The organism is Pseudorhodobacter sp., assembly GCF_034675685.1.
Lineage (GTDB): Bacteria > Pseudomonadota > Alphaproteobacteria > Rhodobacterales > Rhodobacteraceae > Pseudorhodobacter.
Window position 1 is genome coordinate 1 of sequence record NZ_JAUCDA010000008.1, and the last position, 113,173, is coordinate 113,173.

The window sequence follows — 113,173 nt, forward strand, 5'->3', positions numbered from 1 at the left end:
GCCGATAAAATCTATATTTGCATCCGCCCAAAGCGGATCAAGGTGGAAATAGACATCCCCCCCGGTCTGATAGCCGAAATATTCAGTCCAATCGGCGGCATAGGAAATCTTGGTGTTCGGCCCCAGAATGCTGCGCACATCGGCGGCAAGCTGGCGCAAGGCCGCCACCGCCGGAAAACTACCAGCGGCCCCGCGAATCTGGGTCAAACCCCGCATTTCAGAGCCGATGCAAAACGCATCAACCCCACCGGCCGCAACGCAAAGATGGGCATAATGCAGAATGAAGCGCCGGTAGCGCCACTCTGCCGGGCCTGAATAGGTGACTCCATTGCCCGAAACCGTGAAATCCGACACAGCGGCGGTTCCAAAAAACGCGGCAACCTCACTTTCAGCCGCTGCGCTTTGATCCGGGCTTGCCGCACGGCCGGGCGCCGCAGATAGGGTGATCCGCCCACGCCAAGGCAGTTTGGGCTGTGTCAATGCGTCGGAATAAGGGTCCGGCAAGCTGTTTCCATCCAACTGATCCATCAGGATAAACGGATAGAACATGACCTCTTGGCCACCAGTGCGCAGGGCTGTTATCGCCTCAATCACCGAGGCATCGGACGGAGTGCCCCCATAAATCGACCGCCCGGCGTTTTGTGCAATCACACTGGCTTGCCCCCGCGCAATGCCCCCAGCCCGCCATTGCATCCCGGTCGCATCCTGAGTGGCCTGTTCAACCTTTGGCTGGATCGAACACTCTGCACAGCGCAAATCACTGCCAAACCAGGATACAATCAGCGAAACAGAGGTTACATTCGGCAACTCTCCGCGCAATTGCCCCAGCGCTGTCGCAAAATCGCTTTTGCCAGAGGCCGAATTCACATTCGCGCTACGGCTTAAACCCGGCCCGTCATTGTAATGCAACGCAGTTGTGGCCAGGGTATATTCGCCCGTACCTGGCATCATCGCAACCGCCCGCACAGCGCGCGTCAAATCGGTTGTCGTATCCGCATATTGCCCCTGTGCTGGACGCATCACCTCAAACGTCATTTGCGGCACACGGTTCCCAAAACGCGCAAGGTCAAGATCTTCGATCACCGCATAGGCAATGCCACGATAGGCCGGGGCATTGCCCGCCCCTTCGACCGCCTCGATCTTTGGGTCGGGCAACTGATGCTCTGTGCCGCTGTAGACGCGCAGGTTGATTGACTCCGGGTTGATTTCCACCCCATCCGCCCAAACCCTGCCGATGGTCGATATTTCACCTTCGCACAGCGCGACCGCAAAGCTGACGCTGTAGGAATAGGTATGGGTGGTCAATTTTGGCTGCCGAGGCGCCCCCTTGCCACCGCCTTGCGTCTGCGTAGTTGACGTCTCTTCGAAACGGGTGGCCCATATGATATGTCCTGCGGTGCGCATACGCCCGTAAATCTGCGGCACGGCTGCGCCCTCTGATGCGCCCGTCAGGCGAAACCGCTCAATTCGCCCGGTTTCCACTGTCTCCGACCCCGCGCCCATCAGGCGCTGGTCAATAATCCGCCCCAAAGTCGCCCCCACAGCGCGCCCGATAACGGCACCAGACAGGCCCAGAACCGTACCGCCAAACCCGGCGCCTGCAGCGGCACCTACAGCTGATAGCAGAATCGTCGCCATTCACAGCACTCCTTGTGGTAATTCAAACCGCGCAACCACGCGTCGCGCCCACGGCTCTGACAGCGGGCTTTCAATGACACCATGCCCGGTATAGGCATGGATAAAGCTAGGCGCAGGGCCAAGTTGCCCCGCGATTCCAAGGTGCTTGGCAACGCTTCCCGCCCGCATCCGAAACAGCAAAACATCCCCCGGCGCTTCGGCCCCAGCGGCAACCGGCCGCAACCATCGCTGCGCCGTGCGCAACAAAACCTCATCGCGCCCCGGCTCAGACCAATCGGCGGTATAGGCAGGTGCGCGTTCCGGTTCGGGCCCCAGCACCGCCCTCCAGACACCGCGCAACAAACCAAGACAGTCTGTTCCAGCGCCTTTGCAACTGGCCTGATGCACATAAGCGGTGCCGATCCAGCTCCGCGCCTCGGCAACGATACGGCTTTGATGTGGGGTCATCGCACCAGGCTCCCACCGTTGTTTTGCTGCGAAGATGTTGGATAAGAGGTCAGCCAGTCTTCGCCCGGAATATCTGGAAATCCCCGAAAGTTCAGAAAATTCGCAAACTTCAGGCGGCAGGTTTCGTCGCGCTTGTCACAGCCCGCCTCCAGACGAACCAAATCACCCGGCTGCAGTTTCGGGCCAATATCCTGCCATAGTTCGACCTTGCGCCCGGCTTCAAAAACCCGATCGTTCTTGATGATCCCGATCACCCCTTCGCCGCTGCCGGACAGCACGACAAGACGCCCCTTTTCAAACCAGCGATCCTCAAAGCCAGCAAGGCTGGCAAAGCCCAAGATGCGATTGTCCGAAATCGTCTCGATCGCAATCTCCACCGCGAACCCCGGCTGCGACAGGTCAAACCCACATTTCGCATCGCCCAGAACCGCAGGACAACTGCGCTGAAATGCGCGGCCCTGTGGTTGGTTCAACGCTTCGGTCAACCCGCGCAGTTCCGCCTGAAAGGCCCCCCCCGCGCGTGTGATCTCGCCAATCGTGCCGCGAAATGCCACGATACGCTCTTCGGGATTGGCCCAGTTCAGCTGCCACCCCGTCAGGATCGCGCCATCAAAACGGCCAGCCAGAATATCGGCCTCGCTCACCGCAAGATCCGACAGGGCCCCGGCGGCCTCAGTATTATCAACCGAAAGCCCCGTTGTTTGTTGCAAGGCCCGCGCCGTCAAACCCGAATTGGCCTTATAGGTCTGGCCGCCAAAGGAAAGATCGGCATCATGGTCAGTAAACCCGAACCACACGCCATCCTTGCGCAAGATTTCCCAGGCATGGCAAACGGTGGTCGTGCCCGATGCCAGATGCGCATATAGCCCCTGTGCCCGCGCCATCAAACCCGTAGCTCCATCACGGGAACGCTTGGCACTTCGCCCGCCTTGAATGACGCAACCGAAGTCTGAATCCGGTCAGTATCAAACCGCACCGGAACATCAAATTCAAACCCGGCCGTAATCCGTACCCCCGGATCGGGTGGCGTCGGAAACACAATCTCGCCCGTGGTTGTGTCAACCGAGAATTCAAGCAACTCGACCTTTGGATCACCCGCAATCGCCACCAAAACCGTACCCAGAACCGGCTTCACAATCGGGCGCGTATAGCTTTGCTCTCCGGATTCGTAAGTTTTGGACAGCGAAAACGTCAGGCGCGCACCATCGCCACGCCCGATAAGCTGGTCCACAGCCGAAGGCAGCTTTGACGGCAGGCAAGACTTGAAATCCGACCAATCCTTCCATCGAAAGCCAAACAACTGGCCACGGCGGGCCTCATAAAACGCGATCAGCGCCTCGACATCATCAAGACTGCGCAGGCTGACACCCGCGTCATACCGCCGGCGCGAATGGGCCCAGGGCGTGTTGCGTTCTTCAAACCCATTGGCCAGCGTCACGATCTCGGTGCGCCGCTCAGGCCCACCGAACGACCCAAAGCTCAAGGATGCCGGAAACCGTATTTCATGAAAGCCCATAATCCGTCCTTACCTGTTCCGTTGCCCACGCCCCAGCGCGCGTGACGCCTGCGCCGCGATCTGACTTTGAGAGCGCTGAAAGCCCGCGACATCGGGGGTGGATATATTCATCACCACCGTCACCGCACGCCCACCGCCCGCCGCTTGCACACCCAGCCGCCCATCCGCACCGCGCGCCAGCGGCATGATCGCCTCTGGCCCCGCCTCACCCATCAGGCCCATGCCGCCACGCATCGGAAAGTTGGTGGGCTGCGCCACAACGCCGCCCTTTGCAAAGGGCATCACCCGGCCTTGCGAGAAACTCGCGCCATCGGCAAAGGGCATCAGCCCGCCCAAAAGCGAGTTCATACCGTTTGCCACCAGGCCACCCAGCGCGTTCTGTACCGGCTTCATCGCCACCGAATAGACCGTGTCCATCATGGTCTGGGCCACGCCGCGCAACGCATCTGACAGCTTCACACCGTCGAACACCAACCCGTCAAAGGCCCTTCGCAAACCGCCTCCTATGCTGGTCGACAGGGTATTCACCTCGCGCCCGGTGAACACCAGGCTCTCACGCATCCGCGACAGCTCCCCCTCGAAGGCGCCCACCATGCCACCCGCACCATCAAGCGAGACTTCCAGCGCCGCAATCTGATCTTCTAAACCCGATATATCAGCCAATTTTCGGCTCCTTCTTCACATCTGGAAAGGCACGCGCCAGCTCATCAAGGCGCGTGCGGGTCAATGGGCCGGCACCCGGCTGCACGCCCAGCTTGATGCGCAACTCTACCGGCGTCAGCCGCCAGAATGCCTCTGGCTGCATCCCCAGCCCGTGCAGGCCCACCTGCATCAGCGCGGCCCAATCAATCCCGGTCACGTTTCACCCGGCGTGGAAAACGCCCGCGCCAGCAACTCGGCCGCCGCCCGTGCCGCCTCAATCGGGCCACCGCCAATTTCAACAGTGCGCAGGTCCGCCGCGCTGCCTTGCCAACCGCCGCCGCGCAGCCCGGCCACCAGCAAGGCCAGCACATCGCGCGTTGAAAACCGCCCGGCCTCAAACCTTTCCACCAATTCAATCAGGGAACCGGTTTCCAGCACCGCCTCCAACTCGGCCAGCGCCCCCAGCGTCAGCTTGGCCACATGGCGCGTGCCATCCAGGCTAACCGCTACTTCGCCAGCCCATGGGTTCGCCATCCCCGCCCCCACCTTCACAACGCCACAAAGGTCAGCGCACCAGCCGAGGCCAGGGTCATTTCATAGGTCGCCTCGCCGTTATGGCTGCCCGCATATTCAATGGATGAAAGCTGAAACGCCCCCTCGACCACGCCAAAATCCGGGATGATCACCTGAAACAACGGGATTTCACCGTCAAAGAAAATCTGGCGCGCCCTTTCATCCGTGCTGGCATCACGAAACACACCAGAGCCCGAGATAGAGGCCGTCTTCACCCCAGCCCCCGCCAGCAATTCACGCCACCCCCCCCTGGCTTTCCAGGCTCGTCACATCCACCGTTTCGGCGTTGAAACTGATCCGCGTGGCGCGCAGCCCCGCAATCGTTTCAAAGCTACCGTCGCCGACCATATCCAGTTTGATCAACAGGTCCTTGCCGTTCTGAACAGCCATCGCACATCTCCATTTGCAAAAGTCACGCCCCTTGGGGGCACAAAGCGTCAGTCTTCGACCCGTGCCCGAAAGCTCAGGTCAATCCGGCGGGTGCCGCCCTCATCCAGCCGCACCGCCTTGGCCCGCAAAAACCGCAGACCTACCAAATGCCCCCGCGTCAAAGCCATAGGCGCGTCAATCAGCGCGTCCGATACCGCAACCGCCACATCCTTTGCCGCCTTGAAGCCCGCAAAGTCACTGATCACCGCAACCGTCAGCCGATGCTCGGCCCCACCGCCGCTTTTGTCCGATTGATCCAGCACATCTTCCGGCCCAATCAGCACAAACGTCCCCGTGCCCCCCCCCCGAGGGCATCGCATCGACCACGGGCACGCCAACCAACGCCGGGGTTGATGTCAGGCGCGTGTAAATAGCAGCCTGAAGCGCTGCCGCCGCCCCATAACTCATGTCGGGATCTCCTCTCGCACAAAGCACACAAGATAGCGTGCGGCCTCATCGCGCTCGGTCACCGCCAGAATGGTGAACACCCGCGATCCATCACAAAACCGTTGCCCCACCTTAGGGCGCGATGCCGCCCCCTGTGGCGCCCCCCGCACCGTAATGCGGTACGGCACAGTAGAAAGAACCACCTCCTCGCCCGCGGTGTCGCGCCCGGTTCCGGGCAATACCTCTGCCCAAAGCGTACCAATCGCGGCCCATGTCAGGGTAATGCCCCCCATTCCATCAGAATTTTCAACCGCCTGTTCCAACACCAGGGCACGGGACAGATGGACCGCCTTCATGCGCCTGCCCCGCCAAGCACGCGCACCGTGCGCCACCGTTCAATCAACGCAACCACGCCAAAGGGCAGGCCGGCATCAGCGCGCAAGCCACCCTCATGCCGGCGCTCATAATATTCTGCCGACAACATCAGAACTGCCTGCGCCAGATCGGCGGGCACATCAACCCAGGCCGGGCCAAACCCGGCAACAAACTCAATCTCGATCCCGCCACCCATTGGCACCTGCGGCAGCATGAATCCGGCCGCCTGCACACGGGGCCGGTGCATATCTTGAACCAAACGATACAATGCCGCCGGAACCGTCTGCGCATTGCCGTCACGGTCCAGAAGCGAAATCTGCTCAATGCTGGCAACCGGCGCGACCGGCAGCGCCTGCTCGCCACCTGCTCGCCAATCCTCCAGACTCCACTTGAACAAGCGCGCAATCAGAACTTTACCGATGCGCCCCTCGATCACCGCCATCGCGGCCCGCAAATAGCTTTCAATCAAGCCATCCTGCATCCCGTCATCGGCAAACCCGGTGCCTAGCCGCAGATGGTTTTTCAGCGCCTGCACTGGCAAGGCCAGCGTGGGAACCGTTGTTTGCTCGATCAACATCATTCCATTCTCCGATATTACCAACGCTCAAAGACAAAACTTGGGCGCACACCCCGCATCGCTCGGTCGGGAGGGAGCAGCTAGACGACCCGGGTCAGGGCCAAACCCCAGTGCGCGCCCAAAACCCGACCCCGATCAGGGGGGCGGGCCTTCGCGCATGCCGGTCAGGACACGGCGAATTTCAGCAGTTTGATCGCAGCAAAGTCGGAAACATCACCGCCCACGCGCTTGGTAGCGTAGAACAGAACATGCGGCTTGGCGCTGAAGGGGTCACGCATCACGCGCAGATCCGGGCGCTCTGCAATGGTATAGCCGCTCGCAAAATCGCCAAAGGCAATCGCATAGGCATTGGCGGCGATATCCGGCATATCCTCGCAAATCAGCACCCCATAGCCCATCAACCGCGCCGGCTCGCCCGCCGAAAGACCGTCCGACCAAAGAAAGCGCCCATCGGCATCTTTCATCTTGCGCACGGCCCCCGCGGTTTTGGAGTTCATGACAAAGGTGCCATTGGCGCGGTAAGTCGCCGACAAGGAATACACCAGGTTGATAATCGCATCCGCTGCGTTGCTGGCCGCAAAATCACCCGCAGCACCGGTCGCCACATAGCCAAGGCTGCCCCAGGCCCAGGACGCATTCGCCACCTTTGCCGGCAACAAGAACCCTTTGGGTTTGTCCACACCATCGCCAGATACAAACGCCGCCGATTCCGCACGGATAAACCGGGTCGCAATCTTGCCGGCAAGCCAACCTTCCACGTCAAAGGCGCTATCATCCAGCAAACGCTGGCTTGCCTTTGGCATCGCTGACAATTCGTGCAAGCGGATGGAAATGCGCTCGATCGTGGGCGAGGCGGTTTCAAGCTGCGCACCCAATTCAGTTGCCCAGCCGCTGCCAACTTCAGTGCGATCAATCAGGACATCAAAGCTGGACGATTCCACATTCACCACATTGGCAATCGCCCGGATCGACGAGGTCGAAACCAGCATCGACTTGATCGTATCTGCGGTCTGCGGGTCCACAAGGAAACCGCCATCGCCATTCACCGCCGTATTCAGCGCCTTGCCTTCCAGCACCAGGCCGCGCAGCCCGTCATCATCACCGCTGCGCAGATAGGCGTCAAACGCCTTGATATGTGGCACATTCACCTCGGCCTGCGCCGAAAGCGCGGGGCGTCCGTAAGTCATTGTTTTGCGATCAAGCATGGTCATACGCTCTTCCTGTTGTTTCAACGCTGTCTTCACTTCGGCCCGAAAGCCGCTGAATTCTTTCAAAAATCCGGTCATGGCGGTTTTCACTTCCGCACCCGGATGCAGGGCCGTTTCGGGGGCGCTAGGGATAACTTCCCCGGCCCGAGCCTTTGTCTCGGTCATCATCATTTCCTTCTTGGGTTTCAGTCGTGAAAGGCCGCGCTAGCGGTCGGCCAACTCCCGGCGCGCCTCGTCAAAAAGTTGCGCCATACTGTGCCAGTCTTCATCCGGCGCATCGGCTTTGGCCGCCACCCGCGCCTCGGCAAGCATCGGAAAGGTCACCAAAGACACCTCCCAAAGCTCCAGTTCCGACAAAAGCCGTTGGCCCTTGCCATCCTTCTCGGCGCGCAAGGTGCGATAGCCGATGGAAAGCCCATCAATCGCACCCGCCGCCAACAGGGCCGCCGCCTCGCGCCCCTTGCCCACATCGGTCAAAATGCGGCCCTTGACATAAAGACCGGTCGCATCCTCATGCACCTCATCCCACACGCCAATCGGCTGTGACGGGTCATGCTGCCATAGCATTTTCACCCGGCGCCCTGCCTTTGCCAGTGCCTTCAGGCTAATGGCATAAGCGCCTTTTTGCACCACGTCGCCCCCCTGATCCCGCTTTCCGAACAGGCTGGCATAGCCCTCAACCGCTGCCCCATCGGTTACAATCAACCCCGCCTCAGGGGCTTGATACTTGCGCTCGGGCGCGCCGTGATTATCCATATTTCCCATTATTTCACCTCATCGCTGCCTTCAGCACCGCCTCGGCCCCCTGCGCCAGCAGAAAGGCCGCAACCCCATAAACGCCCAACCAGATCCGCCGCTCCAACCGCTCCAGCGTGCCTTCAATCTGTCCAAGCCTGTATTCCAGCCCTGACCAGCGTTGCTCGGCCACCCGTTCATTCGCCTCTATCCGCGCTTGCGCCGCGTCAAAACTGTCATACAGATAGCGCGAACCGCCGGCCTCTTTGCCCCGCAGGCTCATTCATCCACCACCAAAACAGGCAACCCCAGAATTGTCCGTTTTTCTGCCGGGGTCAGAAAATCTGCCGCCCCCACGCGCGCCCATTGCTGGTCACGTTCCGATGCCAGGGCATGAACCTGATCCAGGTCGGGCTTCAGTTCCACTTCCTCGCCGCTGAAGCTCGACAACCAATGCGACAGGTTCGCCGTAACCTTGGTTACCAGTGGCAGCACCGTAAGCCGAAAAAAGGCGCGATTTGCTTCTTGATAATTGGCATAGGTCGCGTCGCCCGGTATCCCCAGCAGCATCGGAGGCACCCCAAAGGCAATTGCAATTTCTCGCGCAGCAGCCTCTTTGGTTTTCTGGAATTCCATGTCCGAAGGGCTGAACCCCATTGGCTTCCAATCCAGCCCACCTTCCAGCAACATCGGCCGCCCTGCATTGCGCGCGCCCTGATGATGTGAGGCCATTTCATTCAGCAGGCGGTCGTATTGGTCGTTGGAAAGCTGCGATTGCCCATCCGCACCCTTGTACACAAAGGCGCCGCTGGGTCTTGCCGCATTATCCAGCAGCGCCTTGGACCAGTGCGAAGCCGCAACATGCACATCCAGCGCCACTGCCGCCGCTTGCATCGGTGAAAACCCATAATGGTCATCTTGCGGATGAAAGTTGCGAATATGGCAAATGGGGTTTAACCCGCCCGTCATATCAAAGCGGTGCTTGCGGTTGCCAACCGTATAGTCATAGGCCACCGGCCAGCCATCCGCCCCCGGCACCAGGCTCATCCGGTCTGATCGCAGCACATGCAACTCGCCCGGCAGCACCTCGGCCCCCTGTACCGCCTCGATATAGGCGTTGCCCGACAGCAAAAGCTGGCCATAAAGCGCCTCGAACAGCTCGGCACGCCCCTGCAACGGGTTGGGCCGCCGCATCAGCGTCAGCAAAGGATGCACCTCAAACCGCCGCTCGCAGTCTTGCAAGACCAGTGGCATCGAGGCCGCCGTCTCCGCAATCAGCTTGACCGCACGAAACCCGATCGGATTGCCAAGAAAGCCCGTCTTGGTCAAGCTGACCGTATCGCGCGGGCTCCATGCCACCCGCCCCGAGCTGGAGTAGTTGATCACCGGCCCGCTGGCCGACGCCTTTTGTTCCGGCACCGCAACCTCACTGCGTTTCAGGAAATCGAAAACCATCTGGGTCAGCTCCTTTTGTCGTTTTCTGGGTCCGAACGCTTGGCCCCGTCCGGGGCGCCCTTGCCCCTCGGCTTGAAACCAAATCTGAACCTATTTGATTAAAAAGCGTTAAAGTGGGCGAACGGTGGGGCGTTGCCATGTGGCCGAAGCATCCAGAATCAAATCCGTCAGCGCCCAGACCAGCGCATCCACACGGTCGGGGCTGCCCTTGCCCTGATAGCCCGTTGCCGTCATCAGACACATCTGGTCCTCCAGCTTGCCAAGATTGGGCAAATGCAGCACCCGGCCTTGCTCATACAGCGCCGCCACAGGCTCGGCCCGCACCGTCTTGCCCCGCGTCGCCCGCACCGCGCGATACGCCACCAAAGGGTCAATCTGGCGCATGATGCTTTCCACCATATCGCCGCCCTGGTTCACCTCGGCCACCACGCGGTCGGCCTGATGGCGTTCTTTGGCGCCAATCACCGCCCGCGCCCAGGTATCGGGCGAGGCGGATTTGACGCTGGCATCCTCCAGAACATAGGCGCGCCAAGTCTGTGGCGGCCCCTCCGTCACCGCCCCCACCACCAGGATTCCGCATTCGTCCGAACCCGCATGCCCTGTTACCGGCGGGTCCACCGCCACCACGACCCGGCTCAGGGCTGGCGCACGCTCCACCCGCCCGGCTTCCAGCCGCGTCAGGGACCACATCGCGCCCTCGGCTTCCTCCAGCAGCACGCCCTCCATTTCCTGCCGCCCCATCGCAGTCCCGGCATAGCGCCGCTCGACCTCTTCCAGAAAAGACGCCGCCAGATTGGCACGGTTGGCTTGCGTTGGCGCATGGGTCGAAACCGTAGACGGGTTTTTCAGCACCGCTTTCAACACCTCCACATTCTTCGGCGTTGTCGTCACCACCTGCTGCGGATGCGCGCCCAGCCGCAGCGCAAATTGCAGCATGTCCCAGGTGTTCTGTGCGTTTGGCCACTTCGCCAATTCATCCACCCAGGCTGCATCAAATTGCGGGCCACGCAGCTTTTCGGGGTTATGCGCGGAATAGACCATTGCCGTAGCCCCGTTGTCCCAGACCAAGCGCTCTCGTCCCGCCTCCCATTTCGGGCGGCGGTCGGGGGGCGAGCAGGCCAATATCCCGCTATCGCCGAACACCATCACATCGCGCACCTGATCGACGGTTTCGCCCACCAGCGCGACCCGGCTCGCCAGTCCCGGATCACCGGGCAACGCGCCCTCGACCTGGGCGCGCACCCATTCCGCCCCGGCGCGGGTTTTCCCTGCCCCGCGCCCCCCCATGATCACCCAGCTTTTCCAGGCCCCCTCGGGGGGCAACTGGTGCGGCAAGGCCCAAAACTCAAACATCCATGGCAAGGACAGCAGCGCATTGTCACTTAATCCCGCCAAAAATTCACTCACCACCTCCGGCGTCGCGGAGGCGAGCCAACCTGCGCCCGATTTCATCACGCGCGGCGTCAAGGTCGAGGATATCTTCCCCGATGACACCAACAGTTTCTTTACGGAGTTTTTCAATTTTGGTCCTTTCATCCATAACCAGTTGGAAGGCCGCTTTCAAATCGCGGGCCGCTTGCAATGCTGCCTTGGCATCGCCCGTCGTCCCCGATTTTGCCGCCTTCACCGCCCGCGCCAGCCCTAAGCCAGCATCGCGAAACATCTCTTCCGTGGCCTCCAGCAATTCTGCCATCTGCCCGTCTGCCCCTAGGAAATTCACTGTCATTGGTTTTATGCACATGCCTTTCTCGCTGCCCGTACGAGCGACATGAAAAAGCGGCACCGGGGTCACCCCCGGGCCGCTTGCCCACGTCTTCTAGCATGTCACAAGTCATACCGCAGACCGTGCGGCAAGTCAAGTTATTTCAATTGTAAATCAAGGCGTTAGCAGGACTTACCGTTCACATTGCGTTAACGAAACAACTCAATTACCCTGCACACCGCCCTCGGCCGCCTTGCCTTGTTCGGCTTCGATTGCCCGCCATTTCACCACATTGGCGTTATGCTCTTCCAGTGTTTCCGCAAAGGCATGGCCGCCCGATCCATCGGCCACAAAGAAGATGAACGGCGTGTCATCGGGGTGCAGCGCGGCCTCAATGCTCAACCGGCCGGGGTTGGCAATCGGTGTCGGCGGCAGGCCGGTAATAACATAGGTGTTATAGGGGGTTTCGCGCTGCAACTCCGATTGCCGCAATCCGCGTCCCAAAATGCCCTCCCCCTTGGTCACGCCATAAATCACCGTCGGGTCGGTCTGCAGCTTCATATCCTTGCGCAAACGGTTCACGAAGACGCTGGCCACCTGTTTGCGCTCTTCGGGTATTCCGGTTTCTTTTTCAACAATCGAGGCCATGATCAACGCCGCCTCTGGCGTATCATAAGGCAGACCATCGGCCCGATCCGCCCACAGCTCTGCTAAAATTTTGGCCTGTTTTTCTTGCATCAAAGCCACCAGTGCCGCACGATCGCCGCCGCGCGTCACCTCATAGCTATCGGGCGCAAGGCTGCCCTCCGGCGGTTTTTCGGCTATTGTCCCGTCCAGAAACTCGGCCCGGCGCAGCATTTCTACCACCTGCCACGCCGTCACCCCTTCGGCCAGTGTCACCCGGTAGCGCAGATCCTTGTCATCCACCGCATCCACATAGGCTTGCGGTGCTGCGTCTGCGGTCGGGTCAAAGGATACCACTTCAACATAGCGGTTTGTTGCCGCGTCCAGCTCGCGCAAAATCACATCAGCCGATGCAATCCCGATCCGAAAGTTCACCTCGCGCCCACAGGTCGATTGCCCGCCTGCTGTCACGATTTCCAGAACCTGCGCCATCGACGCGCCGGCTGGCACCAAATAGCTGCCAAACTTCAAGTCCCGGCCCTGGCCGGAATAATCCGCACCAATCCGAAAAATCCGCGCGTCAGAAATCACGCCATTGGTTTCCAAAGTTCTGCTTACCGAGGAAAGCGATGCCCCCCGATCCACTTTGACACAGACCGCATCAACCAAAGGCCCAGGCCCAGAATACTCCTGGCGCCCCCAAGCCAACAACCCCGAGGCCAAGACAAGTAAGACAATGAACAATGTCAACGCGTTGGACGCAATAGCCTTCCACATTATGCGCGCACCTTCCCCATGATCAGGCTGGCATTCGTGCCCCCAAAGCCGAAAGAGTTGGACAGCGCCACGTCAATTTTCCGTGCCACCGCCTTGTTCGCTGCCAAATCCAGCTTTGGCGCAACAGCCGGATTATCCAGGTTGATCGTCGGCGGTGCCACTTGGTCACGAATCGCCAAAATACAGAAAATCGCCTCAACCGCGCCCGCAGCTCCCAGCAAATGGCCGATTGCCGATTTGGTGGATGACATCGTAATCCCCGCGGCCGCATCGCCCATAAGCCGCTCTACCGCGCCCAATTCGATCGTATCGGCCATCGTGCTTGTGCCATGCGCGTTGATATAATCAATATCGCCCGGCGTCAGCCCAGCGCGCTTGATCGCCATCGCCATGCTGCGATAGCCGCCATCACCATCCTCGCTTGGTGCGGTAATATGATAGGCATCGCCCGAAAGCCCGTATCCCAAGACTTCGGCATAAATCCTTGCGCCACGCGCCTTGGCATGTTCGTATTCCTCCAGCACCACAACACCCGCGCCTTCGCCCATGACAAACCCGTCCCGATCCGTATCATACGGCCGGGATGCTTTGGTCGGGTCATCGGCGCGCTTGGTGGACAGCGCCTTGCAGGCATTGAAGCCGGCAATGCCAATCTCTGAAATCGGGCTTTCGGCACCGCCGGCCACCATCACATCGGCATCATCAAACGCGATCATGCGTGCGGCATCCCCGATTGCATGCGCCCCCGTCGAACAGGCTGTCACCACCGCATGGTTCGGCCCCTTAAAGCCAAAGCGAATTGAAACCTGCCCAGACACCAGATTGATCAGCGCGCCCGGAATAAAGAACGGGCTGACCCGCTTGGCCCCACGGTCCTTGATCAACACTGCCGTTTCCGCAATCGACGACAAGCCACCAATGCCCGAACCGATCATCACACCGGTGCGGCATTTCTGGTCTTCGGTCTGCGGCTCCCAACCGGAATCACGCACCGCCTGCACCGCCGCCGTCATGCCATAGAGGATAAAATCATCAACCTTGCGACGATCCTTCGGCTCCATCCAGTCATCTGGGTTAAAGGTGCCATCCGTGCCATCACCCAAGGGAATTTCACACGCATATTGCGTAATCACACCCGAAGGGTCAAAGCGCGTGATCGGCCCTGCCCCCGACTCTCCGGCAATCAGCCGTTTCCAGGTTTCCTCCACCCCGCACGCCAGCGGCGTTACCATCCCAAGTCCCGTGACAACCACTCGACGCATCGCAAATTCCTTCTCTCCCCTCGTATGATTTCACGAGGCTCCTACCTTTTGAATTCCTGATACACGCAGGGCGGCCCCGGCGCAACAATCCCGCCGGGGCCTTCACCACATCGGCTTGATCTGGCCAATGAAAAAGGGCGCCCTCCACGGACGCCCTTTCAAAACCACTCTCGGTCAATCCGTCGTTCAGACGGCGCCCGAGATGAACTTTACCGCATCGCCAAAGGTCTGAATGGTCTCGGCGGCGTCATCCGGAATCTCGATCCCGAACTCTTCTTCAAACGCCATGACCAATTCAACGGTATCAAGGCTGTCCGCGCCCAGATCGTCAATGAACGAGGCATTTTCAATTACCTTGTCCTCTTCGACGCCCAGATGCTCGACGACGATCTTCTTTACGCGGTCAGCGATGTCGCTCATGTTAATTCCTCATGCAGTGACGGGACAGACGTCCCCTATCTTTTTCTCATGCTCAAAAGAGCGGCTCATCCCGATGACACTCGGGAAACCAAAGCGATTTTGACGTTCTGGCCTAGTCAGCGCCGCCTATAGCACAGTCCAAGGCATTGGCAAACGCTTTTGGTTGGTCGGATTTAGGCGCTTTCGCCTCCCCAAATCAAGGGGGCAGGTGCAAAACCGCACGAATTCCGCACCGCCCCCCCGTATTTCCCTGTAAACAGACCCAAGGGTCTGCCTCAGATCATCGCCATCCCACCATTCACATGCAATGTGCTCCCGGTCACATAGCCGGCCTCTGTGCTGGCCAGATACAGCACGGCCGCCGCAATCTCGCCCGCCTCGCCCATCCGACCGGCTGGCACCTGAGTCAAAATCTTGCCCTTCTGGTCATCGGTCAGCTTTTCAGTCATTGCGGTTGTAATAAACCCCGGCGCTACGCAATTCACCGTAATGCCCCGACTCGCCACTTCATAGGCCAGGCTTTTCGACATGCCCACCATACCCGCCTTGCTGGCCGCATAGTTTGCCTGCCCCGGATTGCCCGTCGCACCGACGACCGAAGATATATTCACGATCCGCCCCCAACGCGCCTTCATCATCCCGCGCAAAACACCGCGGCAAAGCCGGAACGTCGAGGTCAGATTGACCTCCAGCACATCAGCCCATTCCTCATCCGACATCCGCATGAACAAATTATCCCGCGTGATTCCGGCATTGTTCACCAACACATCCACCGATCCCATCGCCACAGCGGCCGCTTTCGGCAAGGCCTCTACCGAGGCTGCGTCCGACAGATTGCACGTCATTACATGGGCGCGACTGCCCAACTCCGCCGCCAGCGCCTCCAAAGGCTCCGCTCGCGTGCCCGACAAGGCAACCGTCGCCCCCGCTTTATGCAACATGCGCGCAACATCGCCGCCAATACCACCCGAAGCGCCCGTGATCAGCGCATTCTTACCCGTCAGATCAAACATTCCAAATCCTCATTTTTTTCCTGACGCCTCTGCGTCCTGTCCAGAACCGCGCCCAGGTTTCCTTCCCTGCGCCATCCAGCTTTCTGTTCGGCAAAACTATCCTCGGGGGGTGTCACTTTGCCGTGCAAAGTGACTTCGGGGGGCAGACAGCCCCCCGCGCTGGCCAAATACGCCCCCCCTCACCCCTTCAGCGCCACAATATCCTCTGGCGCAGCCACATTGCGCTGCACCGTATCGCGCTCGATGCGCTTGATCATCCCTGATAGCGCCTTGCCCGCACCAACTTCCCAAAACTCGGTCACACCCGCCCGCCTCAGCCACGCTACTGAGTCGCGCCAGCGCACTTCGCCGGTGACCTGCGCGACCAGCAGCGCGCGCATCCGCTCGGCCTCTTGCACGGCTTCGGCCCGCACATTCACCACGACCGGCACCGAAGGGGTACGAATGACAACCGCCGCCAAAGCCTCGGCCATCGCCGCCGCCGCAGGCTCCATCAGCGCGCAATGGAACGGCGCGCTCACCGGCAGCATAAGCGCCCGTTTGGCCCCCCTTGCCTTGGCAATGGCACAGGCCCGCTCTACCGCTGCTTTATGGCCCGAAATCACCACCTGTCCGGGGTCGTTGTCATTGGCCAGCTCGCAGACGTCACCTTCGGCAGCCTCGGCGGCCAGCGCAACCACCGCGTCATAATCCAGCCCCAGCACAGCCGCCATCGCCCCCACGCCCACAGGCACCGCCGCTTGCATCGCCAGCCCGCGAATCCGCAACAACCGTGCCGTATCGGCCAGATCAAGCGCCCCCGCCGCACAAAGCGCCGAATATTCGCCCAGACTGTGCCCCGCGACAAACGCCACATGCGCCATCCCCAGCCCTTCGGCTTCCAGCGCCGCCAGCGCCGCCATGGAAGTCGCCATGATCGCAGGCTGCGCGTTCTGCGTCAGGGTCAGGTCTTCAATATCCCCCTCCCAGATCAGCGCCGACAGCTTTTCCCCAAGCGCCTCATCCACCGCGTCAAACACCGCCCGCGCGGCAGGATAGGCCTCGGCCAACGCACGCCCCATCCCGATAGTCTGCGACCCCTGACCCGGGAAAACGAAAGCTCTGTTCATACTTCCTCCGAAACTGTTGCTCGCCCAAGGAATAGCCCAGCGCCGCCGCCTTCGCAATCTTTCGCACAAAACCCGCCCCCCCCCACCCCGCACAAACCCACGACATACACACCCCGCACACCCCCACCGCACAGCCTTTGTGCATGTGCGACAGTTCCACCCGGCGCCCAAGGCCGCTAGACAGCCCCAGAACCGCTAAAGCGTTTCGGGAAATACTTGATACACCGCCAATCACCCCTGCCCCGAAAGCGCGCAGCGCAGCAGGGTATTGGCGATTCAAGTTTTTTGTCGAAGCGCTTTAGCCCCCAAAACTTTTCACCCGGACCCCATATGCCCCTGCACAACACCGCCCAACGCTTCGGCAGCGCCACCCGCGCCCTTCACTGGCTTACCGCCCTGCTTATCCTTGGCGCCATTCCGCTCGGCATGATCGCCAATGGCATGGCCTATGATACCTCCGAGGCATTGGCACAAAAGGCGCAACTGTTTTCCCTGCACAAAACCCTCGGGGTTGCCGCCTTTGCCGTGGCGCTTCTGCGCATCCTCTGGGCCTTTGGCCAAACCCACCCGGCGCCTTTGCACCCTGACCGGCGGATCGAGACCAGGCTTGCCGCCGCAATCCACTGGCTGCTCTATATTTCCTTGCTCGCGGTGCCACTGTCTGGCTGGGTCCATCACGCCGCCACCTCCGGCTTTGCGCCAATTCTGTGGCCGCCGTTTCTGGGGCTTGGCCAGGACCTGCCGCTGGTGCCAAAATCCGAGTCCATCGCCCAGATCGCAGCCGCGCTGCACTGGGTCTTTACCAAACTGCTGATCGCCGCGATCCTGTTGCATATTATCGGCGCGCTAAAACATCATGTCATCGACAAAGATGCCACCCTGCGCCGCATGCTTTCGGGCGCCACAGCCCCCGACGTGCCAAGCACCGGCAAGGCCCAGCTTCTGCCTATCGTCGCCGCTTTTCTGATCTATGCCATCGGGGCAGGTATCGCCATCAGCCTTACCAGCACCGCCCGCCAGGCCCCGCCCACCGCGCCCCAAATCACCCAAACCGGCGGCAACTGGCAGGTGCAAAGCGGCACGCTTGCCATAACCGTCCAGCAACTCGGCTCCGCGGTCACGGGCCAATTTGCCGCCTGGCAGGCCGAGATCCGCTTTGACGAAGCTGCGCCGGTACAAGACATGGGCAGCGTGACCGTCACAATCGACACCACCAGCCTCAGCCTCGGCTCGGTGTCCGATCAGGCCAAAGGCCCAGATTTCCTGAATACCGCCACCCATGCAAACGCCATCTTCACCGCCAGGATTTCGGGCGCTGATATCGGCGCTGACACGGGCACCTACACCGCCACAGGCACGCTCAGCCTTGCAGGGGCCGAAATTCCCCTCTCTTTGCCCTTCACGCTGCAAATCACCGGCGACACCGCGATAATGCAAGGCCAAACCACCCTCGACCGCCGCGATGCCAACATCGGCCAGAAGTACCCTGATGAGGCAAGCGTCGGCTTTTCCGTCGGTATCAACGTGGCCCTTACAGCCCTGCGCACAACACCCTGACCCGGCTGGATATCAAAAAGGGGCGCAAAGGTTTTCCCTTGCGCCCCTCTTGGTCTTCAGCCCGTCGCAGGCGCTTATTCGGCCTTCATCGCCTCAATCGAGATCACAACATTCACCTCATCCGAGATGAAGGGCGCAAACTGGCCCAAGCCGTATTCCGACCTGACCAGTGTCGTCGTGGCATTGAACCCGGCCCAGGGCTTGCCCTCCATCGGGTGGTCGCCTGCCTGATTCAAAACCGCGTCCAGCACCACCGATTTGGTCACACCGTTCAACTCCAGATCGCCGGTAATCTTGGCGGTCTTCTCGCCCGTCACCTCAATTCCAGTCGAGGCAAAAGTCACCATCTCATTCTCTGCCGCACCAAAGAATTCCGGCGTCATGAAATGTTCAAACCGCGCTTCCCAGCCGGTCAGCATCGTGCGCACGGCAAAGGCCACCGTCACGCTCGACGCGGCCGGGTTTTCCGCATCAAACAAAATCTCGCCATCGAATCCCGAAAACATTGCGTGAGTGGTGGAATACCCCAGATGCTGGTAATCGAACACAATCTGGCTATGGCTCGGGTCCAGCACATATTTCACCGGCTCGGCATGGGCGACAGCAGTGGCCGCAGCAAAGGCAAGGCCCGCAAGGGCAAACGTAGATTTCATTATACTCTCCAATTGGTTAAACAAGGCGCAGAGTGGCAGCGGCTGCCCCTGCGATCATGTCTGCTGCCTAGCCCATCGCAGCCCCCCTGCGCTAGCGCGCAAAAATCCACAGGGTCTGACCGGTGCCGCACATCACGGTTTCGTTTGCCCTTCCGCAGATTGATTACGGCTTGTGCAGCGCATCCCAGCCGCTACTGTGGCATGAACCCAGAAAAAGGCCGCCCCGCGTATGAGCTTGCACGTCTTCGGCGCCGTCCTTGTCGCAGCCTTGCTGCACGCAAGCTGGAACGCCATGGTCAAAGGCGCGCGCGACAAACAGCTCAACATGATCGCGGTTGTCATCGGGCATATGCCACTGGCGCTTGTGGCGCTGCTCTTCTCTCCCCTGCCAGCCTTGGCCAGCCTGCCTTATCTGCTTGTCGGCATGGCGCTGCATTTCGGCTATCAACTGTTTCTGATCCGCGCCTATCATGCCGGCGATCTCAGCCAGATTTACCCCATTGCCCGCGGCTCTGCGCCGATGCTGGTCGCTGCCATATCCGTCCTCTTCCTCGGCGTGCCCCTGCACCCGTTCGAGGTGGCTGCCGTGCTCACCATCGGTATCGGCATCCTGTCCATGGCGCTGGTGCGCAAGGCTGACGGCCAGCGCAACCCGCAAGGCGCAAAGCTGGCGCTGATAACAGGCGGCTTCATCGCCGCCTATTCGCTGGTTGATGGGATGGGTGCGCGGCTTGCAGGCTCGGCGTTGGGGTTCTTTGGCTGGCTTGCGCTCGGCAATGCCGGTTTGATGGTCGCCCTGGTCGCCGCCCGCGCGCCGCATCAGTTTCGCGCGCTGCACACCAGCGGCAAGCGCGTTTTTCTGATCGGCGGCTCCGCCAGCTTTGCCGCCTATGCCATCGTCATCTGGGCCTTTACCCAGGCCCCGATCGCGCTTGTCACCGCGCTGCGCGAAACTTCAATCATCTTTGCCCTGCTGATCGGCGTGTTTTTCCTGCGCGAAAAACTCGATCTTGGCAAAGTCATTTCCACCACCCTCACCCTGCTCGGCGTGGCCCTGCTGCGGCTGGCAAAATAACCCCGCGCCCGCTATCCGCGCCCTTTTCCTTTTGCGTCACACATTCCGCCCGGCACAACACCAAAGCCAAACTCCCGCCCCCCAACTTCATCTTGGCAAAAACACCTCAGGGAAATAGGCCACAAGGCCAAGGGGGCAGCGCCCCCACACCTTACCAAAAGCCTCGCGCGTCAGCGCTCCTTTTCACAACTCGCTTGCACCCCGGCCCTTCCCCAGCTATACGCGCCCGATCTTGCCGCATCTATCTTTTGATCCGGTGCAGCCTCTCGTGGTCGGGACGCGGCAAGGTGGTGACCCCGACCTATGAAATGCACCACAAGTAAATGAACGGAGACAGCATGCCGCTATACGAGCATGTCATGATCGCGCGTCAGGATCTTTCCAACACGCAGGCCGAAGGGCTCATCGAACACTTCTCCACAGTACTCGCAGACAATGGTGGTAAAGTTGTCGAGCACGAGTATTGGGGCGTCAAGACGATGGCCTACAAGATCAACAAAAACCGCAAGGGCCACTACGCCTTTCTGCGCTCGGATGCCCCGGCCCCCGCAGTTCAGGAAATGGAACGCCTGATGCGTTTGCATGATGACGTGATGCGCATCCTGACCATCAAGGTCGACGCGCATGACGAAGGCCCGTCCGTCCAGATGCAAAAACGTGACGACCGCGAACGTGGTGACCGTGGCGACCGTGGCGGTGACCGCCCCGATCGTGGTGACCGCGGCGACCGGCCGCGTCGTTGATCTCTGGCATAGGAAAGGACCATTCAAATGGCGAATAAACCCTTCTTCCGTCGCCGCAAGGTCTGCCCGTTCTCGGGCGACAATGCACCGGCGATTGACTACAAAGACACACGCCTTTTGCAGCGCTACGTATCCGAGCGCGGCAAGATCGTGCCCTCGCGTATCACCGCCGTTTCGGCAAAAAAGCAGCGTGAGCTGGCCCGTGCAATCAAGCGCGCCCGCTTCCTCGCCCTGCTCCCCTATGCTGTGAAATAAGGAGCACCAGACATGAAAGTGATCCTTCTTCAACGCGTGGCCAAGCTGGGCCAAATGGGCGAAATCGTTTCCGTAAAGCAAGGCTTTGCCCGCAACTTCCTGTTGCCGCAAGGCAAGGCGTTGCGCGCCAACGACAGCAATATCAAGTCGTTCGAGGCCCGCAAAGCACAGCTGGAAGCCCAGAACCTTGAGACCAAAAAAGAGGCCGATGCAATCGCAGCGACTCTCGATGGTCAGATCTTCGTCATTATCCGTTCCGCCTCCGATGCGGGCGCGCTTTACGGCTCTGTCACCACCCGTGACGCAGCCGATGCCGCGACCGAAGCCGGCTTTACGGTTGATCGTGGTCAGGTTGTTCTGGATCGTCCGATCAAGGAACTGGGCCTGCACACCGTATCGGTCGTGCTGCACCCGGAAGTGACCGCCAAGTTCACCATCAACGTAGCGCGCTCCTCTGATGAGGCTGAACTGCAAGCCGCTGGCAAATCCATTCAGGAATTGGCAGCCGAAGCAGAAGCCGCGGCAGAGTTCGAAATCGCCGAATTGTTCGACGAAATGGGCGCTGCAAATGAAGATGGCGAGGATATGGGCCGCGACTAAGCCGCCCTGTCTTGCAAAAAAAACAAACCGCGCAGGCTTGCCCTTGCGCGGTTTTTTCATGGGCTCTGCCCCGCAGCGTTTCGACTTTGACCTGAAACACAGCCCATCACATAACACGATGAAATCTTTGATTTCATGCCGCCATATATGGACCCGGCGCAAGCCAAAACGCTTGGAACATTTGGGAAACGGCTTGATACATCGTTGATCCCCGGTGCCCCAAACACGCGTAGCGCCGCAAGGCCCTGGCGGTTCGGGTTTTTTGCCGAAACAGCCTAAAGATTGCTTCCCTTGTACCGGCACCCAAAGCGGTGCTGAATCTCGGCGTCCACCGCTTTCAACTGGCTTTTCATCTCTGCCTTCAGCGGCTCCAGATCAGCCAGTATCTCTTTGGAACCGCGATTGGGAATCATGGCCTGCGCCATGGCTTTGGCTGTTGCCTCGGCGATGCGCATCATTTTCGGTTCAAAATAGGCATGTGCAAGCCGCGCCCGGCTTTCCATATCCTCGCCACCGCCAAGGCCGTTACAGCGATAGACCATCAGATTTTTCTCATCCGCTGACTGATACGAAAACTCTTTGTGACCCGCGGAAAACAGCCCCATGGCCACCGCTCCGATCCCAAGACAGACGGCAAAGCCAATCATCACTAGCCTTTTCACAAGACAAAACTCCCCTTTGCTGGCATTGGACGACACAGGGCAACCCAAAGGCTAAGCGCTTTGATCTGGTCGCGACATGCCGCCTATAGCGGCCCGAATCGTTCGGCCACCCTTGCTGCATGTTGGGCCACGGGCATTTTTCCACGGCTCCAGCTTGCCAGCATATCGGCCCAGGACACCGCCAGAAATGCGACCTCATCACCCTCGACGCTTTCCCCAAACAAATCAGTATCGGCGCGATGGGCGGCTATTCTTGTGGGATCCACCGGGCGGCCATTGGCAAAACTGGTTGGCTCGGCATAAAGATACAGCAAGACCGGGCGCAATTGCCGCCGCTGCCCTTCGCTGCGCAAACCATAGGCGTGTTTCACCAGTTGCACATCATCAAGGCAGCTGAACCGCCGCGCGCCATTGGCATGTGTGCGGCGGATACGGGTATAGCCTTCCATCTTCTCGCCCCAGACTTTGCGATCATAGCTTTCAGCAAAGCTGCTGGCTTTGGCAGGCCGAAAGGGCTCATAGCGTTTGGATTCGATGCCGACCAAATAACGGTCGGTTTCAATCGCCACATCCAGCCAGGGGTGTTTGCCCCCCGCCCAAGGAAACCGCATCTCTACCTCCAGCGCCACAGATTTGGCTTGCCCAAGCCCGCCCGGAAGCATCGGCAACATTTTGGGCCGGTCCAAAAACCAGCCAAACGCATTGGCCACCAAGGCCGACGAGGAATCAGGGCTGTCAAACTTGCCCGATTTCAGCTCATTCCCCGGCGCTTTGCCAAGTGCGGCCAGAATCAGGTCGGTGGGCAGATCGGGAAGAAAGTCTGGCATGGGTTTGGGCCTTTGCTACGGCAGGTATATGTGTGGATGCAGGTCAATACTGGGTAAACGAACCAGATCAGAATACTTTATTGCAGTTTCATGCGCATGGGCATAGCGCGCCCGCCTCTGCAATCATGAAAAAGGGCCGCACCAATCGGTACGGCCCCCAATCCCTGTCATAAACCCTTGGCAGGATTTACATTTCGTCCAAGGCTTCAATCGCTTTTTGCAGGTCTTCTTTGCTGACCTCTTTGTCAGAAACTTTCGCCCCTGCAACGATATGATCAACAACCTTGTCTTCAAAGATCGGCGCCCGCAACTGTTGCTGCATCTGCTGATTCTTTTGCACAAATTCAAAGAACTGGCGTTCCTGCCCCGGATATTGACGGGCCTGCATCATCACAGCCTGGGTCATTTCCTGATCGGTCACAGTCACCTCGGCCTTGCGGCCCACTTCGGCCAGAAGCAGCCCCAGACGAACCCGGCGCTCGGCCAGTTTCTTGTGCTCATCGGTGGTCTCGATCTTGTCGTGATTGTGATCGTGAACCTCGGGGTTTTCTTCGTGCCACAATTGATGCGCAATCTGGCCGGCCTCGGCCTCCACCAGCGACGGTGGCAGATCGAAGGTCACCAGAACATCCAACTGATCCAAAAGCGACCGCTTCATCACGGCGCGTGCAGCCCCCTGATATTCAGCTTCCAAGCGCTCGGCAATCTGACCTTTCAAGGCGGCCAGATCATCGGCACCGTATTTCTTGGCCAATTCGTCGTTGATCTCGGCCGGGACCGGGGCTTTGACTGCCTTTACCGTGCATTCAAACACGGCCGCTTTGCCAGCCAGATGCGCCGCACCATATTCCGCCGGGAAGGACACGTTGACCTTCACCTCATCCCCTGCCTTGCTGCCAACCAGCTGCGCCTCAAAGCCCGGAATGAACGAGTTGGAGCCAAGAACCAACGGGTAATCTTCGCCGGTGCCGCCCTCAAAATAGTCACCATCGACCGAGCCTTTGAAGTCAATCACAAGCTGATCGCCGTCCTCGGCCTTGGAGCCTTCGCTGCGGTCGTCAAAATTCTGCGCAGATTCGGCCAGATTGGCCAGCGCTTCTTCAACAGCAGAGTCTTCTGCCTTCACAACCAAACGCTCGATCGTGACCTGGGACGCATCAACTTCCGGGATTTCCGGCAGGGCTTCATAGGTCATCTCGACCACAACGTCCTGACCTTCTTTCCACTCTTCGCCATCAACCATCTTCACGTCAGGCTGCATCGCGGGGCGGTCACCAGAGGCGGTAAAATGCTCTTTCATTGCGCCATCAATGGCGTCTTGCATGGCTTCGCCCATGATTTTCGGGCCGAATTGCTTGCGCAGCATGGCCATTGGCACTTTGCCCTTGCGAAAGCCCTTCATTTCGACCTCGGGCTGCGCCTCGATCAGTTTTTCTTGCACTTTCGCGTCAAGTTCTGCCGCAGTCACCGTGATGGTGTACCCGCGCTTGAGGCCTTCGTTCAGGGTCTCAGTGACCTGCATCTATATCCGTCCTTCTTACAAATCTGGTGCGGGTAGAGGGACTTGAACCCCCACGCCTTGCGGCGCCAGAACCTAAATCTGGTGCGTCTGCCAATTTCGCCATACCCGCATCTCATTCCCGCATCCTTTGGCCTTGCGCCATTGGTTACGATGAAATTCCGCGTCCTTCTAGCAAAGCCACGCGCAGGATGCGAGAGGAAAAGATTGTCTGGAATTGGATTGATTCAAAATCGCGTTTTGACGTTTCGTTGACTTATTGCTGCCAAGGTTCAACGGCAAAGCAATTGCAAGAAGCAAAGGAACCGAAATCATGACATACAGCACCGCCACAATCGACCGCGCTCAAACCGGCTTGGCCAACGGACTTGTCACTGGCGCCTGCATCATGACCCCGGTTGGCGAAATTCCGGTTGGGTGCCTCTCGGTCGGTGATCGTATCATTACCCGCTCCGGTATACGCGCGTTGCGGGCGGTTCACTGTACAGTTTTGCCGGTTGCGCAATTGGTGTGTATCTCGGCCTCGGCCCTTGGGGTGGAGATGCCGGCGGAGGATCTGCATGTCCTTCCCAATCAGGGCATCCATATCCGTGACTGGCGGTCAATGGCGCTCAAAGGCGTGCCGCAGGCGATTTTTTCCGCAAGGGATTTGGCAGATGGCGAATATATTCGGCTTGAGACGGTGGTAGGGGCCTGTCTTTACAGCCTGGAATTTGAAAATACCGAAGTCATCTATGCCAATGGCGTTGAGGTGACCTGCCCCGGCAGCGGATACCGATTGCCCCGCTAAGTTCATGCTATCCTTAACTTATACGGCGGCCAAACCCGTTTCGCCCAAGATGGCTTTCAACCCTTTCAGCTATGTCAGCTATATGCCCAGCGCACGAAACACCTTTGGCAGCTCAACAGGCAAATCCTCGGCAATCAGCCCTGGGCCGAAAGAACGTGCACATTCCACATGCAACCAGGCCGCAGCGCAGGCCGCTTCAAACGGGGTCTGGCCCCGCGCCAAAAGCCCCGCCACAAACCCGGCCAACACATCACCCGCCCCCGCTGTAGCCAGCCAGGGGGCCGCGCGTTCATACACGGCTGCATTGACCGCGCAGCGCCCCACTGCATCGGCAACCACCGTAGCGGGGCCTTTGAACAGCACCACACAGCCGGCGCGTCGTGCGGCCTCTCGTGTTGCATCAACCTTGGAATAGGCGGGGCCTGTGGGCGCGGGCGCAGCCAGTCGCGCGGCAATATCGGGGAACAGGCGCGCAAATTCGCCCGCGTGGGGTGTCAGGATACAGCGCTCATGCAGCTTGTCGAACAATGCGCCATCCCGCGCGATCAGGGTCAGCGCATCGGCATCCAACACCACAGCCCGGGGTTCAGCCTGGCTCATTTCCAATGCTGCGGCCACCAAATCACCCCGGTTCAGCCCCAGCCCCGGCCCAAGACACAGCGCATTGATTCGCGCATCTTGCAGCACGCTTTTCAAAGCGGCGGAGTCCCGGATTGGCTTTAGCATGACCGCGTCAAGCTGCGCTGCATTGGCCAAAATTGCCGACGGCGGGCAACCAAGGCTGACCAGCCCGGCGCCAATGCGCAACGCCCCCCGCGCCGCCAACCGCGCCGCCCCGCCCGAGGCGATACCGCCGGACAAAATCAGCGCATGGCCATAAGTGAATTTATGACTGCCATTCCCGGATCCGGGCCCGTGCTTTGAAAGCCTGTCAAGATACAGCGTGCCCGGCGTCTCGATTTCAGTCTTCTCTGCCGGACCGCGCTCGACCAAACCTGCGAGAACGGAGTCTCGCTTTTGGCCAAGCATCTGCCGCCAGGGCGCGATGCCGATATCCTTCACAACCAGCCGCCCACACTGCGCTGGCCCGCTGTCCAGCACATGGCCGGTTTTGGGGCTGTCAAATGTTACCGTCAACCGCGCCACTGGGCGCTTTTCGGCACAGGCAATCAGACTGCGCCCGCTATCAAGACACAGGCCCGAAGGCGCGTCGATCGCAAGCAGCCGGTTGCGCAAATCAGCCCGATCACCGCCCCCAAGCCAAGCCAAAACTGCAGCAATCTCACCTTCCGGTGCCCGCGACAGACCCGTTCCAAAAATCGCATCAACATAAAGATCGCCCGGTGGCGTGGCGTGCAGCGACTCACAGGTCAGTGGCACAACGCGCCCGAATTCCAGCCAGCGTTTTGCATTATGGGCGGCATCAGAAGGCATATCGCCCGGCGCTTTCGCTGCAAGGACGTGAATTTGCCACCCCAAGTCCCGCAAAAGCCGCGCCACGACAAAGCCGTCACCGCCGTTATTGCCGGGGCCGCACAGAACCACAGCACGGCAGGCGCGGGTGCGCAACTCTGGCCATTCTTCGAAAATCGCGTCTACCACTGCCCGCCCAGCCCGCTCCATCAGGTGCAGCCCGGTGACGGAACCGGACTCTATCGCGGCGTTCTCGATCGCGCGCATTTGGGCAGATATCAGCAACTCCGTCATTTCGACATCTTTTCATTTCAATTCTGCGTAAAATATAGGCATATCGCCCAAATTTAAGGCCATCACGCAGAATATCCGCCTAAAACCCGCCCCATTTGGCGCGGTTCAATTGTCCCTTCATCGCGGAAATGGTCAACCTGCCACAGATGAAAACTGATGAGAGGCGAGTCAACGCATGAAAAAGATCGAAGCGATCATCAAGCCTTTCAAACTGGATGAGGTGAAAGAAGCCCTTCAGGAAGCCGGTATTCAAGGCCTTTCGGTAACCGAGGTCAAAGGGTTTGGGCGCCAGAAGGGCCATACTGAACTGTACCGCGGCGCGGAATATGTGGTGGATTTTCTACCCAAGGTAAAAATCGAGGTCGTCTTGACGGATGATCTGGTTGATGCCGCGATCGAGGCCATCATTACCGCCGCCCGCACGGACAAGATCGGGGATGGCAAAATCTTTGTCTCTTCCGTTGAACAAGCCATTCGAATCCGCACCGGCGAATCTGGTGAGGACGCTATCTAGCCCCGGCAAAAAAGGCACAAGCCTTTGAAATGCAATGTTTTTGCAGAAGGAATGACCCAATGAAAACGGTCGCAGACGTTCTGAAATTGATGAAAGACGAGGAGGTCGCCTATGTCGATGTCCGCTTTACCGACCCCAAAGGCAAGTTGCAGCATGTCACGATGGATGTTGATCTTGTGGATGAAGACTTTTTTGATGAGGGGTTCATGTTTGATGGCTCGTCCATCGCGGGTTGGAAATCTATCGACCAATCGGACATGAAGCTGATCCTTGATCCCAATTCGGTCTATATTGACCCCTTTTATGCCGAAAAAACCCTCTGCGTGCATTGCAATGTGGTCGAGCCTGACACCGGCGAGGCCTATTCACGCGATCCGCGCGGTACGGCGGCCAAGGCCGAGGCCTATCTCAAATCTACCGGCATTGGCGATACCGCCTATTTCGGGCCGGAAGCTGAATTCTTTCTGTTTGATGATGTCCGCTACTGCGTGACTCCGCAAAAGGTATCGTTTCAACTGGACGCCGAGGCCGCCTCCTGGAATACGGATACCGCGTTTGACGGTGGCAATCTGGCCCACCGCGCGCCGCACAAAGGCGCTTATTTCCCGGTAAACCCGATTGATGAAGCGCAGGATATTCGCAGCGAAATGCTGTCGACCATGAAACGGATGGGCATCAAGGTTGATAAACATCACCACGAAGTAGCGACCTGCCAGCACGAATTGGGAATGATCTTTGGCGGCTTGGTTGAACAGGCCGACAACATCCAGAAATACAAATATGTGATCCACAATGTGGCCCATGCCTATGGCAAGACCGTGACGTTCATGCCAAAGCCGATGAAGGGCGACAACGGCTCGGGGATGCATGTGAACATGTCGATCTGGAAGGACGGCAAGCCATTGTTTGCAGGCGATAAATACGCTGATCTTTCGCAAGAGGCATTGTGGTTTATCGGCGGCATCCTGAAACATGCAAAATCGCTCAACGCGCTGACAAACCCCTCGACCAACAGCTACAAGCGCTTGATCCCCGGCTTTGAGGCCCCGGTTCTGCGGGCCTATTCCGCCCGCAACCGCTCTGGCTGCGTTCGTATTCCGTGGACGGAATCGCCAAAAGCCAAGCGTGTCGAGGCCCGCTTCCCTGATCCGGCAGCCAACCCCTATCTGGCCTTTGCCGCGCTGTTGATGGCCGGTCTTGACGGGATCAAGAACAAGATTGATCCCGGCCCGGCCTCTGACAAAGACCTTTACGATTTGCCGCCTGAAGAACTGGCAGCAATCCCGACGGTTTGCGGCAGTTTGCGCGAAGCCCTGGAATCACTTGATGCCGATCACGAATATCTGCTGGCCGGTGACGTGTTCACCAAGGATCAGCTGGAAGGTTACATGGCCCTGAAATGGGAAGAGGTTTATGCCTATGAGCATACGCCCCACCCCATCGAATACGCGATGTATTACTCCTGCTGAACTGGGTTATCCCACGCTCTGCCTGGCCGAGCGTAAAAGCCACGCAATTCAAACAAAAGCCGCCCCGAAGGGCGGCTTTTTTGCGTCGCTTCACAAATTTTCTTCCAAAAGATTAACGAATTTCGACAAAGGTTAACCACATTTAACCTTCAGGTAGGGTTTGCAACCTGCCGTCAATGGTTGCCTGAGAGCAGAATACATAAAGGTAGCCCCATGCAAGAAAGCGCCACAATCATCGCCCATATCCTGTTTCGGCACGGGGCATTCATGAATATCTCCTCGGTCCTGCGGACGCTCGACACCTGCCTGGAGCCCGCATCCAAAGGGGCCTACGCCTTGGAATGGGACAGCGAGGATGTCATGGTTGCCCAGTTTGCGCAAACCAGGGTCATCATCGTTGCGGGCCATCAATATGCGCCGGCGGCGGGCTTTGCCCTTACCATCGCAGTCAGCCCAAGGGATCTGGACGCAATCGCCAACCCCGTGCTGTCCTCGCTGCACCGCGTCCTGATTGAAGGTCTGGTTCACGATTTCACCGGGACACAGGCAACCGATGGGGTGTTTTGGCAGCGTGCCAGGGCGCCGATCACCACCGAAGCGGTTGAAATAATCGCGGATGCGCTGGCCGAAAAGCTTGCACAACTGGGTGGAACGCCGCGCCCCTTTGTTGCCGACGCGCACAGCATCGACACAGCGCAGTTCTTGTCGCCGTCGTCCCCGACCTTTCAAACGCGGCCGGGACAACCCGATTGACTCAACTGCGGGCGCATCAGGACAGGCTTTCGGCATCTTCGCCTGCAAGACCGGGGCCTGAGACACGATGAATTGCCCGTAATCCCTGGCGCCACAGCCCGACACAAACGCGTGAGGGCAAGTTACAAAGGGTTATTGCACAAGGCAAAATTCACGATACTGTTCGCCAGAGGCAATGGAGGCGGCAATGACAAGCGAAGCATTTTCATTCACCGGCAAGGATGGTCAAACCTTGATGGGGCGGCTGGAACGCCCGGCGGGGCCAGTGCGGGCGGCAGCCCTGTTTGCCCATTGCTTTACCTGCGGCAAGGATATCTTTGCCGCCCGCCGCATTTCTCGTCGCATGGCCGCGATGGGGATCGCGGTGCTTAGGTTTGATTTTACCGGCCTTGGCCATTCGGATGGTGAATTTGGCAATTCCGGGTTTTCCGGCAATGTTGACGATCTTTTGGCGGCCGCTGCGGCCATGGCCGAGGCAGGCCTGGCCCCCGGCCTGCTGATCGGGCATTCGCTGGGCGGGGCGGCAGTGATTGCTGCTGCGGGTCAGATCGCCTCGTCCAAGGCGGTGGCGACAATTGGCGCACCGGCTGACCCGGCCCATGTCACCCATCACTTTGCCCATGCCGAAGACTCGATCGAGGCCAAAGGCGAGGCCCCTGTGACCCTCGGCGGGCGCGATTTCACCATCAGCCGGGCTTTTCTGCGCGATCTGCGCAACAATACCCTGACCGAGCATTTGCGCCACCTTCAGCGGGCGCTGCTGATTTTGCATGCGCCCAGGGATGCGGTTGTGGGAATTGATAATGCCTCGGCCCTGTTTACCGCCGCGCGCCACCCCAAAAGCTTTGTCACGCTGGACGGCGCAGACCATTTGCTGACCAACCCCGCCGATGCCGATTACGCCGCCAATACCATCGCCACCTGGGCCGAACGCTATCTGGATATGGCCGTACCAAAACCCGATGCCGAGATACCCGAAGGCATTACACGCGTGGTCGAGGCCGACCCAAACGGGTTTTTGCAAGATGTCCATCTTGGCCCGCATCACCTGAAGGCGGATGAGCCTGTCAGCTATGGCGGCACCGATCTGGGCCCATCGCCCTATCAATATCTTTCTGCCGGGCTGGGGGCTTGTACCTCGATGACGATCCGCATGTATGCCCGGCGCAAAGGCTGGGCACTGGCGGGTGTGACCGTTGATGTTTCACATGACAAACGCCACGCAACCGATTGTGAAAACTGTGAAAAGCTGCCAAAGATCGACACGTTCACCCGCAATATCACCCTGATCGGTGACCTTGATGCCGATCAGCGCGCCAAGCTGATCGCGATTGCCGATAAATGCCCTGTTCACAGAACATTAGAGGCCGAAGCTGCCATTGTGACGCAAGAGGTTTCACATAACGGCTAACGCCGCCCCGGAACGCCGGCAAATACCGGGCGCAAGCCCCCGCAAACCCAGCAAGCCGCCCCTTGTCTGCGCCCTGCTCTCTTGCCCTCTATGCCGCATCAGACTAAGGAAAGTCACATCCCCGACGCAAAGCCCTTGCTGCCCACATCGAAAGGCCCTGCCCCATGATCCCGCGTTATTCCCGTCCCGATATGGTTGCCATCTGGTCGCCGGAAACCAAATTCAAGATTTGGTATGAGATCGAGGCCCATGCCTGCGACGCGCAGGCCGCGATCGGTGTCATCCCCAAGGCCAATGCCGAAGCCGTGTGGAGGGCCAAGGATGTTACCTTTGACGTGGCGCGGATTGATGAGATCGAGGCCGTAACCAAACATGACGTCATCGCCTTTCTGACGCATCTGGCCGAACATATCGGCGCCGATGATGCGCGGTTTGTGCATCAGGGCATGACGTCATCGGATGTGCTTGATACAACGCTGAACGTGCAGCTTGTGCGCGCCTCGGATCTGTTGCTGGCCGGAATGGACCGGGTGCTGGCCGCGCTGAAAGCGCGCGCGATGGAACACAAGGATACGGTGCGCATCGGTCGCAGCCACGGCATCCACGCCGAACCAACCACAATGGGGCTGACCTTCGCGCGGTTCTATGCCGAAATGGACCGGGGCCGCACGCGGCTGCTAAATGCGCGCGCCGAAATTTCCACCGGGGCCGTTTCTGGTGCTGTTGGCACTTTCGCCAATATCGACCCCAGCGTTGAAGAGCATGTCTGCAAGATGATGGGCCTTACGCCCGAACCCATCAGCACCCAGGTCATCCCCCGCGATCGCCACGCGATGTTTTTTGCGGTTCTGGGGGTGATTGCCTCATCCATCGAAAATATCGCCATCGAAATCCGTCATATGCAACGCACAGAGGTGCTTGAAGCCGAGGAATTCTTCAGCCCCGGCCAAAAGGGTTCGTCTGCGATGCCGCATAAGCGCAATCCGGTGCTTTCGGAAAACCTGACCGGCCTTGCGCGGCTGGTGCGGATGTCGGTCATCCCGGCCCTTGAAAACGTGGCGCTGTGGCATGAGCGTGATATCAGCCATTCCTCGGTCGAGCGCGCGATTGGGCCAGACACCACGATCACCCTTGACTTTGCGCTACACCGGCTTGCCGGGCTGGTGGAAAAGCTGGTGATTTACCCCGACAACATGCTGGCCAACATGAACAAATTCCGCGGCTTGGTCATGAGCCAGCGTGTCCTTTTGGCGCTGACCCAAGCGGGCGTTTCGCGCGAAGACAGTTACCGCCTTGTGCAGCGCAATGCGATGAAAGTTTGGGAAAAAGATGCCGATTTCAAAACCGAGCTATTGACCGACCCCGAGGTGACAGCCGCGTTGACACCCGCCGAAATCGAAGAGAAATTCGATCTTGGCTATCATACCAAGCATGTCGACACGATCTTTCGGCGTGTTTTTGGCGCCTGACAAAGGGGCTATCCCGGCTGGGTTGCCCTGAAAGCTCAGGGCCAATGATGAGGGCAAGCAGTTTTCCTGCTTGCTCTTTTTTTTTCGGGCTGAAATCCGGCATCGGGATAAGCGCAGGGGCCCGGCCGGACAAGCGTTTGGCCGCAAAAATGGCGGCAGGCCCGGTTTTGCGTAAGCCCATGTTAACCTGAAGCTGCGAACGTGGCCCCCAGAACGTCAGAAAAATGGGGGTTTCATGGATACCGGCACAACGAACCTTGCGCAAATTGCGCCGGCTATGACATTCGCCCCGAATAGCGAAAGGCGCGCGGTGCGGCGGGCGCTGACCAACCGCGAAAAAGCGGCTGTGATCGTGCGGCTCATGCTCGTCAAGGGGGCGCCGATCACCCTATCGGGCCTGCCCGAACATATTCAGGCCTCGCTTGCCGAACAGATGAGCAAAATGCGGCTGATTGATCGTCGCACGCTGGACAGGGTGGTCGCCGAATTCGTGACCGAGTTGGAGGAGGTCGGTTTGTCCTTTCCCGGCGGGATTGAGGGCGCTCTTTCCATCATGGATGGGCATATTTCCACAACTGCGGCAAATCGGTTGCGGCGGCTTGCCGGGGCGTCATCCAAGGCAGACCCGTGGGATCGTATCTCGGCCCTGCCAATGGAACGGCTTTTGCCGGTGCTCGAAGAGGAAAGCGTCGAGGTGGCCGCTGTCATGCTGTCAAAGCTTGGGGTTCCAAAAGCGGCGGAACTGCTGTCCAAACTGGCCGGCGACCGCGCGCGCCGGGTTGCCTTTGCGGTGTCATTGACTGGAAATGTTGATCCTGAAACGGTGCGCCGCATTGGGCTTTCGCTTGTGACACAGCTTGAAAACCTACCTGCCCGCGCCTTTGATACCGGCCCGGTCGAACGGGTCGGCGCGATCTTGAATGAGGCCCCGCAACTGATCCGCGACGAGGTTCTGGCAGGCCTGGATCTTGATGATGAGAACTTTGCCATGCTGGTCCGAAAGGCAATCTTTACCTTTGTCCATATTCCAAGCCGCGTGGCCCCGCGGGATGTGCCAAAGATCACACGCAGTATCGAACAGCCAGTATTGGTGACGGCGCTTGCCGCCGCAACCGGCAACCCAAAGCTGGAGATTACTGCGGAATTCTTCCTGGCCAATATGTCCCAGCGCATGGCACAGGCTTTGCGCGAAGAAATGCAGGATCGCGGCAAAGTAAAAGAGAAAGACGGCGAGGCCGCGCAATCGGCCGTTATTTCAGCGATTCGCGCCCTCGAAGCGTCCGGTGAACTGGCGCTCACTCAACATGATGAATAGGCGGGTGCTGAAACATCCAAAGCGATTGTTGTTCCAGATGCAATCGCTGCGGGGGCCCGTTCCGCTTGCGCAGCCCGCAGAACCGGAGAAACGCTGGCGGCAACCCATACAGACTTGACGCGGCGATAAAACATTTCAGGAAATGGTCTTTTATCCTGCAACTCCGCAAGGATAAGCGGTAGCGTGCAGATTGCCCTGCCTCAATTCGGACCGCATGCATGAAATTTTATCTTTCCACCTTGCCACGCCCCAGCAGCAACGGGGCTGGCATTTTGTTCATGCTGATGGCGATTTTTTGTTTCACCTTCATGGATGCCAATGTCAAAGGCTTGGTGGATCGCTACCCAGCGCCCATGCTGGTCTGGATCCGGTTTCTGGGGCAATTGGTGTTGGTTATCCTGTTGTTGCGCCAGCGTTTTCTGATCCAACTGCGGACTCGTTTTTTTTGGGTCCATGTTGCCAGGGCGGCAACGCAGATCGGCGCAACCGGGTTTTTTTTCACCAGCCTCGCCTTTATCGGCTTGGCAGAGGCGACAGCCTTGATTGATATCAACCCCGTTCTGATCACCTTGGGGGCGGCGCTGTTTTTGGGCGAATCTCTGGGGCCGCGCCGGGTGTTTGGCGTATTGGCAGCCTTGGCCGGGGCAATGATTGTTATTCGCCCCGGTGCGGGCTTGTTTTCCATGGCGGCCCTTTTGCCACTGGCCGGTGCGATTTGCTATGCCGCAAACGCACTGATCACCCGCTGGCTTGGCCCCAAGGAAAGCGCCTGGACCGCGATGGTATTCACCTCGGTGATCTGCACGGCCATCGCCAGCCTGTCCCTGCCGTTTTTTTGGGTTCCCATCGCAACCGAGGATCTTGCGACTTTTGCGCTTGTCGGCCTGCTGGGTACAATCGCGCAGCTTTGCATCATCCGGGCCTTCACCTTGGCCGAGGCGGCATCAGTTGCACCGTTTGCCTATGTCGGGATTTTGTTCGCGGCCTTCTGGGGTGTCATTTTGTTTGATACCTACCCGGATCGCTGGACACTCATCGGTGCGCTTGTGATCGTGGCTGCGGGGCTTTATGTCTGGCATCGCGAAGCCCGCGCAGTGCGGGGAAACAACCAGACGGGCTGATGTCACATAAATCTCCTTTGAAAACGCGAACCGAGCGGCTGCGCAACATGTTGTTGCGCGGGTTGATTGCGGTATTGCTGGCCCTGCCCTACAGGTGGCGGGTGCCGATATGTGGCTGGGTGATGGCCTATATCATCGCGCCGCTTGCTGGCTATGACAAGCGCGTGCGTGAAAATCTGGCGCTCATCCTGCCTGATCTGCCAGAGGCCGAAGTCAAGCGGATGATGCGGGCGGTGCCGCGCAATGTCGGCCGCACCCTGATCGAGATTTATTCCGGTGCAGAATTTGTCGCACGGGCCACGGCAGAACCTTTGACGGGCGACGGTTTGGCCGCGCTTGATGCCGCCCATGCCGCCGGCCGCCCGGTAATCCTTGTAACCGGGCATTTCGGTAATTATGACGCAAGCCGCGCCGCGCTGATTGCCCGCGGCTACCGTGTCGGGGCGCTGTATCGCCCCATGGGTGAGGCCGCGTTCAACGATCACTATGTCAAGGCGATCTCACGCATTGGCACCCCGGTTTTTCCGCGTGGCCGGGCGGGATTGGGTGATATGGTGCGGTTTTTACGCTCGGGCGGGATGCTGGGCCTGTTGATTGACCAACACATCGGCCATGGCGTGCCGCTTGCGTTTTTCGGCCATCCCGCGATGACCGCCCTTTCTGCCGCCGAACTGGCGTTGAAATATGATGCGCTGGTGGTGCCGACCTATGCGGTGCGCCGCCCCGGTGGTCTGGATTTCGATATTATCATAGAGGCACCCATCCCGCACGGCTCTGCCGCAGAGATGACGCAGGCGCTGAACGACTCGTTGGAACGTCTGGTGCGCAAGCATCTGGATCAATGGTTCTGGATTCATCGCCGCTGGAAATGAAAACCGGCAGGCAGCAGCGCGCAGCCCTCGCCACTCATCGCAGCGTAGCGGCACCCAGTATTTCCGCTGGCCCGTCAGATTGCAATATCACGGCCAAAGGGGCTGTGCCCTCGGCCGCGACTTCCATCAACAGCGGGGTCACACCATCCCATTTCCCAAGCAATTCCAGGGACTTGACGACATTATGATAGGTAATCGTCTTGCCCGCATTCTCGCCGCGTTCAATTGCCACATTTTCTGCCGGGCTAAAGCGTATCAGTTGAACGCGAACCGGGCGCGGATTGCCCATCAGCGGCTCGGCGCGGATCACCAGCGTTGTGCCGTTGCGCGCAAGCCTTAGACGCGCCGGGCGTGGCTGTGCCAAAGCCGAAGCGATCGCAGCGTCAACCTCGGCCGCCTTGTTGCCAACCATGCGTTGCTGACCCTGCACGATTATTTGCGGGGTGTAGACCATCTTTTCGCGCGCATGATGGGCGTATTCTTTTTGGCGGGCGGTAAATTTCGGGCTTGCGAACTTGTCTTTCCAGCCCAGATAATCCCAGTAATCAACGTGAAGCGACAGCGCAATCAAACGCGGATCCGCGCTTAGCCTGGCCAAAATAGCGTCTGCAGGCGGGCAAGATGCGCAGCCTTGCGAGGTAAACAGCTCTACCACAACCGCGTCATTGGTTTGCGCATGCGCTGGGGTCGCAAACGCCAGCCATGCCGCGCAAACGGCTGTGAAAGCCTGGTTCATGATATCATTCCTGTTTCCCAACTCCTGACTATCTAACCAAATGGCGCCGCATGAGCCAATCAAGGTTTTGCGAGGCGGCGTTACAAAACACGCCCGGCCTGCCCCGACCCAACCAAACCGCTCTGCAAATAGGGACTGGATTTTCGGCATACTATTGCATACAAAGAGACGACTCCCTTGTTGTTTTGCGCAGGAACAGGCATTACGCTGGGGAAGATCACGACATTCACGCCCCAGCCAGGAGGTTAGACATGACCGTAACCGTCGGACATGACAGCACCAAAGCCCGCCGCACCCTTACCGCAGGCGGCTCCACCATCGCCTATTATTCAATCCCCGCCGCACAAGAAGCAGGGCTTGGCGATTTTGCCCGCCTTCCCGCCTCGCTCAAGGTGGTCTTGGAAAACATGCTCCGCTTCGAAGACGGCAAAACCGTCTCGGTGGAGGATATCAAGGCATTTGCCGAATGGGGTGCCAATGGCGGCAAAAACCCGCGCGAAATCGCCTATCGCCCGGCCCGTGTTCTGATGCAGGATTTTACCGGCGTGCCTGCCGTGGTTGATCTTGCCGCCATGCGTGACGGCATCATCGGCCTTGGCGGAAATGCCCAGCAAATCAACCCATTGGCCCCGGTTGACCTGGTCATCGACCACTCGGTCATGATTGATGAATTTGGCACCCCCCGCGCCTTTCAGCTGAACGTGGACCGCGAGTATGAACGGAACATGGAACGCTATACCTTTCCTGAAATGGGGGCAGAATGCGTTCAACAACTTCCGCGTTGTGCCGCCCGGCACCGGGATTTGCCACCAGGTGAACCTTGAATATCTGTCGCAAACCGTCTGGACTGACAAAGACCAGAATGGCCATGACATTGCCTATCCTGACACGCTGGTCGGCACTGACAGCCACACCACCATGGTCAACGGCCTTGCCGTTCTGGGCTGGGGTGTTGGCGGGATCGAGGCCGAGGCCGCAATGCTGGGCCAGCCGGTGTCGATGCTTATTCCCGAAGTGGTTGGTTTCAAGCTGACCGGCACGATGGTTGAAGGCACCACGGCCACCGACCTCGTGCTGAAAGTCGTTCAAATGCTGCGCCAGCACGGCGTTGTCAGCAAATTTGTCGAATTCTATGGCGACGGGCTTGACCGGCTGCCGCTGGCCGACCGTGCAACCATTGCCAACATGGCCCCGGAATATGGCGCAACCTGTGGCTTCTTCCCGATCGACAATGAAACCATTCGCTACCTGCGCAACACCGGCCGGGATGAGGCGCGCATCGAATTGGTCGAAGCCTATGCAAAGGCCAATGGCATGTGGCGCGATGCCGATTACGCCCCCATCTATACCTCGACACTGGAACTGGATATGGGCACGATTGTGCCCGCAATCTCCGGCCCCAAACGCCCACAGGATTTCGTAGCGCTGGACGTGGCTGCCTCTACTTTTGGGGCCTATGTCACCGGGCAGCGCAGTGAAAAGACGGTTCCCGAAAAGCAGAAGGTCCGCTGGGAAAGCGAAGGTGGTCAGCCCGCCCCCTGTGAAATTCCCGGCGACAAGGGCGATCACAAGCGCGGCTATGTTCAGACCGAAGACGGCCATTATCAATTGCATGATGGCTCTATTGTCATCGCCTCCATTACCTCTTGCACCAATACCTCAAACCCCTATGTGATGATCGGGGCCGGTCTGGTGGCGCGCAAGGCGCATGCAAAGGGTTTGACCCGCAAGCCTTGGGTGAAAACCTCGCTTGCCCCCGGCTCTCAGGTCGTCACTGAATATCTGGAAGCTGCCGATCTGCAAAAAGATCTCGATGCGATAGGCTTTAACCTTGTCGGCTATGGCTGCACCACTTGCATCGGCAACTCTGGCCCGCTGGACCCCGCGATTTCCAAGGCGATCAATGATTATGACCTGATCGCAACCTCGGTTCTGTCGGGCAACCGTAACTTTGAAGGGCGGATCAGCCCAGATGTCCGCGCCAACTATCTTGCCTCACCGCCGCTGGTGGTCGCTTATTCGCTGATCGGTGATATGAATATCGACATCACGACCGCCAGCCTCGGGAATGATCAGGATGGCAATCCAGTCTATCTGAAAGACATCTGGCCCACCAATGCCGAGATTGCAGAGCTGGTGGAACGCACCGTGACCCGCGCGGCCTTCCAAAAGAAATACGCTGATGTATTCAAGGGGGATGAAAAGTGGCAGGCTGTCCAGACCCCGGATTCGGAAACCTATGATTGGCCGGCAACCTCAACCTATATCCAGAACCCGCCCTATTTCCAGGGCATGTCCAAAACGCCGGGCGTGATTTCAGACATCAAGGGCGCACGGGTTCTGGCGCTTTTGGGGGATATGATCACGACTGACCACATCTCTCCTGCCGGGTCCTTTGCGCAATCTTCGCCTGCCGGGAAATACCTTGTGGAACGGCAAGTCCCCCCGCGCGAGTTCAACTCCTACGGGTCGCGGCGCGGCAACCATGAGGTGATGATGCGCGGCACCTTTGCCAATATCCGGATTAAAAACGAGATGTTGGACGGGGTTGAAGGCGGTTACACCAAAGGGCCGGATGGGGCGCAAACCTCTATCTTTGATGCGGCGATGGCGTATCAGGCGGCTGGCGTGCCGTTGGTGCTCTTTGGCGGCATCGAATATGGCGCAGGCTCCAGCCGTGACTGGGCGGCGAAAGGCACCGCTTTGCTGGGCGTCAAGGCCGTGATCGCGGAATCATTTGAACGCATTCACCGTTCCAACCTGGTCGGCATGGGTGTGATTCCGTTCGAGTTCACAGGCGGTGACACCCGCAAATCGCTTGGCCTGACCGGGGATGAGGTGATTGATATCCAAGGCCTGGAAGGTGATTTGAAGCCGCTTTCCATTGTTCCATGCCACATCACCTATGCAGATGGCAAAGCCAAAACCATCCAGATCAAATGCCGGATAGATACGGCAATTGAAAAGGAATATGTCGAACATGGCGGCGTGTTGCATTACGTGCTGCGCGATCTGGCAAAAGCCTCGTAAACCCGGCCCTGTTTGAAAAAACCGCTTCAAGCGCCCCTTCTGGGGCGCTTGTTGCATTCTGATGGCATGCGCCGCGCTTATTATGGTCTCATTAAGCTCTCAGATGCATAGTGAAGCTGTCATAAACCATAAAGGCAGCCCCGATGCGCGCAGCGTCTCCACCCGAACAATCCAAAATTGACATGCATCTCATGCATTGCAAACCCCGCCACGCGACTGCAGCACCACTGCCCTGGGGGCCAGCCCTCTTTGGCCTTGCCATGATCTTGGCCATGCAAACGCTGCTCTAGCGCGTTTAGGATACATCCTTGTTCCCCAATGACCCAAGCACGGGTAGCGCGGCAGGGTATTGGCGATTCAGGTTTCTTTTTCCGAAATGCGCTATGTCGTCACGTCCAGGCATCTGCGTGAAGGCATCGCTTTCTGTTCGGTAAAAAATATCCTCGGGGGGGCGGCGGTTTGCCTATGCAAACCGCCATGGGGGGCCGACAGCCCCCCTGATTTTTCGTCGAAAAATCGTTTTTACTGTGATGCTTCGGCAATCGCGGGTCGAATGCTGCGCTCCAACTCTGCAGCCGAAATCGGGCCCGAAAACCGCAGGATGATCCGCCCATCCCCGTTTATCACAAAGGTTTCCGGGACGCCTGTAATGCCCCAATCAATGGACATGGTGCGTTCATCCGCGCCAATCGCGGTATAGGGGTTGCCCATTTGGGTCAAAAAGCCCGTCGCATCTGCCACCCGGTCTTTGTAATTCACGCCGTAGATCACAACACCTTCTGCAGCAAGTTTTTCCAGCATCGGATGCTCGGCGCGACAGGGTGCGCACCAGCTTGCCCAGAAATTCACCAGTTTCACGCCAGGCGCCCGCAAATCCGCATCCGTGAACAAGGGGTAATCATTCAACTCAAGAACTGTCACCGCCGGGGCCAGCTTGCCCGTAAAGGCAGATGGCAGGTTATCGGGGTCTTCGCGGTTCATCCCAACGATAAACAACGCGGCCAACCCCGCAAACAGCACGGGTGGCAAAAACATCAACACCTTAGCCATGTTTTCTGCCTCCCGCCCGCGCTTCGACTTCGGCCAGGGCACGGCGCACCTTTGCGCTGCGCCACAGGCTCCAGCCAACCAAAATCACAATCAATGCGATTGAGACCGCATAAGACCCCAACACCGCACCTGCATATTTTCCAAGGCCAAAAACATCGCCCGCATAGGCCAAGAAAACATTCATCGGGTTTCCCGTCATCCCATCCGCTCCCGTGCAAGCAGCGCGCCCAAGCGTCGCGCCCGAATTTCTGTGCGTGTGCGCAGCAGGACCAAGCATAGAAACAGCAGCACAAAACCCGCTATACACACCAGCAACGGAAACCAGAATACATCCGCCACATTTTCTTTCTTGTCCAGCGACAGCGACGCGCCCTGATGCAGCCCCTGGTTCCAGAAGTTGACCGCATAGCGCGAAAGCAGGGCAAAAACCGACCCGACAATGCATAAAACCCCGGTCAGGTCGGCCGCCGTATCGGGGTTATCAACCGCCTGCCACAAGGCGATATAGCCCAGATAAAACAGCGCGAGGATCAAAAAGCTGGTCAGCCGCGGGTCCCAGGCCCACCACGTCCCCCACATCGGCTGGCCCCAAAGCGCGCCCGTTGCCAAGGCAATCAGCGTAAAGGTCAGCCCGATCGGTGCCGCCGCCTTGGCCGCCAGCGCCGAGACGTGATGCCGCCGGATAAGCCAGACCAAGGAGGCCACCAACATCATCACCCAGGCATTGATCGCCATCATCGCGGCGGGCACATGCAGGTAAATGATCTTGACGGTTGACCCTTGCTTATAGTCATCCGGTGTGCCGAAAAACCCCCAGGCCAGGCCGGTCACAAGGCACAACACCGAGGCCACCGTCACCACCGGCAAGACCCGGCGTGACAGTTGCATGAATTTTTGCGGATTTGCGTATTCCCAAAATGACATGGCGATTAGCTAGACTTTCCTTGTTGTGGCGGCAAGCTGTAACACAGTTTACTCACCTTAGATTGATACGGATTGCCGCAGCCGAGGCGAAAGGCAACAATGCCGCAGCCCCCGCCGTAATAGCCGTAAGCAGTGCCAGCGGCGTACCCGTGGCCATGCCCTCGGCCCCGCGTTTCACGACTTCGGCCCCGAAAATCAGCGTCGGCACATAAAGCGGCAGCACCAGCAAAGACAACAGCAACCCACCGCGCTTCAAGCCGACCGTCAGCGCGGCACCAAAAGCCCCGATGACCGACAGCGCCGGCGTGCCAACGGCCAAGGACACGACCAGCCAGACATATCCGCTTGCGGGGAGGTTCAACAACACGCCCAGGACCGGGGCGACCAGCGTCAGCGGCAGGCCGGTCACCGTCCAATGTGCCAGCGCCTTGATCGCAACCACGCCTTCCAGCGGGATCGGCGCGGTGACCAACAGGTCAAGCGAGCCATCTTCAAAATCCAGCGCAAACAGCCGGTCCAAGCTTAACAAGCACGCCAGCAACGCCCCAACCCACAGGATTCCCGGCGCAATCAGGGCCAAAACCGTGCTGTTTGGCCCCACGCCCAACGGCACCAACACCGCCACCAGCAAGAAAAATGCCAGCCCAAGGCCAAAGCCCCCCCCCCGCCCGCATCGCCAGCCGCATATCCCGGATCAGCAGCGCAATCATGCGAAATCCCCGCCGAAAACTGCGTCAAAGGCCCCGCCGGTTCCGCCCTCACCCGGCGCACGCGCCTTGAAGGGGCCCAGTTCCAGCACCTCGGCTTCCAGCCCAAGGTCGATATGGGTGGCAATCAGCACCGAACCGCCGCCCGCCAGATGCCCGCGCACCACATCACCGAACAGGGCCACCGAGGCCGTATCAAGCGAGACTGTCGGCTCATCCAGCACCCAGATCGGCCGCCCCGTTACCAGCAAACGCGCCAGCCCCAGGCGCCGCTTTTGCCCCGCCGAAAGATTAGCGGCCTGGCGGTCACGCAATTCGGCAAGATTCATGCGCAGCACCGCCTCCTCAACCGTTGCGGTGCCGTAAACCGCAGCCCAAAAGGCCAGATTCTCGGTCACGGTCAGCGTGGCTTTCAACCCGTCGGCATGGGCGGCATAGGCAATCGCCTCGCCTCCGACCGACACAGCGCCCGCAACAGCAGGCTGCAAACCTGCCACCGTGCGCAAAAGCGTGGTCTTGCCAATGCCATTCGGCCCACGCAGCACAAGGCCCCGGCCCGCAGACAAGGCAAAACTCACCCCCTCCAACACGGTTATACCCCCACGGGCAACGGCAAGCTGATCGACGTGCAATTCCATTGGCTACAGCCCTACCCCAAGCGCGCGCCCACGAAAAGGGTGCAGGCTGTCACAGCCTTTCCAAGCCGCCCCCCTCACAGCGGATCAATATCGCCAGCGGCCCGGCCCGCGTGGAAATCGGCGATAAAACCGGCCAGCCTGCCTGTGGCAATCGCGCCCCGCAAACCCGCCATAAGGTCTTGATAATAGCGCAAGTTATGCCATGTCAGCAGCATCGAGCCGATGATTTCGTCCGCCTTGATCACATGGTGCAGATAGGCGCGGGAATACTGACGGCAGGCGGGGCATTCGCAGGCCTCATCCAACGGGCGCGGGTCGTCCTTGTGCCGCGCGTTGCGCAGGTTCACCTGGCCGTGACGCGTCCAGCCCTGCCCGGTGCGGCCCGACCGCGACGGCAAAACGCAATCCATCATGTCAATGCCGCGCTCTACCGCGCCGACGATATCATCGGGCTTGCCTACCCCCATCAGATAGCGCGGCTTGTCTTCGGGCAGCATCCCCGGCGCATAATCCAGCACGCCAAACATCGCCTCTTGCCCTTCGCCCACCGCCAAGCCGCCAACGGCATAGCCATCAAATTCAATGGCCCGCAACGCCTCGGCACTTTCGGCGCGCAAGTGCTGTGTCACCCCGCCTTGCTGAATCCCGAACAGCGCGTGCCCCGGCCGGTCGCCAAAGGCATCGCGTGACCGCTGCGCCCAACGCATCGACAAGGCCATGGATTTCGCCACCTCGGCCTCTGTCGCAGGCAGCGCCGGGCATTCGTCAAAACACATCACGATGTCCGAACCGAGCAGCTTTTGAATCTCCATACTGCGCTCGGGGCTAAGCATATGTTTGGAGCCGTCAATATGGCTGGAAAAGCGCACGCCTTCCTCGGTCAACTTGCGCAGGGATGCCAGGCTCATCACCTGAAACCCGCCCGAATCCGTCAAAATGGGCCGGTCCCAGTTCATGAACCTGTGCAGCCCGCCAAGCGCCGCAATCCGTTCTGCCGTAGGCCGCAACATCAGATGATAGGTGTTGCCCAGCAAAATATCGGCCCCGGTGGCGCGCACCGATTCCGGCAGCATCGCCTTTACTGTGGCGGCGGTCCCGACGGGCATGAACGCAGGCGTGCGGATCGCCCCCCGCGGGGTTGAAATCACCCCTTGGCGCGCGCGCCCATCGCGGGCCTGAATGTCAAAGCTGAACCGTTGTGTCATGCGCTGCCCCTTTTACCGCCCCCCTTTTGCAGCGCCGCGCAGCAAAAGCCAAGCCTTGCAACGCCGACCAATTGCGCCAATGTTGGGCCAACCCCTGCATGAGGCCCGACCATGACAGAACCCCGCCTTCGTTTGCGCCTTCACTTCGGGCCCGGCTCCATGTTCGGGCCGGGGCGCGCTGATTTGCTGGAGGCGATTGCGGCGCATGGCTCCATTTCCGCTGCGGGGCGCCAAATGGGCATGAGCTATCGGCGCGCATGGACATTGGTCGAGGCGCTGAACGCCGGCTTTTCTGCCCCTCTGGTCGATAGCAGCCGGGGCGGCGCAGCCGGTGGCGGGGCAAAACTGACCGCAGAAGGCCTGGCTGTGCTGGCGCATTACCGCAAGCTGGAAATGACCCTGGCCGAGGCGGGCGCAGCGGAAATCGCCGCCCTGCAACAGCTTGCCTGCGCTATTCCCACCCGGAAATAACGCTTGCGGAAAGCTCTGAGATTGTCGATATATCCACCCGAACATATCGAAACCAAAGGAAATGCCCGTGTACCGTCCAGCCCTTGCGCTCTTGTTGCTTGCCACCCCTGCCCATGCCGAGGTTGCGCTTGCGGCGGTCGCTGCCAATTTTGCCACCGCAGCCCAGGAATTGGCCGAAGGTTTCCAGCGGGAAACCGGGCATGAGGTGCAGGTGACCGTCGGTTCCACCGGCAAGCTTTACGCGCAGATTTCCCAGGGCGCGCCCTTTGATCTGTTGCTATCCGCCGATGCGGCAACCCCGGCCAAGCTGCAAGCCGAAGGCCATGGCACCGCAACCCCCTATGCGTTTGGCGTGCTGACCCTTTGGGCCCCCGGCGCTGCGGGCACTACCCCAGCCCTTGTGTTGCAAGACGAAGCCACGCGCCATATCGCCATCGCCAACCCCGATCTGGCCCCTTACGGTGTCGCCGCAAAAGCCGCGCTGATCAAAATGGGGCTTTTTGACGCTATCGCCGATAAGATCGTCATGGGGCAAAACATCGGCCAAACCTTTGCTTTGGTGCAATCGGGCGCCGCCGAGGCGGGATTCATCGCAAAATCGGCTTTGGCGGCTGATGCCACAGGCTATATCTGGGATGTCTCAACCGAGCTGTACCCCCCGATTCAGCAAGATGCGATTGTTTTGAAACATGGCAGCACCAACAAGGCCGCCCTGGGCTTTCTTGGCTATCTCGCCTCGGACGCGGGGCGCGCGGTGATTGCCAAATTCGGCTATGGCCTGCCATGACGCTGCCCGATCTTGGCCCGCTTTGGCTGACCTTGCAATTGGCCGCGATCACCACAGCCTTGCTGCTGGGGTTTGGCGCGCCTTTGGCATGGTGGCTGGCGCGAACACGCTCTCGCCTTAAACCCATGGTCGAGGCGCTGACCGCCCTGCCCCTGGTCCTGCCCCCCACCGTTCTGGGGTTTTACCTGTTGATCCTGTTCAGCCCGAATTCCAGCTTTGGCGGGTTTTGGGTGCGGGTCACGGGCGAAACCCTGACCTTTTCCTTCATTGGCCTGGTCATCGCCTCGATGCTTTATTCGCTGCCCTTCATGGTGCAGCCCTTGCAATCGGCGTTTGAGGCGGTTGGCCGCGCACCGCTAGAGGCCGCCGCCATGCTGCGCGCCTCGCCGCTGGATCGGTTTTTCACCGTGGCAGTCCCGATGGCAAAGCGCGGCTTTCTGACCGCGATCGTTCTGAGTTTCACCCATACTTTGGGCGAGTTTGGCGTTGTGTTGATGGTAGGCGGCAATATTCCGGGCAAAACCAAGGTGATTTCCATCGCGATATATGAGCATGTAGAAACCATAAATTACGCCGATGCCCATGTGCTGGCGGCAATTTTGCTGGTGTTTTCCTTTGTGACCTTGCTGCTGGTTTACAGTGTGAACCGTCAGTTTCGCAGCGCGGGGCTGGGCTGATGCTGTCACTTGATGTCACGCTGGCCTTTCGCGGCTTTGATCTGTCGGTACGCCACGCCCTGCCAATAACCGGGCTGACGGCACTGTTTGGGCGCTCTGGCTCTGGCAAATCGACGCTGTTGCGCGTCATTGCAGGGCTGGAACCCAGCGCAAAGGGCCGTGTGGCCTGGCAAGATTATGTCTGGCAAGACGGCCGCCATTTCACCCCCGCCCACAAACGCGGGCTTGGCTATGTATTTCAAGATACACGGCTTTTTCCGCATCTGACGGTGGCACAAAACCTGTCTTACGCCGATAGGCGCGCCCATGGCCTGCCCGGCCCCGGCATGGCCGATATCATCGCAGCGCTTGACCTTGGGCCCTTGCTGGCCCGCCAGCCCACCAGCCTTTCGGGCGGCGAGGCATCGCGCGCCGCCATTGGTCGCGCCCTGCTGACACGGCCGCGAATGTTGTTGATGGATGAACCGCTTGCAGCGCTGGACGAGGCGCGAAAGGCTGAAATTCTGCCCTATCTTGAACGGTTGCGCGACCAGATCGGCACACCCATCCTTTACGTCAGCCATAATATGGCCGAGGTCGCGCGCCTTGCCACCCATCTGATGCTGATCGACGCGGGCCGCATCACCCATCACGGCCCGGTCGAGGTACTGTTGTCAGACCCCGGCATTGCCCCCGCACTTGGCCTGCGCGAAGCGGGCGCGGTGATCGAGACCACGCTGACCCACCAGCACGAAGACGGGTTAAGCCAGCTTGCCACTTCGGCAGGCCCCCTGCTGCTGCCACGCATAGAGGCCGCGCTGGGCAGCCGCATCCGCGTCCGTATCCTGGCGCAGGATGTGATTTTGTCGCGCAGCCGCCCCACGGGCCTATCCGCGCTCAACATCCTGCCCGCCACCGTCACCGACCTGCGCACCGGCAGCGGCCCCGGCGCTTTGGTCCAGCTTCGCCTCGGGCAAGGCCACATCCTTGCCCGTATCACCCGCCGTTCGGCCAGTGATCTGGGCCTTGCACCCGGCACTGATTGCTTTGCCATTCTGAAATCGGTCGCCGTCGCGCGTGCCAATATCGGGACCGTATTGCCAAAATAGCCGTCCCCCACTTGTGGCCGATACAAATCTTTAGCGCCTTTCCCTTGCACCCTGTAGCGTTATGTTCCATCACTCGGATGACACAAACACACCGGACCTCTCAATCAAGCAGGCCATCCGGTACACGTAAGGAAATGGGCAAACCTATGGTTGATGCGATGATGAAACCCACCGAAGAAATCTCTGTGCGTGAGGTTTTCGGGATCGACACCGATATGAAGATCAAAGGCTTTGCCGAGGCCACCGACCGCGTGCCCGTGATCGACCCGACCTATAAATTTGATCCTGATACGACTTTGGCAATTCTCGCAGGTTTTGGCTATAATCGCCGCGTGATGATCCAGGGCTATCACGGCACCGGCAAATCAACGCATATCGAACAGGTCGGCGCGCGGCTTAACTGGCCCACCGTGCGCGTGAACCTTGACAGCCATATCAGCCGGATCGACCTGATCGGCAAAGACGCGATCAAGCTGCGCGATGGCAAACAGGTCACCGAGTTTCACGAAGGCATCCTGCCCTGGGCGCTGCGCAACCCGGTGGCGATTGTGTTTGACGAATATGATGCTGGCCGCGCCGATGTGATGTTCGTCATCCAGCGCGTGCTGGAACATGACGGCAAGCTGACGCTGCTGGACCAGAACGAAATCATCACCCCGCACCCGTCCTTCCGCCTGTTTGCCACCGCCAACACCGTGGGCCTTGGCGATACCACCGGCCTTTATCACGGCACCCAACAGATCAACCAGGCCCAGATGGACCGCTGGTCGCTGGTCGCCACGCTGAACTACCTGTCGCATGATGCCGAGGCCGCAATCGTGCTGGCCAAGAACCCGCATTACAACACCGAAAAAGGCCGCAAGGATATTTCCCAGATGGTTTCGGTTGCTGACCTGACCCGCACGGCGTTTATGAACGGCGATCTTTCGACCGTGATGTCACCGCGCACCGTGATCACATGGGCCGAAAACGCCCGTATTTTCAAGAACATCGGCTACGCCTTCCGCCTGACATTCCTGAACAAATGCGATGAATTGGAACGCCAGACCGTGGCCGAATTCTACCAGCGCTGCTTTGCCGAGGAACTGCCGGAATCAGCGGCCAGTATGGCGATGCGATAACGTAGGGCGGGTTTACCCGGCCGTCACCGGAATGGCGGGGTAAACCCGCCCTACAGGGGCAGAAGAAATGACCAAACCCACCGATAACCCCGCCGATCCGTTCAAAAAAGCCTTGGCCGAGGCGACCAAGGTCATGGCCAATGACCCGGAAATGACCGTCACCTATTCGGTGGACCCGTCGGGCATGACCAAGGAAGGCGTGCGCCTGCCGCAGGTCAGCCGCCGCATGACCCGCGATGAGGTGCTTTTGGCCCGCGGCACCGCCGATGCTTTCGCGCTGCGCCGCAAGTTCCACAATGAGGCGACGGCGACGAAATACGCCCCCACCGGCACCCTCGCCCGCGACATTTATGACGCGATGGAAACCGCGCGCTGTGAGGCCGTGGGCGCGCGCGCCATGCCCGGCACCGCGGGCAATATCGACGCCAAGATCGCGCATGAAGCCGCGCGCAAAGGCTACGCCGAGATTACCCAGGCCGCCGATGCGCCCTTGCCCGTGGCCGCAGGCTATCTTGTGCGCCATCTGGCCACCGGGCGCGACCTGCCCAAAGGCGCGGATAACGTGATGAACCTTTGGCGCGGGTTTATTGAAGATAGCGCATCCAAGACCCTGCAAAACCTCGACCATGTGCTGACCGATCAAGCCGCCTTTGCCCGCCTTGCGCGCAAGGTGATTGCCGACCTCGGCTATGGCGACCAACTGGGCGACGACCCCGATACCCAGGAAGAGGATGAAGACTCGGGCGATGACGCCCAGCAAGATCAGGAACAGCAAGACAGCACCGGCGAAGACGATAGCGAGGATGAAAACTCTGACGCAGCACCCGAGCAAAGTCAGGAAGAACAGCAAGACGCGTCCCAAGCCCAGGTGTCCGAAGACGACATGTCGGATATGGAGCAGGGCGAAGAGGCGGAAATGCCCGAAGGCGAGGCCCCGATGGAGCCACCGCCCCCCGCGCCGCATTCCGATGCCGATCCGAACTATGCCGTCTATACCACTGATTACGATGAGGAAATTCGCGCCGAAGATCTGGCCGAAACGGTCGAACTCGAACGCCTGCGCGCCTATCTTGACCAGCAGCTTGAACCGTTGAAGGGTGCGGTCAGTCGTTTGGCGAACAAGCTGCAACGCCGCCTGCAGGCCCAGCAAAACCGAAGCTGGCTGTTTGACCTTGAGGAAGGCACGCTTGACGCTGGCCGCCTTGCCCGTGTGGTCGCAAACCCCACGACACCGCTGTCCTTCAAGCAAGAAAAAGACACCGAGTTTCGTGATACCTGCGTGACGCTGCTCTTGGATAACTCCGGCTCTATGCGGGGCCGTCCGATTTCCATTGCCGCGATCTGTGCTGATGTTTTGGCGCGCACGCTGGAGCGGTGCAGCGTGAAAGTGGAAATCCTGGGCTTTACCACCCGCGCGTGGAAAGGTGGGCAAAGCCGGGAACGCTGGCTGACCTCTGGCCGGGTGCAGCAACCCGGCCGCCTGAATGATCTGCGCCATATCATCTATAAATCTGCCGATGCGCCCTGGCGGCGCGCGCGGCCAAATCTTGGCCTGATGATGAAAGAGGGTCTGCTGAAGGAAAACATCGACGGCGAGGCGCTGGAATGGGCGCACAGGCGGATGATGGCGCGCCCCGAGGCGCGCAAGATCCTGATGGTCATTTCCGATGGCGCGCCGGTTGACGACTTAACCTTATCCGTTAACCCCGCGAATTATCTGGAAAAACACCTGCGCGACGTGATCGCAATGGTGGAACGCAAAAAGGCGGTGGAACTGATCGCCATTGGCATCGGCCATGATGTGACGCGCTATTACAACCGCGCTGTCACCATCACCGATGTTGAACAATTGGCGGGGGCAATGACCGAGCAACTGGCAGGCCTTTTCGACACCGATCCGCGCAAGCGTGCGCGTGTGTTGGGCATGCGAAAGGTCGGCTGATGTTTCAAAGTTTCACCGCCACCGCTACCCCCGCCCAGGGCCCTGCCCGGCTTGCACAGTTGCGCCGCGTTTTGGCTGCCGAAGGCTTGGCTGGCTTTGTCATTCCCCGCGCCGATGCCCACCAAGGCGAATATGTCGCGCCGCGCGATGAGCGATTGCAATGGCTGACCGGCTTTACCGGATCAGCCGGGTTTTGCATCGTCTTGCCAGACAAGGCGGGCGTGTTCGTGGATGGCCGCTACCGCACGCAGGTAAAAAGCCAGGTCGATCTGGCGCATTTCACGCCCATAGCCTGGCCCGATACCAAGCCCGGCCCTTGGATTGCCGAACATCTGGCACAGGGCAACATTGGCTTTGACCCATGGCTTCACACCGCCGATGAGATCGCGGCAATTGAAAAGGCACTTGAAGGAACGCCCGTAACCCTTTCTCCTAAAAAGAATTTCATTGATACGATCTGGCTTGATCAACCAGAATCCCCTATGGGAAAGGCCTTTGTCCAGGCGGATGCCCTTGCGGGCAAGACCAGCGCGGAAAAGCGCGATGCCTTGGCTGCCGAATTGCGCAAAGCCCAGCAGCCGGCGATGGTCATTACCCTGCCGGATTCGCTTTGCTGGCTGTTGAACATCCGGGGTGCGGATGTGCCCCGCAACCCGATCTTGCACGGTTTTGCCATTCTTTATGACGATGCCCGTGTAACCCTTTTTGCCGAGCCGGAAAAATTTGATGATGCCACCCGTGCCCACCTTGGCCCGCAGGTGAAAATCCGCCCCTCGGGTGCCTTTGTTCCTGCGCTGCACATCTTGCAAGGCCCGGTGCGGGTTGATCGGTCCACCGCCCCGCTTGCGGTATCGCTGGAACTGGCAGACGCGGGGGTAGAGGTGGCTTGGGGAGACGACCTTTGCCGCCTGCCCAAAGCCTGCAAAACCGAGGCCGAGATTGCGGCGACGCGTGCGGCGCATCTGCGTGACGGCGCGGCCATGGTCGAATTTCTGTGCTGGCTGGATGCCGAGGCCCCGAAGGGCGGGCTGACGGAAATTGACGTGGTGACAGCGCTCGAATTGTTTCGGCGTGCCACCAACCAATTGCATGACATCAGCTTTGACACCATTTGCGGCGCCGGTGCGCATGGCGCAATCATGCATTACCGTGTGACCGAGGCCAGCAACCGCGCAATAACGCCGGGTGAGTTGTTGCTGGTGGATAGCGGCGCGCAATATGTAGATGGCACCACCGACATCACCCGCACCATGGCAATAGGGCCCGTGCCCGAGGGCGCCGCGGCGGCCTATACGCGCGTGTTGCAAGGGATGATTGCAATTTCCCGCGCCCGCTGGCCGCGCGGCCTTGCGGGGCGTGATCTGGACCCGCTGGCGCGCTATCCGCTCTGGCTTGCCGGGATGGATTTCGACCATGGCACGGGGCACGGGGTTGGCGCGTTCTTGTCGGTTCACGAAGGCCCGCAACGGATCAGCAAACTGTCCGAAGTGCCTTTGCAACCGGGGATGATCTTGTCAAATGAACCGGGCTATTACCGCGAGGGGGCCTTTGGTATCCGCTTGGAAAACCTGATCGTCGTTACCCCGGCCGCCAAACTGGCCGATGACCGCGATCAGCTTTGCTTTGAAACCCTGACCTTTGTCCCCCTCGATCGGCGGTTGATTGACCTGGCCCTGCTTGCCCCCGGCGAGCGTGCCTGGCTGAATAGCTATCACGCAGCGGTGGCGGCGAAACTTGCTGACCGGCTGTCACAGGCCGCGCGGGCATGGCTGGCCCAGGCGACCGCGCCAGTTTAGCCGCAAAAATCAGTCAGCCGCGCGCCATTTCGGCCGCCGCCGTGTCTCGAATACGCTCGACCATGGCGCGCACCCCGTTTGAGCGCTGCGAAGACAGATGCGCATCCAGCCCCAGCCGGCCAAGCTCTGCCGGGGCATCAATCGCCATCACCTGCGCCACCGTCACCCCGCTGTAAAGCGCGTGTAGCACCGCGATCAACCCGCGTACAATCATCGCATCACTTTCACCGGCAAAATCAAAGACGGCTTCCGCACCCTGCCCCGCAATCATCGGGCGCAACCAGACCTGACTGGCGCAGCCGTCAACCTTCAACGCCGGCACTTTGAACGCGGCCTCAAGCGGTGGCATTTCCTTGCCCAGGGCGATCACATGTCGATAGCGATCTTCCCAATCGTCCAGAAATTCAAAAGTTTCGGCAATTTCTTCAAAGGCGGCGCTGGCCATGGCGTCTGCTCCGGTTACAAGTTGGGCTAGGGGTAACGGCTTTGGTGGCCAAGGTCCAGCTTATGCCTGAATTTCATCGCAGCAAGTGCTTTTCAAATGCTCCGCTATGGGCTACCCAAGAGACAGAGTTGAACGGGAAAAACAGCAATGAACACACCGCTGATCGCAGCCCTTTGCGCAACATTGGCCCTTGGGGGCTGTTCCAGTATCGGCAAGTCGCGCCTGAACCCATTCAACTGGTTCGGCGGGTCCGAAGAAACCATGGTGACGCCAGCCGGCGAAAAACCTGCGGATGGCCGTTTGCTGGTGGCACAGGTCGTTGATATGAAACTGGAGAAAATGCCAGGCGGCGTGATTGTGCGCGCAACCGGGCTGCCCCCGACCCAAGGCTATTGGGAGGCAGAGCTTGTGGCGCGCCCGGTTGAAGATGGCACCATCATCTATGATTTCCGCGTTTTTCCGCCGCTTGCACAGAACCCCGTCTCAACCCAGCAATCGCGTGAAATCACCGTGGGCGCCTATTTGTCGAATGTGAAACTTGACACAATCCGCCAGATCACCGTGCAAGGTGCCAGCAACGCCCGAACCAGCCGCCGATAAGGCGTTTCGTCTGACAGCAAAGATTTCAACGCGTTATGTGATACATCTTGTTGCAAGCCAAAGGCGAAACGCGACCATCGTTTCCCTGGCTGCGGGTTCTTGGCGAAAATGCGGGCGCTCGGGCAAAATTCCTGCGCTGTTATTTCGGCCTGTCTTCCAGGCGCAACGGCAGGCTTACGCGAAACGCAGCGCCCCACTGCCCCGGCAAGTAAGTGATGGTGCCACCAAGATTGGCCATCACCTCGCGGCAGATTGCAAGCCCAAGCCCGGCCCCGCCAGCCTTGGTCTGATCCGTGAGGCGCGAGAACTTCTCGAATATCAGCGCTTGTTTATCCTTTGGAATACCGCTGCCGTTGTCGATGAAATCCACCGTCACGCGCCCGCCCTTGCGCCGCACAGATATCCGCAGCTCGGGGTTTTCGGCATTGCAGTATTTCCGTGAGTTGGAAATCAGGTTTATGAAAACCTGCGTCAAACGGTCACTATCGGTTCTTAGAAAAATGTCTTCGGCAGGCAAATCCCGGTAAATCACAAAACGGCGCTCGGGGCGGGTATGGCTTGCCGCTCCCATCGCCCGGTCAATCATCCCGCGCAGATTGCTCAGATCCAGGTTCAACTGCACCGTACCGCTTTCCAAAACGCTCAGGTCCAACAAATCATCCAAAAGCCGGGTCAGACGTTTGGTTTCATCATGAATAATCTTGCCGTATTTCGTTACCAGTTCACCCGGCAAATCGCCCTCGGTCAGAATTTCGGAAAATGCCCAAATCGAGGTCATCGGCGTGCGCAATTCATGGCTGATCTGGCTTAGAAACGCGTCTTTTTGTACCGAAAGCTGGGTCAGTTTGTCATTGGCATCCCGCAGCTGTCTGGCCGTTCGGGTCAAGGTATCCTGCTGTTCTTCCAGTTTTGCCGAATATTCCATGATTTGCGCCGCCTCATTGGCAACCGCCATCAGGTCCTCGACCGAGACGGCCGCGCGCCCCGCAATCTGGGCAATCATCGCATGTGCCGTCGCAGCCCCAACCGAGCCGGCAAGCCTGCGCTCCAGTTGCTCGACAAATCCGGCGGTCGGGTCGGGCAGGTAACCGCTTTTGCCCTGTGCCGCCGCCTGCGTCTCAAAAAAGGCCAGGGCCTCATCATCGCCCAATATCCGCTGGGCCATCACCAGCAGGTCTTCGGCCCCGGCCGCCCCCTGCGCCGACCAGCCTTGCGCGTTGCCCGGCTCCGACTCGAACGCGTTGATAAAGGCGGCCGCCTGCACGCGTTCAACCGGGTTGGGGAACGTCAACAGCGACCCCGCACAAAAGACCAGCGTATTCAGCGCAATCGACCAGAACAGCGCATGGATCAGCGGGTCAATGCCCGTCACGCCAAACAGGGCTTGCGGGCGCAGCCAGCCGATACCAAACGGGCCATGTGCCAGCACCTGCGCTGACAGCACCCCATCCGTTCCGAAAGATGGCAAAAACAGCGCATAGGCCCAAATGGCAAAGCCAATGCACAGGCCCAAAATCGCCCCCGTGCGCGTGGCCCCGCGCCAGAATATGCCCCCCATCATCGCGGGCAATATCTGCGCCACCCCGACAAAAGAGATCAACCCGATAGAGGCCAGGGCCGCCGAGCCGCCCGAGCCGCGATAATAAAAATACCCCAACGCCAATATCGCCACGATGGACAAGCGCCGCGACAGCAGCACCAGGCGCCGTACATCCCCCGGAACCGCCTTGCCCGCACGCAAGGACAGCCAGAACGGCATCACGATATGGTTTGACATCATCGTCGCCAAGGCAATCGCTGCCACAATCACCATCGAAGTCGCACTGGAAAATCCGCCAAGAAAAGCCAGCATCGCCAAGCCGCCCTGCCCCTGACTTAGCGGTACGGTCAGCACAAACAGATCCGGGTTCGAGCCCTCTGGCATCAGTTCCAGCCCGACCACCGCGATTGGCACCACGAACAGGCTCATCAGCATGACGTAAAGTGGAAAGGCCCAGCTTGCGGTCGCCAAATGGCGCTCATCGCTGTTTTCCACGACCAGAACCTGAAACATACGCGGCAAACAGATCACCGCCGCCGCCGACAGAAAAATAAGCCCGCTCCAGCGCGAGGGTTTCATATGCCATTCGGCCAGATCACTGGCATCAATCCGCGCCAGAATATCGCGCGGCCCATCGGCAATGCCCCAAACGACAAAGGCGCCAACCGCCACCAGGGCCACCAGCTTTACCACCGCCTCTACCGCAATCGCGGTCACGACGCCGGTGTGCTGCTCATTCGCATCAAGGTTTCGGGTGCCGAACAAAATGGTGAACACCGCCAGACCAGCCGTCACCCAAACGGAGGTGGCATCGCCGTCGGGCTTGGCCCACCCATCTGCCGTGGCACTGGCAAACACCCCGAACGACAGCGTAACCGATTGCAGTTGCAGTGCAATATAAGGGGTTGCTGCGGTCACGCACATCACCGTGACAATCACCCCCAGCAGGTTTGATTTGCCATAGCGGCTTGAAATCAGATCCGCGATCGAGGTGACATGATGCTGTCGCCCGATCCGCACCAGCTTGCGCAGCACCCACCACCAGCCGACAAAAACAATCGTCGGGCCAAGGTAAATCGTCAGATATTCCAGCCCTGACCGCGCCGCATAGCCCACCGCGCCGTAAAACGTCCAGGCCGTGCAATAAACCGACAGCGACAACGTATACACCACGGGCGAGCGCAACCAGCCCGCAGCCCCCAGCGCCGCCCGCCGTTCCACCACAAAGGCAACGGAAAACAGAAAGATCACATATGACAGCGCCGCAATGACAAGCAGGTTAAACGGCATCTCAGCGCGGGCCTTTGACGGGGGGCGGCGGGGCGGGTTTGACGGCATCGGCCTCATCCGACAGCCGGCGCGCAATGATGGCCGCAGCCACGATCAGGAACAGCCAAACCAGAAACAGATAAATGCCATCGCTTCCCGTCTGTCGCAGGTCACTGGTTTCTTCGCCCCATAGCATCGGCAGAAAGATCAAAAACAACGCCATGACCGGCAGCAACCGTGCCACATCCCGCAACCGGCGCTGACGATAGCCCTGCGGCGGCAAGAACAAGGGCCTTTTCATTCTGCCACCTTGCCCGCATCACCGCTTTCGCCCTGTGCCAGGCTCCGGACTGCCGCCAGAATATCGGCATTTGAAAAAGGTTTGGTTATGAACATATCCGCCCCGAACTGCTGGGCGGCATCACGATCACGGCCCTGGCTTTTGGCCGTCAGCATCAAGACAGGCAACGCCGCACATTCTGGCAACTGCCGCAATTGGCCAAGAATATCATAGCCGCTTTGCCCCGGCAGCATCACATCCAAAATCAAGACATCGGGTCGCAGGCGGTTCACTTGCGCCACCGCATCCGCCCCATTGGCATGCGTGCTGACCTGCCAGCCATCCCGGTTCAAAATAAAGCGGATCGCCTCTGCGATATTCGGCTCATCTTCAATAAGCAAGACATGTCGCCCCATAGGCTTTCGCTGGCCTCCCCTGACCGTGCATCTTTTGACTATTGCGGGTTCCGACCCGGCTGTCAAAACCGATTACGCTGTTTGCGGGATGATCGACGGCTCTCGGCGCGCGATACAGCCCGCCCGCGGACAAATCCGGCAGGTGCTGCCGACTGGCAGTGCCGCCCCGGCCTCCGAGCCACCCGCAGCAGGGCCGCGCTTGCTGATCAACATTGCCCCGGTCCGCAGCTCTGGCCCGGCAATCCCTTGCGGATAGGTTGCGGCACAAAAGGCCCGCAGGAAAAACTGCTGCGGCACCATTCCCGGCATTTCAACCAAAGCCGCAACCGGCTGCGAAGGCCGCGACAGCGCAGAATAAAGCGGCCAGAGCGGGCAAGCCGCGCCATGGCGCGGCACCGAAAACCCCTCAACGCGCTTGCACACAAGCAACGCGCCCGAACCGTCGCACATCACCAGGCCGTCCGTCGCACCCTTGCGAAACGCAAGCCTGCGAAATACCGCCAACACATCGCAGCCAAACCGCCGGGCCAACCGCAACGGGTCGCCCTGCGCATCCTGGGCCAGGGCGGCCTCGAACGCGGCCAATGGCAGGCGCTTTGCATCTTGCGCCGCCTGCTCCACCCAATCTTGGGCAAGCGAGCGGGCCGCAGCCGAGGCAAGCGCGGCGATGTCAGCCGCCAATGCCTGCGGCCCGCCACCGCCCAGCTCCAACGCATCGAAATGCCAATGGTTTTCGGCAAGCCAGGACTCCAGCTCTTCTTGTGGCGCGGTGGCACCAGTATCTGCCGCCTGCTCTGATCCATCCAGATAGGCAACCAAGGCCTCGGCCCCAACGGCCAGACGCTCACTATCCGCGTGCAGATTGCCATGAAACCGCGCGCGCCATTCGGGTTCGATATCCTCGGTCTCGGCCAAGATCGCTGCGGTAGAGCGCACAGAACTGACCGCCGAAAGCACCTCATGCAGCGCCAGCGACAAATGCGGATCATGGCTGATGCGGTCATTCAACGCCGCGACCATCCGCTCCAGATGTCCGATGCGGCGGTATTGTTCGGCCAACAAATCGGCCCAGCCCGGAAACCGCCCCAACAGCTCGTCAATCCGGTCCAGCTCGGGTTTGGAACCAAGGCCCAGCAACGCCGCCGCCCGCATATCCTGCGCCGCCCCGCCTTCGGCGCCCTCGGCCAAAAGCGCCGGTTCCACCCCCAGCCCGGTCGCAAGCCTGCCCAAAATCGCATCACTGATCCGCCGACGGTTATGCTCGATCAGGTTCAGGTATGAGGCCGATATGCCCACAGCCCGCGCCAAATCCGCCTGTGCAATTCCCGCCGCAAGGCGTCGCTCGCGCACGCGGCTTCCTGTCAACGCCGTCAACGACATAGCCAACCCCATTTGTGTAAATCACAGTTTACACCACCGACACGGGTTTACAAACGCGGCAAACACGCCGCTTCGGGCCGATTTTACGCCTTGCGCCCCTGCCGCACTGAAAAGGGGTGCGCCTTTGACAGGCACACCCCCAGCACCGCATCCCAGAGACAGCTTACTTCAGCGCCTTGTCGCTGATCGCCGTGGTATAAGCGCCCTCGGGGGCCTTTGAAATAACCGGGTCAGAGCCGCCACCAAGCAAGGTCGCAACCGTGCGGTCATAATCAGCGATGTTCAAAGCCCCGTTTGACCCTGCGGTCAGCTTTGCCACTTCGGCCATCATTCGCTTTTGGTGGCTTTCGGTTTGCGCGCCCGTCTCGTCATTATCCAGAACGATCATCGCGGCTTCGTCCGTATTTTCCTCGGCATATTTCCAACCTTTCATGCTTGCCCGCACGAAACGCACCATCTTATCCTCAAACGCCGGGTCTGCCAGATTGGCCTCCAGCACATAAAGCCCGTCTTCCAGCGTCGCCACGCCCTGATCTTCATATTTGAATGTCACCAGATCATCCGCCGCAATCCCTGCGTCAATCACCTGCCAATATTCATTATAGGTCATGGTCGAAATACAGGCCGCCTGCTTTTGCAACAGCGGATCGACGTTGAAACCCTGCTTCAGCACCTCAACCCCATCCGCGCCGCCTGTGGTCGGAATACCCAAGGTGCTCATCCAGCTCAGGAACGGGTATTCGTTGCCATAAAACCAAACCCCCAGGGTCTTGCCCTTGAAATCATCGGGGCTCGTGACGCCGCTTTCCTTCAGACAGGTCAGCATCATGCCCGAGGATTTGAACGGCTGCGCAATATTCACCACCGGCGCGCCCTGTTCGCGCGCGGCCAGTGCCGAAGGCATCCAATCAACCATCACATCCGCGCCGCCGCCCATCAGCACCTGAACCGGGGCCACATCCGGCCCGCCCGGCTTGATGGTGACGTTCAGCCCCTCTTCCTCATAAAACCCTTTTTCCAGCGCCACATAATAACCGCCAAACTGCGCCTGCGTGACCCATTTCAACTGCAAGGTCACATCATCTGCCGCATAGGCAGCGCTACCCAAAAGCATCGCCGCAATTGAACCTGTTACCAGTCTTTTCATTTTACTCTCCCTGTTGGACCTCAACGGCCTCTCTGTGAAGGGTGCCAAAACGTCACCCCTTTTTCTATCATGGCAACGACACCATAAAACGCCGATCCCGCCATCGCCGCCACCGCAATTTCGGACCAAACCATGTCAAGCCCAAGCCGCCCGACCTCGGTCGAAATCCGAAAGCCCATGCCCTGCGTCGGGCTGCCGAAAAACTCGGCCACAATCGCCCCGATCATCGCCAGCGTGGTTGCAATCTTCAACCCATTGAAGATGAAAGGCATCGCCGCAGGCAAGCGCAGTTTGAACAGGTTTTGTGTATAGCTTGCCGAATAGGTCGCCATCAGGTCGCGCTGCATCTTGTCGCTGGCCCGCAGCCCTTCAACCGTGTTCACCAGCATCGGGAAAAATACCATCACCACGACCACCGCCGCCTTGGAGTGCCAGTCAAAGCCGAACCACATCACCAAAATCGGCGCGATGCCAACAATCGGCAAAGCGGCGACGAAATTGCCCACCGGCAGCAAACCACGCTGCAAAAACTCAGACCGATCTACCGCTATCGCGGTCAAAACCGCCGCACTACAGCCGATCAAATAGCCCGTCAGCGCGCCCTTGACGAAGGTTTGCAAGAAATCGCCCCAAAGCACCTCCAAACTTCCGAAAAATCGCGTCGCAATCGCGCTTGGCGGTGGCAGAATGACGGGCGAAACCCCGGTTCCCAGCACCATAACCTCCCAAAGCCACAGCAAAGTCGCGCCGAACACCAAAGGGATGGCAAGGTTGACGGCCCGCGCAATCGACCGGCTGCGCGGCCGCGCCTCGGCCAGCAGGGCAACCCCGGTCCAGGCCAACAGCCAGACCACAACCACCACCAGCCATTGCGCGGTATCGAAACTTTCAACCGCCAGCAGGGCCCGCGCCAAAGCCGCCGCAATTCCCAGATATATGGCCCCCAGCACCGGCCACCCGGCCAGCGCCACGAACAGCACCAGTACAAACAGCCCCGCCGCCCGCAACACGTCATGCTCCAGCGCGGCAAGCGCTGCCGCACATACAGCGACCAACGCAATCACCATCCGCAGTTTTTTTGCCACCCCGTTCATTGCGCAAACCCCATCCGCCGCAAGGTGGCGCGCTGCAACACCCCGATCACGCCAACCATGCAGGCCGCCAACAAGGCCGCCACAATCAGCGTCGCCCAAATCTGAATGGTCTGGCCATAATACGACCCCGCCAGCAACCGCGTCCCAAGCCCCGCCCCCCCCAAAGGCAGTTCTGCCACTATGGTCCCCACCAAGGACGCGGCAATCCCCACCTTGAGACTGGCAAACAAATAGGGGGCCGAGGCCGGAAACCGCAGCTTCCACAAACCCTGCGCAGCACTTGCATTATAGGTTCGCAGCAGGTCCAACTGCATCCCATCCGGGCTGCGCAAGCCTTTGACCATCCCAACCACAACCGGAAAAAAGCTCAAATACGCAGCGATCAGCGCCTTGGGCAACAGGCCCGACACGCCAACCGAGTTCAGAACAACGATGATCATCGGCGCAATCGCCACAATCGGAATGGTCTGGCTGGCAATCGCCCAGGGCATGACAGACCGGTCCATCGCCCGATTATGGACAATCCCCACCGCCAGCAAAATTCCAAACCCCGACCCGATCACAAATCCCAGCATCGTTGCCGAAAACGTCACCCACGCATGCAGCACCAACCCCCGGTTTGACAGGCTGCCCGACCGCATTATCCCCTTGCGCCCATTCACCTCCTCGCCCCAAGTCAGCGTCCACAACTCCGCCGCCACCTGATGTGGCGCAGGCAACACAGGCCGCTCTTGCGCCAGGGTCCGCGGCACAATCTCGGCCCAGCCAATCTCTGCCCCGGCCCGCGCCGCCTGGTCCCGCTCCCATTGCGCATTCATCAAAACCGCAGCCGCGTACCAAAGCGCCAGAATAACGCCCACAACCACCAAAACCGGCCCGACAGACTTCATCGCACTGCCCCCAAAATCAAACCGGCCCCTGCTTTCTTTTCGGCAAAAATATCCTCAAGGGGGGAATTGCCCTCAAGGGCAAGGGGGAAACAATGTCCCCCGCCACCGTTCCAGAAAAATCAAACCTCATCCGAATGCCCTGCCCGCAACCCATCGCGCACCCGGTGCGAGAGTTCAATAAACGCCGCCGAATCGCGAATTTCCAACGGGCGCTCTCTCGGCAACGGGCTTTCGATCACATCGGCAATCCGCCCCGGTCGCGGGCTCATCACCACGATTTTGGTGCTCAGATACACCGCCTCGGGGATCGAGTGGGTCACGAAACAGATCGTCTTTTGCGTCCGCGCCCACAGCAACAACAGTTGCTCGTTCAGATGGTCGCGCACAATCTCATCCAGCGCCCCGAACGGCTCATCCATCAGCAAGATATCGGCGTCAAAGGCCAGCGCCCGCGCGATGCTTGCACGCTGCTGCATCCCGCCCGAAAGCTGCCAGGGAAACTTCTTGCCAAAGCCCTTCAGATCCACCAGCTCCAACACACGCGCAACCCGCTCGGCCTGCTCGGCCTTGGAAAACCCCATGATCTCCAGCGGCAGCCGGATATTGCCGCCAATCGTGCGCCACGGATACAGCCCCGCGGCCTGAAACACATAGCCGTAAGCCCGCGCCTTGCGCGCCTCTTCGGCACTCATGCCGTTCACGGTCAGGCTGCCTTCGGTTGGCGCCTCCAACGCCGCCATGCAGCGCAAAAACGTGGTCTTGCCACAGCCCGAAGGCCCGATGAATGAGACAAACTCGCCCTTTTTCACCAGCAAATCCACGCCTGACAGCGCATGCACCGGCCCGTCATTGGTCTGAAAAGTCAGGCCAACCCCTTTGGCCTCAATCACCGTATCCGGCATAAATCGCTCTTCTCTTTTCTTGTCGTCGACCATCAAGCCCTGGCTGGACCCGCTTTCTTTCATCAAGCACTGCTGCCTCAGACACCGCTTGCCGGGATGCCCGAGCGTTGCACAGGCCGCGGCGCGGTCAGGTCTTTCCAGGTTGAAAGCGCCCGGTTCACCGCGCCATTCGGCTCTCGTGCGACAAACGCGCCATGCCCTTCCTGAGTGCGAATTTCACCATCATGCACCGCGACATGGCCACGGCTAAGGGTGAAACGCGGCAGGCCCTTTACAGCTTTGCCCTCGAACACATTGTAATCAATCGCAGATTGCTGACTGGCCGCGCCGATCACCTTTTCCTTGGCCGGGTCCCACACCACCAGATCGGCATCTGACCCCACAGCAACCGCGCCTTTTTTCGGATACATCCCGAATATCTTGGCAACATTGGTTGAGGTGACCGCCACAAACTCATTCATCGTAAGGCGGCCCGTGTTGACCCCGTTTGTCCAAAGCATCGGCAGGCGGTCCTCCAGCCCCCCGGTGCCATTCGGGATCTTGGTAAAATCGCCAAGACCAAAGCGCTTCTGTTCGGTCGTAAAGGCGCAATGGTCGGTCGCCACCACGCTCAACGACCCCGAGGCCAAGCCCGCCCACAGGCTATCTTGATGCGCCTTGTTGCGGAACGGCGGCGACATGACACGCCGGGCGGCGTGATCCCAGTCGGGGTTGAAATACTCGCTTTCATCCAGCGTCAAATGCTGGATCAAGGGCTCTCCCCAGACCCGCTTACCCGCTTGGCGCGCGCGGCGAATGGCCTCGTGGCTGTCTTCACAGCTGGTATGCACCACATAAAGCGGCGCGCCCGCCATATCGGCAATCATGATCGCGCGGTTGGTCGCCTCGCCTTCAACCTGTGGCGGGCGTGAATAGGCATGTGCCTCGGGCCCGGTGTTGCCCTCGGCCAGCAATCGCGCCGAAAGTTCCGCCACCACATCGCCGTTTTCCGCATGCACCATCGCAATCGCGCCCAGATCGCGCACCCGCTGAAAGCTGGAATACAGTTCATCATCATTGACCATCAACGCGCCCTTGTAGGCGAGAAAATGCTTGAAGCTGGTGATGCCCTTGTCGACCACCTTTGCCATATCGTCAAAAACCTTTTCGCCCCACCATGTAATCGCCATGTGGTAGGAATAATCGCAATTGGCCCGGCCCGATTTGTTGTGCCACATATCCAGCGCATCCAGCAAACCCTGCCCCGGTGCAGGCAAGGCGAAATCAATCACCATTGTCGTGCCACCCGCCAGCGCCGCCCGCGTGCCGGATTCGAAATCATCCGACGAATAGGTGCCCATGAACGGCATTTCCAAATGCGTATGCGGGTCAATTCCACCGGGCATCACATAACACCCGGTCGCATCCAGCACGGTATCGCCCGAAAGCCCCGGCCCGATCGCCACAATCTTGCCGCCCTCAATCAAGACATCCGCCTTATAGGTCAGGTCATGGGTTACAATCGTGCCATTCTTGATCACTGTTGTCATGCTCGGTCTCCGTCTTGACTGATGTATTGCGCGGCGCAAAATTAGAGGCAAATTTGGGTTTTTGGTTCGGTGGCGGGCATCAATGGCGCCATCTGCGGGCCATTGACGTAGTAATAGCAGTTGTCATTGCCCAGCCTGATCGCCGAAGCTGCCACGCCTTGCGGCACCAGATTGGCATATGTGGCCCGCAGCTCGCGGCTGGCCACTGAAAAATCAGTCGCCTGGCCTCGTGCGCCCTTTGGCTGTACCGCCATTGACGCGGGCCCCGCGGCGCAGGCGGCGATGGCAAGACAGGCACAAAGCGCCACAGCCCGGCGTGTCACGCCACCACCTCCGCCACCTCAAGCACGGCATGGAACATCACATCCGTCCCCGCCGCCGCCCATTCGGGGCTGATTTCCTCGGCCTCGTTATGGCTTAACCCATCCACACAGGGGCACATGATCATCACCGTCGGGGCCACGCGGTTGATCCAGCAGGCATCATGGCCCGCCCCCGAAATAATATCCATATGGCTATAGCCCAGCCGTTCAGCCGAGGCGCGCACCACCTTCACCAGCCCGGCGTCAAAGGTAACGGGGTCAAAATGCCCCACATCCTCTATCTCTATTCCCAGGCCCAATTCCGCCGCTACCGCATGGGCGGCCCGGGTCACTTCGGCCTTCATCGCGTCCAGCTTGGCCTGATCGGGGCTGCGGATATCCACGGTAAACACCGCCTTGCCGGGGATCACGTTGCGGCTGTTGGGATAGACATTGGCATGCCCCACCGCCCCCACGGCGCCGGGTTGATGGCTCATGGCGATCTGGTGCACGCGTTCGGTAATCCGTGCCATGCCAAGCCCGGCATTCACCCGCATCGCCATCGGCGTGCTGCCCGTATGTGCATCCTTGCCCGTCAGCGTGATCTGCAGCCACCAAAGCCCCTGACCATGCGTCACCACACCGACATCGCGGCCCTCGGCCTCTAGGATCGGGCCTTGTTCGATATGCAGTTCAAACATTGCATGCATCTTGCGGCTGCCGACGGGTTCATCGCCAACCCAGCCAATCCGCGTGATCTCCTCGCCAAAGCTTTTGCCCTCGGCATCCTTGCGGCTATAGGCATAGTCTTGGGTATGCATTCCCGCGAAAACGCCCGAGGCCAGCATTGCAGGCGCAAAACGCGTGCCTTCTTCATTGGTCCAGTTGGTCACCACGATCGGGTGTTTGGTCTTGATGCCAGCATCATTCATGCTGCGCACCACCTCCAGCGCCCCAAGAACCCCCAAGACCCCGTCATATTTGCCCCCGGTGGGCTGCGTATCCAGATGGCTGCCCATATAGACCGGCAGCGCCCCGGCATCCTCGCCAGCGCGCGTGGCAAACATCGTGCCCATGGTATCGACCCCCATGGTCATCCCCGCCGCCTCGCACCAGCTTTGAAACAGCGCGCGGCCGGTGGCATCGTCATCCGTCAGGGTTTGCCGATTGTTGCCCCCCGCAACGCCGGGGCCAATCTTTGCCATCTCCATCAGGCTGTCCCACAGCCGTTCGGCATTGATCCGCAAATTCTCGCCCCGTCCAGACACTCGTCCTGGCACCTGTGCCGCCATCTGTCCCACTCCCTTGAAATCCGGGGTTCGATCCCCTTGACGCTTGTTAGCCCTTGCCGCGAGTCTCTTCGTCGACTTATGCTTTTGTGACAGCGCACCACAACCTGACCAATCGGTCAAGAAAATTCGGTCGGCCCCTATGACACATGACGTCCGCCCCTCAAAACGCGAAGAATCCCGCCGCGAAAATGAGCGGGTGATCCTGTCTGCGGCAAAATCGGTTTTCGCCGAGGCTGGTTTTGGCGGGGCGACCATGCAGCTTATCGCCGATGTCGCAGGGCTGCCAAAGGCCAATCTGCACTATTATTTCACGACGAAAGAAGAGCTTTACCGCCGCGTTGTACAAGACATCTTTGAAATCTGGCTGCGCGCGGCCGACAGTTTTGACAATGCACCGGACCCGGCCACCGGAATAGGCGCCTATATCGACGCAAAGATGGAAATCTCGCGCCGCCACCCCAAAGGGTCCAAGGTTTGGGCAAGCGAGGTGATGCATGGCGCGCCCATCATCCAGGATTATCTGGAAAATACGCTGCGCGAATGGACCGATGGGCGCATCGCAGCGATTCAGGGGTGGATAGACGCGGGCCAAATGGCCCCGATCAGCCCGCGCCACCTGCTTTACATGCTCTGGGCCATCACCCAGCATTACGCCGATTTCGGCCATCAGGTCGAAACCCTGAACGGCGGCAAGCCCTTGTCCGGGGCCGATTGGAAAACCGCCAAGGATACGATCAAAACCATCATCCTGCGCGGCATCGGTGCTGCGTAGCGCATTGTTACAAGGTCACACCATGGATATCGCTACATTGAAAGCCCAAGAGAGCACGCTCCAATGGCCCAGCTTTGGCGCTGAGGATGCACTCACTCTTGGCCTGATTTTGCTGGACATGGGGCGCGCGGCCAGCCTGCCCATCGCCATCAACATTCGCACCGCCAACCAGACCCTGTTTCACGCCGCCCTTCCGGGGGCCGCCCCGCTGAATGACCTCTGGGCCTTGCGCAAATCCAACACGGTTTTGAAATATCACATGTCTTCGCTGCATGTTGGTGAAAGGATGCGCGCCAGCGGCAAGGGCTTTGCCATAGAGGGCCTGTCCGAAACCGAACATGCGGCACATGGCGGCAGCTTTCCGATCCGGCTTCACTCGGGGCTGGTGGTCGCCGCTGTCACCGTTTCGGGCCTGCCGCAGGTCGACGATCACGCGCTGGTGGTGGCCGCGATTGAAAAGGCCTTGGCCGCCTGAGGTTTTGACCCATGCGCCTTTGCACCCGGCAGCGGCCCCCTTGCCCGATGCGGAATTCTTACAGCCCCTTTATTGGCCAGAAAACGGCATGATACCAAATGAAAGGCCAAAGCCAGTCACAATGCCCGGCGTCCTGGCTAATGGTTTGACCCACCTTGCAAGCCGGGCTAACATCACCCACCCGCCGGGCATCACAACCGCCCCCTTTTCAGGACGACAGATGGCCCGCACGCGTATTCAACAGAAAAACTCTGAAACCATCCTTGATGCTGCTCTTGATGTTTTTTCGGCCAGCGGTTTTCGCGGGGCGACGCTTGATCAGATCGCCGAGGTGGCGGGGATGTCAAAGCCGAATCTGCTTTATTATTTCGCTTCGAAAGAGGCGATTCATCTCGCCCTGCTTAACCAGCTTCTTGATACATGGCTTGACCCGCTGCGCGCGATGGACCCGAACGGCGAGCCGCTGGCGGAAATCATGGGCTACATCCGCAAAAAGCTGGAAATCAGCCGCGATTACCCCCGTGAAAGCCGCCTTTTCGCGAATGAAATCCTGCAAGGTGCGCCCCATATGCGCGTCGCAATCGAAAGTGACCTCAAGGCGCTGGTGGATAAGAAAGCCATTGTGTTGCAGGCGTGGATGGATGCCGGAAAAATCACACGGCTGCCGCCTGTGCATCTGATTTTTTCGATCTGGGCGCTGACCCAGCATTACGCCGATTTCGATGTTCAGGTCCGCGCCGTTCTTGGCCCCGACCATGACCCTTTCACCGAGGCCGAGGCCTTTCTGGAAGTGCTGTTTCGCCGCCTTCTGCTGCCCTGATCCGCTGTTGGCGTTTCGACTTTAACCCCAACCTTAATCCATCACATATCGCATTGAAATTTTTGGTTTCAGGCCGCGGTATATGAGTTAGGTTTAAGGCGAATCGCTATAAAATGCTGTGCATTTCAGGCAAGAAATGGCTGGCAATCTTTGCTAGGATGACCGACAGGCGGGGGCCCAACCGGTAACGGAACACATAAGATGGAATTCCCAGTTTCGGGGCGCGTTTCGGTGCCCCCGGCCACCTCGACCGAAATGCAAAAACCCCCTGCCTCCACGGCAGAAAAAACAAATCTGCCCGCGCCGCTCAGCGTGGATGAGGCCCGTCTTGCCGCCAAGACCGCGCTTGAACCGCGCGAAAGAACTGCGATCATCCGCGCCCTGCTTGCTGACCCGCCCGCATCGGCCGCAGCCCTCAGCCTGGCCACATTGATCGCCGCGCAAGCCGAGCAGGCGGTGGCCGGCTATAGTTCGGCCCGCATGACGATAGGGCCGGCCGACCCAGACACAAATGCCCAAAGCGGCCCCTAGCCCAGCCGCCAAAGCGTTGATCTTGTCTGCGCAAGGGATTTTGGGCCCAGCCAAAGCCGGGCCCAAAGGTTACTCTGCGGCCGTTGCGTTGGGGTTATTGGGATGCGTTGTCCAATTGGCGTAATCGGTCACCTTTTTGCCGGTACGCAGATCAATAGCGCCTTTCGGCAGTTCCACCATGGTGATGCAATCCTCAACCGGGCAGACATTGACGCACAGGTTGCAGGCCACGCATTCGTCATCCATCACCTCGAACACCCGATCCTCGCTCATCGAGATTGCCTGATGGCTCGTGTCTTCGCAGGCCGCATAGCACCGCCCGCAACTGATGCAAGCGTCCTGGTCGATCTTGGCCTTGGTTACATATTCAAGGTTCAAATACTGCCAATCCGTCACATTCGGCACCGCTTTACCGACCAGTTCCGCAGTCGACGCCATGCCCTTTTCATCAAGATATTGCGACAACCCCGAGATCATCTCCTCGACAATCTTGAAACCATAGGTCATCGCTGCCGTGCAAACCTGCACATTTCCAGCCCCCAGCGCCATGAATTCTGCCGCATCGCGCCATGTGGTCACGCCCCCGATACCCGAGATTGGCATGCCCCGCGTCTGCTCGCTCCGCGCGATTTCAGCCACCATATTCAGCGCGATCGGTTTCACCGCCGGGCCACAATAGCCGCCATGCGTGCCTTTGCCGTCAATCATCGGCTCGGGGCTGAAGCGATCCAGATCGACCGAAGTGATCGAATTTATCGTGTTGATCAGTGAAACAGCATCGGCCCCACCCCGCTTTGCCGCCTCGGCCGGCTTGCGAATATCGGAAATATTCGGCGTCAGCTTGACGATGCACGGCATGCGCGAGTGTTGTTTCACCCAGCGCGTCACCATCTCGATATATTCCGGCACCTGCCCCACGGCGCTGCCCATTCCGCGCTCGGCCATCCCATGCGGGCAGCCAAAGTTCAACTCGACGCCATCGGCCTCGGTGTCTTCGATGCGTTTCAGAATGTCGATCCATGACTGTTCATCGCAGGGCACCATCAGCGAAATGATCAGCGCCCGGTCTTTCCAATCACGCTTGACCGATTTGATCTCTTGCAGGTTCACTTCCAGTGGCCGGTCAGTGATCAGCTCGATGTTGTTCAAACCCAGCACGCGCCGATCCGCGCCGTAAACCACGCCATAGCGCGGCCCGTTGACGTTGACCACGGGTGGTCCCTCGGACCCCAAGGTTTTCCAGACCACCCCGCCCCAGCCCGCCTCGAACGCGCGGCGCACGTTATATTCCTTATCCGTTGGCGGGGCCGAGGCCAGCCAGAACGGGTTGGGGGATTTGATGCCGATGAAATTCGTTGTCAGATCTGCCATTTTGAATGTCTCCGTAGGGTGGGGTTCAACCCACCGCCCCCATTAGCGAATTGTGAATTTCTTCGGCCGCATCGCGCCCCTGGGCCACGGCGGTCACGGTCAAGTCCTCACCCCCCGCAGCGCAATCGCCCCCGGCCCAAACGCCAGCCATGGGGCGTGCTGCAAGCTTTGGCCCCGCCATGCCAGCGGGTGCCACCAAGACCTGCCCAATCGCCTTGAACACCTGATCGGCCTTCAGGGTGAATCTATCCTCCAACAGCGTCAGCCCGTCAGCCCCCTCTGACGTATAGGCAAACTCTACCGCAGAAACCGCGCCATCCTTGCCGACCACCTCAACCGGGGCGGCATTGCAGATGATCCGCACACCCACCTGTTGTGCATGGTTTTGCTCATGGTCGGACGCGCTCATTCTTTCCAGCCCGCGCCGGTACACGATCGTCACGTTCTGCGCGCCCAGCAAACGCGATTGCACAGCGGCATCCACCGCCGTCATCCCGCCGCCAATAACCACGACATCGCGGCCAATCGGCTGCTTTTGCTTATCGGGCTGCTGGCGCAACTCGGCAATGAATTCCACCGCATCGCGCACGCCGCGCAAATCTTCACCTGCCAGCCGCAAATCATTCACACCGCCAAGGCCAATGCCCAGGAACACCGCGTCATATTCGGCCTGCAACGTCTCCAGCGTCACATCCCGGCCCAGTTCTACCCCGGTGCGTACCTCAATCCCGCCGATTTTCAGCAACCAATCCACCTCGGCCTGGGCAAAATCATGCGGTGCCTTATAGCTGGCAATGCCGTATTCATTCAGCCCGCCGGGCTTTTCGCGCCGCTCCAGCACCACCACCTCATGCCCCTTCATCGCCAGCCGATGCGCACAGGCCAGCCCCGCAGGCCCCGCGCCAACAACGGCAACCCGCTTGCCCGTGGACGGCGCGCGGCTGTACGGATGCACGCCGGCCGCCATCACGCGGTCAGTCGCAAAGCGCTGCAAGCGGCCAATTTCCACCGGTTTGCCCTCGGCAGCCTCGCGCACGCAGGCCTCTTCGCACAGTTGCTCGGTCGGGCAAACACGGGCGCACATGCCGCCCAGAATGTTCTGATCCCAGATCGTCCTGGCGGCAGATTCTGCCGTGCCCGTGGCGATCTGGCGAATGAACAGCGGAATATCAATTGCCGTCGGGCAGGCCGTTATACAAGGCGCATCATGGCAAAAATAACAGCGGTCAGCAGCAACAAGGGCTTCATGCGCATCAAGGACCGGAACAAGATCATCGAAATTATGCACATAGGCGTCTGCAACAAGGCGGCCCGGAACGATTCCGGGCGTCAACGGGGTGTTGGACAAGATAAGATCCTCCGGTGGATGTACTGCAAGAATCAGGCTGCCACAGGTGAAATATTTTATCAAACGGTAAATTTTACTCCGCCAAACTTTTCCCTTTCCGGCCTGCGGCGGCACCCAAATGCAACTCGTGCTTTTCACGCAGGCTTTGCTGGCGTATAAAGGCCCGATATCAGCCGGGGGGTGCCATGACGCGACAGCCACCAAACCCCGTAAAATCGCCAATTGAGGATTGTATGAGCAAACATTCAACCGATGCAGACGTCGCCTTTATCAAGGCACTGGCAGAAATTCTGAACACCAATGATCTGACCGAGCTTTCGGTGAAACGCGAATATGCCGAGGATGACAGCCTTGATGTTCGCGTGGTCAAACAGGCCAATGTGATCACCACGACCCACGCGGCCCCGGCAATGCAAATGGCCGCAGCAGCCCCGATGGCCGCCGCGCCTGCCACAAATGAAGACCCTGCCCAACACCCCGGCGCGCTAACCTCACCGATGGTCGGCACCGCCTATATGGCTGCTGAACCGGGTGCAAAACCCTTTGTTGCGCTTGGCGACAAAGTGGCCGAAGGCGATACCGTTCTGATCATCGAAGCCATGAAAACCATGAATCACATTCCCGCCACCCGCGCGGGCACGATCAAACGCATCCTGTTTGAGGATGGCAGCGCGGTCGAATACGGTGCCCCCTTGATGATCATCGAATAAGGGGCAAGATATGTTTACCAAGATCCTGATCGCCAACCGAGGCGAAATTGCCCTTCGCGTCATCCGCGCCTGCCGCGAGATGGGGATCGCCTCTGTCGCCGTGCATTCCACCGCAGATAGCGACGCGATGCATGTTCGCATGGCCGATGAAAGCATTTGCATCGGCCCGGCCTCATCGACGGACAGCTATTTGAACAAAGCCGCGATCATCTCGGCCTGCGAGATAACGGGCGCGCAAGCGGTCCATCCCGGTTACGGCTTTTTGTCAGAAAACGAAGCCTTCGCGCAGGCGCTTGAGGATCACGACATCACCTTCATCGGCCCCTCAGCGGAACATATCCGCATTATGGGCGATAAGATCACCGCCAAAGAAACCGCAAAATCCTTGGGGATTCCGGTTGTTCCCGGCTCAGAAGGCGGTGTGGCCAGCTATGAGGCCGCGATTGACGCCGCGACCAGCATCGGTTTCCCGGTCATCATCAAGGCCACGGCAGGCGGCGGCGGTCGCGGTATGAAAGTCGCCAAAAACGCCCAAGAGCTTGAGGTCGCCTTTCGGACGGCACGCAGCGAGGCCAAGGCCGCCTTTGGCAATGATGAGGTCTACATAGAGAAATACCTGCAAAAACCACGCCACATCGAAATCCAGGTCTTTGGCGATGGCAAGGGCAACGCGGTGCATCTGGGTGAGCGCGATTGCTCGTTGCAGCGCCGCCACCAAAAGGTGTTTGAAGAGGCCCCCGGCCCTGCCATCACCGAGGCTTTGCGCGCCAAAATCGGCAAGATTTGCGCCGATGCGGTGGCCAAGATCAATTACATTGGCGCGGGCACGGTAGAGTTTCTCTATGAGGATGGCGAATTCTTTTTCATCGAGATGAATACACGCCTGCAGGTCGAGCACCCCGTCACCGAGGCCATTTTCGGCGTCGATCTGGTGCGCGAGCAGATTCGGGTTGCGGCGGGTATGGGCATGTCCTTCACTCAGGACGAGCTGGAAATCAACGGCCACGCCATCGAGGTGCGGATCAACGCCGAAAAACTGCCCAATTTCTCACCCTGCCCCGGCATGGTGCGGACGTTTCACGCGCCGGGCGGGCTTGGCGTGCGGATGGATAGTGCGCTTTATGGCGGCTATTCCATCCCGCCCTATTACGACAGCTTGATCGGCAAACTGATCGTGCATGGCCGTGACCGCCCCGAGGCGCTGGCCCGCTTGCGCCGCGCGCTTGGTGAATTGATCATTGACGGGGTTGATACAACCGTACCGCTGTTTCACGCCCTGCTTGCCGAACCCGATATCCAGAATGGCGATTATAACATCCATTGGCTGGAAAAATGGCTGGATTCGCAGCTTGGCCAGCACTGAACGCGCGGGGGCGCATCGCGCCCCCCTTTCCCTATGCCAGAGCCCATAACCCCACAGCTTTTGCTTTCGGCCTATGCCGCCGGCGTTTTCCCAATGGCGGAAAGTGCCGATACGCCGGGTATGCAATGGGTGGACCCCCATCGGCGCGGCATCTTTGAATTGGATAAATTCCACATTTCCCGCAGTCTTTCGCACAGAATTGCGCAATGCAATTACAGAATTCAAACGAATCATGACTTTGCCGCTACAGTGACGGCCTGCGCCGACCGCGCCGAAACCTGGATCAACGATGAGATTTTTGCGCTTTATCTGGCCCTGCACGGCACAGGTCATGCCCATAGCCTGGAAGTTTGGGACGGGCCCGCTTTGGTTGGCGGCGTCTATGGGGTGACGCTGGGTGCTGCCTTTTTTGGCGAAAGCATGTTTTCACGCCGCACCGATGCGTCAAAGATCGCGCTTGCCTGGCTGGTGCATCGTCTGCGCGCGGGCGGTTTTTCGCTGTTCGATACGCAATTCCTCACGCCGCATCTTGCCTCGCTTGGCGCGATTGAGGTTTCACGGAGCGCCTATCACAAACGGTTGCAAGCGGCGCTAAACCAGGCCGCAACCTTTGATCCGCCCGGCTATGCGCCCACCCCTTATCTGGTCAGGCAGCGTAAAATCCAGAACGTCATAGCGCGAATGGTCCATGGCCGAAAGCGCGGGGCTACTGGCGATCATCCAGCCGACAAAAGCAGGTTTGTCCATCAACCGATCCAGAATCGTCAGATGTGCATAAGCCTCGGTCGGGCTGTCATCGGCGGGATAGCGGCATTCATCCAATTGAATGGTCAATCGTCCGTTTTGCGCCGACTGGCCGCGTGACAATTCAATATCGCCAGTCTCGCCCGATACTTTATCCAGCCAGCGCACCACGCCACCACCAGCATTCACGGCTGTTTCCGCCGGTGCTGCGGTCGCGCAAAACGCCGCCAGAAAAATCGCGCAAATACGGATCATGTTACTCTTTCCGGTGCCGGGATTATTTCGGCTGCCATGCCTCATAATCCAGACGCACTGCGGGGGCAGCGCGCCGAAGCGACCCGGTTGGTGCGTAGGCGGCTTCGGTACCTGTCAGGTTTTCCTGATGTGGCTTTTGCCATGCTTTACGGGCCAAGGGCGCGTCAACCGGGGTTTGATCCCAGGTGAAATGCAACCAGCCGTGCCATTCGGGGGTGACACGCGTTGCCTCCATCTCGCCATTGTAAATCACCCAGCGGCGCTTGCCATCGGCGGTCTGATAATAGATATTCCCCTGCCCATCTTCACCAGCTTTCACGCCCTTGCGCCAAGTGAAAATCTGGGTGCTGATGGTCTGGCTGTTCCACCAGGTCAACAGGCGTTTAAGGAAATACATCAGGGGCCTCCGGTTTCATTTGGCGGGTTCATTCACGGTGTATGCCGCAACGCGCAATCAGAATCCAGCCTGATCGGCCTGCGGCAAATTGGAAGGCAGGCCAAACGCCTGCCCCCCGATCAACCCGCGCTGGCGGGCTCTTTCTTTTTGCGGTCGGTATGCACCAAAAGCGGTTTCGCCCCAGAGTTTACAGCCTCTTCGTTGACCACAACCTCTTGCACATCGTCCAAGCCGGGCAAATCAAACATGGTATCCAGCAAGATATCTTCCATGATCGACCGCAGCCCCCGCGCCCCGGTTTTCCGCTTGATCGCGCGTTTGGCAATCGCGGTCAGCGCGTCGGCGGTAAAGGTCAGGGTCGTGCCCTCGATCTCGAACAACCGCTGATATTGTTTGACCAAAGCATTTTTCGGCTGGGTCAAGATCGTGATCAGTGCGGCCTCGTCAAGATCTGTCAGCGTCGCAATCACCGGCAAGCGGCCCACAAATTCAGGGATCAGCCCAAATTTCAACAGATCTTCCGGCTCCAGCTCTTGGAACATCTCGCCGACGCCGCGGGCGTCCGGGTCTTTCACATCAGCCCCGAACCCGATACCCGAACCTTTGTTCCGCTGCGCAATGATCTTTTCCAAACCGGAAAACGCCCCGCCACAGATGAACAGGATATTCGTCGTATCCACTTGCAGAAATTCCTGCTGCGGATGCTTACGCCCCCCCTGCGGCGGCACAGAGGCAACCGTACCCTCCATGATCTTCAGCAGCGCTTGCTGCACGCCTTCGCCCGAAACATCCCGTGTTATTGACGGGTTGTCCGATTTGCGCGTGATCTTGTCCACCTCATCAATATAAACGATGCCGCGCTGCGCGCGCTCTACGTTATATTCCGATGCCTGAAGCAGTTTCAGGATGATGTTTTCCACATCTTCCCCAACATAACCGGCCTCGGTCAGCGTGGTTGCATCCGCCATCGTGAACGGCACATCCAAAATCCGCGCCAGCGTTTGCGCCAGCAAGGTCTTGCCGCAACCGGTAGGCCCGATCAGCAAGATATTGGATTTTGCCAGTTCGATATCCGATTTCGACGAGTAATTCAGGCGTTTGTAGTGATTGTGCACCGCCACCGCCAACACCCGTTTCGCATGCACCTGCCCGATGACATAATCATCCAGCACCTTGGCGATATCGCGCGGGGTCGGCACACCTTCCGAGGATTTCAAACCGCTGGATTTGGTTTCCTCGCGGATAATATCCATGCACAGCTCAACACATTCATCACAGATGAACACTGTCGGCCCTGCAATAAGCTTGCGCACCTCATGCTGGCTCTTGCCGCAAAACGAGCAATAGAGGGTATTTTTGCTGTCGCTGCCGGTATTCGTAGCCATTCTGATCCTCTGCTCTGCGTAGCCTAAAGTTTGCGTCGCCTTGAAAGCTGGTGGGGCCAAGTCTAGGCCAAGCCCCCCGCCTTCACAATGTCAAATCGCCCCCAAATCTATTCACATCGGGGGCATGCTCTTATTTCGCTTCGGGCTCGGCCTTGCCGCGATTCTCCAAGATATCGTCGATCAGGCCCCATGCCTTGGCATCTTCGGCCGACATGAAGTTGTCTCGTTCCAGTGCCGCCTCAACAGTTTCAAGGTCTTGGCCAGTGTGGCGGACGTAGATTTCATTCAACCGACGCTTCAGCTTTTCGGTTTCGCGCGCGTGGATCATGATATCCGTCGCTTGCCCCTGATAGCCGCCCGACGGCTGATGCACCATCACACGAGAGTTTGGCAGGCTGAACCGCATGCCCTTTTCCCCCGCCGTCAACAACAAACTGCCCATCGACGCCGCCTGCCCGATCACAAGCGTCGAAACCTTCGGCTTGATATATTGCATCGTGTCATAAATCGACAGGCCAGAGGTCACAACCCCGCCGGGGCTGTTGATATACATCGAAATTTCCTTTGACGGGTTTTCCGCCTCCAAAAACAGCAACTGCGCGCAAATCAGGCTCGACATGCCATCATGCACCGGGCCCGACAGGAAAATGATGCGTTCCTTGAGCATCCGGCTAAAGATGTCATAGGCGCGTTCGCCCCGGCTGGTCTGCTCCACAACCATGGGAACAAGGGTGTTCATGTAGTGATCAATCGGATCTTGCATCTGCGCCTGCCTGTTTGTCTGAGTAACGTATGTGCCAAAGAGTTGGCTAAGTCTTAGTTGTGCGTGCGTCCACCCGCAAGGGCATCAGGCAAAATCACCTGATCCGATTGCACCCTTTTCCCTGAGGGTCAGGCGGCGTTTGCTGCTGTCGTCATGCCAAAACAGAGTTATCAAACCCTTAATCCAGCCCAAACAGCGCGAAAACCGATAGATATTCGGCCAACGCCCTGCAAGATAATTCAGATTGCATGTTTTTATGCGCCTTGAGTGTGCAACTGCGCCCTATGGCTCGCTTCAACAAGCAATCACGAATTCGGCCCTTAGCCCGCCCATATCCTCGCTTTGCGACAGCAGCAATTTCCCCCCATGGCTGTGCGCAATATCCTGGGTGATGGCCAGCCCAAGCCCGACACCACCGCCCCGGTTCGGGTCGCGTGCGGCATCCAGTCGCGTGAAGGGCGTCATCGCCTCATCGCGCAACGCCGGCGGAATACCCGGCCCGTCATCCTCGACCACGATCCGCAAGTTCCGCCCGTTCAAGGCAAAACCCACGCGAACATGGCTGCCAAACCGGGTGCCATTGCCAATCAAATTCTCCAGTGCCCGCGTCACCGCAGCCGGACGCAACAAGACCTCGGCCCCCGCCTCTGCCGCGTCGCCCATCCCCCCCAGGGCAACCGCCTGCCCCGCCCGCACCGCGTTATCCACAACCCGCGATATCAGTTCGCGCGGGTTGGTCAGCTCTGCTTCCTCCAGCGCATCGCCCCGCGCAAAGGATAAAAACCCATCAATCAGCCGCTGCATATCGGCGACATCGCCCAGCAGCGCCGCAGTTTCTTCATCCTCGGGCAGCATCGAAAGGCCCAGACGCAAGCGCGTCAGCGGTGTTCGCAAATCATGGCTGATCCCCGACAGCATCATGGTGCGCTGTTCGATCTGCCGTTCAATCCGCGCCCGCATATCCAAAAACGCCTTGCCCGCCGCCCGCACCTCCAGCGCGCCGCGCGGTTTATAGCGCAGGTTGTGGCCCTTGCCAAACGCCGCCGCCGCCTCGGCAAGCTTGGTGATCGGGCGCAGTTGATTGCGCAAAAAACCGTAGGCAATCAAGGTCATAAGCACCGATGTCAGGATCATCAAAACCAAAAGCTGATGCGGATTCGAGGCCGAAAGCCGCCCGCGATCCACCGCCAGCCACAGCGGCCCTCTGGCCGTTTCAATCAGCATTTCCACCCGGCGCGGGCTGCTTAACAATGCCACCCAGCGCAGCCCCGGCACAGCTTCGCGCAGCGTCTCAATCACCACCTTGCCTGAAAGGTCAATCGCATCGCGCACATCGCCCTCGCCGGTCTTGCTGGTGGGAAACTCGGTTTCAAACGCCATCGCCGCGGCAATTTCCTTCAGTCTGGCGTGCGCCGTGGCCTCATCCGGGGCCTTATTGATCTGCGTCAGCAGATAGCCCAGCTCAATCGTGACACCTTCGGTCATCTGCTGGGTCACGCGTTCAAAATGCCGCTGAATGAACGCGACCGACACGACAAGTTGAATCGTCACCACCGGCACAATCAAGATAAGCGCCGCCCGCCCGTACAGGCTGCGTGGCATCATGAACTTCAGCTTGCTAAACAATGATCCGAACATGCGACAAGACTATCCGCAGCGCAGCCGTTACAAAAGCCCAAGAATACCGCCACCCGCAAAAGGACCGCCGCCATGACCACCGCCCCCCTTCCCGGCCTTTGTGAAACCCTTGGTCCGGGGGTGCGGCGCGTGTTGGCCCCGAACCCGTCGCCAATGACCCTGCACGGCACCAACAGCTATCTGATCGGGTCCGGTGACGTTGCGTTGATAGACCCCGGCCCAAATCTGCCCGGCCACGGCGCGGCCCTGATGGCCGCCTTGCGCAAGGGCGAACGTATCAGCCATATCCTTGTGACACACAGCCATCTCGATCACTCGCCCCTTGCGCACCCGATGGCCGCGTCGCTGGGCGTTCGTGTCTATGCTTTCGGCCGCTCTACAGCAGGCCGCAGCCCGCAGATGCAAACGCTTGCCGCTGCGGGTCTTTTGGCGGGTGGCGAAGGCATCGACGCCGGTTTTGTGCCGGACGAAGCCTTGGCGCATGGGCAGCGCCTTGCGCATGGCGATTGGGCGCTGACCGCGCTGCATACCCCTGGGCATCTGAGCAATCATCTTTGCTTTGCTTTTGGCGATATGTTGTTTTCGGGCGATCATGTGATGGGCTGGGCCTCGTCGCTCGTCTCGCCGCCTGATGGCGATATGGCGGCCTATATGGCCTCTACCCGCAGTCTGGCCGCGCAAAGCTGGTCGGTCATCCATTCTGGCCACGGCGCGCCCATCACCGACCCCGCCGCGCGCCTCGCCTTCCTGATCCAGCACCGCACGGACCGTGAGGCCGCGATTCTGGCCCAGCTCGCACGCGGTATCACCACAATTCCCGCCCTGACCGAAATCCTCTATCGCGATACCCCCGCCCCCCTGCGCCACGCCGCACAGCGCAATGTTCTGGCGCATCTGCTTGACCTGGCAGCACAAGCCCGCGTTGCCGCCCACCCCGCCCCCGGCCTGTCGGCGCAATACAGATTAACCTGACACCGCCCTTGCACCCGCAGGCCCCCGGCCCTATATTCATCTTGTTCGGGTTCGCCCGGACTATGGCGATAAACGCACCTGTAATACACGGCTCGGACCCGGGGGCGGTACCCGGCGACTCCACCATTCCACCCGCTCATTTCGGGGGTTCGGGGTCGAAATAGGATCGACGAACGTTTAAAGAGGCCAGCTTTCGCTCGGTGAGTTACCACCGTTATCGGTACAAATCGTACAGTTGCAAATGACAACCGTGCTCCGATGGCAATGGCCGCGTAAGCGACCGGAACTATCGAAAACTAAGCCCTTGCGCCTAGCAGCGTAAGGCGGGGTTCGGAGGTACCTGGCAACAGAAACCTCCACTTTCAACATCTTATGTTTCTTGCCCTTTAAAACGCCAATCCCAGACAAGGTGTTCCACGGGCGGCAACCGTGTTGGCAAGGCCAAGGGATCAAACGGAAGTCCGGCCCCAATGGCCTCCTCCACCCCAAGACCAAGCAAACCCCCATATCCACTGAAACCCGCTGGCACAGCTTTAAAGCGTTTCGCCTTAAAGCCTTCCTCACATATCACTGCCTGAAATCATAGATTTCAACGCGTTATGTGATGGGCCTTGTTTCAAGTGAAAGGCGAAACGCTTTAAGTAATGTCGGAGCAAGGCCAGGCTCGGAAAACCACGCTGCCGTTGATACCAGCGCATAAGGTCCAACTTGCCACGGCTCCGATTGCAACGCATACAGGATGGCACCGTGTTGAACCCCAGGTTTGCGCCTTCTCGGGCGCGCGGGATCAGATGATCCATCTCCACACCATGCACACCACAATGCGCACAAAGCGGGGTATGCAACGCCAACAGGCCCGCCTCACGGTCCAGTGCCCCCATGCGCTTTTCTCCGCGCATCATCCGCCCATATTCCCCCACAAACGCCCTGCTGCGGCCCAGTGGTGCCACAACCTCTGCACCATCTTTCATGATTTGGCGTGTTACACTCAGCACCGCATAAGACCAATATATTCGGCTTTGTACGGTCTGTGTGTTACGTCTTATCCCGGACTCTGGCCAATCCCATTCCATGCACCCGCTACTATTTCACATTGATATTTGAAACCTCATCCGCAGCCCAGCCCCCCACGAAAAACCCCTTGCCGCCGCAGCAAGGCCGCGCCACACTTGCCCCATGTTCCGCGCCCTTGCTATTGCCCTGATGCTTGCCACCCCAGCGCGCGCCTGCGAAACGGCGCTGTTGCTGGCCATTGATGTTTCGGGCTCTATCGACCGGGGCGAATACGCGCTGCAAATCAATGGGCTGTATGAGGCCCTGCGCGACCCCGAGGTTGCCGAAGTGCTGTTGCAAGGGCAGGTTGCGCTTGCTGTGGTACAATGGTCTGGCCTCGGCCATCAGGCCCTTGTGCTGCCATGGCAACGCATGCTCTCGCCCCAGGCGCTCAGCCGCTTTGCCCAAAGCACCCGCGCCCTGCCGCGCAGCTTTCTGGGGTCCGATACGGCGGTGGGTGAGGCAATCCGCTTTTCCATCAGCCAATTTTCCAGCGTTTCCGATTGTCGGCGCCATGTCATTGATATCTCTGGCGATGGTCCCGAAAACGCGGGCCACACCGTCGCCCATGCCCGCAGCGAAGCCACAGCAAGACAGATCGACATCAACGCAATCGCGATCGAAGATATGGGCCAATCCGCCCCCATCTCGAATTTCTACAAAAACTGGGTCGTCACACCGAAAGGCTTTGTCATGACCGCCCGAGGGCTGGAGGATTACCCCCGCGCCATCCGCGCCAAACTGCTGCGCGAGTTGATCAAACCTACGGGGTAAAACGGCCCGCAACCGGCCCAGGCCGGCAATTTCCAGAAAAGCCACAAGGCGCGCCTTGGCCATCGCAGCTTTTGCGCGGGGCCGCACAGCGCCAGTTGCGATTTGGGCGGGTTCAAGCGGTCGTTGCATCGGCTGGTCTTGCCCCGGTTTGGTGCCGGTCTTTTCAGGGCGCTATTTGCCAGAAGACCTGCCGCACATATCGCCGCCTGACAGCAAGGATTTCAAGACGTTATGTGACAGGCCTTGGTTCAAGTTAAAGATGAAACGCTGTAACTGGCCTTTGAATGGTCGCGAAACAAAAGCCTGACGCCGGGTTTGATCATCCCCGCCTTGTGGCTACGCCTTCCATCTACCTATGCCGCCGCCGCCACGCTATGGGGCGCAAAGGGCTGCATCAGCACCGTTTCCCCCTCGAACGTACAGAATGTACCCGGCGGCACCAGTTGCCAATCATCTTCATTCGTTTCCAATGGCTCCGACACCACGGCACGGCCCCGATTGGTTTTTGACCAGCGGTGATACAAGGTTGGTGCCTTGTCGTCGGTGGCGTAGCGCACGGCATACAGCCTTTCACCATCCGAGAGCGCCGCCGTCATTCGAATATGCGGCGCAGAGCCACGCGCCCGGCTCAATGCCTCAAATCTTGCCGTCGCCCGCTCCAAAGCACCGCAGGGGTCCTCATTCATCCCTTCTGACATGGCGACCAGAAACAACGCCTCGCTATCCGTGGCCCCGCGCCGTTCCGCATAATATTCATCGGGGATCATCATATCGCCGCAGCGGCGGAAATGTTCAAACCCGCCAACCTGCCCATTATGCATGAAGGACCATTTCTTGAAGGTGAACGGGTGGCAATTATTGCGGCTTGTCGCGGTTCCGGTCGAGGCGCGAACATGCGACAGAAACAGCCCCGACTTCACCTGCCCCACAAGGCTTTTGAGGTTGGCATCCGACCAGGCCGGCGAGACATCTCGGTATTGCCCCGGCTCATCCCGCTGATCATACCACGCAAGGCCGAAGCCGTCAGCATTGATCGCCGACTTGCATTCCGTTGCACAGTGGCTTTGATGAATAAGCGAATGACGGGGGCGGCTGACCACCTCTTCCAGAAAAATCGGTTTGCCAATATAGGCGGCCCAACGGCACATTTCACGCTCCTACCTGCGGTAAATCGGCGGTCTTTGCCGCCTCACTGTCGCAGCATAGCGTAAATAAAGCCTTTGCGCAGCAAGGTTATTTTCGGGCGGGCAAAAAATATTCCCCCCTGAAAGGGCAGGCTTTGTGCAGCTTTGCGCCCCGGCCCGCCACAAAGCGGGCCCATCGCAAAAACGGCGCGCTCACTCAGCCTCTTCCAACACCATCAAATCCCGAACCGACGCCCCTTTGGCATGGGCCAGCGCAGCCTGATACTCGTCAGAATGATAACAGGCCACACCCGCCTCCAGGCTTGGGAACCGGGCGACCACATTGCGGGCGCGATCATTGCCTTCCAACTGAACGTAGCGCCCGCCACGGGCCAGAAAAATGCCGCCATGCGCAGCAATTGCAGGCCCGGCCAAAGCCGCATATTTCCCGTAAGCCTCCGGGTCGGTAACCTCGACATGGGCAATCCACAATGCTGTCGGCATCTCATTCTCCTCTTAAAATTGCTTCAACGGCAGCTATCGCGGTCGCTGCGCCGCCTATATCCATGCCGCCGGCCTGCGCCATATCGGGGCGTCCACCGCCACCTTTCCCCCCCAAGGCCGCCGCTGCCGCCTTGGCCAGGTCAACCGCCGAAACCTTATCGGTCAAATCCGCCGTGACCCCCGCAGCAACTGCGGGCTTTCCCCCGGTATCGGCGATCAACAGCACCGCACCAGACCCAATCCGCGCCTTCATCTCATCAATCAGCCCCGGCAGATCTTTGCCCGAAACCCCGGTCAACACCTGCGCGATCAGCTTGATGCCGCCTATTTCCCTGGCCTCTGGCCCCGCGGCATTCCCCCCCATGGCAAGCTCACGCCGAAGCTGGGCAAGCTCATTCTCCAGCTTGCGCCGATCTTCTTGCAACGCTTTCACCCGGACAGGCAGGTCTGCGGGCGTGGCTTTCATCAGGGTGGCGACATCCGACAAAAGGCCCAATTGCTGCTTGAGATAGGCCAGCGCCCCTTCCCCGGTCAGCGCCTCGATACGCCGGATTCCGGCAGAAGAGGCGCTATCGCCCAGCAGAACAAACAGCCCAATCTCGCCCAACCGCCCGACATGGGTGCCGCCGCACAGTTCCAGACTATAGGTGCGGCCATCCGCGCCTTTGCCCGACCCATCCAGAAGCCCCATCGAGACGACCCGCACCTCATCGCCATATTTCTCACCAAACAACGCCTGTGCGCCCAAACCGCGCGCATCATCAGGGGTCATGATGCGCGTATCAACTGCGCTGTTCTGGCGTATATAGGCGTTCACCTCCGCTTCAACCTGCGCCAATTCTGCCTGGCTGACCGCCTGACCGTGGCTGAAATCGAAACGCAAACGGTCAGGGGCGTTCAAAGAGCCGCGCTGTGCCACGTGATCGCCCAAAGCGCGACGCAACGCCTCATGCAACAAATGGGTCGCCGAGTGGTTGGCACGAATCGCGGCACGGCGGCCGTGATCGACCGTCAGCGCAGCCCCCTGTCCCGTGCCGATCTCACCTTCAAGCACCTCGGCCAGGTGGATAAACAGGCCCTGCCCCTTTTTCGTATCGGTGATCCGGGCCTTGCCGGACGCGGTTGTCAACACCCCGGCATCGCCAACCTGACCCCCTGATTCGGCATAGAAGGGGGTTTGATTCAGGATGATCTGAACCTCTTGGCCTTTGGTGGCCTTGGCAATCTCGCCTCCGGTCGCCACAAGCGCCAAAATCTGGCCCTCGGCGGCTTCGGTGTCATAGCCCAGAAATTCGGTGGCGCCATGCGCTTCGGCCAGATCAAACCAGATCGTGGCATCCGCCGTCTCGCCCGAACCGGCCCAGCTTGCGCGGGCCTTGGCCTTTTGCTCGGCCATCGCGGCCTCAAACCCGGCAGTATCAACGGCGCGGCCTTGTTCGCGCAGGGCATCTTGGGTCAAATCCAGCGGGAAGCCATAGGTATCATACAGCTTGAAGGCGGCGGCCCCTGGCAGCTCTGCCCCTTCTGGAATGCGCGCCACTTCATCATCCAGCAGCTTCAACCCCCGATCAAGCGTTTGGCGGAAACGTGTTTCTTCCAGCCGCAAGGTTTCTTCAATCATGGCCTGGGCGCAACTCAATTCGGGATAGGCGGCCCCCATCTGCCGCACCAAGGCCGGCACCAGACGGTGCATGACCGGGTCTTGCGCCCCGAGTTGATGGGCGTGCCGCATCGCGCGGCGCATGATGCGGCGCAACACATAGCCGCGCCCCTCATTTGACGGCAACACGCCATCCGCAATCAAAAACGAGGTGGAGCGCAAATGATCGGCGATAACGCGGTGATGGGTTTTGCCGGGACCGTCGGGGTCGGAACTGGTGGCATGGGCCGAGGCCTCAATCAGGCTGCGCATCAAATCGGTATCGTAATTGTCATGCTTGCCTTGCAGCAAGGCACCGATTCGCTCCAACCCCATGCCGGTATCAATGCTTTGTTTGGGCAATGGCGTCAGGCTGCCGTCTGCATGCTGCTCATTTTGCATGAAAACGAGGTTCCAGATTTCAATAAACCGGTCGCCATCCTGATCGGCAGAGCCGGGGGGGCCGCCCCAGATCTTGTCGCCATGGTCAAAGAAAATCTCGGTGCAGGGGCCGCAAGGGCCGGTTGGCCCCATGCGCCAGAAATTGTCATCTGTCGCTATGCGGATGATGCGATCATCGCTCAGCCCTGCCACTTTTTTCCACAGGGCTGCAGCCTCATCATCGGACTCATAGACCGTGACCAACAGCTTATCCTTGGGGATGTCGAAATCGCGGGTCAGCAATTCCCAGGCAAAGGGAATGGCATCTGACTTGAAGTAATCGCCAAAACTGAAATTCCCCAACATCTCAAAGAATGTGTGGTGGCGGGCCGTATAGCCCACGTTATCAAGGTCGTTATGCTTGCCACCCGCGCGCACACATTTCTGGGCTGTTGTGGCCCGCACATAATCACGCTGCTCAACCCCGGTAAAACAGTTCTTGAACTGCACCATGCCCGAATTGACAAACATCAGCGTCGGGTCGTTTCGCGGCACCAACGGGCTGCTGTCAACAACGCGGTGATCGTTGCGTTTGAAATAGTCAAGAAAGGTCGTGCGGATGTCGTTCAGCGATGGCATAGGGCGGCCCCTTATCAGGCGAATGGCAGTTTTGCCTTTCATCTAGCGGCGCAAGGCAAGACTGTCCACAACCCAGTGAGCGGCACGGCAGGCGTGCCAGAGGTTTTATGCCTCTGGCCGCGCAACCTCATACTGCTTATTCGTCCAGAAGCGCGTCGCTTGCTACGCCGTCATCCATATGAAAATCCAACCCGTGCGAGGCCCGGATCTTGTCTTCGATGTCTTGCGCGATGCCTGGGTTCGATTTCAAAAACGTCTTGGCATTCTCACGCCCCTGGCCAATCCGCTCATCCCCATAGGAATACCAAGAGCCGGATTTTTCGACGACACCGGCCTTGACCCCCAGATCGACCAGTTCCCCGGTTTTTGAGATGCCTTCGCCATACATGATGTCAAATTCAACCTGTTTGAAGGGTGGGGCAACCTTGTTTTTCACGACCTTGACGCGGGTAGAGTTGCCAACAACTTCATCCCGATCCTTGATCGCGCCAATCCGACGAATATCAAGGCGAACCGAGGCATAGAATTTTAGCGCATTGCCCCCAGTGGTGGTTTCAGGACTGCCAAACATCACGCCGATTTTCATCCGAATCTGGTTGATGAAAATCACCATGCAATTGCTGCGCCCGATCGAAGCGGTCAGTTTGCGCATTGCCTGGCTCATCAAACGGGCCTGCGAGCCCATCTGCATATCTCCCATATCGCCTTCGATTTCCGATTTCGGAACCAGTGCGGCCACCGAATCGACCACAATGATATTCACCGCCCCCGAACGCACGAGCGTATCAACGATTTCAAGCGCCTGCTCGCCGGTGTCGGGCTGGCTGATCAGCAGCTCATCCAGGTTGACGCCGAGTTTCTTGGCATATTGCGGGTCAAGCGCATGTTCGGCATCGACAAAAGCGCAAGTTCCGCCTTTTTTTTGCATTTCCGCAATGACATGCAGCGTCAAAGTAGTCTTGCCAGAGCTTTCCGGGCCATAAATCTCGATAATCCGGCCTTCAGGCAACCCGCCTATCCCCAAGGCAATATCCAGCCCAAGCGACCCGGTAGAGGTCGCCGCCACATCCATTACGGCATTGTCAGCCCCCAGCTTCATGATGGAGCCTTTGCCGAATTGGCGTTCAATCTGTGCCAGCGCGCTTTCCAGCGCCTTTGCCTTATCCATCTCGCGTTTTCCGTTCAGATTTCAAAAGATTTGCCGTCGCCATGTCTCTGCCCCTTATTTCACAGCCGCAGACGCGCGGCAATCACCGTATTTGTTTCCGTTCTGTTCTCATGTATCGCCGAAAAGAACAAGCGAATTTGTCACAACTTTTAGGTAAGGCACGTTCTGAACAGATGTGGCGCCGCATTTACCCCATATGTTGAAGTGCTTTCCCACGATGGATTCCTGAAGCTTCATCCCTAGCCGAACCTGGTTAATACTCTGTGAATAGAATACCTGTTGAAATTACAGATCCAAAAGACTGGCCTGCCTGTGGTGCACGGTTCGGTGCGCGCGCCAGACAAGAAACATTGCCAGACCGCTTTCGCCCATGGCCGACGGGCCACCCGCCAAAAGCTTTTGTGCGGCGCAGTTTACACCGCACACGGGATCAGCGATAACCTTGGTGAAAGCTAAATTCCTTTGGCCAGTTGGCGGAACAGCATATGGTCCTTGCCTATCCATCAAAATGCCCAGGAACGAAGCATAACGAAAACAAATGGCTGCATCCAAAATGCTACTTCTGATCGACAATTATGACAGTTTCACCTATAATCTTGTGCATTATCTGGGTGAATTGGGCGCGGATGTTCGCGTTATGCGCAATGATGCGGTGGATGTGCAGGGTGCAATGGCGCTGCGGCCTGACATGATTGTGCTGTCGCCCGGCCCCCGTGCACCAGCGCAAGCCGGCATTTGCCTGCCGCTGATCATGGCCGCAGCCGAGGCGAAAATTCCCCTGCTCGGCGTGTGTCTCGGGCATCAGGCCATTGGCGAGGCGTTTGGTGGCAAAGTCGTGCGCTGCCATGAGATCGTGCATGGAAAACTGGGCGCGATGCAGCACAATGGCACCGGTGTTTTTGCCGGCCTGCCCTCGCCTTTTCTTGCCACCCGCTATCACAGCCTTGTGGTGGATCGTGACAGCCTGCCCGACTGTCTGGAAACAACCGCCTGGCTGGAGGATGGCACCATCATGGGCTTGCGCCACAAAAGCCTGCCCGTTGAGGGCGTACAATTTCACCCCGAAAGCATCAAATCCGAACATGGCCACCAATTGTTGCGGAACTTCCTTGGTCGCGTAAAGGTGGCCGCATGAGCGATCGACTCAAATCCCTGATTGGCACCGCCTGCGACCGCCCGCTGACCCGCGCCGAGGCGGAAACCGCCTTTACCGCGCTGTTCGAAGGCAATGCCACACCGGCCCAGATGGGCGGTTTTTTGATTGCGCTGCGGATGCGCGGCGAAACCGTGGAGGAGATTGCCGGCGCCGCAAGTGTGATGCGCGCCAAATGCACCCCGGTCGTGGCCCCGGCCGGTGCCATGGATATCGTCGGCACCGGCGGCGATGGCAAGGGCACGCTGAACATTTCCACCGCCACCGCCTTTGTCGTGGCCGGGGCGGGCGTCATCGTGGCCAAACATGGCAACCGCAATCTGTCGTCCAAATCCGGTGCCGCCGATGCGCTGACCGAAATGGGGCTGAATGTGATGATCGGGCCCGCCGTGGTGGAACGCTGCCTTGCCGAGGCTGGCATTGGTTTCATGATGGCCCCGATGCACCACCCTGCAACCCGCCATGTCGCCCCGGTGCGGCTGGAACTTGGCACCCGCACCTTGTTCAATATCCTTGGTCCGCTGACCAACCCGGCAGGCGTAAAGCTGCAACTGACCGGGGCCTATGACGCCGCCCTTATCCGCCCGATGGCCGAGGTGCTGCAGGCACTTGGCTCCACCTCTGCGTGGCTGGTGCATGGGGGGGATGGCACGGATGAGCTGTCGATTGCGGCCCCGTCAAAAGTAGCCGCATTGAAAGACGGGGCAATTACCGAATTCGAGATTCACCCCGAAGATGCGGGCCTGCCCGTCTACCCGTTTGAGGCGATCATGGGCGGCAGTCCGGCTGAAAACGCCACCGCGTTACGCGCGCTTTTGCATGGGGCAGCGGGCGCCTATCGCGACGCCGTTTTGCTGAATTCTGCTGCGGCGCTGTTGGTGGCAGGCACAGCCAGCGACCTGAAATCCGGTGTCGAGATGGCCAAAAGCAGCATTGACTCGGGCGCTGCCCGCGCCAAGATTGACGCGCTTATACGCATCACCACCAGTCCTTAACCCCCCCATTTACCGAACGGCCATCAGATGAGCACCATTCTAGAGCGGATCAAAACCTATAAGCTGGAAGAGGTTGCCACCCGCAAGGTCGCAAAGCCACTGGCACAGGTTCAGGCCCTGGCCGATGAGGCCCCTGCCCCTCGTGGCTTTGCCGAGGCCCTGCGCGCGGCATCAACCGCTGGCTATGGCTTGATTGCCGAGATCAAGAAGGCCAGCCCTTCCAAGGGGCTGATCCGCGCCGATTTCGACCCGGCAGCCCTTGCCCGCGCCTATGAGGCCGGGGGCGCCGCCTGCCTGTCGGTGCTGACCGACACGCCCTCATTTCAGGGTGCCGATGCGTATTTGACCGCCGCGCATGAGGCGACAACCCTGCCCTGCCTGCGCAAGGATTTCATGTATGACCCCTATCAGATCGTCGAAGCCCGCGCGCTTTCAGCCGATTGCATTCTGATCATCATGGCCTCTGTGTCGGATGCGCAGGCCCGAGAGTTGGAAGAAACCGCTTTTGGCCTTGGGATGGATGTGCTGATCGAGGTGCATGACGCGCATGAGCTGGAGCGGGCCGCCCTGTTGAAATCACCGTTGATCGGCATCAACAACCGCAACCTGCACAGCTTTGATCTGGATCTGCAAACCACCCGTGATCTTGCCCGCCGTGTGCCCGAAGATCGGCTGATCATTTCGGAATCCGGCCTGTTCACGCCCGAAGACCTTGCCGATGTCGCCCGCTATGGGGCACGCTGCTTCTTGATTGGCGAAAGCCTGATGCGGCAGCCCGATGTCGAAAGTGCGACCCGCAGATTGCTGGCCAACCCCTACGCAGCACAAGGAGGGTTCTGATGTCAGGCCTTACCCATTTTGACGCCGCAGGTCATGCGCATATGGTTGATGTTTCTGCCAAACCCGTCACCGCCCGCATTGCCGTTGCCCAAAGCGCCGTGAAAATGGCCCCCGAGACGCTGGCGATCATAACCGATGGTCGCGCGGCCAAAGGCGATGTGCTGGGCATCGCACGGCTTGCCGGGATCATGGCAGCCAAAAAAACCGCCGATCTGATTCCCCTCTGCCACCCTTTGCCGATTACCAAAGTTGCGATTGATCTGGTGCCGGATGCCGCCCTTCCTGGCGTCATGATCACGGCCACAGTGAAAACCGGCGGCCAGACCGGGGTCGAGATGGAGGCGCTGACCGCAGTATCCATCGCCGCCCTGACCATCTATGACATGATGAAAGCCGTTGACAAGGCTATGGAAATCACCGCAACCAAGCTGATCTTGAAAGATGGCGGCAAGTCGGGCCGCTATGAGGCCGCGCCATGATCTCGGTTGAGGAGGCGCTGGCCCGTGTCTTTGCCCTGGTGCGCTGCCTCGATGCCGAAACCGTTCCCTTGACCAAGGCCTGCGGGCGCTTCATGGCCAACCCGGCCACCGCAACGCGTGATCAACCGCCGTTCGCCGCTGCTGCAATGGACGGCTACGCCACCTGCGGCCCCGCCACCGCTGGCAGCCGTTTTGCCCTGGTGGGTGAGGCCAGTGCCGGCCACGCCTGGCACGGCACGCTTGCCCCCGGTCAGGCCATCCGCATCTTTACCGGCGCGCCAGTGCCCCCCGGTGCTGACCGCGTGGTGATCCAAGAGGATGTAAGCCGCGCCGGTGACCAGATCACCCTGTCCGATCCGCTCGACAGTGCCACCCATATCCGCGCCATGGGTCAGGATTTCAAAGCGGGCGATACATTGTCGCCACGCCTGCTGCGCCCCAGTGATGTCGCCCTGCTGGCCGCGATGAATGTGGCAGCGGTTTCGGTGATCCGTCGCCCTATCGTGGCCATCATTGCCACCGGGGATGAGCTGGTGATGCCGGGTGAGGTGCCGCGCCCCGACCAGATTATCGCCTCCAACGGTCTGGCACTGAAAGCGATGGTCGAGGAGGCGGGTGGCATCGCCCGCCTGCTGCCCATCGCCCGCGATACCGAGGCCAGCCTGACCACGGTTTTCAACCTTGCCATGGGCGCCGACCTGATTGTCACCATCGGCGGCGCATCGGTCGGCGACCATGATCTGGTTGGAAAAGTCGCTGCAGATATGGGTATGGATCGCGCCTTCTATAAGGTCGCCATGCGCCCCGGCAAGCCGCTTATGGCCGGACGGATCAACGGCACGCCAATGTTGGGGTTGCCCGGAAACCCTGTTTCCTCAATCGTTTGCGGCCATATCTTCATGTTGCCTATGCTGCGCGCCTTGCAAGGGCTTGGTTCGGTTGCGCCCAAAATGCAGCGCGCCACCCTGGCGGCAGCACTGCCCGCCAATGGCCCCCGCGCCCATTATATGCGCGCTGTCGTTGACCATGGCACGGATATTCCGAAAATCACTGCCTTCTCGGCCCAGGATTCTGCCCTTTTGACGGTATTATCACAGGCCAATGCCCTGCTGCTGCGCCCCGTCAATGACGGCCCGCGCGGCGTTGGCGATACGGTCGAATACCTTCCAATTTAGCCAAACCCCTTGACACAAAGCAAGAACGAGGGCAGAACAGGATGGCAACCTTTTGAAGGGGATGGCCGATGTTGACACGCAAGCAATTGGAACTTCTGGATTTCATTCGGAACCGCATGGATGCCGAAGGGGTTCCGCCCTCATTCGATGAAATGAAAGTGGCGCTTGATCTGCGGTCAAAATCCGGCATTCACCGGCTGATAACGGCGCTGGAGGAGCGGGGCTTTATCCGCCGCCTTGCCCACCGCGCCCGCGCGATCGAAATCGTGAAACTGCCCGAGGCGATGGAGCGCACTGGCTTTACCCCCAAGGTTATCAATGGCGACCGGGTTGATCCGCCCAAACGGGTTGCCCCACCCAAAGGTGCAATGCGGGTTGACGCTGTATCGGCACTCGAACTGCCGGTTATGGGCCGTATTGCCGCCGGTGTTCCGATTGAGGCCATTCAGGAAATTTCGCACCATGTTACCGTCCCCGGCTCCATGCTCTCTGGCAAGGGCCAGCATTACGCGCTGGAGGTCAAGGGCGATTCGATGATTGAAGCCGGGATCAACGATGGGGATATCGTGGTGATCCGCGAACAGAACACCGCCGAAAATGGCGACATTGTTGTGGCCTTGGTTGAAGATACCGAGGCAACACTGAAACGCTTTCGCCGCCGTGGCAGCATGATCGCGCTGGAAGCCGCAAATCCTGCCTATGAAACCCGCGTTTTTCCCGACCATCAAGTCAAGGTGCAGGGCCGTTTGGTTGGCCTGATCCGCAGTTATTGATCCATCACGGTTTCAAGGGGTTCGCCGCAGCTTGCAGCGAGGGTGAGGCCAAAACAATCGGCTTTTCCGGTCGTGATCCCGACCATAATCGGCTCTGGGTTTTTGTTGGCATCAGCTTCAAGCTTCCATCCGTCTGCACCCATAGCGCCAATGGCCCCGTGCGGCGCAGGCGGGTTTCGTCGATCACAGTGCAGCCCTTTGGGGCATCGACACCCAGCTTTGCACCAATCACCACCAGATCGGCCAGTTGACAGGCCTCACTCAGCCGCGTCTGGGTCTCTTTTCCCTTGATCTGCACGATTCGCCAGCCCGCAAGCGTAAAGCCCCGCATCGTTGCCGGGCCATCAAAGCCGCCGCGCGCAGCTGCGGTTGGCTGGTCGGCCATATCCCCGTCATTCTCCAACCATTGCCGCGCCGCAAACCCCGCGCCTTTGGGTGCTGAAAGCGCCCGTCCGGCAACGGTAGTCACCCCAATCAGCTTGCCATCGCCGCTGATCAACACCGGCGGGCGCTCGATCATTGCCCAGAGCCCAAAGGCCAGGGCCATGGGGGCCACGCCGGCAAATCGTAATTTTCCACGCCACAGAATCACCCAAAGCGCCCCCAGAGCCAGGATCGGCAAGACCGTCGCGGGGGGGCTGGGCACTGCCCGCACCGCGCCTTCCCACCCCGCCACGCTCTGCGCGACCCATAAAATCCAGGCCGTGCCCTTGCCCATGATCCACAAGGCGGGGGAGGCAAGCCCCAATGGGGCCAGAACCCCGGCCAAAACTGCCGCAGGCATCACCGCAAGCCCCATGACCGGCACCGCCAGAACATTGGCAACCAGGCCATATCCGGCAATTCGGTTAAAATGCGCTGCCGCTATCGGGCCGGTGGCAACGCCTGCCAAAAGTGACGTGAACACCACCGCAAAAACCGGCGTCAGCCACCCAGGCACCGCTGCCGGCAGCAAACGCCCCCGCAGCGCGCCATAGCCCGCGATCAGCGCCACGGTCGCGGCAAATGACATCTGAAACCCCGGCTCCATCAGCGTTTCTGGCTGCGCCACCAACAGCACGCAAGCCGCCAGCGCCACCGACCGCATCGACAGCGCACGTCGATCATACAAGATCGCCCCAAGCATCACGGCGACCATTACAAAGGCCCGTTCGGTCGCAACATTGCCGCCCGACAGCGCCAGATATACCGCCCCCGCCATGAGTGCCAACGCCGCCGCCAATTTCTTGGCATTCACCCGCAACGCCAGAACAGGGATCAGCGCCAAGCCATAACGCAGCGTGGCAAAGATAAACCCGGTCAGCAACGCCATATGCAGCCCCGAAATTGCCAACAAATGCGACAAATTGGCTGCGCGCAGATTGTCTTGTGCCGCACGGCTTATTCCGGCCCGATCCCCGGTTACCAAAGCGGCGGCAAAGCCCCCCGGATCACCGCCCACCCGCGCTTCGACCCCCGTCCGGATATAGGCCCGCAGCCGGTTGATCCATTGTGCGCCGGGCACAGGGGGGGCCAACAGCAAAACCGGCACGCGGGTGTAACCAACGGCGCCCAACCCGTCAAAAAACGCCATGCGCTGAAAATCAAACCCGCCGGGCTCTACCGGGCCTTCGGGGGCCGACAGATGTGCGGTTGTCATGACAATCTGCCCCGGCTCCAGGGTCATGGCCCCTTGTTCGCCGTGCAAAGACACACGCACCCGCGCAGGCGTTCGGGCCGGTGACACCCGCGCCAGCACCACATGGTCCAATGTCAACCTGATCATATCGGATTGAGAGCGGTCAATGCTGATCACCCGCCCCTCCACCGCGCCATAATAGCGAAAACCCAAAATCGGCGCCTCTATCAAATGCGCCCGCGCCCCCGCAGCCAGCATGCCCAAAGCCACACAAGACAGCGCTATCGCCAAAGGGTGCAGAACCTCTGGCCCGAACCGATAGACGCCCAGCGTGATGCCAAAGGCCAAAAGCAACCCGCCATAATGCCAGGGGCCCGGCTCGAACCTCAGGCTGAACCAGAGGCCGATGCCAACTGCGATCATCACCGGCACCCAAGCAAACAGGACCCCGCGCGCATGGGCAAGGGCGATAAACGGTACCTGGAACAGCGCTGCAAGCCTGCCCACCTTGTCACTCCTTGCGTGATTGCCTAGACACTGACCGACCCTACCTCTCTCCTGGTTTCCGAAAGGTTAATTCCTCATGTCGTCTGATCGCCCTGTCATCACCCGGATCGCACCTTCGCCCACCGGCTATATGCATATCGGAACGGCCAGAACCGCCCTGTTCAATTGGCTGTTTGCCCGTGGTCGCGGCGGTAAATTCTTGCTGCGGATCGAGGATACGGACCGTGAACGCTCAACCCCGGAAGCGACGCAGGCCATTGTGCGCGGCATGACATGGCTGGGGCTTGATTGGGATGGCGAGGCTGTCAGCCAGTTTGAACAAAAAGACCGCCACGCCGAAGTCGCCCATGAAATGCTGGCCCGTGGTGCGGCCTATAAGTGCTTTGCCACACAAGAAGAAATCGAGGCCTTCCGGCAAGAGGCTGGCGCCGAGAAACGCTCTACGCTTTATCGAAGCCCGTGGCGCGAGGCCCCACCATCGACCCATCCCGATGCGCCCTATGTGATCCGCATGAAAGCCCCCCAAAGTGGCGAGACGGTGATTGAAGACGCGGTGCAGGGCACGGTTACCTTTCGCAACGACCTGCTGGATGACATGATTGTTCTGCGCTCGGATGGCACGCCGACTTATATGCTGGCAGTGGTGGTCGATGACCATGACATGGGCATTACGCATGTTATCCGCGGTGATGATCATTTGCAGAACGCCGCCCGCCAAACCATGGTTTACGATGCGATGGGCTGGGAAATTCCGGTTTGGGCGCATATTCCGTTGATTTTTGGGCCTGACGGCAAAAAGCTGTCGAAACGCCACGGCGCCACAGGTGTAGAGGAATATCAGATCATGGGCTACCCGGCGGCGGGGATGCGCAATTATCTGACCCGGCTGGGTTGGTCGCATGGTGATGACGAATTCTTTACGACTGAGCAGGCAAAAGAGTGGTTCAACCTTGAAGGAATCGGTCGCTCGCCCGCGCGGCTGGATTTCAAGAAACTGGAAAACCTTTGCGGTCAGCATATTGCCGCCAGCGATGATGCTGCACTGCTGCATGAATTGGAGACATATTTGGCCGCCGCAGGCAAAGCCCCGCTGACAAAACCCCAGCGTGACAGCATGTCGCGCGCAATGTACTGCCTGAAAGATCGCGCGAAGAAGTTCCCAGATCTTGTTGAAAAGGCAGAGTTTGCGCTGAATGCACGCCCGGTGCAGCCGGATGAGGCCTCGGCAAAATCGCTCGATGCGGTATCCCGTGGTATACTGAAAACATTGACGCCGCGCTTGCAAACTGCTAGCTGGACCAAAGAAACGCTGGAGCTTATTTTGACCGAAGCAGCCACAGCCCATGGCATAGGTTTTGGAAAACTGGCCGCCCCTTTGCGTGCCGCATTGGCCGGCCGCACGGCGACCCCCAGTGTTTATGATATGATGTTGGTACTGGGGCAGAATGAAACAATTGCCCGACTGGAAGACGCCGCCGGATAAGCTGCGGCCTCTCCTCTCGGGCCCAAAGACAGCCCGCAAGGGAAGTTCACTTCAAGGCCCCGTGCATCCAGTACAGGGGCTCAACCGCAAAAGGGATGAATCATGGCAGAAACAACGGGAACAGCACAGCTTAAAATTGGCGACAAGACCTTTGATCTGCCAATGTACTCTCCCACGCTCGGACCCGATGTCGTTGATATTGGAAAGCTATATGCGCAGGCCGATGTTTTCACCTACGATCCCGGTTTCACGTCGACAGCCGCCTGCGAAAGCGCGATCACATATATTGATGGCGACAAGGGCGAGCTGCTGTATCGCGGCTATCCGATCGAACAATTGGCAAAGGAATCGCATTTTCTTGAGGTCTGCTATCTGCTTTTATTCGAAGAACTGCCGAATGAGGCCGAATTGGCAGACTTCGAAAGCCGCGTAACCCGGCACACGATGGTGCATGAACAGATGCACAATTTTTTCCGTGGTTTCCGCCGCGATAGCCACCCGATGGCAACGATGGTCGGCGTGGTCGGTGCAATGTCGGCGTTTTACCATGACAGCCTTGACATCAACGACCCCTGGCAGCGTGAGGTGGCCGCGATCCGCATGATCGCCAAACTGCCGACGATTGCGGCAATGGCGTTCAAGTATTCGGTCGGCCAACCTTTCGTTTATCCAAAGAATTCATTGGATTACGCGTCAAACTTCCTGCACATGTGCTTTGCCGTCCCTTGTGAGGATTATGTGGTCAATCCGATCCTGTCCAAAGCGATGGACCGGATCATGATGCTGCATGCAGACCACGAACAAAACGCCTCTACCTCGACTGTGCGCCTTGCAGGGTCTTCGGGGGCCAACCCGTTTGCGTGTATCGCGGCTGGCATCGCCTGTCTTTGGGGCCCGGCACATGGGGGCGCAAACCAGGCTTGCCTGGAAATGCTGCGCGAAATCGGCACTGTTGATCGTATCCCCGAATATATCGCCCGCGCCAAAGACAAGAATGATCCTTTCCGCCTGATGGGATTTGGCCACCGCGTCTATAAAAACTTTGACCCGCGCGCAACGGTGATGAAAGAATCAGCGGATGAGGTGTTGGAGCTGATGGGCATCCACAATAACCCAACCCTTCAGGTCGCCAAGGAACTGGAACGGATCGCGCTGGAGGATGAGTATTTCATCTCGAAAAAGCTCTATCCCAACGTTGATTTCTATTCCGGCATCATTTTGGATGCGATGGGCTTTCCGACCTCGATGTTCACCCCGATCTTTGCGCTCTCTCGCACCGTGGGCTGGATTTCGCAGTGGAAAGAAATGATCGGCGACCCGACGCAAAAGATTGGCCGCCCGCGCCAGCTTTATATCGGTGCCCCCAACCGCGACTATGTTCCTGTCGCGAAACGCTGACACTTTACGGCGGCCGCTGCTTCCCGATGCGATTGGCAGTCATATCGGGGCTTGGCAGCTCACCCGAATGCGAAGGGGTAAAGCGCAACCGTCCGGGTCTGCCAGCCGTTAGCCTGCATTCCATGGCTGCAGGCCGTCTATGCGGTTGATCTTGGGGTCTGGGCGGGCTTGGGCTGAACGCCATTCAGTTTGGCGGATTCGATCATGGTGCAGGCGCGGGCGGTAGTGTCATTGAGACGGAGTCATATGGACAAGATGACCCCGCCTCTCACAGCTTTCGCGGCCCGGCCTTGCGCAATGCGTCGATGTTTGGCCCGGCGGGGCAGGCTTATGTCTATCGTTCCTACGGCATCCATCTTTGCCTCAATATCGTCGCCCGGCCCGGCGAGGCTGTTTTGCTGCGCGCACTTTGCCCAACACTGGGTTTGGACCTCATGCAAACACGGTGCGGGCCAGGGTCGCTTTGCAATGACCTCGGGCGCTTGGGCCAAGCACTGGGCATTTGTAGCAAAGATGATGGCGTCGCATTCGACAGCAACGGGTTTTCCATTAACCTGCCCGCATCGACCCCGAAAGTTCTAACCGGAACCCGCATCGGCATCAGCAAGGCGCAAGACATGCCGTGGCGGTTCGGGCTTGCGCGCGCAAAGGGGCTTAGCCGGAGATTTTAGAATAACCCATTTCCAATTTCAAACAAAAGCGCATCAATAAAACCGGCCAAGCCCTTTCACTTTTTCCGCCGCTTCCACAGCACCGTTGCGGCGACAGCCAGTGCCGCGCCCCAGATCAGATGCCGCGCGGTGATGCCGGTTCTGGCCTTGGCGCTGCTGCGGTAGCGGGGGTCGAAGAACCGGGTTTCGGCAAGCAGTTCCTTGATCGGGCTTGGCGGCGATTGCTCCAGCCGGCGCAACCTGCGCCCCGAAGGCCGGTTAAGCTGTTCGATCGTTGCGATCAGGCGTTTGGTTTTTGCGACCTCTGTGTCAATCTCGTTTGCATCTCGGTCCAGATGTTCAGCGATCAACCCGTGCAGGATCGTGCGGATTTCATGCGATGTGGCCATGTCTTCGGCCAGCAGGGCGACATCGCATTCGGTATCAAACCCCATCGACCGCCGGTCGATATTGCTGGACCCGACACGCAGAAACCTGTCGTCAGAGATCAGGATTTTGGCGTGAACGTAGATCGGTTCTTCTGCACGCGTGACCGGATAATAGATCGCAAAGCGGCTGTGATGGTCGGCTTTGGCAAGCTGTTGGATCATGCGGTTGCGCGGGATATTCATGGCGATATCTTCGGCGCTGTTGGGCGAGGCAAAGGGATTGATGACAATCACTTCCGGCCCGTCCTCCTCTCTCAGGCGGCGCGCCAAAGCATCGGTGATTTTATCAGAGCAGAAATACTGCGATTCAAAATAAAGGTAGTCTTTGGCCGATGAGATCGCGTCGAGATACAGCGTTTCAATCTCATTTATCGCCGCCCGGTCGCTTTCGGGCGGTTCGGTACGCGCAATGGCAACCGTGATGCGGGTAAAATCGGGCTTGATGCTACCCGGCCATATCGGGTCACAAGAGGCGGGCAAAGCCCCAAGATCTTTACCATTGGCGCGCGCCCAGCGGCTGCGGGCCAGTTCGGACAAGGCGTGCGCGGCAGGTCCGTCCAGCACCACCGCCGCGTCATGCCAGGGCTGCGCAATCTCGCCATCCAAAAGCCTGCGCTGCGGGTTATCGGTCAGGTGGTCGCGGTCATCCCAGCGCCCATCGGTGACATCAATGCCACCGCAAAACGCGGTCACATCATCAATCGCCACAACTTTCTGATGATGGCAGGCCCCCACCGGATGACGGCCATCAAAGGCCAGATGCACCTGATCCGGCGAGAGAAACTTCATCTGAAGCGAGGGCAAGACCTGCCCCGGCGCAAGCAGCACGCCGCCGCTCCACTGCAACATATAGATGTTCAGGTCCGGGTTATGATCGGCCAGCGCATCCAGAAACGGGCCGATGCGGTTGGGAAACCCGTCAGGCGCGTTGTCATGGCCATCGCTTTCACCGGGCAGCATTTCGATGCCGAAATCAAAATCCCAGCCGATCATAAGGACCCGCTGTCTGGCTTGCAAAAGCGCCTGTCGCAGGGCCCGGAAATAGGATTTGCCATCCACGATCACGCTGAACCTGTCCGCGCGGTCCATCCGCCAGCAGTTGACGCCCTGCAGAAATTCCATTTCAAAACCTCATATATCCGAGAATAGATAAAACGACTGGCGCGGGGATCAAGTTGCAAAGGCAATCGCGGCTTGCTGGCCGCCATGATCAAACCGCGTTCAACCTCGGGGCGATGGTGCCTGCAGAGCCGCCCGGAAAAGCCAGAAAACACCCGAAGCCTACCCACATTGTTTCAGACGACCGTGCCCCCCGCAAGCGATTGTACCGCATCAGCGCGCCAGCGTAGCCCCGCAGCCCTGTCAGATTGGTCAATGTTTCACAGGGTTCATTATTGCGATATAGACAATAGTAAATGCAAGAATACAACCATTCTGGTCAACGCTGAATTGCCCTATCTTGGTTTCAACAACAGATAGACGATTTGAAAGGCAAAACGATGATCAAAGACATCAAAGGTCTGCACCACGTCACATCGATGGCGGGCGATGCGCTGGAAAACAACGCGTTCTTTACCAAAACCCTTGGGCTGCGTCGGGTCAAGAAAACCGTCAACTTTGACTCACCCGATGTGTATCACCTGTATTATGGCGATGAAATCGGCACGCCCGGCTCGGTGATGACCTATTTTCCCTTCGGCCAGATGCCCAAAGGGCGGCGCGGTACGGGTGAGGTCGGCACGACTGAATTTGCGGTGCCCAAAGGTGCGCTGTCGTTCTGGAAAGAGCGGCTGGGCAATTACGGTGTAACCGGCCTGCGCGAGGGCAGCTTTCTGGGCGAAGATCGGCTGCAATTTGACGGCCCCGATGGCGACGGCTTTGCCTTGGTGGAAAGTGCGGTGCGCGATCGCACGCCCTGGACCGGCAGCGATGTGCCGCAAGATGCCGGGATTTTGGGCTTTCATGGCGCGCGTTTCACCTTGCGCGATGCGGCCGCCACCGGCGAATTGCTGACCTATATGGGCTACCAAAAGGACGAGACCGCTGGCAACGTCACCCGCTACCGGGTTGCGGGCGGCAATGCGGCCGACACCATCGACCTTGAGCAAGCCTCGGGCGCCAAAGCGGCCAGTCAGGGTTCGGGGTCGGTCCATCACATCGCCTTTGCGGTGGAAAACCGCGCCAAGCAGCTAGAGGTGCGCAAGGCCCTGATCGACACCGGCTATCAGGTGACGCCCGTGATCGACCGCGACTATTTCTGGGCGATCTATTTCCGCACCCCCGGCGGTATTCTGTTTGAGGTGGCAACCAACGAGCCCGGCTTTGACCGCGACGAAGACACCGCCAATCTGGGGCAGGCCCTGAAGCTGCCCACCCGCTACGAGCAGCACCGCGCCGAGATTGAGCGCCTGTTGCCCCCGATTGCCTCTTAGGAAGAACGCCATGTCGATAAAAACCTATCACGCGCTGACCAAAGCGCCCAAACCAGACGCGCCACTGATCTTTGTCTTTCACGGCACCGGCGGCGACGAACACCAGTTCTTTGATCTGGCGCAGCAGCTTTCGCCCAAGGCGGGCGTGGTTTCACCCCGCGGTGATGTGTCCGAGCACGGCGCTGCGCGGTTCTTTCGGCGCACGGCGGAAGGCGTCTATGATATGGCTGATCTGGCACAGCGCACCGAGACGATGGCGGCATTTGTCGCGGCACATAAGGCGCAACACCCTGATGCGCCAGCCTATGGCTTTGGCTATTCCAACGGGGCGAATATCCTTGCCTCGGTAGCCATGGCGCATCCCGATCTGTTTGCGCGGATCGGGCTGTTGCATCCGCTGATCCCTTGGGAACCGGTGGCACGCCCTGCGCTTGCTGGCAAGCGGGTGCTGATTACCGCCGGAAAGCGCGATCCGATTTGCCCGTGGCCCCTTAGCCAAAAGCTGATCGACTGGTTCGCGGCACAAGGTGCCGATGTGTCCACCCATATCCATGACGGCGGCCACGATCTGCGCCAGCCAGAGGTGGCGGCGCTGCAAAGCCTGTTGACCGAAGCGTAACCGACCTAGGCCCTGAAGGAGGCTTACCATGATCACCATCCATCAAAAGGCCATCCGTGGGCATACCCAGGCAGGGTGGCTTGACAGCTATCACACGTTTTCCTTTGGCACCTTCAATGACCCCAATCGTATGGGGTTTGGCAATCTGCGCGTGTTGAATGATGACACCATCATCCCCGGTTCCGGCTTTGCGCCGCATCCCCATGAAAGCATGGATATTCTGACCTATGTCACCAAAGGCCAGTTGCGCCATGAGGATGATCAGGGCAATGTCTCGCTTATCTCGGCGGGTGAGGCGCAGTTGATGTCTGCCGGTCGGGGCGTCCGGCATTCCGAACGCAACGCCTCGGATAGCGATGAAGCACAGCTTTTGCAGATCTGGTTGATCCCGGATCAGGCTGGGGGAGAGCCGACTTACACACAAAGGCCGGTGCCACAAAGCGGCAATGTGCTGTTGGCCGGCCCCCCCGACGCAGACGCGCTTTTGACCCTGCGGTCACAAACGACCGTCCGCCTGATCCACGCGCAAGAGGGCGATAACACGCCGCTTGCACAGCCTGATACGCTGCGGTTCGTGCATCTGTTTGATGGCCTGGCCCATGCCGAAGGCGAGCGGTTGAGCGCGGGCGACGGGCTGCAAATACCAGTGGGCGATGTCACATCGCTTGATTGGGCAAGCGACGGTGCCGCCCTGCTTTTCACGATGCCGCGATAAAGCCAGACGATACCCCTGATTTCGCATCCATAGACAGGAGAGACTTATGAGCTGGAACCCGACCCAAAACCCCGAATGCCCTGCATCCGATACCAACAGCATTGAAACGCTGATCATCCCGCGCGCCCATGATCTGGGCGGGTTTGAGGTGCGGCGCGCCCTGCCCTCGCCCAAGCGGCAGATGGTTGGGCCGTTCATCTTTTTTGATCAGATGGGCCCGGCCGAATTCATCACCGATGGCGGGATTGATGTGCGCCCGCATCCGCATATCGGGCTGGGCACCGTTACTTATCTGTACCAAGGCGAATTTGAACATCGCGACAGCCTTGGCACACATCAGATGATCTATCCCGGCGAGGTGAACTGGATGGTCGCCGGGCGCGGCGTCACCCATTCCGAACGCACCAGCGAGCAAACCCGCGCCACACGGCACAAGCTGTTCGGTATCCAGACATGGATCGCCCTGCCCGAAGACCGCGAAGACATGGCCCCGGATTTTGAACATCACAAGGAGGCGGCACTGCCCGTCATCACCGACACCGGCACCACCGCGCGGCTGATCCTTGGCAGCGCTTACGGCCAAACCAGCCCGGTGACGATGCAATCCGAAACATTCTATCTGGATGTCGTATTGGCAGCAGGTGCGGCTTTTCCGCTGCCCGACAACCACGAAGATCGCGGGATCTATGTGACCGAAGGCAGTATCGAAGTTGCAGGCGACAGCTTTGAAGCGGGCCGCATGATGGTCTTTCGCCCCGGCGACCGGATTTCGGTTAAGGCTGGCCCGCAAGGCGCGCGGTTGATGGCGCTTGGCGGGGCCACGCTTAATGAAAAACGCTATATCTGGTGGAATTTCGTGTCTTCCTCAAAAGAGCGGATTGAGCAAGCCAAAGAGGATTGGAAAGCCGCAGATTGGGAAAATGGCCCGTTCAAGCTGCCGCCGGGCGATGATGCGGAATTTATCCCGATCAGCCCCGAGTTGGACCGGACGCGCCCCAAGGGCTAAGGGCTAAGGCGATAGTGGCACATTCCCGTTCATCTTGGCTCACTTGCCATTTCTGAACAGTTACAGCGCTTCGTCTTTGAGGTGAAACAAGGCCCATCACATAACGCATTGAAATCTTTGACTTCAGGTAGCGATATATGTTCAAGGCTCAGGGTGAAACGCTTTATGAAGGCGATACCTGCCTTGGGCGCGGCATGCGATACGCGTGTTTCAACCAGAACCGGAACCGCTTTCGGCATTTCCCTGCCGCCCAACCGGGTTTCACGTCCGGCAGCAGGGAAACGCGCCGCAGGAAACGCCGCGGATTGGTAAAAAACACCACCCGGCCTGTCGGTATCAGCAGCCGGGCCTTGTGCGTGATCATCGCCAAAAGGCTGGCCGCGTATTGCCAAAATGTTTGGCCTTGCCCCCTATCGACTTTTTGCGACCTGCGGCGCGGCCTTGTGCGCGCCGCTTGTCTCTTGCGTTGTCATCCCGAAACTTTCGGCAGTTAGCTGCCCCTGCCCCATCAAATGGCCAACAGCGCGCGCCAATGAGATCGCATCATCCAGCCCGTCATGTTTTGACAAAGACGCACAGCCAACGCCGTAATAGTCGGCAAGCTCGCCGCTGCTTGTCGATTTTATTTCAGTCTCGGGCATACCGGCCTGGCGCAGGGCGCGTTTCAGATTGCCAAATCGTCTTGGGCTGATCGGCGGCGCTATACCGCGCAGAAAACAGCTTACACCCAAGGCAAACAGCTCATCTTTGCCCCAGGACCAGAACGTCGCACCGCGCGAGAATGCATCGAACTGATGAAGGGCAGACGCAAGATCAACCGCCTTTTTGTCGATGTCTTCGTTCGAAATGCCGGTAAGGTCGGTAAAGTACGGATCGAGTTGATACGGCACCCCGTTGCGATCCTGTGGCTTGATGTAAATCTTGAACTCATCAATGATGCTGGCGTTGGCATCCAGATCCAGCAAGACCGCCCCGATTTGAACCACGATCGGGTCCGGGTCGTCATGCCCCGACCATAGCCGCCCCATAGCGCCCTCTTTGGTCAGATACTCGCAATCGTAAACGACAATTATGGACACGCGGGTCAACTCCTGCTGGTTTGAAATCTGGCGCTCTGATACCGAATTAGCGGGCTTTTTGCCACCGGTGATGGCAGCACCGGCGGCGCTCAGCCGCGGTCTGGGTCAATGAACCGCCCCTCTGACATCACAGCGGCCACGCTGTTCTCTTGGGTCAGGCAGGTGAATGTCGCACGCGCGCCCTGGCGCAGCGTTCCCACCTCCTGTTCCAGCCCAAGCGCGCGGGCGGGGTTCACCGTTGCCAATCTCAGCGCGGCGGGCAAGCCGATATCGGTATGGTCCAGCATGTTGCGCAGGCTGTCGATCATGCTGACATGCGCACCCGCCAGACGGCCATCCTTGTTGGTCAGCCGACCGTCACAAAGCGCAATCTTCTCGCCATGCAATTCGAACCCGGTCTGTTGCCCGGCCAGGGTCAGCATCGCATCTGTCACCAGACACAAGCGGTCGGGCATCAGCCGCGCCGCCGTCGCCACATTGCGCCAATCGACATGGTGTCCGTCCGCGATAATGCCGGCGAAAAGCGCGCGGGAGGCAAGGGTTGCGCCCACCACGCCCGGCTCTCGTCCTGTCATCTGCGACATTGCGTTGAACAGATGGGTAACGCCGACAAGGCCCTCGGCCTCGGCCTGTGCGATCTGGTCGGCGCTGGCAGCGGTGTGCCCGGCAAACACCCGCACACCTGCCGCTTTCAGCCGTAACAAGGCACCGGCGGGAAGGTTTTCGGGTGCCACCGTCAGCAGCAAAACGCCAGCCTGTGCTGTTGTCAGCAGGTCCAGGTCGTGGTCATCCACGCAGCGTATCGCAGTCGGGTCATGGATGCCGGGGCGCGCATGCGACAGGAACGGGCCTTCAAGATGCACCCCCAGAATACCGGGCACGCCTTGCGCAATGGCCGCCTGCACGGCCGCTATCGCGCGGGTATAATCGCGCCCCGGCGCGGTGATGAAGGTCGGCAGGATATAGGCGGTACCGCCCTGTCTTGCGCCTGCCGCAATCCGGCCAACCGCCTCGGGGCTGGGGTCAAAGTTGAACTGCGTGTCTGCGGCGCCGTTGATCTGCAGGTCGATAAACCCCGGTGCCACCAGATCAAATTCCGGTAGCGCGGGGTCGCGGGCGTCCTGTGCTGTCGCGGGGCGGATAAGGGTGATCTGCCCATTGGCAATCTCGATCATCCGGTCGGGCTGTAGCTGGTCGGCCAAACCGTCATAAAGCTGCCGGGCAAACAATCGCGCCGGGGTTTTCATATCAATCAAAGGCACTGTCACGCCCCTGCGGATGAACCGTCTCATAGTATTCTGTAAGTTTCAGCGCGCTGGCGGCGGCCGCGTCAAGGATGATCGTGGCCCGCGGATGAAGCTGCAGCGCCGAGGCCGGGCAAACCGCGCTCAGCGGCCCTTCGATCATGTTGGCGACGGCTTCTGCCTTGGCCGCGCCGGTGGCGATCAGCAGGCATTTGCGCGATGCAAGGATGGTGGCGACGCCGGTGGTGATGGCGTAGCGGGGCGTTTCCTCAAACGAGGCGAAATAGCGCTGATTGGCGCGGCGCGTGCTTGTCGTCAGCGTTTTGATCCGGGTGCGGGAACCGAGGCTGGCTGTCGGCTCATTAAAGCCGATATGCCCATTCTGGCCGATACCAAGCAATTGCAGATCAATGCCGCCTGCCGCCTCAATCAGCGCCTCATAGTCACCAGAGGCCGCCCGTGGGTCGGCCGCATCGCCCTTGGGCAGATGGCAGCGCGCCGGGTCGATATCAACATGGCGAAAGAACGCCTCTTGCATGTAGTAGTGATAGGAACAGGGGTGGTCTGGTGCGAGGCCGATATATTCATCCAGGTTGAAACTGGTGGTTTTCGCAAAGGAAAGCCCCTCGTCACGGTGGCGCTGCGCCAGCACCTGGTAAAGCGGCAGCATGGTGCCCCCGGTCGCCAGCCCCAAAACGGCGGCGGGCAGATCACGAACCGTGCGGGCAACGATATCAGCGGCGCGCTCTATGGCGGCTGGCTCATTGCGTAGGATCAGAACCTTCATAGGGTTTCCTTTCTCAGATGGGCGGCCAATGCGCCAATCAACGGCGCATCATGGCCAAGCTCGGCAAGACCAAGGCACGGGCGAAACAGCTCTGGCTCATCGCGCAGGGCGATGCGGATACGGTCTATATAACCGGGCGCAAGGCCGATGCTACCCCCCATCGCAACGGTGTCGAGGCCCAGAACAGTCGTAAGATCACCGATCAGCGCCGCAATCGCGCTGGCCGAGGTGGCGACAATCCGGTTTGCCCAATCCTCGCCTTCAGATGCGGCGACAAACACGGCACGGGCATCAAGGCCTTCACGCCCCGCAGCCGCAGCCGCAGCGGCGATGCCGCGCCCGCCTGCGATGCTTTCAACCGTTGCCATTCTGCCACTGCCACACGGGCCACTGGCAAAGCGGCTGGAGACAAAGCCGATATGCCCGGCAAGGCCGTTGGCGCTGGACAGCAAGCGATTGCCCATGACCAACCCACCCCCGACGCCGGTAGAGACAGTAAGATAGGCAAAGCTGTCGCTGGCACTGCCTGCACCAAACAGACCCTCGGCAAGAGCGGCGGCGGCAGCATCATTCAGACAGGTGGCAGCACCAAGCCGGCGTGTCAGCCCTTGATCCAGTGGAAAGTCACGGATTGCGGACAGGGTCGTGCGATTCACCGCGTGCCATGCGCCCGCACTATCCACCCGCCCCGCCACAGCCACGCCCAACGGCGCGCCTTTGGTATGACCCAGGCGGTTCAACAGGCCACATATCGCGGTGATTTGCGCCTCGGGGCCAGCAGCAGGGTCGGTCGGGGCCAAAAGCCGCTCGGCAACCTCGCCGTTCGCAATCCGGGCGGCTGCAATTTTGGTTCCGCCCAGATCAGCGGCAAAACCGTTCAGGGCCTTGCGCGGCAGATCCATCATTTGCGCGCCTCAACTGCCTTTGCAACCGCATGCTGAAACCAGCCGGTTACATGTTCCAGCCGTGTCAGCGCGGTGCCAACGGTAACCGCATCGGCCCCAGCGGCCATCGCCTTGCCGGCAAGTTCGGGTGTATTCAATCGACCCTCGGCCATCACGAAACCGCCCAGATCATGGAACGCGCCGATCAGATCATAATCAACGCCCTCGGCGCGGCCTGCTGTTTCTTCTGTATACCCCGACAGGGTGGTCCCGATGATCGCGGCCCCCTCGGCCAAGGCCCGCTTTCCATCCGCAAGGCTGGAACAATCGGCCATCGCCAGCGCCCCCGCCGCATGGATCGCGGCAAGGATTGCCACGGTCGTTTCGGGGCGGGGCCGGTCGGTCGCATCATAGGCGATGATATCGGCACCGGCATCGGCCAAAGCCTGCACATCGGCCAGATAGGGCGTGATGCGCACCGGGCTGTCCGCAAGGTCGCGTTTCAGGATACCGATGATCGGCACCGATACAAGCGAGCGGGTGGCAGCAAGGTTGGCAGCACCTTCAATCCGCACCCCGGCCGCGCCGCCCGCCACAGCGGCAGCGGCCATGGCGGCAACGATTTCAGGGCGATCCATCGGCCCGTCATCAACCGGCTGACAAGACACGACAAGGCCGCCGCGCAAAGTATCAAGTTTGGTCATGGTCATCATTCCATCAGGCTTGGCAGGCCGGTTGACAGGATCGGGAAGGCGCAGACCAAAATCAGCACCACGACAGGCGGGATAAGCCAAGGCAAGATTGCCTTGGCCAGCCGATGATAGGGGATGCCGCCGACCTGGGCGACAACGAACAGGGCCATACCCATGGGCGGCGTCAGAATTGAAATCATCAGGTTCAGCACGGTGATGATGCCGAAATGCACCGGGTCGATACCAAAGCCAGCGGCAACCGGCACCAGGATCGGCACGACGACCAGCAAGATCACCAAGGCCTCGATAAAGCAGCCCAGAACAAAGATCATCAGATTGACCGCGATCAGAAAGGTCAGCGGGCTGTCGGCAATCGACAAAAAGAAGGTCGCAATCTGCTGGGGGGCCTGCTCGCGCGCCATGATAAAGCTGAGCAACCCGACACCGGCAACGATGGTCGCAATCGACGACGAGGTGACAGTGGTTTCATAGATCGAATCCCACAGCTTGCGGAATGTCAGCTCGCGGTAGAAAATCAGGTCGATCAGAATGGCGTAAAGCACAGTGATCGCCGCCGCCTCGGTAGGGGAAAACAGGCCCGAGAAAATGCCGCCGACGATAACCACAGGCGTCATCAGCGCGGGCAGGGATTTCACGAACAGCGTGCCGATTTCACCAGCGCTGCGGCGCGGGTCGCGCGGATAGTTGCGTTTGCGCGCGATGAACCACACCATGACCATCAGCGCCGCAGCACATAGAAACCCCGGAATGATGCCACCAAGAAACAGTTTGCCGATAGAGACGTTGGCGATCACGCCATACAGAACCATGGTGATCGAGGGCGGGACCAGCGGGCCGATCATCGACGAGGCAGCCGTCACCGCGCCCGAAAAATCATCATCATAACCCGCCTCGCGCATGGCCTCGATTTCCATCTTGCCCAAGCCCCCCGCATCGGCCAGCGCCGACCCGGACATGCCGGAAAAGAACAAGGATGCCAGCACGTTCACATGCCCAAGCCCGCCCGTGATATGGCCGACAAGGCTGCGCGCAAAACCGAACAGATGGTTGGTGATCCCGGCAGAGTTCAGCACCCCGGCGGCCAGAATGAACAAGGGCACCGCCAGCAGCGGAAAACTGTTCAGCCCGTCAACCATACGCTGCATGGCAAAGCTGATGCCCATGCCGGTGAAATAGAAGTAGCCCATGGAAACAAAGATCATGGCAACGCCGATGGGCACGCCGATCAGAACGAAAACCAGCCAGAGAATACCGACGGTGGCAAGGATCATAGCGAAGGCTCCCGCTTTGCCGTCACATCGCGGCGGCCGATCAGGCGGCGGATGATCCGGTGAATGATAAGGATGGCAGCAACAAAGCCCGAACCATAGAGCAGCGCGTCAGAGGTGGGCAGGGTGACAGTGGTGTTGTTCCAGGTGCGCAACACGGTGTTGTAACCGATCCAAGCGAGGTGGCACATGATCCCCAGATAGGCGAGGTCGATCAAAGTATAGAGGATGCGCCGCGCAGCTTCGGGCAGTAGCTCGGCCAGAAAGGCCATTTTCAGCTGGCCGTCCTGCCGTTCCACCTCGGCGATGCCGATGAACGCCATCCAGACCCAAAGCCACCTTGCGGCTTCCTCGGTCCAGACCGGGCCGCGAAACAGCGGGGTGCGGCCAAAGACCTGAATCAGAACGACTCCGATCAAAATGACAAAGACCGCCGATGCGACGATCCCTTCGATGCTGTATTTGCGTGGCTGATTTATGGGCTCCCCCCTTTTGTTCAGAACAACTCTGCGGGCGCAGGAGCGCCCGCAGAGAGGCAGATCACTTGCCGCGCACGCGAGCGATGGCACCAGCGCCGAACTGTTCTTCCAGCGTCGCGTAATATGGCTGCATCGCAGCGCGGAAGGGGGCCAGATCGGGGCGTGTGATGGTCAGGCCACGGCCCTCGAATGTGGCGATCAGGTCTTCTTCGGCCTTGGCAGTCAGGCTGTCGTTCAGCGCCCCACCGGCCTTTGCCGCCTCAGAGATCCACCCTTTTTCTTCGTCACTCAGGCTGTCCCACAGGTTTTTCGAAACCTGCAAGGCTGCCGATGCAACAAAGTGATTGGTCAGCGCGATATGGCTTTGTACTTCGTAAAACTTCATCGCCTCGATGGTTGGCAAAGGGTTTTCCTCGGCGTCAACCTGATTGGTTTGAAGCGCGAGATAAACCTCGGCAAAGGCGACGGGTGCGGGTGTGGCGCCGGTGTTTTCGGCATAGGCGATCAGGAACGGCACGTTGGGGGTGCGCAGACGCAGGCCCTTCATGTCGTCCATAGAGTTGATGGCACGGTTCGACGAGGTCTGGCGCGTGCCGTAATACCACACGTCAAGCAGCTCTACGCCCTTTTCGCCAAACTTGGCTTTCATTTCCTGCCCCCATGGGCCGGCGATGATTTCTTTCAGATGGGCGAAATCATCTGCGACATAGGGCGCGCCGATCAGGTTCAGTTCCGGGATGATATAGCTCATGTCCGGATAGCCGGTGATGACCATATCCAGCTCGCCCGCCTGAACCTGTGCAACCATCGCCTTGAAATCGCCAAGCGTCGAGGAGGGGAACAGGTTTGCCGTCAATTCGCCACCCGAAACCTCGGCCAGTTTGGCGGCAAATTCCTGCGCGCCCTTGTAGACGTTGCTGGCTTCATTGTCTTGCAGACCAAAGGTCAGCTCGCGCTCGGCCAATGCCGGGGCAGCCAGCGCCATGGTCGCCGCACAGGCGAGAAGTGTGGTTGTCAGTTTCATCATATCCTCCTTGATGTTTGATGAATGGCAGAAAGGTTCTGCCGGGTGTCAGGGTTTGGTAATTTCGGGGGCGCGGCGCGGCGCCTTGAGCCGGGCGCGGTAAGACCGGGCCAGATGCTGGTCCATCACATCGGTTGCGGTCACCACATCGCTGTCCAGAATTGCCTGATAGATTTCGCGGTGTTCGTCATAGGCGATGCGGTCATAGCGTTCGTTGTCATCTGTCGGGGGGCGGTGGGCGATCATCGTGCTGACAAACATGTCGTGCAAAGTCAGGATCACCGGGTTGTCAATGATCGACACCAGAACGCGGTGGAACGCGATATCGGTCGGCGCAAAATCGACGGTCCCCAGCGCCTCGAAGTTACGCTCCAACGCCGCCTGCAATTTGGTCAGGTGGATGTTGTCGGCGCGTTTGGCGGCCTCACGCGCAGCGCCGGTTTCAATGAACTGCCGCATTTGTTCCAGATGCGCGCCCCCTTCGGCATCGCCCAGAATATCGCGGATGTGATCGCCCGTCCCTTTCAGAACCGCCGCGATCGACGGCCGCGATGCCCGTGGCCGCTTGCCAGCACCGGCAGTTACATAACCGCGCATCTGCATCTGGGCCAGCGCCTCGCGCACCGTGGGGCGTGACGCCGAGAACCGCTCGCAAAGATCACGTTCGGTCGGCAATGCGGCATCCGCGGCGATGGCGCCACTGCGAATTTCAGCGATCAGGGTATCGGCAATCAAATCCGGCGCACGCCGCTGGTCCGGGGCCTCTGCTGCCTCGCGGTCATTACCTGTGTCGATGTCCAGCATCGCGGTTACCCCCTCTTTCGACGGTTTTGGTATTACCATAATTTCACCTTGTCAAACAAAAAAGTTTCCGTATAGTCAAGTTAACATGAATTGCCGCGCCATTGTGAGACTGAATGAAACTTTCAGCCCGCCCAGCGCCCTTCCGCCTCAAACGCATAACAACAAAGGACACCCAACGATGACCGAACGACTGACTGGCATGTATGCCGCGCTGATGACCGGCCTTGACGACGCAGGCGCGTTCAACGAGGCGCGGCAGCGCAGCCTGACCGATTACGTTCTGAAGCAAGGGCTTACCGGGCTTTATGTCGGTGGCAGCAGCGGCGAATCCGGCCTTTTGGGCGTTGACGAACTGGCAGAGCAGCAGGGCATCGTTGCCGATTGTGCAAAGGACAGCGCTGCAAAGCTGATTGCCCATGTCGGAATGCCGAACCTGCGCAACTCGGTTCGCCTTGCGCAGCAGGCGTCTGATCTTGGCTATCACGCCCTGTCGGCCCTGCCGCCGCATTCCTACCCTTTCACCGATGCCGAAATCGAAGGCTATTACCGCGATCTGTCTGGGGCCACCGACCTGCCGCTGATCGTCTATGAGGTGCCGATCCGCACCGGACGCCCGATCCCGCTGGACTCGCTGGTGCGAATTCTGGACTTGCCGAATGTCACGGGGATCAAATTCACCTCGACCGATATGTTCAAATTCTCGATGTTGCGCCGCCGTCGCCCCGACAGCAGCTATTTCTTTGGCTTTGACGAAATCTATCTGACCGGCGGTGTGCTGGGCGCGGATGGCGGTATCGGCACGACCTACAACATTCTTGGCAAACTTTACGTCGCCATTGACGCGGCCCTGCGCGCCGGCGATCTGGCCCGCGCCCAGGAATTGCAGGACGTCTCGCAGATTTTTGTCGAGGCGCTTTTGGATACTGGCGTTTTGCCGGGCATGAAGGCGGCGTTCCGCGTTCTTGGCGTCGACGTCGGCCAGACACGCGCACCGATGGCGCTGCGCATGGCCAATGACGCAGCCGAGGCACATATGCGCGCCGTACTGGAACGCCCCGAGGTCAAAGCCTGGCTGGTCTGATCCACGCGATGTCCGTCGCCGAAACTGGCGGCGGACATCGGCACAACCTCCGCTGGGAAAGGGCATGGAATGGCGCAGTGTACCGATAATCCGGGCGGGCCTGACGGCGCCGCCCGCACCGATGCGGCAAGAGCCGCGCGCGATTGGCCCGCCCTGCCCGTCGGGGTAAAGAACGGGATTGCAGCGCGTATCGACACCCGGCTGATCGTCGGTCTGGGCAGTGCTGGTGCCAAAGTCTTTGCGCTTGATCTGAATGACAGGGCGGCCGGTTGGCAGCCGCTTGCGGATTTTGCGGGGCCTGCCCCATCGGACCCTGCCACAGCGGCCTCGGGCGGTGCGCTTTATGTCTTTGGCGGGGCCGGCAATGCAACGCCAGAGGCAAGATTTCCAACCGTCCTGGATACGGTCAGCCGCTACGACCCCAAGGCAAACGCCTGGCAATTGCTTGACACCACAACGCCGGTTGGCCTGCTGGGTGCCAGCGCGGTTACACTGGCCGATGGTCGGATCGCCTTTTTTGGCGGCTATAACAAGGCGTTGTTTGACACGTATCTTGCCGACATCACAGCCATCGACAAGACAACCGACCCTGAGGGTTGGAATGCTGTTGTGGCTGCGTTCATGGGCATGGCACCGCAAGACTATCACTGGAACGACAGGGTTCTGGTCTATGATACCGCCGCCAACACCTGGGCCGATCTTGGCGCGGACCCAGCGCTTCCAAACACCGGATCAGCAGTGGTTGAAGCCACGCCCGGCACTTTCCTGATCATCAATGGTGAAATCAAGCCGGGGCTGCGCACTGATACTGTGAAATCCGCGACGATCACGGCGGATGCGGTTACATGGTCCAAAGTGGCTGCGATCCCCGCCCCTGACGGCCGCAATGTGCAAGAGGGCCTAGCCGGGGCCTATGCCGGGGTGTCGAACGGCACCGTTCTGGTTACAGGGGGGGCCAATTTCCAAGGCGCGCGCGCCAAGGCCGATGCTGGCACATGGTACGCACATGAGGGGCTTGCCAAACATTTCGCCTCTGAAATCTTTGCGTTGCAGGATGGCCAATGGGTGCAGGTCGGGAACCTGCCCGAAGGGCTGGCCTATGGCGGTTCGCTCTCGGTTGATGACGGGTTGCTGATCGTTGGCGGTGAGGATGCTGCGAAAGCTGCCCGCGCCGATGTCTTTCTGGTGCAATGGGATGGCGAGAAGCTTGTGATCGTCGATTGAGATATACCG

At 59.5% G+C, this 113,173-nt stretch carries 110 protein-coding genes, 1 tRNA gene, 1 other RNA gene and 6 pseudogenes; 48 read left to right on the forward strand and 70 right to left on the reverse strand.

Going from position 1 to position 113,173, the window contains the following annotated elements:
- The 22 genes and pseudogenes from VDP61_RS07205 to fabD form a co-directional block, all read right to left on the reverse strand.
- Positions 1-1,638, reverse strand: a 1,638-nt coding sequence (locus VDP61_RS07205) for a baseplate multidomain protein megatron (protein ID WP_323006270.1), incomplete at its 3' end; no start/stop codon positions are given.
- Entirely contained in the window at positions 1,639-2,085 is a 447-nt protein-coding gene (locus tag VDP61_RS07210) for a peptidase (protein ID WP_323006271.1), read from the reverse strand.
- The gene (locus tag VDP61_RS07215; protein WP_323006272.1) at positions 2,082-2,969 is read right to left on the reverse strand and encodes a DUF2163 domain-containing protein; all 888 of its coding nucleotides are present in this window, start codon (positions 2,967-2,969) and stop codon (positions 2,082-2,084) included. Before VDP61_RS07215 ends, VDP61_RS07210 begins: the two co-directional genes overlap by 4 nt.
- Positions 2,969-3,601, reverse strand: a complete 633-nt coding sequence (locus VDP61_RS07220) for a DUF2460 domain-containing protein (RefSeq protein ID WP_323006273.1) — start codon at positions 3,599-3,601, stop codon at positions 2,969-2,971. The genes VDP61_RS07215 and VDP61_RS07220 overlap by 1 nt, the downstream gene beginning before the upstream one ends.
- A 9-nt stretch (positions 3,602-3,610) precedes the next feature.
- Complete coding sequence (locus VDP61_RS07225; protein ID WP_323006274.1) at positions 3,611-4,264, reverse strand: phage tail tape measure protein; 654 nt, start codon at positions 4,262-4,264, stop codon at positions 3,611-3,613.
- Positions 4,257-4,460, reverse strand: coding sequence for a rcc01693 family protein (locus tag VDP61_RS07230; protein ID WP_323006275.1), 204 nt, complete (start codon positions 4,458-4,460; stop codon positions 4,257-4,259). The genes VDP61_RS07225 and VDP61_RS07230 overlap by 8 nt, the downstream gene beginning before the upstream one ends.
- A complete protein-coding gene (locus VDP61_RS07235) occupies positions 4,457-4,777 on the reverse strand; it encodes a gene transfer agent family protein (protein ID WP_323006276.1) in 321 nt (106 codons plus the stop codon). Before VDP61_RS07235 ends, VDP61_RS07230 begins: the two co-directional genes overlap by 4 nt.
- Positions 4,778-4,791: 14 nt before the next feature.
- Positions 4,792-5,206, reverse strand: a pseudogene (locus VDP61_RS07240) (phage major tail protein, TP901-1 family).
- Positions 5,207-5,253: 47 nt separating this feature from the next.
- Positions 5,254-5,653: pseudogene (locus VDP61_RS07245) on the reverse strand (DUF3168 domain-containing protein).
- Positions 5,650-5,988 (reverse strand): head-tail adaptor protein, encoded by a 339-nt coding sequence (locus tag VDP61_RS07250; RefSeq protein ID WP_323006277.1) that lies wholly within the window; start codon positions 5,986-5,988, stop codon positions 5,650-5,652. The pseudogene VDP61_RS07245 and the gene VDP61_RS07250 overlap by 4 nt, the downstream one beginning before the upstream one ends.
- Positions 5,985-6,587, reverse strand: coding sequence for a head-tail connector protein (locus tag VDP61_RS07255; protein ID WP_323006278.1), 603 nt, complete (start codon positions 6,585-6,587; stop codon positions 5,985-5,987). Before VDP61_RS07255 ends, VDP61_RS07250 begins: the two co-directional genes overlap by 4 nt.
- Before the next feature lie 161 nt (positions 6,588-6,748).
- A complete protein-coding gene (locus tag VDP61_RS07260; RefSeq protein ID WP_323006279.1) occupies positions 6,749-7,957 on the reverse strand; it encodes a phage major capsid protein in 1,209 nt (402 codons plus the stop codon).
- Between the two features lie 39 nt (positions 7,958-7,996).
- A complete protein-coding gene (locus tag VDP61_RS07265; RefSeq protein ID WP_323006404.1) occupies positions 7,997-8,548 on the reverse strand; it encodes an HK97 family phage prohead protease in 552 nt (183 codons plus the stop codon).
- 13 nt (positions 8,549-8,561) lie between these two features.
- Positions 8,562-8,810: a GTA head formation protein, RCAP_rcc01685 family gene (locus VDP61_RS07270; RefSeq protein WP_323006280.1), complete on the reverse strand. Its 249-nt coding sequence runs from the start codon at positions 8,808-8,810 to the stop codon at positions 8,562-8,564.
- Positions 8,807-9,982 carry a phage portal protein gene (locus tag VDP61_RS07275; RefSeq protein ID WP_323006281.1) on the reverse strand — a complete coding sequence of 392 codons (1,176 nt, stop codon included), beginning with the start codon at positions 9,980-9,982 and terminating at the stop codon, positions 8,807-8,809. The genes VDP61_RS07270 and VDP61_RS07275 overlap by 4 nt, the downstream gene beginning before the upstream one ends.
- Before the next feature lie 108 nt (positions 9,983-10,090).
- Positions 10,091-11,434, reverse strand: coding sequence for a DNA-packaging protein (locus tag VDP61_RS07280; protein ID WP_323006282.1), 1,344 nt, complete (start codon positions 11,432-11,434; stop codon positions 10,091-10,093).
- On the reverse strand, positions 11,382-11,675 hold the full coding sequence (locus VDP61_RS07285; RefSeq protein ID WP_323006283.1) for a hypothetical protein: 294 nt from the start codon (positions 11,673-11,675) through the stop codon (positions 11,382-11,384). The genes VDP61_RS07280 and VDP61_RS07285 overlap by 53 nt, the downstream gene beginning before the upstream one ends.
- Before the next feature lie 231 nt (positions 11,676-11,906).
- Positions 11,907-13,085, reverse strand: coding sequence for an endolytic transglycosylase MltG (gene mltG, locus VDP61_RS07290; RefSeq protein ID WP_323006284.1), 1,179 nt, complete (start codon positions 13,083-13,085; stop codon positions 11,907-11,909).
- Complete coding sequence (gene fabF / locus VDP61_RS07295; RefSeq protein ID WP_323006285.1) at positions 13,085-14,347, reverse strand: beta-ketoacyl-ACP synthase II; 1,263 nt, start codon at positions 14,345-14,347, stop codon at positions 13,085-13,087. Before fabF ends, mltG begins: the two co-directional genes overlap by 1 nt.
- Positions 14,348-14,533: 186 nt before the next feature.
- A complete protein-coding gene (locus VDP61_RS07300) occupies positions 14,534-14,767 on the reverse strand; it encodes an acyl carrier protein (RefSeq protein WP_323006286.1) in 234 nt (77 codons plus the stop codon).
- Between the two features lie 275 nt (positions 14,768-15,042).
- A complete protein-coding gene (gene fabG, locus VDP61_RS07305) occupies positions 15,043-15,780 on the reverse strand; it encodes a 3-oxoacyl-[acyl-carrier-protein] reductase (protein WP_323006287.1) in 738 nt (245 codons plus the stop codon).
- A gap of 179 nt (positions 15,781-15,959) precedes the next feature.
- A complete protein-coding gene (gene fabD / locus VDP61_RS07310) occupies positions 15,960-16,889 on the reverse strand; it encodes an ACP S-malonyltransferase (RefSeq protein WP_323006288.1) in 930 nt (309 codons plus the stop codon).
- Between the two features lie 330 nt (positions 16,890-17,219).
- Here fabD and VDP61_RS07315 point away from each other — a divergent pair, with 330 nt between their 5' ends.
- A complete protein-coding gene (locus VDP61_RS07315; protein ID WP_323006289.1) occupies positions 17,220-18,446 on the forward strand; it encodes a cytochrome b/b6 domain-containing protein in 1,227 nt (408 codons plus the stop codon).
- Between the two features lie 74 nt (positions 18,447-18,520).
- Here VDP61_RS07315 and VDP61_RS07320 read toward each other — a convergent pair whose 3' ends face one another.
- A complete protein-coding gene (locus VDP61_RS07320; protein ID WP_323006290.1) occupies positions 18,521-19,099 on the reverse strand; it encodes a YceI family protein in 579 nt (192 codons plus the stop codon).
- A 229-nt stretch (positions 19,100-19,328) separates the two neighbouring features.
- Here VDP61_RS07320 and VDP61_RS07325 point away from each other — a divergent pair, with 229 nt between their 5' ends.
- The 4 genes from VDP61_RS07325 to rplI all read left to right on the forward strand — a co-directional run bounded on the left by VDP61_RS07325 (position 19,329) and on the right by rplI (position 21,772).
- Positions 19,329-20,174 carry an EamA family transporter gene (locus VDP61_RS07325; protein WP_323006291.1) on the forward strand — a complete coding sequence of 282 codons (846 nt, stop codon included), beginning with the start codon at positions 19,329-19,331 and terminating at the stop codon, positions 20,172-20,174.
- Between the two features lie 338 nt (positions 20,175-20,512).
- Positions 20,513-20,917, forward strand: a complete 405-nt coding sequence (rpsF, locus tag VDP61_RS07330; RefSeq protein ID WP_323006292.1) for a 30S ribosomal protein S6 — start codon at positions 20,513-20,515, stop codon at positions 20,915-20,917.
- A gap of 27 nt (positions 20,918-20,944) precedes the next feature.
- Positions 20,945-21,172: a 30S ribosomal protein S18 gene (gene rpsR, locus VDP61_RS07335; protein WP_022704737.1), complete on the forward strand. Its 228-nt coding sequence runs from the start codon at positions 20,945-20,947 to the stop codon at positions 21,170-21,172.
- A 12-nt stretch (positions 21,173-21,184) separates the two neighbouring features.
- Positions 21,185-21,772: a 50S ribosomal protein L9 gene (gene rplI / locus VDP61_RS07340; RefSeq protein WP_323006293.1), complete on the forward strand. Its 588-nt coding sequence runs from the start codon at positions 21,185-21,187 to the stop codon at positions 21,770-21,772.
- A 275-nt stretch (positions 21,773-22,047) separates the two neighbouring features.
- On the opposite strand, the gene VDP61_RS07345 is transcribed toward rplI, so the two are convergent.
- From VDP61_RS07345 to VDP61_RS07360, 4 genes are all read right to left on the reverse strand, one after another.
- Complete coding sequence (locus VDP61_RS07345; protein ID WP_323006294.1) at positions 22,048-22,419, reverse strand: hypothetical protein; 372 nt, start codon at positions 22,417-22,419, stop codon at positions 22,048-22,050.
- A 98-nt stretch (positions 22,420-22,517) separates the two neighbouring features.
- A complete protein-coding gene (locus VDP61_RS07350) occupies positions 22,518-23,261 on the reverse strand; it encodes a hypothetical protein (RefSeq protein ID WP_323006295.1) in 744 nt (247 codons plus the stop codon).
- A gap of 187 nt (positions 23,262-23,448) precedes the next feature.
- Complete coding sequence (tig, locus tag VDP61_RS07355; RefSeq protein WP_323006296.1) at positions 23,449-24,783, reverse strand: trigger factor; 1,335 nt, start codon at positions 24,781-24,783, stop codon at positions 23,449-23,451.
- Between the two features lie 24 nt (positions 24,784-24,807).
- Positions 24,808-24,892, reverse strand: a tRNA-Leu gene (locus tag VDP61_RS07360).
- A 201-nt stretch (positions 24,893-25,093) separates the two neighbouring features.
- On the opposite strand from VDP61_RS07360, the gene VDP61_RS07365 reads away from it, so the two are divergent.
- A complete protein-coding gene (locus tag VDP61_RS07365) occupies positions 25,094-25,570 on the forward strand; it encodes a Hint domain-containing protein (protein ID WP_323006297.1) in 477 nt (158 codons plus the stop codon).
- Between the two features lie 78 nt (positions 25,571-25,648).
- On the opposite strand, the gene VDP61_RS07370 is transcribed toward VDP61_RS07365, so the two are convergent.
- On the reverse strand, positions 25,649-27,277 hold the full coding sequence (locus VDP61_RS07370) for an NAD(P)H-hydrate dehydratase (RefSeq protein WP_323006298.1): 1,629 nt from the start codon (positions 27,275-27,277) through the stop codon (positions 25,649-25,651).
- Between the two features lie 175 nt (positions 27,278-27,452).
- On the opposite strand from VDP61_RS07370, the gene VDP61_RS07375 reads away from it, so the two are divergent.
- From VDP61_RS07375 to VDP61_RS07410, 8 genes are all read left to right on the forward strand, one after another.
- Positions 27,453-27,791 carry a P-II family nitrogen regulator gene (locus VDP61_RS07375; RefSeq protein ID WP_323006299.1) on the forward strand — a complete coding sequence of 113 codons (339 nt, stop codon included), beginning with the start codon at positions 27,453-27,455 and terminating at the stop codon, positions 27,789-27,791.
- A gap of 59 nt (positions 27,792-27,850) precedes the next feature.
- The gene (glnA, locus tag VDP61_RS07380; RefSeq protein ID WP_323006300.1) at positions 27,851-29,260 is read left to right on the forward strand and encodes a type I glutamate--ammonia ligase; all 1,410 of its coding nucleotides are present in this window, start codon (positions 27,851-27,853) and stop codon (positions 29,258-29,260) included.
- 213 nt (positions 29,261-29,473) lie between these two features.
- Entirely contained in the window at positions 29,474-30,013 is a 540-nt protein-coding gene (locus VDP61_RS07385; RefSeq protein WP_323006301.1) for a hypothetical protein, read from the forward strand.
- A 187-nt stretch (positions 30,014-30,200) separates the two neighbouring features.
- A complete protein-coding gene (locus VDP61_RS07390; RefSeq protein WP_323006302.1) occupies positions 30,201-31,424 on the forward strand; it encodes a bifunctional alpha/beta hydrolase/OsmC family protein in 1,224 nt (407 codons plus the stop codon).
- A 164-nt stretch (positions 31,425-31,588) separates the two neighbouring features.
- Positions 31,589-32,893: an adenylosuccinate lyase gene (gene purB / locus VDP61_RS07395; RefSeq protein ID WP_323006303.1), complete on the forward strand. Its 1,305-nt coding sequence runs from the start codon at positions 31,589-31,591 to the stop codon at positions 32,891-32,893.
- A gap of 235 nt (positions 32,894-33,128) precedes the next feature.
- Positions 33,129-34,208, forward strand: a complete 1,080-nt coding sequence (locus VDP61_RS07400) for a flagellar motor switch protein FliG (protein WP_416236503.1) — start codon at positions 33,129-33,131, stop codon at positions 34,206-34,208.
- A gap of 218 nt (positions 34,209-34,426) precedes the next feature.
- Complete coding sequence (locus VDP61_RS07405; protein ID WP_323006304.1) at positions 34,427-35,329, forward strand: DMT family transporter; 903 nt, start codon at positions 34,427-34,429, stop codon at positions 35,327-35,329.
- Positions 35,329-36,201 (forward strand): lysophospholipid acyltransferase family protein, encoded by an 873-nt coding sequence (locus VDP61_RS07410; protein ID WP_323006305.1) that lies wholly within the window; start codon positions 35,329-35,331, stop codon positions 36,199-36,201. Before VDP61_RS07405 ends, VDP61_RS07410 begins: the two co-directional genes overlap by 1 nt.
- Positions 36,202-36,235: 34 nt before the next feature.
- Here VDP61_RS07410 and VDP61_RS07415 read toward each other — a convergent pair whose 3' ends face one another.
- Positions 36,236-36,937 carry a DUF1223 domain-containing protein gene (locus tag VDP61_RS07415; protein ID WP_323006306.1) on the reverse strand — a complete coding sequence of 234 codons (702 nt, stop codon included), beginning with the start codon at positions 36,935-36,937 and terminating at the stop codon, positions 36,236-36,238.
- A 251-nt stretch (positions 36,938-37,188) separates the two neighbouring features.
- On the opposite strand from VDP61_RS07415, the pseudogene acnA reads away from it, so the two are divergent.
- Positions 37,189-39,967, forward strand: a pseudogene (acnA, locus tag VDP61_RS07420) (aconitate hydratase AcnA).
- A 522-nt stretch (positions 39,968-40,489) separates the two neighbouring features.
- Here the strand turns inward: acnA and VDP61_RS07425 are convergent.
- From VDP61_RS07425 to tgt, 6 genes and pseudogenes are all read right to left on the reverse strand, one after another.
- A complete protein-coding gene (locus VDP61_RS07425; RefSeq protein ID WP_323006307.1) occupies positions 40,490-41,017 on the reverse strand; it encodes a DsbE family thiol:disulfide interchange protein in 528 nt (175 codons plus the stop codon).
- Positions 41,010-41,216 carry a heme exporter protein CcmD gene (ccmD, locus tag VDP61_RS07430; protein ID WP_323006308.1) on the reverse strand — a complete coding sequence of 69 codons (207 nt, stop codon included), beginning with the start codon at positions 41,214-41,216 and terminating at the stop codon, positions 41,010-41,012. Before ccmD ends, VDP61_RS07425 begins: the two co-directional genes overlap by 8 nt.
- Entirely contained in the window at positions 41,213-41,941 is a 729-nt protein-coding gene (locus tag VDP61_RS07435) for a heme ABC transporter permease (protein ID WP_323006309.1), read from the reverse strand. Before VDP61_RS07435 ends, ccmD begins: the two co-directional genes overlap by 4 nt.
- A gap of 52 nt (positions 41,942-41,993) precedes the next feature.
- A pseudogene (ccmB, locus tag VDP61_RS07440) lies at positions 41,994-42,651 on the reverse strand (heme exporter protein CcmB).
- Positions 42,648-43,286, reverse strand: coding sequence for a heme ABC exporter ATP-binding protein CcmA (gene ccmA, locus VDP61_RS07445; protein WP_323006310.1), 639 nt, complete (start codon positions 43,284-43,286; stop codon positions 42,648-42,650). The pseudogene ccmB and the gene ccmA overlap by 4 nt, the downstream one beginning before the upstream one ends.
- A gap of 74 nt (positions 43,287-43,360) precedes the next feature.
- Positions 43,361-44,491: a tRNA guanosine(34) transglycosylase Tgt gene (tgt, locus tag VDP61_RS07450; RefSeq protein WP_323006311.1), complete on the reverse strand. Its 1,131-nt coding sequence runs from the start codon at positions 44,489-44,491 to the stop codon at positions 43,361-43,363.
- A gap of 111 nt (positions 44,492-44,602) precedes the next feature.
- Between tgt and VDP61_RS07455 the strand changes: the two genes are divergently transcribed.
- The 7 genes from VDP61_RS07455 (at position 44,603) to VDP61_RS07485 (ending at position 52,373) form a co-directional block, all read left to right on the forward strand.
- Positions 44,603-44,962: a winged helix-turn-helix domain-containing protein gene (locus VDP61_RS07455; protein ID WP_323006312.1), complete on the forward strand. Its 360-nt coding sequence runs from the start codon at positions 44,603-44,605 to the stop codon at positions 44,960-44,962.
- Positions 44,963-45,029: 67 nt separating this feature from the next.
- On the forward strand, positions 45,030-45,749 hold the full coding sequence (gene modA / locus VDP61_RS07460; RefSeq protein ID WP_323006313.1) for a molybdate ABC transporter substrate-binding protein: 720 nt from the start codon (positions 45,030-45,032) through the stop codon (positions 45,747-45,749).
- On the forward strand, positions 45,746-46,426 hold the full coding sequence (gene modB, locus VDP61_RS07465) for a molybdate ABC transporter permease subunit (RefSeq protein ID WP_323006314.1): 681 nt from the start codon (positions 45,746-45,748) through the stop codon (positions 46,424-46,426). Before modA ends, modB begins: the two co-directional genes overlap by 4 nt.
- A complete protein-coding gene (gene modC, locus VDP61_RS07470) occupies positions 46,426-47,514 on the forward strand; it encodes a molybdenum ABC transporter ATP-binding protein (protein ID WP_323006315.1) in 1,089 nt (362 codons plus the stop codon). Before modB ends, modC begins: the two co-directional genes overlap by 1 nt.
- Before the next feature lie 146 nt (positions 47,515-47,660).
- Complete coding sequence (gene cobS / locus VDP61_RS07475; protein WP_323006316.1) at positions 47,661-48,635, forward strand: cobaltochelatase subunit CobS; 975 nt, start codon at positions 47,661-47,663, stop codon at positions 48,633-48,635.
- A gap of 67 nt (positions 48,636-48,702) precedes the next feature.
- Positions 48,703-50,577 carry a cobaltochelatase subunit CobT gene (gene cobT, locus VDP61_RS07480; protein WP_323006317.1) on the forward strand — a complete coding sequence of 625 codons (1,875 nt, stop codon included), beginning with the start codon at positions 48,703-48,705 and terminating at the stop codon, positions 50,575-50,577.
- Positions 50,577-52,373 (forward strand): aminopeptidase P family protein, encoded by a 1,797-nt coding sequence (locus VDP61_RS07485; protein ID WP_323006318.1) that lies wholly within the window; start codon positions 50,577-50,579, stop codon positions 52,371-52,373. The genes cobT and VDP61_RS07485 overlap by 1 nt, the downstream gene beginning before the upstream one ends.
- Positions 52,374-52,386: 13 nt before the next feature.
- Here VDP61_RS07485 and VDP61_RS07490 read toward each other — a convergent pair whose 3' ends face one another.
- Entirely contained in the window at positions 52,387-52,818 is a 432-nt protein-coding gene (locus VDP61_RS07490) for a SufE family protein (protein ID WP_323006319.1), read from the reverse strand.
- Positions 52,819-52,965: 147 nt separating this feature from the next.
- On the opposite strand from VDP61_RS07490, the gene VDP61_RS07495 reads away from it, so the two are divergent.
- Positions 52,966-53,418 (forward strand): hypothetical protein, encoded by a 453-nt coding sequence (locus VDP61_RS07495; protein ID WP_323006320.1) that lies wholly within the window; start codon positions 52,966-52,968, stop codon positions 53,416-53,418.
- Positions 53,419-53,557: 139 nt separating this feature from the next.
- Here VDP61_RS07495 and VDP61_RS07500 read toward each other — a convergent pair whose 3' ends face one another.
- The 11 genes from VDP61_RS07500 to VDP61_RS07550 all read right to left on the reverse strand — a co-directional run bounded on the left by VDP61_RS07500 (position 53,558) and on the right by VDP61_RS07550 (position 65,435).
- Positions 53,558-56,248, reverse strand: a complete 2,691-nt coding sequence (locus VDP61_RS07500; protein WP_323006321.1) for an ATP-binding protein — start codon at positions 56,246-56,248, stop codon at positions 53,558-53,560.
- A 1-nt stretch (position 56,249) separates the two neighbouring features.
- Positions 56,250-56,528: a hypothetical protein gene (locus tag VDP61_RS07505; protein WP_323006322.1), complete on the reverse strand. Its 279-nt coding sequence runs from the start codon at positions 56,526-56,528 to the stop codon at positions 56,250-56,252.
- Complete coding sequence (locus VDP61_RS07510) at positions 56,525-56,923, reverse strand: response regulator transcription factor (RefSeq protein WP_323006323.1); 399 nt, start codon at positions 56,921-56,923, stop codon at positions 56,525-56,527. The genes VDP61_RS07505 and VDP61_RS07510 overlap by 4 nt, the downstream gene beginning before the upstream one ends.
- A 72-nt stretch (positions 56,924-56,995) precedes the next feature.
- Positions 56,996-58,303, reverse strand: coding sequence for a short-chain fatty acyl-CoA regulator family protein (locus VDP61_RS07515; protein ID WP_323006324.1), 1,308 nt, complete (start codon positions 58,301-58,303; stop codon positions 56,996-56,998).
- A gap of 163 nt (positions 58,304-58,466) precedes the next feature.
- Complete coding sequence (locus tag VDP61_RS07520; protein ID WP_323006325.1) at positions 58,467-59,450, reverse strand: ABC transporter substrate-binding protein; 984 nt, start codon at positions 59,448-59,450, stop codon at positions 58,467-58,469.
- Positions 59,451-59,470: 20 nt separating this feature from the next.
- Positions 59,471-60,271: an ABC transporter permease gene (locus VDP61_RS07525; RefSeq protein ID WP_323006406.1), complete on the reverse strand. Its 801-nt coding sequence runs from the start codon at positions 60,269-60,271 to the stop codon at positions 59,471-59,473.
- A gap of 269 nt (positions 60,272-60,540) precedes the next feature.
- Positions 60,541-61,434 carry an ABC transporter permease gene (locus tag VDP61_RS07530; RefSeq protein ID WP_323006326.1) on the reverse strand — a complete coding sequence of 298 codons (894 nt, stop codon included), beginning with the start codon at positions 61,432-61,434 and terminating at the stop codon, positions 60,541-60,543.
- A 119-nt stretch (positions 61,435-61,553) separates the two neighbouring features.
- A complete protein-coding gene (locus VDP61_RS07535) occupies positions 61,554-62,336 on the reverse strand; it encodes an ABC transporter ATP-binding protein (protein ID WP_323006407.1) in 783 nt (260 codons plus the stop codon).
- A gap of 77 nt (positions 62,337-62,413) precedes the next feature.
- Positions 62,414-63,865 (reverse strand): dihydropyrimidinase, encoded by a 1,452-nt coding sequence (hydA, locus tag VDP61_RS07540; RefSeq protein ID WP_323006327.1) that lies wholly within the window; start codon positions 63,863-63,865, stop codon positions 62,414-62,416.
- 41 nt (positions 63,866-63,906) lie between these two features.
- Positions 63,907-64,188, reverse strand: coding sequence for a hypothetical protein (locus tag VDP61_RS07545; protein ID WP_323006328.1), 282 nt, complete (start codon positions 64,186-64,188; stop codon positions 63,907-63,909).
- On the reverse strand, positions 64,185-65,435 hold the full coding sequence (locus VDP61_RS07550; protein ID WP_323006329.1) for a Zn-dependent hydrolase: 1,251 nt from the start codon (positions 65,433-65,435) through the stop codon (positions 64,185-64,187). The genes VDP61_RS07545 and VDP61_RS07550 overlap by 4 nt, the downstream gene beginning before the upstream one ends.
- Before the next feature lie 163 nt (positions 65,436-65,598).
- Between VDP61_RS07550 and VDP61_RS07555 the strand changes: the two genes are divergently transcribed.
- The 4 genes from VDP61_RS07555 to VDP61_RS07570 all read left to right on the forward strand — a co-directional run bounded on the left by VDP61_RS07555 (position 65,599) and on the right by VDP61_RS07570 (position 68,057).
- Entirely contained in the window at positions 65,599-66,231 is a 633-nt protein-coding gene (locus VDP61_RS07555) for a TetR/AcrR family transcriptional regulator (RefSeq protein ID WP_323006330.1), read from the forward strand.
- 22 nt (positions 66,232-66,253) lie between these two features.
- A complete protein-coding gene (locus VDP61_RS07560) occupies positions 66,254-66,706 on the forward strand; it encodes a heme-degrading domain-containing protein (RefSeq protein WP_323006331.1) in 453 nt (150 codons plus the stop codon).
- 220 nt (positions 66,707-66,926) lie between these two features.
- A complete protein-coding gene (locus VDP61_RS07565) occupies positions 66,927-67,526 on the forward strand; it encodes a TetR family transcriptional regulator C-terminal domain-containing protein (protein ID WP_323006332.1) in 600 nt (199 codons plus the stop codon).
- A 201-nt stretch (positions 67,527-67,727) separates the two neighbouring features.
- Positions 67,728-68,057 (forward strand): hypothetical protein, encoded by a 330-nt coding sequence (locus VDP61_RS07570; RefSeq protein ID WP_323006333.1) that lies wholly within the window; start codon positions 67,728-67,730, stop codon positions 68,055-68,057.
- A gap of 69 nt (positions 68,058-68,126) precedes the next feature.
- Here VDP61_RS07570 and preA read toward each other — a convergent pair whose 3' ends face one another.
- Both preA and VDP61_RS07580 read right to left on the reverse strand, forming a co-directional pair.
- On the reverse strand, positions 68,127-69,428 hold the full coding sequence (gene preA / locus VDP61_RS07575) for an NAD-dependent dihydropyrimidine dehydrogenase subunit PreA (RefSeq protein ID WP_323006334.1): 1,302 nt from the start codon (positions 69,426-69,428) through the stop codon (positions 68,127-68,129).
- Positions 69,429-69,453: 25 nt separating this feature from the next.
- Complete coding sequence (locus VDP61_RS07580; RefSeq protein WP_323006335.1) at positions 69,454-70,776, reverse strand: NAD(P)-dependent oxidoreductase; 1,323 nt, start codon at positions 70,774-70,776, stop codon at positions 69,454-69,456.
- Positions 70,777-71,009: 233 nt separating this feature from the next.
- Between VDP61_RS07580 and accB the strand changes: the two genes are divergently transcribed.
- The 3 genes and pseudogenes from accB to aat form a co-directional block, all read left to right on the forward strand.
- The gene (gene accB, locus VDP61_RS07585; RefSeq protein ID WP_323006336.1) at positions 71,010-71,486 is read left to right on the forward strand and encodes an acetyl-CoA carboxylase biotin carboxyl carrier protein; all 477 of its coding nucleotides are present in this window, start codon (positions 71,010-71,012) and stop codon (positions 71,484-71,486) included.
- Positions 71,487-71,496: 10 nt separating this feature from the next.
- On the forward strand, positions 71,497-72,849 hold the full coding sequence (accC, locus tag VDP61_RS07590) for an acetyl-CoA carboxylase biotin carboxylase subunit (RefSeq protein ID WP_323006337.1): 1,353 nt from the start codon (positions 71,497-71,499) through the stop codon (positions 72,847-72,849).
- Positions 72,850-72,882: 33 nt separating this feature from the next.
- Positions 72,883-73,515, forward strand: a pseudogene (aat, locus tag VDP61_RS07595) (leucyl/phenylalanyl-tRNA--protein transferase); the annotation flags it as partial.
- Here aat and VDP61_RS07600 read toward each other — a convergent pair.
- The 5 genes from VDP61_RS07600 to VDP61_RS07620 form a co-directional block, all read right to left on the reverse strand.
- The gene (locus VDP61_RS07600) at positions 73,441-73,893 is read right to left on the reverse strand and encodes a DUF2155 domain-containing protein (protein WP_416236505.1); all 453 of its coding nucleotides are present in this window, start codon (positions 73,891-73,893) and stop codon (positions 73,441-73,443) included. The pseudogene aat and the gene VDP61_RS07600 overlap by 75 nt on opposite strands.
- Complete coding sequence (locus VDP61_RS07605) at positions 73,871-74,245, reverse strand: NADH:ubiquinone oxidoreductase subunit NDUFA12 (protein ID WP_323006339.1); 375 nt, start codon at positions 74,243-74,245, stop codon at positions 73,871-73,873. The genes VDP61_RS07600 and VDP61_RS07605 overlap by 23 nt, the downstream gene beginning before the upstream one ends.
- Positions 74,246-74,364: 119 nt before the next feature.
- Complete coding sequence (clpX, locus tag VDP61_RS07610) at positions 74,365-75,630, reverse strand: ATP-dependent Clp protease ATP-binding subunit ClpX (RefSeq protein WP_323006340.1); 1,266 nt, start codon at positions 75,628-75,630, stop codon at positions 74,365-74,367.
- Positions 75,631-75,760: 130 nt separating this feature from the next.
- Positions 75,761-76,393, reverse strand: coding sequence for an ATP-dependent Clp protease proteolytic subunit (locus tag VDP61_RS07615; RefSeq protein ID WP_323006341.1), 633 nt, complete (start codon positions 76,391-76,393; stop codon positions 75,761-75,763).
- 294 nt (positions 76,394-76,687) lie between these two features.
- The gene (locus VDP61_RS07620; RefSeq protein ID WP_323006408.1) at positions 76,688-78,019 is read right to left on the reverse strand and encodes an ATP-binding protein; all 1,332 of its coding nucleotides are present in this window, start codon (positions 78,017-78,019) and stop codon (positions 76,688-76,690) included.
- 84 nt (positions 78,020-78,103) lie between these two features.
- Between VDP61_RS07620 and VDP61_RS07625 the strand changes: the two genes are divergently transcribed.
- Together VDP61_RS07625 and ssrA are read left to right on the forward strand one after the other, a co-directional pair.
- The gene (locus tag VDP61_RS07625) at positions 78,104-79,003 is read left to right on the forward strand and encodes an MBL fold metallo-hydrolase (protein WP_323006342.1); all 900 of its coding nucleotides are present in this window, start codon (positions 78,104-78,106) and stop codon (positions 79,001-79,003) included.
- Positions 79,004-79,007: 4 nt separating this feature from the next.
- Positions 79,008-79,364, forward strand: a transfer-messenger RNA (tmRNA) gene (gene ssrA / locus VDP61_RS07630).
- A gap of 199 nt (positions 79,365-79,563) precedes the next feature.
- On the opposite strand, the gene VDP61_RS17835 is transcribed toward ssrA, so the two are convergent.
- Positions 79,564-80,076, reverse strand: coding sequence for an HNH endonuclease (locus tag VDP61_RS17835; RefSeq protein WP_416236506.1), 513 nt, complete (start codon positions 80,074-80,076; stop codon positions 79,564-79,566).
- A gap of 103 nt (positions 80,077-80,179) precedes the next feature.
- Here VDP61_RS17835 and VDP61_RS07635 point away from each other — a divergent pair, with 103 nt between their 5' ends.
- Positions 80,180-80,830, forward strand: a complete 651-nt coding sequence (locus VDP61_RS07635) for a DUF1194 domain-containing protein (protein ID WP_323006343.1) — start codon at positions 80,180-80,182, stop codon at positions 80,828-80,830.
- A gap of 353 nt (positions 80,831-81,183) precedes the next feature.
- On the opposite strand, the gene VDP61_RS07640 is transcribed toward VDP61_RS07635, so the two are convergent.
- From VDP61_RS07640 to recA, 4 genes and pseudogenes are all read right to left on the reverse strand, one after another.
- The gene (locus VDP61_RS07640) at positions 81,184-81,978 is read right to left on the reverse strand and encodes a class II glutamine amidotransferase (protein WP_323006344.1); all 795 of its coding nucleotides are present in this window, start codon (positions 81,976-81,978) and stop codon (positions 81,184-81,186) included.
- Positions 81,979-82,167: 189 nt separating this feature from the next.
- On the reverse strand, positions 82,168-82,458 hold the full coding sequence (locus VDP61_RS07645) for a DUF1330 domain-containing protein (RefSeq protein ID WP_323006345.1): 291 nt from the start codon (positions 82,456-82,458) through the stop codon (positions 82,168-82,170).
- A gap of 1 nt (position 82,459) precedes the next feature.
- Positions 82,460-85,117 carry an alanine--tRNA ligase gene (gene alaS / locus VDP61_RS07650; protein ID WP_323006346.1) on the reverse strand — a complete coding sequence of 886 codons (2,658 nt, stop codon included), beginning with the start codon at positions 85,115-85,117 and terminating at the stop codon, positions 82,460-82,462.
- 136 nt (positions 85,118-85,253) lie between these two features.
- Positions 85,254-86,328, reverse strand: a pseudogene (gene recA / locus VDP61_RS07655) (recombinase RecA).
- A 510-nt stretch (positions 86,329-86,838) separates the two neighbouring features.
- Between recA and VDP61_RS07660 the strand changes: the two are divergent.
- The 6 genes from VDP61_RS07660 (at position 86,839) to lexA (ending at position 91,700) form a co-directional block, all read left to right on the forward strand.
- Complete coding sequence (locus VDP61_RS07660; protein ID WP_323006347.1) at positions 86,839-87,420, forward strand: aminodeoxychorismate/anthranilate synthase component II; 582 nt, start codon at positions 86,839-86,841, stop codon at positions 87,418-87,420.
- A complete protein-coding gene (gene trpD / locus VDP61_RS07665; protein ID WP_323006348.1) occupies positions 87,417-88,433 on the forward strand; it encodes an anthranilate phosphoribosyltransferase in 1,017 nt (338 codons plus the stop codon). The genes VDP61_RS07660 and trpD overlap by 4 nt, the downstream gene beginning before the upstream one ends.
- Before the next feature lie 27 nt (positions 88,434-88,460).
- Positions 88,461-89,273 carry an indole-3-glycerol phosphate synthase TrpC gene (gene trpC, locus VDP61_RS07670; RefSeq protein ID WP_323006349.1) on the forward strand — a complete coding sequence of 271 codons (813 nt, stop codon included), beginning with the start codon at positions 88,461-88,463 and terminating at the stop codon, positions 89,271-89,273.
- The gene (gene moaC, locus VDP61_RS07675) at positions 89,273-89,752 is read left to right on the forward strand and encodes a cyclic pyranopterin monophosphate synthase MoaC (protein ID WP_323006350.1); all 480 of its coding nucleotides are present in this window, start codon (positions 89,273-89,275) and stop codon (positions 89,750-89,752) included. Before trpC ends, moaC begins: the two co-directional genes overlap by 1 nt.
- A complete protein-coding gene (gene glp / locus VDP61_RS07680) occupies positions 89,749-90,927 on the forward strand; it encodes a gephyrin-like molybdotransferase Glp (RefSeq protein ID WP_323006351.1) in 1,179 nt (392 codons plus the stop codon). The genes moaC and glp overlap by 4 nt, the downstream gene beginning before the upstream one ends.
- A 68-nt stretch (positions 90,928-90,995) precedes the next feature.
- Positions 90,996-91,700, forward strand: coding sequence for a transcriptional repressor LexA (lexA, locus tag VDP61_RS07685; RefSeq protein WP_323006352.1), 705 nt, complete (start codon positions 90,996-90,998; stop codon positions 91,698-91,700).
- 4 nt (positions 91,701-91,704) lie between these two features.
- On the opposite strand, the gene VDP61_RS07690 is transcribed toward lexA, so the two are convergent.
- Positions 91,705-93,741 (reverse strand): ComEC/Rec2 family competence protein, encoded by a 2,037-nt coding sequence (locus VDP61_RS07690; RefSeq protein WP_416236507.1) that lies wholly within the window; start codon positions 93,739-93,741, stop codon positions 91,705-91,707.
- A gap of 160 nt (positions 93,742-93,901) precedes the next feature.
- Here VDP61_RS07690 and gltX point away from each other — a divergent pair, with 160 nt between their 5' ends.
- The 3 genes from gltX (at position 93,902) to VDP61_RS07705 (ending at position 97,377) form a co-directional block, all read left to right on the forward strand.
- Positions 93,902-95,308 carry a glutamate--tRNA ligase gene (gene gltX / locus VDP61_RS07695; protein ID WP_323006354.1) on the forward strand — a complete coding sequence of 469 codons (1,407 nt, stop codon included), beginning with the start codon at positions 93,902-93,904 and terminating at the stop codon, positions 95,306-95,308.
- 102 nt (positions 95,309-95,410) lie between these two features.
- Positions 95,411-96,706 (forward strand): citrate synthase, encoded by a 1,296-nt coding sequence (locus VDP61_RS07700; protein WP_323006355.1) that lies wholly within the window; start codon positions 95,411-95,413, stop codon positions 96,704-96,706.
- A gap of 182 nt (positions 96,707-96,888) precedes the next feature.
- Positions 96,889-97,377: a DNA-3-methyladenine glycosylase gene (locus VDP61_RS07705; protein ID WP_323006409.1), complete on the forward strand. Its 489-nt coding sequence runs from the start codon at positions 96,889-96,891 to the stop codon at positions 97,375-97,377.
- 56 nt (positions 97,378-97,433) lie between these two features.
- On the opposite strand, the gene VDP61_RS07710 is transcribed toward VDP61_RS07705, so the two are convergent.
- Positions 97,434-98,927, reverse strand: a complete 1,494-nt coding sequence (locus tag VDP61_RS07710) for a phospholipase D-like domain-containing protein (RefSeq protein WP_323006356.1) — start codon at positions 98,925-98,927, stop codon at positions 97,434-97,436.
- A 377-nt stretch (positions 98,928-99,304) separates the two neighbouring features.
- On the opposite strand from VDP61_RS07710, the gene VDP61_RS07715 reads away from it, so the two are divergent.
- From VDP61_RS07715 to VDP61_RS07730, 4 genes are read left to right on the forward strand one after another with little or no spacing between them, the layout of a single operon-like run.
- Positions 99,305-100,237, forward strand: a complete 933-nt coding sequence (locus VDP61_RS07715) for a VOC family protein (protein WP_323006357.1) — start codon at positions 99,305-99,307, stop codon at positions 100,235-100,237.
- A gap of 10 nt (positions 100,238-100,247) precedes the next feature.
- On the forward strand, positions 100,248-100,856 hold the full coding sequence (locus VDP61_RS07720; RefSeq protein WP_323006358.1) for an alpha/beta hydrolase: 609 nt from the start codon (positions 100,248-100,250) through the stop codon (positions 100,854-100,856).
- 28 nt (positions 100,857-100,884) lie between these two features.
- A complete protein-coding gene (locus tag VDP61_RS07725) occupies positions 100,885-101,571 on the forward strand; it encodes a pirin family protein (RefSeq protein WP_323006359.1) in 687 nt (228 codons plus the stop codon).
- 46 nt (positions 101,572-101,617) lie between these two features.
- A complete protein-coding gene (locus VDP61_RS07730; RefSeq protein ID WP_323006360.1) occupies positions 101,618-102,577 on the forward strand; it encodes a pirin family protein in 960 nt (319 codons plus the stop codon).
- Between the two features lie 410 nt (positions 102,578-102,987).
- Here VDP61_RS07730 and VDP61_RS07735 read toward each other — a convergent pair whose 3' ends face one another.
- From VDP61_RS07735 to VDP61_RS07775, 9 genes are all read right to left on the reverse strand, one after another.
- Positions 102,988-103,656 carry a 3'-5' exonuclease gene (locus VDP61_RS07735; RefSeq protein ID WP_323006361.1) on the reverse strand — a complete coding sequence of 223 codons (669 nt, stop codon included), beginning with the start codon at positions 103,654-103,656 and terminating at the stop codon, positions 102,988-102,990.
- 89 nt (positions 103,657-103,745) lie between these two features.
- The gene (nagA, locus tag VDP61_RS07740) at positions 103,746-104,918 is read right to left on the reverse strand and encodes an N-acetylglucosamine-6-phosphate deacetylase (protein ID WP_323006362.1); all 1,173 of its coding nucleotides are present in this window, start codon (positions 104,916-104,918) and stop codon (positions 103,746-103,748) included.
- Complete coding sequence (gene nagB / locus VDP61_RS07745) at positions 104,905-105,687, reverse strand: glucosamine-6-phosphate deaminase (RefSeq protein WP_323006363.1); 783 nt, start codon at positions 105,685-105,687, stop codon at positions 104,905-104,907. Before nagB ends, nagA begins: the two co-directional genes overlap by 14 nt.
- Positions 105,684-106,592, reverse strand: coding sequence for an ROK family protein (locus VDP61_RS07750; protein WP_323006364.1), 909 nt, complete (start codon positions 106,590-106,592; stop codon positions 105,684-105,686). Before VDP61_RS07750 ends, nagB begins: the two co-directional genes overlap by 4 nt.
- Positions 106,589-107,275: a putative N-acetylmannosamine-6-phosphate 2-epimerase gene (locus VDP61_RS07755; protein ID WP_323006365.1), complete on the reverse strand. Its 687-nt coding sequence runs from the start codon at positions 107,273-107,275 to the stop codon at positions 106,589-106,591. The genes VDP61_RS07750 and VDP61_RS07755 overlap by 4 nt, the downstream gene beginning before the upstream one ends.
- A 5-nt stretch (positions 107,276-107,280) precedes the next feature.
- Positions 107,281-108,555 (reverse strand): TRAP transporter large permease, encoded by a 1,275-nt coding sequence (locus VDP61_RS07760; RefSeq protein WP_323006366.1) that lies wholly within the window; start codon positions 108,553-108,555, stop codon positions 107,281-107,283.
- On the reverse strand, positions 108,552-108,971 hold the full coding sequence (locus VDP61_RS07765) for a TRAP transporter small permease (RefSeq protein WP_323006367.1): 420 nt from the start codon (positions 108,969-108,971) through the stop codon (positions 108,552-108,554). Before VDP61_RS07765 ends, VDP61_RS07760 begins: the two co-directional genes overlap by 4 nt.
- 121 nt (positions 108,972-109,092) lie before the next feature.
- On the reverse strand, positions 109,093-110,055 hold the full coding sequence (locus VDP61_RS07770) for a sialic acid TRAP transporter substrate-binding protein SiaP (RefSeq protein ID WP_323006368.1): 963 nt from the start codon (positions 110,053-110,055) through the stop codon (positions 109,093-109,095).
- A 48-nt stretch (positions 110,056-110,103) separates the two neighbouring features.
- Positions 110,104-110,898 (reverse strand): FCD domain-containing protein, encoded by a 795-nt coding sequence (locus tag VDP61_RS07775; protein ID WP_323006369.1) that lies wholly within the window; start codon positions 110,896-110,898, stop codon positions 110,104-110,106.
- Between the two features lie 139 nt (positions 110,899-111,037).
- Here VDP61_RS07775 and VDP61_RS07780 point away from each other — a divergent pair, with 139 nt between their 5' ends.
- Both VDP61_RS07780 and VDP61_RS07785 read left to right on the forward strand, forming a co-directional pair.
- The gene (locus VDP61_RS07780) at positions 111,038-111,940 is read left to right on the forward strand and encodes a dihydrodipicolinate synthase family protein (RefSeq protein WP_323006370.1); all 903 of its coding nucleotides are present in this window, start codon (positions 111,038-111,040) and stop codon (positions 111,938-111,940) included.
- Between the two features lie 69 nt (positions 111,941-112,009).
- A complete protein-coding gene (locus VDP61_RS07785) occupies positions 112,010-113,164 on the forward strand; it encodes an N-acetylneuraminate epimerase (protein ID WP_323006371.1) in 1,155 nt (384 codons plus the stop codon).
- Positions 113,165-113,173: the final 9 nt, after the last annotated feature.

Excerpts from the sequence above, each read along its gene's own strand:
- VDP61_RS07210 (WP_323006271.1), bottom strand. The coding sequence starts at position 2,085 with ATGACCCCACATCAAAGCCGTATCGTTGCCGAGGCGCGGAGCTGGATC.
- VDP61_RS07215 (WP_323006272.1), bottom strand. The coding sequence starts at position 2,969 with ATGGCGCGGGCACAGGGGCTATATGCGCATCTGGCATCGGGCACGACC.
- VDP61_RS07220 (WP_323006273.1), bottom strand. The coding sequence starts at position 3,601 with ATGGGCTTTCATGAAATACGGTTTCCGGCATCCTTGAGCTTTGGGTCG.
- VDP61_RS07235 (WP_323006276.1), bottom strand. The coding sequence starts at position 4,777 with ATGGCGAACCCATGGGCTGGCGAAGTAGCGGTTAGCCTGGATGGCACG.
- VDP61_RS07250 (WP_323006277.1), bottom strand. The coding sequence starts at position 5,988 with ATGAAGGCGGTCCATCTGTCCCGTGCCCTGGTGTTGGAACAGGCGGTT.
- VDP61_RS07255 (WP_323006278.1), bottom strand. The coding sequence starts at position 6,587 with ATGATGTTGATCGAGCAAACAACGGTTCCCACGCTGGCCTTGCCAGTG.
- VDP61_RS07260 (WP_323006279.1), bottom strand. The coding sequence starts at position 7,957 with ATGACCGAGACAAAGGCTCGGGCCGGGGAAGTTATCCCTAGCGCCCCC.
- VDP61_RS07265 (WP_323006404.1), bottom strand. The coding sequence starts at position 8,548 with ATGGATAATCACGGCGCGCCCGAGCGCAAGTATCAAGCCCCTGAGGCG.
- VDP61_RS07270 (WP_323006280.1), bottom strand. The coding sequence starts at position 8,810 with ATGAGCCTGCGGGGCAAAGAGGCCGGCGGTTCGCGCTATCTGTATGAC.
- VDP61_RS07275 (WP_323006281.1), bottom strand. The coding sequence starts at position 9,982 with ATGGTTTTCGATTTCCTGAAACGCAGTGAGGTTGCGGTGCCGGAACAA.
- VDP61_RS07280 (WP_323006282.1), bottom strand. The coding sequence starts at position 11,434 with ATGAAATCGGGCGCAGGTTGGCTCGCCTCCGCGACGCCGGAGGTGGTG.
- VDP61_RS07285 (WP_323006283.1), bottom strand. The coding sequence starts at position 11,675 with ATGGCAGAATTGCTGGAGGCCACGGAAGAGATGTTTCGCGATGCTGGC.
- mltG (WP_323006284.1), bottom strand. The coding sequence starts at position 13,085 with ATGTGGAAGGCTATTGCGTCCAACGCGTTGACATTGTTCATTGTCTTA.
- fabF (WP_323006285.1), bottom strand. The coding sequence starts at position 14,347 with ATGCGTCGAGTGGTTGTCACGGGACTTGGGATGGTAACGCCGCTGGCG.
- VDP61_RS07300 (WP_323006286.1), bottom strand. The coding sequence starts at position 14,767 with ATGAGCGACATCGCTGACCGCGTAAAGAAGATCGTCGTCGAGCATCTG.
- fabG (WP_323006287.1), bottom strand. The coding sequence starts at position 15,780 with ATGTTTGATCTGACGGGTAAGAATGCGCTGATCACGGGCGCTTCGGGT.
- fabD (WP_323006288.1), bottom strand. The coding sequence starts at position 16,889 with ATGAACAGAGCTTTCGTTTTCCCGGGTCAGGGGTCGCAGACTATCGGG.
- VDP61_RS07315 (WP_323006289.1), top strand. The coding sequence starts at position 17,220 with ATGCCCCTGCACAACACCGCCCAACGCTTCGGCAGCGCCACCCGCGCC.
- VDP61_RS07320 (WP_323006290.1), bottom strand. The coding sequence starts at position 19,099 with ATGAAATCTACGTTTGCCCTTGCGGGCCTTGCCTTTGCTGCGGCCACT.
- VDP61_RS07325 (WP_323006291.1), top strand. The coding sequence starts at position 19,329 with ATGAGCTTGCACGTCTTCGGCGCCGTCCTTGTCGCAGCCTTGCTGCAC.
- rpsF (WP_323006292.1), top strand. The coding sequence starts at position 20,513 with ATGCCGCTATACGAGCATGTCATGATCGCGCGTCAGGATCTTTCCAAC.
- rpsR (WP_022704737.1), top strand. The coding sequence starts at position 20,945 with ATGGCGAATAAACCCTTCTTCCGTCGCCGCAAGGTCTGCCCGTTCTCG.
- rplI (WP_323006293.1), top strand. The coding sequence starts at position 21,185 with ATGAAAGTGATCCTTCTTCAACGCGTGGCCAAGCTGGGCCAAATGGGC.
- VDP61_RS07345 (WP_323006294.1), bottom strand. The coding sequence starts at position 22,419 with ATGATTGGCTTTGCCGTCTGTCTTGGGATCGGAGCGGTGGCCATGGGG.
- VDP61_RS07350 (WP_323006295.1), bottom strand. The coding sequence starts at position 23,261 with ATGCCAGACTTTCTTCCCGATCTGCCCACCGACCTGATTCTGGCCGCA.
- tig (WP_323006296.1), bottom strand. The coding sequence starts at position 24,783 with ATGCAGGTCACTGAGACCCTGAACGAAGGCCTCAAGCGCGGGTACACC.
- VDP61_RS07365 (WP_323006297.1), top strand. The coding sequence starts at position 25,094 with ATGACATACAGCACCGCCACAATCGACCGCGCTCAAACCGGCTTGGCC.
- VDP61_RS07370 (WP_323006298.1), bottom strand. The coding sequence starts at position 27,277 with ATGACGGAGTTGCTGATATCTGCCCAAATGCGCGCGATCGAGAACGCC.
- VDP61_RS07375 (WP_323006299.1), top strand. The coding sequence starts at position 27,453 with ATGAAAAAGATCGAAGCGATCATCAAGCCTTTCAAACTGGATGAGGTG.
- glnA (WP_323006300.1), top strand. The coding sequence starts at position 27,851 with ATGAAAACGGTCGCAGACGTTCTGAAATTGATGAAAGACGAGGAGGTC.
- VDP61_RS07385 (WP_323006301.1), top strand. The coding sequence starts at position 29,474 with ATGCAAGAAAGCGCCACAATCATCGCCCATATCCTGTTTCGGCACGGG.
- VDP61_RS07390 (WP_323006302.1), top strand. The coding sequence starts at position 30,201 with ATGACAAGCGAAGCATTTTCATTCACCGGCAAGGATGGTCAAACCTTG.
- purB (WP_323006303.1), top strand. The coding sequence starts at position 31,589 with ATGATCCCGCGTTATTCCCGTCCCGATATGGTTGCCATCTGGTCGCCG.
- VDP61_RS07400 (WP_416236503.1), top strand. The coding sequence starts at position 33,129 with ATGGATACCGGCACAACGAACCTTGCGCAAATTGCGCCGGCTATGACA.
- VDP61_RS07405 (WP_323006304.1), top strand. The coding sequence starts at position 34,427 with ATGAAATTTTATCTTTCCACCTTGCCACGCCCCAGCAGCAACGGGGCT.
- VDP61_RS07410 (WP_323006305.1), top strand. The coding sequence starts at position 35,329 with ATGTCACATAAATCTCCTTTGAAAACGCGAACCGAGCGGCTGCGCAAC.
- VDP61_RS07415 (WP_323006306.1), bottom strand. The coding sequence starts at position 36,937 with ATGAACCAGGCTTTCACAGCCGTTTGCGCGGCATGGCTGGCGTTTGCG.
- VDP61_RS07425 (WP_323006307.1), bottom strand. The coding sequence starts at position 41,017 with ATGGCTAAGGTGTTGATGTTTTTGCCACCCGTGCTGTTTGCGGGGTTG.
- ccmD (WP_323006308.1), bottom strand. The coding sequence starts at position 41,216 with ATGACGGGAAACCCGATGAATGTTTTCTTGGCCTATGCGGGCGATGTT.
- VDP61_RS07435 (WP_323006309.1), bottom strand. The coding sequence starts at position 41,941 with ATGTCATTTTGGGAATACGCAAATCCGCAAAAATTCATGCAACTGTCA.
- ccmA (WP_323006310.1), bottom strand. The coding sequence starts at position 43,286 with ATGGAATTGCACGTCGATCAGCTTGCCGTTGCCCGTGGGGGTATAACC.
- tgt (WP_323006311.1), bottom strand. The coding sequence starts at position 44,491 with ATGACACAACGGTTCAGCTTTGACATTCAGGCCCGCGATGGGCGCGCG.
- VDP61_RS07455 (WP_323006312.1), top strand. The coding sequence starts at position 44,603 with ATGACAGAACCCCGCCTTCGTTTGCGCCTTCACTTCGGGCCCGGCTCC.
- modB (WP_323006314.1), top strand. The coding sequence starts at position 45,746 with ATGACGCTGCCCGATCTTGGCCCGCTTTGGCTGACCTTGCAATTGGCC.
- modC (WP_323006315.1), top strand. The coding sequence starts at position 46,426 with ATGCTGTCACTTGATGTCACGCTGGCCTTTCGCGGCTTTGATCTGTCG.
- cobS (WP_323006316.1), top strand. The coding sequence starts at position 47,661 with ATGGTTGATGCGATGATGAAACCCACCGAAGAAATCTCTGTGCGTGAG.
- cobT (WP_323006317.1), top strand. The coding sequence starts at position 48,703 with ATGACCAAACCCACCGATAACCCCGCCGATCCGTTCAAAAAAGCCTTG.
- VDP61_RS07485 (WP_323006318.1), top strand. The coding sequence starts at position 50,577 with ATGTTTCAAAGTTTCACCGCCACCGCTACCCCCGCCCAGGGCCCTGCC.
- VDP61_RS07490 (WP_323006319.1), bottom strand. The coding sequence starts at position 52,818 with ATGGCCAGCGCCGCCTTTGAAGAAATTGCCGAAACTTTTGAATTTCTG.
- VDP61_RS07495 (WP_323006320.1), top strand. The coding sequence starts at position 52,966 with ATGAACACACCGCTGATCGCAGCCCTTTGCGCAACATTGGCCCTTGGG.
- VDP61_RS07500 (WP_323006321.1), bottom strand. The coding sequence starts at position 56,248 with ATGCCGTTTAACCTGCTTGTCATTGCGGCGCTGTCATATGTGATCTTT.
- VDP61_RS07505 (WP_323006322.1), bottom strand. The coding sequence starts at position 56,528 with ATGAAAAGGCCCTTGTTCTTGCCGCCGCAGGGCTATCGTCAGCGCCGG.
- VDP61_RS07510 (WP_323006323.1), bottom strand. The coding sequence starts at position 56,923 with ATGGGGCGACATGTCTTGCTTATTGAAGATGAGCCGAATATCGCAGAG.
- VDP61_RS07515 (WP_323006324.1), bottom strand. The coding sequence starts at position 58,303 with ATGTCGTTGACGGCGTTGACAGGAAGCCGCGTGCGCGAGCGACGCCTT.
- VDP61_RS07520 (WP_323006325.1), bottom strand. The coding sequence starts at position 59,450 with ATGAAAAGACTGGTAACAGGTTCAATTGCGGCGATGCTTTTGGGTAGC.
- VDP61_RS07530 (WP_323006326.1), bottom strand. The coding sequence starts at position 61,434 with ATGAAGTCTGTCGGGCCGGTTTTGGTGGTTGTGGGCGTTATTCTGGCG.
- VDP61_RS07535 (WP_323006407.1), bottom strand. The coding sequence starts at position 62,336 with ATGCCGGATACGGTGATTGAGGCCAAAGGGGTTGGCCTGACTTTTCAG.
- hydA (WP_323006327.1), bottom strand. The coding sequence starts at position 63,865 with ATGACAACAGTGATCAAGAATGGCACGATTGTAACCCATGACCTGACC.
- VDP61_RS07555 (WP_323006330.1), top strand. The coding sequence starts at position 65,599 with ATGACACATGACGTCCGCCCCTCAAAACGCGAAGAATCCCGCCGCGAA.
- VDP61_RS07560 (WP_323006331.1), top strand. The coding sequence starts at position 66,254 with ATGGATATCGCTACATTGAAAGCCCAAGAGAGCACGCTCCAATGGCCC.
- VDP61_RS07565 (WP_323006332.1), top strand. The coding sequence starts at position 66,927 with ATGGCCCGCACGCGTATTCAACAGAAAAACTCTGAAACCATCCTTGAT.
- VDP61_RS07570 (WP_323006333.1), top strand. The coding sequence starts at position 67,728 with ATGGAATTCCCAGTTTCGGGGCGCGTTTCGGTGCCCCCGGCCACCTCG.
- preA (WP_323006334.1), bottom strand. The coding sequence starts at position 69,428 with ATGGCAGATCTGACAACGAATTTCATCGGCATCAAATCCCCCAACCCG.
- accB (WP_323006336.1), top strand. The coding sequence starts at position 71,010 with ATGAGCAAACATTCAACCGATGCAGACGTCGCCTTTATCAAGGCACTG.
- accC (WP_323006337.1), top strand. The coding sequence starts at position 71,497 with ATGTTTACCAAGATCCTGATCGCCAACCGAGGCGAAATTGCCCTTCGC.
- VDP61_RS07600 (WP_416236505.1), bottom strand. The coding sequence starts at position 73,893 with ATGAGGCATGGCAGCCGAAATAATCCCGGCACCGGAAAGAGTAACATG.
- VDP61_RS07605 (WP_323006339.1), bottom strand. The coding sequence starts at position 74,245 with ATGTATTTCCTTAAACGCCTGTTGACCTGGTGGAACAGCCAGACCATC.
- clpX (WP_323006340.1), bottom strand. The coding sequence starts at position 75,630 with ATGGCTACGAATACCGGCAGCGACAGCAAAAATACCCTCTATTGCTCG.
- VDP61_RS07615 (WP_323006341.1), bottom strand. The coding sequence starts at position 76,393 with ATGCAAGATCCGATTGATCACTACATGAACACCCTTGTTCCCATGGTT.
- VDP61_RS07625 (WP_323006342.1), top strand. The coding sequence starts at position 78,104 with ATGACCACCGCCCCCCTTCCCGGCCTTTGTGAAACCCTTGGTCCGGGG.
- VDP61_RS17835 (WP_416236506.1), bottom strand. The coding sequence starts at position 80,076 with ATGGAATGGGATTGGCCAGAGTCCGGGATAAGACGTAACACACAGACC.
- VDP61_RS07635 (WP_323006343.1), top strand. The coding sequence starts at position 80,180 with ATGTTCCGCGCCCTTGCTATTGCCCTGATGCTTGCCACCCCAGCGCGC.
- VDP61_RS07640 (WP_323006344.1), bottom strand. The coding sequence starts at position 81,978 with ATGTGCCGTTGGGCCGCCTATATTGGCAAACCGATTTTTCTGGAAGAG.
- VDP61_RS07645 (WP_323006345.1), bottom strand. The coding sequence starts at position 82,458 with ATGCCGACAGCATTGTGGATTGCCCATGTCGAGGTTACCGACCCGGAG.
- alaS (WP_323006346.1), bottom strand. The coding sequence starts at position 85,117 with ATGCCATCGCTGAACGACATCCGCACGACCTTTCTTGACTATTTCAAA.
- VDP61_RS07660 (WP_323006347.1), top strand. The coding sequence starts at position 86,839 with ATGCTACTTCTGATCGACAATTATGACAGTTTCACCTATAATCTTGTG.
- trpD (WP_323006348.1), top strand. The coding sequence starts at position 87,417 with ATGAGCGATCGACTCAAATCCCTGATTGGCACCGCCTGCGACCGCCCG.
- trpC (WP_323006349.1), top strand. The coding sequence starts at position 88,461 with ATGAGCACCATTCTAGAGCGGATCAAAACCTATAAGCTGGAAGAGGTT.
- moaC (WP_323006350.1), top strand. The coding sequence starts at position 89,273 with ATGTCAGGCCTTACCCATTTTGACGCCGCAGGTCATGCGCATATGGTT.
- glp (WP_323006351.1), top strand. The coding sequence starts at position 89,749 with ATGATCTCGGTTGAGGAGGCGCTGGCCCGTGTCTTTGCCCTGGTGCGC.
- lexA (WP_323006352.1), top strand. The coding sequence starts at position 90,996 with ATGTTGACACGCAAGCAATTGGAACTTCTGGATTTCATTCGGAACCGC.
- VDP61_RS07690 (WP_416236507.1), bottom strand. The coding sequence starts at position 93,741 with ATGATCGCAGTTGGCATCGGCCTCTGGTTCAGCCTGAGGTTCGAGCCG.
- gltX (WP_323006354.1), top strand. The coding sequence starts at position 93,902 with ATGTCGTCTGATCGCCCTGTCATCACCCGGATCGCACCTTCGCCCACC.
- VDP61_RS07700 (WP_323006355.1), top strand. The coding sequence starts at position 95,411 with ATGGCAGAAACAACGGGAACAGCACAGCTTAAAATTGGCGACAAGACC.
- VDP61_RS07710 (WP_323006356.1), bottom strand. The coding sequence starts at position 98,927 with ATGGAATTTCTGCAGGGCGTCAACTGCTGGCGGATGGACCGCGCGGAC.
- VDP61_RS07715 (WP_323006357.1), top strand. The coding sequence starts at position 99,305 with ATGATCAAAGACATCAAAGGTCTGCACCACGTCACATCGATGGCGGGC.
- VDP61_RS07720 (WP_323006358.1), top strand. The coding sequence starts at position 100,248 with ATGTCGATAAAAACCTATCACGCGCTGACCAAAGCGCCCAAACCAGAC.
- VDP61_RS07725 (WP_323006359.1), top strand. The coding sequence starts at position 100,885 with ATGATCACCATCCATCAAAAGGCCATCCGTGGGCATACCCAGGCAGGG.
- VDP61_RS07730 (WP_323006360.1), top strand. The coding sequence starts at position 101,618 with ATGAGCTGGAACCCGACCCAAAACCCCGAATGCCCTGCATCCGATACC.
- nagB (WP_323006363.1), bottom strand. The coding sequence starts at position 105,687 with ATGAAGGTTCTGATCCTACGCAATGAGCCAGCCGCCATAGAGCGCGCC.
- VDP61_RS07750 (WP_323006364.1), bottom strand. The coding sequence starts at position 106,592 with ATGATGGATCTGCCGCGCAAGGCCCTGAACGGTTTTGCCGCTGATCTG.
- VDP61_RS07755 (WP_323006365.1), bottom strand. The coding sequence starts at position 107,275 with ATGACCAAACTTGATACTTTGCGCGGCGGCCTTGTCGTGTCTTGTCAG.
- VDP61_RS07760 (WP_323006366.1), bottom strand. The coding sequence starts at position 108,555 with ATGATCCTTGCCACCGTCGGTATTCTCTGGCTGGTTTTCGTTCTGATC.
- VDP61_RS07770 (WP_323006368.1), bottom strand. The coding sequence starts at position 110,055 with ATGAAACTGACAACCACACTTCTCGCCTGTGCGGCGACCATGGCGCTG.
- VDP61_RS07775 (WP_323006369.1), bottom strand. The coding sequence starts at position 110,898 with ATGGTAATACCAAAACCGTCGAAAGAGGGGGTAACCGCGATGCTGGAC.
- VDP61_RS07780 (WP_323006370.1), top strand. The coding sequence starts at position 111,038 with ATGACCGAACGACTGACTGGCATGTATGCCGCGCTGATGACCGGCCTT.
- VDP61_RS07785 (WP_323006371.1), top strand. The coding sequence starts at position 112,010 with ATGGCGCAGTGTACCGATAATCCGGGCGGGCCTGACGGCGCCGCCCGC.